Annotated in this window: 124 protein-coding genes and 2 pseudogenes; 34 read left to right on the top strand and 92 right to left on the bottom strand. The window is 51.0% G+C overall.

What is annotated here, in order from left to right; genetic code table 11:
- From OGX83_RS14170 to OGX83_RS14270, 20 genes are all read right to left on the bottom strand, one after another.
- Positions 1–1,325, bottom strand: a 1,325-nt coding sequence (locus OGX83_RS14170) for a M14 carboxypeptidase N/E family protein (RefSeq protein ID WP_286588343.1), incomplete at its 3' end; no start/stop codon positions are given.
- 41 nt (positions 1,326–1,366) lie between these two features.
- Positions 1,367–4,768: a phage attachment tail tip protein J gene (gene gpJ / locus OGX83_RS14175; protein WP_286588345.1), complete on the bottom strand. Its 3,402-nt coding sequence runs from the start codon at positions 4,766–4,768 to the stop codon at positions 1,367–1,369.
- 71 nt (positions 4,769–4,839) lie between these two features.
- A complete protein-coding gene (locus OGX83_RS14180; RefSeq protein ID WP_286588347.1) occupies positions 4,840–5,517 on the bottom strand; it encodes a tail assembly protein in 678 nt (225 codons plus the stop codon).
- Positions 5,415–6,149, bottom strand: coding sequence for a C40 family peptidase (locus OGX83_RS14185; RefSeq protein ID WP_286588349.1), 735 nt, complete (start codon positions 6,147–6,149; stop codon positions 5,415–5,417). The genes OGX83_RS14180 and OGX83_RS14185 overlap by 103 nt, the downstream gene beginning before the upstream one ends.
- A gap of 11 nt (positions 6,150–6,160) precedes the next feature.
- Complete coding sequence (locus tag OGX83_RS14190; protein WP_155574144.1) at positions 6,161–6,856, bottom strand: phage minor tail protein L; 696 nt, start codon at positions 6,854–6,856, stop codon at positions 6,161–6,163.
- An 8-nt stretch (positions 6,857–6,864) separates the two neighbouring features.
- A complete protein-coding gene (locus tag OGX83_RS14195) occupies positions 6,865–7,197 on the bottom strand; it encodes a phage tail protein (protein ID WP_086538890.1) in 333 nt (110 codons plus the stop codon).
- Complete coding sequence (locus tag OGX83_RS14200) at positions 7,198–10,503, bottom strand: phage tail tape measure protein (protein WP_286588352.1); 3,306 nt, start codon at positions 10,501–10,503, stop codon at positions 7,198–7,200.
- A gap of 250 nt (positions 10,504–10,753) precedes the next feature.
- Complete coding sequence (locus OGX83_RS14205) at positions 10,754–11,116, bottom strand: phage tail protein (protein WP_044700554.1); 363 nt, start codon at positions 11,114–11,116, stop codon at positions 10,754–10,756.
- 62 nt (positions 11,117–11,178) lie between these two features.
- The gene (locus tag OGX83_RS14210) at positions 11,179–11,661 is read right to left on the bottom strand and encodes a hypothetical protein (RefSeq protein ID WP_003832379.1); all 483 of its coding nucleotides are present in this window, start codon (positions 11,659–11,661) and stop codon (positions 11,179–11,181) included.
- A 33-nt stretch (positions 11,662–11,694) separates the two neighbouring features.
- On the bottom strand, positions 11,695–12,096 hold the full coding sequence (locus tag OGX83_RS14215) for an HK97-gp10 family putative phage morphogenesis protein (RefSeq protein ID WP_262758416.1): 402 nt from the start codon (positions 12,094–12,096) through the stop codon (positions 11,695–11,697).
- Entirely contained in the window at positions 12,093–12,482 is a 390-nt protein-coding gene (locus OGX83_RS14220) for a hypothetical protein (protein WP_286588358.1), read from the bottom strand. The genes OGX83_RS14215 and OGX83_RS14220 overlap by 4 nt, the downstream gene beginning before the upstream one ends.
- Entirely contained in the window at positions 12,451–12,801 is a 351-nt protein-coding gene (locus OGX83_RS14225) for a phage head closure protein (RefSeq protein ID WP_087857745.1), read from the bottom strand. The genes OGX83_RS14220 and OGX83_RS14225 overlap by 32 nt, the downstream gene beginning before the upstream one ends.
- Positions 12,798–13,115, bottom strand: a complete 318-nt coding sequence (locus OGX83_RS14230; RefSeq protein WP_032950890.1) for a head-tail connector protein — start codon at positions 13,113–13,115, stop codon at positions 12,798–12,800. The genes OGX83_RS14225 and OGX83_RS14230 overlap by 4 nt, the downstream gene beginning before the upstream one ends.
- Positions 13,096–13,473 carry a hypothetical protein gene (locus tag OGX83_RS14235; protein ID WP_286588361.1) on the bottom strand — a complete coding sequence of 126 codons (378 nt, stop codon included), beginning with the start codon at positions 13,471–13,473 and terminating at the stop codon, positions 13,096–13,098. Before OGX83_RS14235 ends, OGX83_RS14230 begins: the two co-directional genes overlap by 20 nt.
- 97 nt (positions 13,474–13,570) lie before the next feature.
- Positions 13,571–14,857 (bottom strand): phage major capsid protein, encoded by a 1,287-nt coding sequence (locus tag OGX83_RS14240; RefSeq protein ID WP_286588363.1) that lies wholly within the window; start codon positions 14,855–14,857, stop codon positions 13,571–13,573.
- Between the two features lie 72 nt (positions 14,858–14,929).
- Positions 14,930–15,850, bottom strand: a complete 921-nt coding sequence (locus OGX83_RS14245) for a S49 family peptidase (RefSeq protein WP_286588365.1) — start codon at positions 15,848–15,850, stop codon at positions 14,930–14,932.
- Positions 15,851–15,886: 36 nt separating this feature from the next.
- The gene (locus OGX83_RS14250; protein ID WP_153687072.1) at positions 15,887–17,146 is read right to left on the bottom strand and encodes a phage portal protein; all 1,260 of its coding nucleotides are present in this window, start codon (positions 17,144–17,146) and stop codon (positions 15,887–15,889) included.
- Positions 17,147–17,318: 172 nt separating this feature from the next.
- Positions 17,319–19,046, bottom strand: a complete 1,728-nt coding sequence (locus tag OGX83_RS14260) for a terminase large subunit (protein ID WP_016150031.1) — start codon at positions 19,044–19,046, stop codon at positions 17,319–17,321.
- Complete coding sequence (locus OGX83_RS14265) at positions 19,043–19,540, bottom strand: phage terminase small subunit P27 family (RefSeq protein WP_003832359.1); 498 nt, start codon at positions 19,538–19,540, stop codon at positions 19,043–19,045. The genes OGX83_RS14260 and OGX83_RS14265 overlap by 4 nt, the downstream gene beginning before the upstream one ends.
- A 232-nt stretch (positions 19,541–19,772) precedes the next feature.
- Positions 19,773–20,135 carry an HNH endonuclease gene (locus OGX83_RS14270; protein ID WP_181231324.1) on the bottom strand — a complete coding sequence of 121 codons (363 nt, stop codon included), beginning with the start codon at positions 20,133–20,135 and terminating at the stop codon, positions 19,773–19,775.
- A 275-nt stretch (positions 20,136–20,410) separates the two neighbouring features.
- Here OGX83_RS14270 and OGX83_RS14275 point away from each other — a divergent pair, with 275 nt between their 5' ends.
- Positions 20,411–20,950, top strand: coding sequence for a cytochrome b (locus tag OGX83_RS14275; protein ID WP_286503292.1), 540 nt, complete (start codon positions 20,411–20,413; stop codon positions 20,948–20,950).
- A 372-nt stretch (positions 20,951–21,322) separates the two neighbouring features.
- Here OGX83_RS14275 and OGX83_RS14280 read toward each other — a convergent pair whose 3' ends face one another.
- The 6 genes and pseudogenes from OGX83_RS14280 to OGX83_RS14305 form a co-directional block, all read right to left on the bottom strand.
- Positions 21,323–21,496 (bottom strand): GnsA/GnsB family addiction module toxin, encoded by a 174-nt coding sequence (locus OGX83_RS14280; RefSeq protein WP_001100119.1) that lies wholly within the window; start codon positions 21,494–21,496, stop codon positions 21,323–21,325.
- A 204-nt stretch (positions 21,497–21,700) separates the two neighbouring features.
- Positions 21,701–21,931, bottom strand: a complete 231-nt coding sequence (locus OGX83_RS14285) for a hypothetical protein (protein WP_000756041.1) — start codon at positions 21,929–21,931, stop codon at positions 21,701–21,703.
- Positions 21,932–22,004: 73 nt separating this feature from the next.
- Complete coding sequence (gene ymcF, locus OGX83_RS14290) at positions 22,005–22,193, bottom strand: cold shock small protein YmcF (protein WP_057069020.1); 189 nt, start codon at positions 22,191–22,193, stop codon at positions 22,005–22,007.
- A 10-nt stretch (positions 22,194–22,203) separates the two neighbouring features.
- Positions 22,204–22,416, bottom strand: a complete 213-nt coding sequence (gene cspG / locus OGX83_RS14295) for a cold shock protein CspG (RefSeq protein WP_000066494.1) — start codon at positions 22,414–22,416, stop codon at positions 22,204–22,206.
- 378 nt (positions 22,417–22,794) lie between these two features.
- A pseudogene (locus OGX83_RS14300) lies at positions 22,795–22,950 on the bottom strand (DUF2514 family protein); the annotation flags it as partial.
- Between the two features lie 70 nt (positions 22,951–23,020).
- Positions 23,021–23,191 carry a hypothetical protein gene (locus OGX83_RS14305; RefSeq protein ID WP_286503293.1) on the bottom strand — a complete coding sequence of 57 codons (171 nt, stop codon included), beginning with the start codon at positions 23,189–23,191 and terminating at the stop codon, positions 23,021–23,023.
- 135 nt (positions 23,192–23,326) lie between these two features.
- On the opposite strand from OGX83_RS14305, the gene OGX83_RS14310 reads away from it, so the two are divergent.
- Positions 23,327–23,500: a YnfU family zinc-binding protein gene (locus OGX83_RS14310; protein ID WP_218116983.1), complete on the top strand. Its 174-nt coding sequence runs from the start codon at positions 23,327–23,329 to the stop codon at positions 23,498–23,500.
- A 75-nt stretch (positions 23,501–23,575) separates the two neighbouring features.
- Here OGX83_RS14310 and OGX83_RS14315 read toward each other — a convergent pair whose 3' ends face one another.
- From OGX83_RS14315 to OGX83_RS14330, 4 genes are read right to left on the bottom strand one after another with little or no spacing between them, the layout of a single operon-like run.
- Complete coding sequence (locus tag OGX83_RS14315; protein ID WP_137378219.1) at positions 23,576–23,806, bottom strand: hypothetical protein; 231 nt, start codon at positions 23,804–23,806, stop codon at positions 23,576–23,578.
- The gene (locus OGX83_RS14320; RefSeq protein WP_286503294.1) at positions 23,803–24,327 is read right to left on the bottom strand and encodes a DUF2514 domain-containing protein; all 525 of its coding nucleotides are present in this window, start codon (positions 24,325–24,327) and stop codon (positions 23,803–23,805) included. Before OGX83_RS14320 ends, OGX83_RS14315 begins: the two co-directional genes overlap by 4 nt.
- On the bottom strand, positions 24,306–24,854 hold the full coding sequence (locus tag OGX83_RS14325) for a lysozyme (protein ID WP_286503295.1): 549 nt from the start codon (positions 24,852–24,854) through the stop codon (positions 24,306–24,308). The genes OGX83_RS14320 and OGX83_RS14325 overlap by 22 nt, the downstream gene beginning before the upstream one ends.
- Positions 24,826–25,104, bottom strand: a complete 279-nt coding sequence (locus OGX83_RS14330) for a phage holin (RefSeq protein WP_003832349.1) — start codon at positions 25,102–25,104, stop codon at positions 24,826–24,828. Before OGX83_RS14330 ends, OGX83_RS14325 begins: the two co-directional genes overlap by 29 nt.
- A gap of 1,132 nt (positions 25,105–26,236) precedes the next feature.
- Between OGX83_RS14330 and OGX83_RS14335 the strand changes: the two genes are divergently transcribed.
- Positions 26,237–27,322 carry an FUSC family protein gene (locus OGX83_RS14335; RefSeq protein ID WP_286503296.1) on the top strand — a complete coding sequence of 362 codons (1,086 nt, stop codon included), beginning with the start codon at positions 26,237–26,239 and terminating at the stop codon, positions 27,320–27,322.
- A gap of 757 nt (positions 27,323–28,079) precedes the next feature.
- The gene (uspF, locus tag OGX83_RS14340) at positions 28,080–28,514 is read left to right on the top strand and encodes a universal stress protein UspF (protein WP_286503321.1); all 435 of its coding nucleotides are present in this window, start codon (positions 28,080–28,082) and stop codon (positions 28,512–28,514) included.
- 804 nt (positions 28,515–29,318) lie between these two features.
- Here the strand turns inward: uspF and OGX83_RS14345 are convergent.
- From OGX83_RS14345 to OGX83_RS14375, 7 genes and pseudogenes are all read right to left on the bottom strand, one after another.
- Positions 29,319–29,933 (bottom strand): hypothetical protein, encoded by a 615-nt coding sequence (locus tag OGX83_RS14345; RefSeq protein WP_286503297.1) that lies wholly within the window; start codon positions 29,931–29,933, stop codon positions 29,319–29,321.
- Positions 29,930–30,289, bottom strand: coding sequence for a RusA family crossover junction endodeoxyribonuclease (locus OGX83_RS14350; protein WP_286503298.1), 360 nt, complete (start codon positions 30,287–30,289; stop codon positions 29,930–29,932). Before OGX83_RS14350 ends, OGX83_RS14345 begins: the two co-directional genes overlap by 4 nt.
- Positions 30,282–30,590: a Ref family recombination enhancement nuclease gene (locus tag OGX83_RS14355; RefSeq protein ID WP_286503299.1), complete on the bottom strand. Its 309-nt coding sequence runs from the start codon at positions 30,588–30,590 to the stop codon at positions 30,282–30,284. The genes OGX83_RS14350 and OGX83_RS14355 overlap by 8 nt, the downstream gene beginning before the upstream one ends.
- Before the next feature lie 148 nt (positions 30,591–30,738).
- A complete protein-coding gene (locus tag OGX83_RS14360) occupies positions 30,739–30,918 on the bottom strand; it encodes a hypothetical protein (protein ID WP_286503300.1) in 180 nt (59 codons plus the stop codon).
- Between the two features lie 132 nt (positions 30,919–31,050).
- Positions 31,051–31,287 (bottom strand): DinI-like family protein, encoded by a 237-nt coding sequence (locus tag OGX83_RS14365; protein WP_286503301.1) that lies wholly within the window; start codon positions 31,285–31,287, stop codon positions 31,051–31,053.
- Between the two features lie 219 nt (positions 31,288–31,506).
- Positions 31,507–31,674 (bottom strand): YdcA family protein, encoded by a 168-nt coding sequence (locus tag OGX83_RS14370; protein WP_286503302.1) that lies wholly within the window; start codon positions 31,672–31,674, stop codon positions 31,507–31,509.
- Positions 31,675–31,771: 97 nt separating this feature from the next.
- Positions 31,772–31,939: pseudogene (locus OGX83_RS14375) on the bottom strand (DNA cytosine methyltransferase); the annotation flags it as partial.
- A 165-nt stretch (positions 31,940–32,104) separates the two neighbouring features.
- Here OGX83_RS14375 and OGX83_RS14380 point away from each other — a divergent pair.
- The gene (locus OGX83_RS14380) at positions 32,105–33,088 is read left to right on the top strand and encodes a hypothetical protein (RefSeq protein ID WP_286503303.1); all 984 of its coding nucleotides are present in this window, start codon (positions 32,105–32,107) and stop codon (positions 33,086–33,088) included.
- Between the two features lie 158 nt (positions 33,089–33,246).
- Here OGX83_RS14380 and OGX83_RS14385 read toward each other — a convergent pair whose 3' ends face one another.
- The 7 genes from OGX83_RS14385 to OGX83_RS14415 are packed head-to-tail and all read right to left on the bottom strand — an operon-like array spanning position 33,247 to position 36,586.
- Positions 33,247–33,720 carry a class I SAM-dependent methyltransferase gene (locus tag OGX83_RS14385; protein ID WP_286588374.1) on the bottom strand — a complete coding sequence of 158 codons (474 nt, stop codon included), beginning with the start codon at positions 33,718–33,720 and terminating at the stop codon, positions 33,247–33,249.
- A 2-nt stretch (positions 33,721–33,722) separates the two neighbouring features.
- Positions 33,723–33,959 (bottom strand): hypothetical protein, encoded by a 237-nt coding sequence (locus OGX83_RS14390; protein ID WP_286503305.1) that lies wholly within the window; start codon positions 33,957–33,959, stop codon positions 33,723–33,725.
- Positions 33,956–34,618, bottom strand: a complete 663-nt coding sequence (locus OGX83_RS14395) for a hypothetical protein (RefSeq protein WP_286503306.1) — start codon at positions 34,616–34,618, stop codon at positions 33,956–33,958. The genes OGX83_RS14390 and OGX83_RS14395 overlap by 4 nt, the downstream gene beginning before the upstream one ends.
- A 21-nt stretch (positions 34,619–34,639) precedes the next feature.
- Positions 34,640–35,647 (bottom strand): phage replication protein O, encoded by a 1,008-nt coding sequence (locus OGX83_RS14400; RefSeq protein ID WP_286503307.1) that lies wholly within the window; start codon positions 35,645–35,647, stop codon positions 34,640–34,642.
- Complete coding sequence (locus OGX83_RS14405; RefSeq protein WP_286503308.1) at positions 35,644–35,886, bottom strand: DUF4222 domain-containing protein; 243 nt, start codon at positions 35,884–35,886, stop codon at positions 35,644–35,646. The genes OGX83_RS14400 and OGX83_RS14405 overlap by 4 nt, the downstream gene beginning before the upstream one ends.
- A 12-nt stretch (positions 35,887–35,898) precedes the next feature.
- Entirely contained in the window at positions 35,899–36,375 is a 477-nt protein-coding gene (locus tag OGX83_RS14410) for a toxin YdaT family protein (RefSeq protein WP_286503309.1), read from the bottom strand.
- Positions 36,362–36,586, bottom strand: coding sequence for a Cro/CI family transcriptional regulator (locus OGX83_RS14415; protein WP_286503310.1), 225 nt, complete (start codon positions 36,584–36,586; stop codon positions 36,362–36,364). The genes OGX83_RS14410 and OGX83_RS14415 overlap by 14 nt, the downstream gene beginning before the upstream one ends.
- A gap of 74 nt (positions 36,587–36,660) precedes the next feature.
- Between OGX83_RS14415 and OGX83_RS14420 the strand changes: the two genes are divergently transcribed.
- Entirely contained in the window at positions 36,661–37,065 is a 405-nt protein-coding gene (locus OGX83_RS14420) for a helix-turn-helix domain-containing protein (protein ID WP_286503311.1), read from the top strand.
- 225 nt (positions 37,066–37,290) lie between these two features.
- Here OGX83_RS14420 and OGX83_RS14425 read toward each other — a convergent pair whose 3' ends face one another.
- Positions 37,291–37,761: a hypothetical protein gene (locus OGX83_RS14425; protein ID WP_286502894.1), complete on the bottom strand. Its 471-nt coding sequence runs from the start codon at positions 37,759–37,761 to the stop codon at positions 37,291–37,293.
- 331 nt (positions 37,762–38,092) lie between these two features.
- Here OGX83_RS14425 and OGX83_RS14430 point away from each other — a divergent pair, with 331 nt between their 5' ends.
- From OGX83_RS14430 to OGX83_RS14455, 6 genes are all read left to right on the top strand, one after another.
- The gene (locus tag OGX83_RS14430) at positions 38,093–38,287 is read left to right on the top strand and encodes a hypothetical protein (RefSeq protein ID WP_286503312.1); all 195 of its coding nucleotides are present in this window, start codon (positions 38,093–38,095) and stop codon (positions 38,285–38,287) included.
- A complete protein-coding gene (locus OGX83_RS14435) occupies positions 38,280–38,465 on the top strand; it encodes a hypothetical protein (RefSeq protein WP_044711810.1) in 186 nt (61 codons plus the stop codon). The genes OGX83_RS14430 and OGX83_RS14435 overlap by 8 nt, the downstream gene beginning before the upstream one ends.
- Positions 38,466–38,798: 333 nt before the next feature.
- The gene (locus OGX83_RS14440; RefSeq protein WP_286503313.1) at positions 38,799–40,595 is read left to right on the top strand and encodes a RecE-related exodeoxyribonuclease; all 1,797 of its coding nucleotides are present in this window, start codon (positions 38,799–38,801) and stop codon (positions 40,593–40,595) included.
- The gene (locus OGX83_RS14445) at positions 40,592–40,825 is read left to right on the top strand and encodes a hypothetical protein (protein WP_125461414.1); all 234 of its coding nucleotides are present in this window, start codon (positions 40,592–40,594) and stop codon (positions 40,823–40,825) included. The genes OGX83_RS14440 and OGX83_RS14445 overlap by 4 nt, the downstream gene beginning before the upstream one ends.
- A gap of 56 nt (positions 40,826–40,881) precedes the next feature.
- On the top strand, positions 40,882–41,142 hold the full coding sequence (locus OGX83_RS14450) for an excisionase (protein WP_049016044.1): 261 nt from the start codon (positions 40,882–40,884) through the stop codon (positions 41,140–41,142).
- Positions 41,120–42,199, top strand: a complete 1,080-nt coding sequence (locus OGX83_RS14455; protein ID WP_286503314.1) for a tyrosine-type recombinase/integrase — start codon at positions 41,120–41,122, stop codon at positions 42,197–42,199. Before OGX83_RS14450 ends, OGX83_RS14455 begins: the two co-directional genes overlap by 23 nt.
- A gap of 391 nt (positions 42,200–42,590) precedes the next feature.
- Here OGX83_RS14455 and OGX83_RS14460 read toward each other — a convergent pair whose 3' ends face one another.
- The 3 genes from OGX83_RS14460 to yobA are packed head-to-tail and all read right to left on the bottom strand — an operon-like array spanning position 42,591 to position 44,200.
- The gene (locus tag OGX83_RS14460) at positions 42,591–42,929 is read right to left on the bottom strand and encodes a YebY family protein (protein WP_032943770.1); all 339 of its coding nucleotides are present in this window, start codon (positions 42,927–42,929) and stop codon (positions 42,591–42,593) included.
- Positions 42,930–42,949: 20 nt separating this feature from the next.
- Positions 42,950–43,822, bottom strand: a complete 873-nt coding sequence (gene copD, locus OGX83_RS14465; RefSeq protein ID WP_032943772.1) for a copper homeostasis membrane protein CopD — start codon at positions 43,820–43,822, stop codon at positions 42,950–42,952.
- A 3-nt stretch (positions 43,823–43,825) separates the two neighbouring features.
- On the bottom strand, positions 43,826–44,200 hold the full coding sequence (gene yobA / locus OGX83_RS14470; RefSeq protein WP_286588379.1) for a CopC domain-containing protein YobA: 375 nt from the start codon (positions 44,198–44,200) through the stop codon (positions 43,826–43,828).
- A gap of 143 nt (positions 44,201–44,343) precedes the next feature.
- Between yobA and OGX83_RS14475 the strand changes: the two genes are divergently transcribed.
- From OGX83_RS14475 to exoX, 3 genes are all read left to right on the top strand, one after another.
- Positions 44,344–44,574, top strand: coding sequence for a DNA polymerase III subunit theta (locus tag OGX83_RS14475; RefSeq protein WP_003034925.1), 231 nt, complete (start codon positions 44,344–44,346; stop codon positions 44,572–44,574).
- Between the two features lie 106 nt (positions 44,575–44,680).
- Entirely contained in the window at positions 44,681–45,337 is a 657-nt protein-coding gene (locus OGX83_RS14480) for a carbon-nitrogen hydrolase family protein (RefSeq protein ID WP_008785043.1), read from the top strand.
- A 23-nt stretch (positions 45,338–45,360) separates the two neighbouring features.
- Positions 45,361–46,023 carry an exodeoxyribonuclease X gene (exoX, locus tag OGX83_RS14485; protein ID WP_003833802.1) on the top strand — a complete coding sequence of 221 codons (663 nt, stop codon included), beginning with the start codon at positions 45,361–45,363 and terminating at the stop codon, positions 46,021–46,023.
- On the opposite strand, the gene ptrB is transcribed toward exoX, so the two are convergent.
- The 4 genes from ptrB to yebG all read right to left on the bottom strand — a co-directional run bounded on the left by ptrB (position 46,014) and on the right by yebG (position 49,674).
- Positions 46,014–48,068 (bottom strand): oligopeptidase B, encoded by a 2,055-nt coding sequence (gene ptrB, locus OGX83_RS14490; RefSeq protein WP_286588382.1) that lies wholly within the window; start codon positions 48,066–48,068, stop codon positions 46,014–46,016. The genes exoX and ptrB overlap by 10 nt on opposite strands.
- Positions 48,069–48,154: 86 nt before the next feature.
- Positions 48,155–48,814: a tellurite resistance TerB family protein gene (locus OGX83_RS14495; RefSeq protein WP_048235202.1), complete on the bottom strand. Its 660-nt coding sequence runs from the start codon at positions 48,812–48,814 to the stop codon at positions 48,155–48,157.
- Between the two features lie 94 nt (positions 48,815–48,908).
- Positions 48,909–49,262 carry a protein YebF gene (yebF, locus tag OGX83_RS14500; RefSeq protein ID WP_020996626.1) on the bottom strand — a complete coding sequence of 118 codons (354 nt, stop codon included), beginning with the start codon at positions 49,260–49,262 and terminating at the stop codon, positions 48,909–48,911.
- 121 nt (positions 49,263–49,383) lie between these two features.
- Positions 49,384–49,674: a DNA damage-inducible protein YebG gene (yebG, locus tag OGX83_RS14505; RefSeq protein ID WP_032943780.1), complete on the bottom strand. Its 291-nt coding sequence runs from the start codon at positions 49,672–49,674 to the stop codon at positions 49,384–49,386.
- A 132-nt stretch (positions 49,675–49,806) separates the two neighbouring features.
- Between yebG and purT the strand changes: the two genes are divergently transcribed.
- Positions 49,807–50,985 (top strand): formate-dependent phosphoribosylglycinamide formyltransferase, encoded by a 1,179-nt coding sequence (purT, locus tag OGX83_RS14510; protein WP_079934737.1) that lies wholly within the window; start codon positions 49,807–49,809, stop codon positions 50,983–50,985.
- A gap of 67 nt (positions 50,986–51,052) precedes the next feature.
- Here the strand turns inward: purT and kdgA are convergent, their stop codons facing one another.
- The 3 genes from kdgA to zwf form a co-directional block, all read right to left on the bottom strand.
- Entirely contained in the window at positions 51,053–51,694 is a 642-nt protein-coding gene (kdgA, locus tag OGX83_RS14515) for a bifunctional 4-hydroxy-2-oxoglutarate aldolase/2-dehydro-3-deoxy-phosphogluconate aldolase (protein WP_003034901.1), read from the bottom strand.
- A gap of 34 nt (positions 51,695–51,728) precedes the next feature.
- Entirely contained in the window at positions 51,729–53,540 is a 1,812-nt protein-coding gene (edd, locus tag OGX83_RS14520) for a phosphogluconate dehydratase (protein WP_286588384.1), read from the bottom strand.
- A gap of 233 nt (positions 53,541–53,773) precedes the next feature.
- Entirely contained in the window at positions 53,774–55,249 is a 1,476-nt protein-coding gene (gene zwf / locus OGX83_RS14525; RefSeq protein ID WP_003833817.1) for a glucose-6-phosphate dehydrogenase, read from the bottom strand.
- 364 nt (positions 55,250–55,613) lie between these two features.
- On the opposite strand from zwf, the gene OGX83_RS14530 reads away from it, so the two are divergent.
- Together OGX83_RS14530 and pyk are read left to right on the top strand one after the other, a co-directional pair.
- Complete coding sequence (locus OGX83_RS14530) at positions 55,614–56,483, top strand: MurR/RpiR family transcriptional regulator (protein ID WP_003034893.1); 870 nt, start codon at positions 55,614–55,616, stop codon at positions 56,481–56,483.
- Positions 56,484–56,602: 119 nt separating this feature from the next.
- Positions 56,603–58,045 carry a pyruvate kinase gene (gene pyk, locus OGX83_RS14535; RefSeq protein ID WP_003034890.1) on the top strand — a complete coding sequence of 481 codons (1,443 nt, stop codon included), beginning with the start codon at positions 56,603–56,605 and terminating at the stop codon, positions 58,043–58,045.
- 46 nt (positions 58,046–58,091) lie between these two features.
- Here pyk and lpxM read toward each other — a convergent pair whose 3' ends face one another.
- The 3 genes from lpxM to znuA all read right to left on the bottom strand — a co-directional run bounded on the left by lpxM (position 58,092) and on the right by znuA (position 61,462).
- Positions 58,092–59,063, bottom strand: coding sequence for a lauroyl-Kdo(2)-lipid IV(A) myristoyltransferase (gene lpxM / locus OGX83_RS14540; protein WP_071446178.1), 972 nt, complete (start codon positions 59,061–59,063; stop codon positions 58,092–58,094).
- 119 nt (positions 59,064–59,182) lie between these two features.
- The gene (mepM, locus tag OGX83_RS14545; protein ID WP_003833825.1) at positions 59,183–60,502 is read right to left on the bottom strand and encodes a murein DD-endopeptidase MepM; all 1,320 of its coding nucleotides are present in this window, start codon (positions 60,500–60,502) and stop codon (positions 59,183–59,185) included.
- Positions 60,503–60,517: 15 nt separating this feature from the next.
- The gene (znuA, locus tag OGX83_RS14550; RefSeq protein ID WP_048225779.1) at positions 60,518–61,462 is read right to left on the bottom strand and encodes a zinc ABC transporter substrate-binding protein ZnuA; all 945 of its coding nucleotides are present in this window, start codon (positions 61,460–61,462) and stop codon (positions 60,518–60,520) included.
- Between the two features lie 78 nt (positions 61,463–61,540).
- On the opposite strand from znuA, the gene znuC reads away from it, so the two are divergent.
- Both znuC and znuB read left to right on the top strand, forming a co-directional pair.
- Entirely contained in the window at positions 61,541–62,296 is a 756-nt protein-coding gene (znuC, locus tag OGX83_RS14555) for a zinc ABC transporter ATP-binding protein ZnuC (RefSeq protein ID WP_003833829.1), read from the top strand.
- The gene (znuB, locus tag OGX83_RS14560) at positions 62,293–63,078 is read left to right on the top strand and encodes a zinc ABC transporter permease subunit ZnuB (protein ID WP_003034874.1); all 786 of its coding nucleotides are present in this window, start codon (positions 62,293–62,295) and stop codon (positions 63,076–63,078) included. Before znuC ends, znuB begins: the two co-directional genes overlap by 4 nt.
- A 78-nt stretch (positions 63,079–63,156) precedes the next feature.
- Here znuB and ruvB read toward each other — a convergent pair whose 3' ends face one another.
- The 6 genes from ruvB to aspS all read right to left on the bottom strand — a co-directional run bounded on the left by ruvB (position 63,157) and on the right by aspS (position 68,413).
- Positions 63,157–64,167: a Holliday junction branch migration DNA helicase RuvB gene (ruvB, locus tag OGX83_RS14565; RefSeq protein ID WP_003034872.1), complete on the bottom strand. Its 1,011-nt coding sequence runs from the start codon at positions 64,165–64,167 to the stop codon at positions 63,157–63,159.
- 8 nt (positions 64,168–64,175) lie between these two features.
- Complete coding sequence (gene ruvA / locus OGX83_RS14570; protein WP_043016727.1) at positions 64,176–64,787, bottom strand: Holliday junction branch migration protein RuvA; 612 nt, start codon at positions 64,785–64,787, stop codon at positions 64,176–64,178.
- 80 nt (positions 64,788–64,867) lie between these two features.
- Positions 64,868–65,389: a crossover junction endodeoxyribonuclease RuvC gene (ruvC, locus tag OGX83_RS14575; RefSeq protein ID WP_003034867.1), complete on the bottom strand. Its 522-nt coding sequence runs from the start codon at positions 65,387–65,389 to the stop codon at positions 64,868–64,870.
- 34 nt (positions 65,390–65,423) lie between these two features.
- Complete coding sequence (locus OGX83_RS14580) at positions 65,424–66,167, bottom strand: YebC/PmpR family DNA-binding transcriptional regulator (protein ID WP_003833836.1); 744 nt, start codon at positions 66,165–66,167, stop codon at positions 65,424–65,426.
- A gap of 28 nt (positions 66,168–66,195) precedes the next feature.
- Positions 66,196–66,639, bottom strand: coding sequence for a dihydroneopterin triphosphate diphosphatase (gene nudB / locus OGX83_RS14585; RefSeq protein ID WP_003034863.1), 444 nt, complete (start codon positions 66,637–66,639; stop codon positions 66,196–66,198).
- Position 66,640: 1 nt separating this feature from the next.
- On the bottom strand, positions 66,641–68,413 hold the full coding sequence (aspS, locus tag OGX83_RS14590) for an aspartate--tRNA ligase (RefSeq protein WP_003833841.1): 1,773 nt from the start codon (positions 68,411–68,413) through the stop codon (positions 66,641–66,643).
- 287 nt (positions 68,414–68,700) lie between these two features.
- Between aspS and OGX83_RS14595 the strand changes: the two genes are divergently transcribed.
- The 5 genes from OGX83_RS14595 to cmoB all read left to right on the top strand — a co-directional run bounded on the left by OGX83_RS14595 (position 68,701) and on the right by cmoB (position 72,401).
- Entirely contained in the window at positions 68,701–69,267 is a 567-nt protein-coding gene (locus tag OGX83_RS14595) for a hydrolase (protein WP_111465441.1), read from the top strand.
- Positions 69,264–70,082: a DUF72 domain-containing protein gene (locus tag OGX83_RS14600; RefSeq protein ID WP_048235199.1), complete on the top strand. Its 819-nt coding sequence runs from the start codon at positions 69,264–69,266 to the stop codon at positions 70,080–70,082. Before OGX83_RS14595 ends, OGX83_RS14600 begins: the two co-directional genes overlap by 4 nt.
- A gap of 174 nt (positions 70,083–70,256) precedes the next feature.
- Positions 70,257–70,652, top strand: coding sequence for an MAPEG family protein (locus OGX83_RS14605; protein ID WP_003833847.1), 396 nt, complete (start codon positions 70,257–70,259; stop codon positions 70,650–70,652).
- Positions 70,653–70,692: 40 nt separating this feature from the next.
- On the top strand, positions 70,693–71,436 hold the full coding sequence (gene cmoA, locus OGX83_RS14610) for a carboxy-S-adenosyl-L-methionine synthase CmoA (RefSeq protein ID WP_008785057.1): 744 nt from the start codon (positions 70,693–70,695) through the stop codon (positions 71,434–71,436).
- Complete coding sequence (cmoB, locus tag OGX83_RS14615) at positions 71,433–72,401, top strand: tRNA 5-methoxyuridine(34)/uridine 5-oxyacetic acid(34) synthase CmoB (RefSeq protein WP_003833851.1); 969 nt, start codon at positions 71,433–71,435, stop codon at positions 72,399–72,401. Before cmoA ends, cmoB begins: the two co-directional genes overlap by 4 nt.
- 234 nt (positions 72,402–72,635) lie before the next feature.
- Here cmoB and cutC read toward each other — a convergent pair whose 3' ends face one another.
- Both cutC and OGX83_RS14625 read right to left on the bottom strand, forming a co-directional pair.
- Positions 72,636–73,382, bottom strand: a complete 747-nt coding sequence (gene cutC / locus OGX83_RS14620) for a copper homeostasis protein CutC (RefSeq protein ID WP_020996630.1) — start codon at positions 73,380–73,382, stop codon at positions 72,636–72,638.
- 2 nt (positions 73,383–73,384) lie between these two features.
- Positions 73,385–73,951 carry a VOC family protein gene (locus tag OGX83_RS14625; RefSeq protein ID WP_198802439.1) on the bottom strand — a complete coding sequence of 189 codons (567 nt, stop codon included), beginning with the start codon at positions 73,949–73,951 and terminating at the stop codon, positions 73,385–73,387.
- A gap of 238 nt (positions 73,952–74,189) precedes the next feature.
- Between OGX83_RS14625 and argS the strand changes: the two genes are divergently transcribed.
- On the top strand, positions 74,190–75,923 hold the full coding sequence (argS, locus tag OGX83_RS14630; RefSeq protein ID WP_149282004.1) for an arginine--tRNA ligase: 1,734 nt from the start codon (positions 74,190–74,192) through the stop codon (positions 75,921–75,923).
- 229 nt (positions 75,924–76,152) lie between these two features.
- Positions 76,153–78,090, top strand: a complete 1,938-nt coding sequence (mrdA2, locus tag OGX83_RS14635; RefSeq protein ID WP_286588389.1) for a peptidoglycan DD-transpeptidase MrdA2 — start codon at positions 76,153–76,155, stop codon at positions 78,088–78,090.
- Here the strand turns inward: mrdA2 and bglB are convergent.
- The 10 genes from bglB to tar form a co-directional block, all read right to left on the bottom strand.
- On the bottom strand, positions 78,062–79,201 hold the full coding sequence (gene bglB / locus OGX83_RS14640) for a beta-galactosidase BglB (protein ID WP_174771410.1): 1,140 nt from the start codon (positions 79,199–79,201) through the stop codon (positions 78,062–78,064). The genes mrdA2 and bglB overlap by 29 nt on opposite strands.
- A 306-nt stretch (positions 79,202–79,507) precedes the next feature.
- Positions 79,508–79,900 (bottom strand): flagellar protein FlhE, encoded by a 393-nt coding sequence (gene flhE / locus OGX83_RS14645; RefSeq protein WP_003833862.1) that lies wholly within the window; start codon positions 79,898–79,900, stop codon positions 79,508–79,510.
- A complete protein-coding gene (gene flhA / locus OGX83_RS14650; RefSeq protein ID WP_003833865.1) occupies positions 79,900–81,978 on the bottom strand; it encodes a flagellar biosynthesis protein FlhA in 2,079 nt (692 codons plus the stop codon). The genes flhE and flhA overlap by 1 nt, the downstream gene beginning before the upstream one ends.
- Positions 81,971–83,122 (bottom strand): flagellar biosynthesis protein FlhB, encoded by a 1,152-nt coding sequence (gene flhB, locus OGX83_RS14655; RefSeq protein WP_003833866.1) that lies wholly within the window; start codon positions 83,120–83,122, stop codon positions 81,971–81,973. The genes flhA and flhB overlap by 8 nt, the downstream gene beginning before the upstream one ends.
- Before the next feature lie 158 nt (positions 83,123–83,280).
- A complete protein-coding gene (gene cheZ / locus OGX83_RS14660) occupies positions 83,281–83,925 on the bottom strand; it encodes a protein phosphatase CheZ (protein WP_003034659.1) in 645 nt (214 codons plus the stop codon).
- Between the two features lie 10 nt (positions 83,926–83,935).
- On the bottom strand, positions 83,936–84,325 hold the full coding sequence (gene cheY / locus OGX83_RS14665) for a chemotaxis response regulator CheY (protein WP_003034656.1): 390 nt from the start codon (positions 84,323–84,325) through the stop codon (positions 83,936–83,938).
- Positions 84,326–84,342: 17 nt separating this feature from the next.
- A complete protein-coding gene (locus tag OGX83_RS14670) occupies positions 84,343–85,392 on the bottom strand; it encodes a protein-glutamate methylesterase/protein-glutamine glutaminase (protein ID WP_003833872.1) in 1,050 nt (349 codons plus the stop codon).
- Positions 85,389–86,261, bottom strand: coding sequence for a protein-glutamate O-methyltransferase CheR (gene cheR, locus OGX83_RS14675; protein WP_032943796.1), 873 nt, complete (start codon positions 86,259–86,261; stop codon positions 85,389–85,391). The genes OGX83_RS14670 and cheR overlap by 4 nt, the downstream gene beginning before the upstream one ends.
- Before the next feature lie 19 nt (positions 86,262–86,280).
- Positions 86,281–87,882, bottom strand: coding sequence for a methyl-accepting chemotaxis protein IV (gene tap / locus OGX83_RS14680; protein WP_008785067.1), 1,602 nt, complete (start codon positions 87,880–87,882; stop codon positions 86,281–86,283).
- A gap of 43 nt (positions 87,883–87,925) precedes the next feature.
- Positions 87,926–89,581: a methyl-accepting chemotaxis protein II gene (gene tar, locus OGX83_RS14685; RefSeq protein WP_079934729.1), complete on the bottom strand. Its 1,656-nt coding sequence runs from the start codon at positions 89,579–89,581 to the stop codon at positions 87,926–87,928.
- Positions 89,582–89,987: 406 nt separating this feature from the next.
- On the opposite strand from tar, the gene OGX83_RS14690 reads away from it, so the two are divergent.
- Positions 89,988–91,247, top strand: a complete 1,260-nt coding sequence (locus tag OGX83_RS14690) for a dicarboxylate/amino acid:cation symporter (protein ID WP_057068900.1) — start codon at positions 89,988–89,990, stop codon at positions 91,245–91,247.
- 76 nt (positions 91,248–91,323) lie between these two features.
- Here OGX83_RS14690 and cheW read toward each other — a convergent pair whose 3' ends face one another.
- The 6 genes from cheW to flhD form a co-directional block, all read right to left on the bottom strand.
- Complete coding sequence (gene cheW / locus OGX83_RS14695) at positions 91,324–91,827, bottom strand: chemotaxis protein CheW (protein WP_003034638.1); 504 nt, start codon at positions 91,825–91,827, stop codon at positions 91,324–91,326.
- 20 nt (positions 91,828–91,847) lie between these two features.
- Complete coding sequence (cheA, locus tag OGX83_RS14700) at positions 91,848–93,884, bottom strand: chemotaxis protein CheA (RefSeq protein ID WP_057068897.1); 2,037 nt, start codon at positions 93,882–93,884, stop codon at positions 91,848–91,850.
- A 4-nt stretch (positions 93,885–93,888) separates the two neighbouring features.
- The gene (gene motB, locus OGX83_RS14705) at positions 93,889–94,818 is read right to left on the bottom strand and encodes a flagellar motor protein MotB (protein ID WP_003034631.1); all 930 of its coding nucleotides are present in this window, start codon (positions 94,816–94,818) and stop codon (positions 93,889–93,891) included.
- Positions 94,815–95,702 (bottom strand): flagellar motor stator protein MotA, encoded by an 888-nt coding sequence (gene motA / locus OGX83_RS14710; protein WP_003034628.1) that lies wholly within the window; start codon positions 95,700–95,702, stop codon positions 94,815–94,817. The genes motB and motA overlap by 4 nt, the downstream gene beginning before the upstream one ends.
- Before the next feature lie 124 nt (positions 95,703–95,826).
- Complete coding sequence (gene flhC / locus OGX83_RS14715) at positions 95,827–96,411, bottom strand: flagellar transcriptional regulator FlhC (protein WP_008785071.1); 585 nt, start codon at positions 96,409–96,411, stop codon at positions 95,827–95,829.
- Positions 96,408–96,749, bottom strand: coding sequence for a flagellar transcriptional regulator FlhD (gene flhD / locus OGX83_RS14720; protein ID WP_003034622.1), 342 nt, complete (start codon positions 96,747–96,749; stop codon positions 96,408–96,410). Before flhD ends, flhC begins: the two co-directional genes overlap by 4 nt.
- A 793-nt stretch (positions 96,750–97,542) precedes the next feature.
- Here flhD and uspC point away from each other — a divergent pair.
- Positions 97,543–97,971 carry a universal stress protein UspC gene (uspC, locus tag OGX83_RS14725; protein ID WP_008785072.1) on the top strand — a complete coding sequence of 143 codons (429 nt, stop codon included), beginning with the start codon at positions 97,543–97,545 and terminating at the stop codon, positions 97,969–97,971.
- 17 nt (positions 97,972–97,988) lie between these two features.
- Here uspC and otsA read toward each other — a convergent pair whose 3' ends face one another.
- From otsA to OGX83_RS14755, 6 genes are all read right to left on the bottom strand, one after another.
- On the bottom strand, positions 97,989–99,410 hold the full coding sequence (otsA, locus tag OGX83_RS14730; RefSeq protein WP_286588393.1) for an alpha,alpha-trehalose-phosphate synthase: 1,422 nt from the start codon (positions 99,408–99,410) through the stop codon (positions 97,989–97,991).
- Positions 99,385–100,188 (bottom strand): trehalose-phosphatase, encoded by an 804-nt coding sequence (gene otsB / locus OGX83_RS14735; RefSeq protein ID WP_125362622.1) that lies wholly within the window; start codon positions 100,186–100,188, stop codon positions 99,385–99,387. Before otsB ends, otsA begins: the two co-directional genes overlap by 26 nt.
- Positions 100,189–100,363: 175 nt before the next feature.
- Positions 100,364–101,350, bottom strand: coding sequence for an L-arabinose ABC transporter permease AraH (gene araH / locus OGX83_RS14740; RefSeq protein ID WP_003034609.1), 987 nt, complete (start codon positions 101,348–101,350; stop codon positions 100,364–100,366).
- A gap of 14 nt (positions 101,351–101,364) precedes the next feature.
- A complete protein-coding gene (gene araG / locus OGX83_RS14745; protein WP_020996633.1) occupies positions 101,365–102,879 on the bottom strand; it encodes an arabinose ABC transporter ATP-binding protein AraG in 1,515 nt (504 codons plus the stop codon).
- Positions 102,880–103,011: 132 nt separating this feature from the next.
- Positions 103,012–104,001 carry an arabinose ABC transporter substrate-binding protein gene (locus tag OGX83_RS14750; RefSeq protein WP_003833897.1) on the bottom strand — a complete coding sequence of 330 codons (990 nt, stop codon included), beginning with the start codon at positions 103,999–104,001 and terminating at the stop codon, positions 103,012–103,014.
- A gap of 318 nt (positions 104,002–104,319) precedes the next feature.
- The gene (locus OGX83_RS14755) at positions 104,320–104,877 is read right to left on the bottom strand and encodes a DJ-1/PfpI family protein (protein ID WP_213752292.1); all 558 of its coding nucleotides are present in this window, start codon (positions 104,875–104,877) and stop codon (positions 104,320–104,322) included.
- 555 nt (positions 104,878–105,432) lie between these two features.
- Between OGX83_RS14755 and OGX83_RS14760 the strand changes: the two genes are divergently transcribed.
- Complete coding sequence (locus OGX83_RS14760; protein WP_003034597.1) at positions 105,433–105,936, top strand: non-heme ferritin-like protein; 504 nt, start codon at positions 105,433–105,435, stop codon at positions 105,934–105,936.
- Between the two features lie 139 nt (positions 105,937–106,075).
- Here the strand turns inward: OGX83_RS14760 and OGX83_RS14765 are convergent, their stop codons facing one another.
- Entirely contained in the window at positions 106,076–106,327 is a 252-nt protein-coding gene (locus OGX83_RS14765) for a DUF2766 family protein (protein ID WP_003034595.1), read from the bottom strand.
- 129 nt (positions 106,328–106,456) lie between these two features.
- Here OGX83_RS14765 and OGX83_RS14770 point away from each other — a divergent pair, with 129 nt between their 5' ends.
- Entirely contained in the window at positions 106,457–107,878 is a 1,422-nt protein-coding gene (locus OGX83_RS14770) for an MFS transporter (RefSeq protein ID WP_060683679.1), read from the top strand.
- Between the two features lie 33 nt (positions 107,879–107,911).
- Here OGX83_RS14770 and OGX83_RS14775 read toward each other — a convergent pair whose 3' ends face one another.
- Entirely contained in the window at positions 107,912–108,550 is a 639-nt protein-coding gene (locus OGX83_RS14775) for an RpiB/LacA/LacB family sugar-phosphate isomerase (protein ID WP_003034591.1), read from the bottom strand.
- A 267-nt stretch (positions 108,551–108,817) separates the two neighbouring features.
- Here OGX83_RS14775 and yecR point away from each other — a divergent pair, with 267 nt between their 5' ends.
- Both yecR and ftnA read left to right on the top strand, forming a co-directional pair.
- Positions 108,818–109,153: a YecR family lipoprotein gene (gene yecR / locus OGX83_RS14780; protein ID WP_008785081.1), complete on the top strand. Its 336-nt coding sequence runs from the start codon at positions 108,818–108,820 to the stop codon at positions 109,151–109,153.
- Positions 109,154–109,347: 194 nt separating this feature from the next.
- On the top strand, positions 109,348–109,845 hold the full coding sequence (ftnA, locus tag OGX83_RS14785; RefSeq protein WP_003034588.1) for a non-heme ferritin: 498 nt from the start codon (positions 109,348–109,350) through the stop codon (positions 109,843–109,845).
- Between the two features lie 45 nt (positions 109,846–109,890).
- On the opposite strand, the gene OGX83_RS14790 is transcribed toward ftnA, so the two are convergent.
- A complete protein-coding gene (locus OGX83_RS14790) occupies positions 109,891–110,130 on the bottom strand; it encodes a YecH family metal-binding protein (RefSeq protein ID WP_003034586.1) in 240 nt (79 codons plus the stop codon).
- A 225-nt stretch (positions 110,131–110,355) separates the two neighbouring features.
- On the opposite strand from OGX83_RS14790, the gene tyrP reads away from it, so the two are divergent.
- Positions 110,356–111,567 carry a tyrosine transporter TyrP gene (gene tyrP / locus OGX83_RS14795; RefSeq protein WP_079934726.1) on the top strand — a complete coding sequence of 404 codons (1,212 nt, stop codon included), beginning with the start codon at positions 110,356–110,358 and terminating at the stop codon, positions 111,565–111,567.
- 26 nt (positions 111,568–111,593) lie between these two features.
- On the opposite strand, the gene OGX83_RS14800 is transcribed toward tyrP, so the two are convergent.
- Positions 111,594–112,259: a YecA/YgfB family protein gene (locus OGX83_RS14800; RefSeq protein WP_003034581.1), complete on the bottom strand. Its 666-nt coding sequence runs from the start codon at positions 112,257–112,259 to the stop codon at positions 111,594–111,596.
- Positions 112,260–112,418 lie beyond the last annotated feature (159 nt).

The following is a 112,418-nucleotide window of genomic DNA, read 5'->3' on the forward strand; positions in this document are numbered from 1 at the left end:
TCGCCTTTTGCGCCTGCCGGTCCCTGCGGACCCACAGGGCCAGTTGGTCCTGTTGCCCCCGTTAATCCGGTATCACCCTTTTCACCTTTTGCACCTTCTGGCCCCTGCGGGCCTGGCGGACCACTGAGGTCTTCACTTTCCTGTATCTCTTTAATGGTATCAGCGGCGGCTTTTGAGGCTGCACTTCTGGCCTGTTCAGCAAGGAGCTGCGCTTCATCCCTTGCCTGTCCACTTTCTTTCTCGCAGGCAGCAGCAGCCTGCGCGCTGTTCCGGGCATTCAGGGCATTTTCCTGAGCTTCATCACGCAGCGTCAGGGCCTCATCTCTGGCATGTTCTGCGCGGGTGGCGCTCTCAGCGGCTTCATTTTTCTGGTTCTCAGCCGTTTCGGCGGACTGCAGGGCTGATGCTCCACTTGAAGATGCCGATTCTGCACTGGCTGCTGCTTCAGCTTCTGACTTAGCGGCCTTGTCGCTGGATTCCCTGGCATGCTGTTCACTCAGGGCTGCAGCTGCCGCGCTGTTATTACCCTGTTCTGCAGCCTGCGTGGCCGTGATGGCGCTTTCACGCGCGGCATTTTCAGATGAGGCTGCATTACCAGCATGCTCCCCCGCTGTTTGTGCTGATGAAGCGGCACTTTCGGCACTTCCAGTTGCAGACTGTGCCGAAGCACCTGCCTCCTGCTGCGCTTTCTGTGCCGTATCAGCGGCAGTTTTTGCCACTCCGGCCTGTTCCGTCGCTGTCTGTGCGGACTTTGCGGCACTGACCGCATCTGCACCGCTGGCCAGAACGTCCTGCGCTGTCTGCCGGGCATTATCTGCGGCAGATCGGGCAGACACATCAGCCGCATCGGCAGAGTGCGCCGCCTGGCGCTGTGACTCCGCCGCAGCCGTTGCAGACAATGCTGCCGCATCATTGCTCTGCGCTGCTGACTGTGCGGCCTGTTCAGCGAGTTTCCGATCCTTCTCTGTTGCACCGCTCAAATCCACAACGCGGTTTACCATTTCCTCAAAGCGTTTCATCACCTCCGGACGCAGGTCCGCATCCTTCGGCGCATCGAGAAACGCATTCAGGGTATCCGGCGCATTGGTCGGGGCCACGTAAATGTCGCCAGCAAGTACGGGAGGAAAACCTTCCCGCAGTAGTGACACACTGTAATAACCCGGTTCAGCCTCAATGCTGTAGTGGCCATTCGCATCCGTAACAGAGGATGAGGTCACCTCAACCACAACGGTCGGGCTGGTTTTCCTGGCGCTCAGCAGAATGGTGCAGTCCTGTACGGGTTTTCCCGCGCCATCTCTGAGAATGCCTGATATGAGTATCGGCATACTACCTCCATAAAAAAACCGCCCGGAGGCGGTTTCTGTTATTAACTGATTGTTATCCCGGCTGATGACTTTTTCGTCACAATAACCAGCAGGTCACTGATTCGGGAAAATGGCCAGCCGCTGCTGTTACCGTGTGTACTGACGCTGAAACTCAGCGTCATCCGTCCGCTCCCGGCAGGCATATCCAGTGTTCGCGTAAAAACGGCCGGTACACCTCTGCTTGTCTGCTTGTATATCTCCACCCCGTTTTTCCTGACAGTCAGCGTACAGGCATCCCATACGTCATTACTGGTCTGGCTGTCATACGCTGCACCCTGAAAAGTAATCCCAGGAATGGAAACCTGTCGGTCAAAAGACTGGTCATCTTCAATCACGACTGTCAGTGTCCCGTTGGCGTACCGTTTTTCACCGTTACTGGTTATGAAGTAAGGAAACTCCCTGCCCGCTGCCTTAACAATATCCCCAAGAATACGCTCGGCCCGGAGCGTCCCCTTTATGGTGCAGTTTTCCTCAATCGTCACATTATTGAGGGTGCCGGAATTCGCGCTGATATGTCCGCTTATATCCGCATTACGGGCAGTCAGCCTGCCGTCAGGTTTCAGCATAAAGGTCGGCGGGTTCCCGCCGCTGGTGATAGTGGGAGCCGTCAGATATTTGAGGAACACCTCGTTCATAAATATCTGATTACCCTGAGCCACAAACATCGGGGTCTCATTGCCGTTTGCGGGGTCGATAAACGCGATACGGTTTGCTGCCACCAGGAACTGGCTTATCTTCCCTTCTTCCGTGTCCTCCATGCTCAGGCCCAGACCAGCCACATAGTGCTTCCCGTCTTTGGTCTGCTCTATCTTCACACTCCACATGGCATTCCATTTGCCGTTCGCGTCCTGCCACTCTTCCGAAAACTGATCCAGCCGGCTGGCGTTGTCTTCCGTCAGCTCCACCTTCTCCAGCAGCTCTTTACCCAGGTGGCTTTCGGTGATTTTCCCTTTGAAGAAATCCAGGTAACCCGCCGCATCGTTGCTGGCCTGCCCTTTAGCCTCCACGAACGCCGATTTCCCGACCTGGTTCACGGCCCGGATATAAAAGTAATAATCCTTGCCGGGTTTTATATTCGCGTTTGCTGCAATCCAGTACAGCGCGGTGCCGAGATAACGCGCATCGGTTTCCACCTGGCGGATATCGGCAATCTGCGTATCCGTAAACCAGAATTCATACTGCACCGTGGGGTCATATACCGCCTGGCGCGGGGTGGCGGTTATCTGAAAATAGCCGGGAGTCAACTCAACATAAGAAGGTTCTGCCGGTGCGGCGATGCTGAAATCCGTGCTGGCCGGATCGCCCTGCTGGCCCTGGCTGTTCACCGCCCGCACCGTCAGGGTGTAGCGCCCCGGCGTCAGGTTACGGAAAGTATGCTCCGTTTTTGTCAGGGTCAGGCTGCTGGCCAGCCGGTCGCTGTTATCTTCCGCTTTCACCGTCAGGCGCAGGGAGAAGTTAACCCCCTTAACCACACGCGGGGTATCCCATCGCGCCCGCGCCTGATACTGTCCCTCCTCTGCCAGAATCTCTGTGGTCAGGTGCTGCACGGCAGGCGGCGTATTCGTGATACCGGTGTCCGGTAACGGATCAAACGTCGCCCCGTTATCCACGATGGCTTCTTTCTCCGGAACATGCTGCACGGCGGTAATGGCATACGTGCCATCATCGTTTTCCCGTATGGCCACACAGCGAAACAGGCGCTGGCGCAGGTCCGGCAGTTTCAGTCCCCACACGCTGTACGCCGCCACGCCATCGGGTAACTGGCTGACGGTCACGCGGTCCGGAGCCGGATGTGCGGTAACTGCCACGGTAACAGGCTGGCCATCGCTGCCCACCAGGTTCAGCACCACATTGCCGCTTGCCGGTATCTCCACCTCACGGTCCAGCGTGAGCGTGCGCGTAAGGCTGTCGACCGACAGGACGCGTCCGCCCACGGTCACACCGGCATAATCACTGTCGCAGACCTCAATGATATCGCCGGGAACGTGGCGTAATCCCTCAGCCCCTACGGAAAAATCCACCGTCTGCGTTTCCAGCAATTCGGTGGTGATGGCCCACAGTCCGGCGCGGTGCGCCTGCCCACGACTGGTACAGGCGAATGCATCCATCTTCAGAACGTTGCGCCCGTAGCGCCGGATAGCAGCGTCGTTTTCCACCAGTTCGGTGGACGTTTCCCAGCCGTTGTTCGGGTCGGTGTAACGGACCTCGGCGGCATTGTGACGCTCTTTCAGTGCGCTGAAGCTGTAGATGAACGGCGCACCGTCAGCGGGCATCACCACATTACTCTGCGTATAGGTCCAGACTTTATCGGCGGGCCTGTCCTGCACAAACGTCAGGGTGCTGCCGTTCCAGACCGGCATGCAGCGCATCAGGGAACAGAAGTCCCCCAGCACGTCCCATGCTTTACGCTGGTCCGTCAGATACGCATTGCAGGTGATACGCGGCTCTGTCCCGCCAAAACCATCAGGAACAGGCTGATCACAGTACTGTGCAATGGCATACAGCGCCCACTTGTCCACATCGGCAACACCAATGCGGCTTCCCATGCCATAGCGCGGGTGAGTCAGCATATCCAGCACACACCAGGCCGGATTATCTGTCCAGGCGGGTTTAAACGTCCCGTCCCAGAGTCCCGTATACGTCCGTTTTAACGGATCGTAATTTGACGGCACCGGCACAATACGCCCGCGCAGGAGATAGTTTCGCGTGACCTGCTGGCTGCCGAACTGCTCCGCGTCCACTTTTACGCCGATAACAGCGGTATTCGGGTAACGTTGTTTCACATCGATGATTTCGGTATAGCCCGACCACACCGTTTTGTTCTGCAGCAGGTCTGTCATACTGTCATCAGTGAGGCGCAGCATCCGGACTTCAAACGGTCGGGGCGGTAAATCATCAATCACCACGGATGCCAGAAACTGCGTGGTCGTTTTCCCTGTAATGGTGATATCCCGCTCCACCTGCCACTGGCCATCCCGGCGAAACTGGATCAGCATCTGTACGCTGGTCGGGTTGCGGTCGCCTTTGGTACTGGTGCTGACCAGCGACTGCACTCCAAAGGTAAAGCGCAGACGGTCCAGCGTTTTAGTGGTAATCGTGCGGGTCACCGGCTCTGACTTCTTCACCTCCACACCCAGCAGGGTTTCCGCGCCGGAGTCTTCGAACCCCTCCATCGCGGTCTGCTCATCCTCCCCCACGCGGTAAACCACGGTGACACCGTGAACCATCGCGTTACCGTCGCTGTCGAGGACCGGCGTTTTGTTAATTCTGACACTCTTCAGCCCGTCCACAGGACCTTCAATCGGCCCCTCGCAGATGGCATCAACAACGGTCAGCATCTGACTGGATTTCAGGTCGTCAGGAGCCTCATGCGGCGTTTTACTGCTGCCACCACCCTTACCCATAATCTGTTCCCTCTGAAACGACAGAACCGCCCGGAGGCGGTTCTGTGTAAATACAAATATGCTGCAGTAAGTCAGCGACCGATGATCACCACCTGCCCCCCGCCACCTTCATCCCGTGTGCTGATTTCCTGGGAGATCGTGCGGGAGCCGACCAGCATTTCACCGTATAACACCGGAAGGGCATTACCCTGCGCCACCATGTTGTCCAGTGACGAAAACCAGGTGTTCTGTTTGCCGTTATCGGTCTGCCTGGACGAGGGGATTTTTGCCTGGGGTGTCAGCATCTGCGCCACCCCGCCCAGCATCATGGCCGCCCCCATAGAAAACAGAACTGAAGATGCCGAAATAGCACCGGCAGATAACGCGGATCCCCACAGAGCGAGGCTTCCCCCCGCCGTAAAAAAGGATGCACCGATTGCCACAGCACCCAGCACCACCTGGAACAGACCACCGGATTTTGCCCCGGCCATGCGTGGGACAATATGAATAATGGCCCCGTCCGGCAGCGGCTCGTGCAGACGGGCTGACAGGCTGGTTTCATTCACATCCTGACCGGCGATGCGTATCTGATACCAGCCATCATTCATTTTCTGCCGGAACCCCGGAACCTGCATGGCCAGCGCGTAAATGGCCTCGGCCCCCGTTTTTATACTGAGGCTGAAGCGGCGGCCAAATCGTTGTAAATCCCCGTGAAGGCAGATTCGTGCCATGCCTGGTGTCGCCAGATTGAGTGTGTGCGGCGTTGCCATTTGTCGGTATACCTCTCGCGTTTACTGAGCTGATCAGGAATATGGTGCAACAGTTCGCCGTCGCCGCAGTAAATCGCGGCATGGTTGGCAACCGATGAACCAAAACAACAAATCAGAATGTCTCCGGGCTGTGCCTCTGCGGCATTCACGCGGTAAAAACCGGTCGCCTCCAGATTATCCAGATAGAGATTATCTCCCTGCTTCCACCAGTCCTCCCCCCGCGCAAAATCCGGCATCTCAATACCCGCCAGATGGTACGCATCGCGGAACAGGGTGTAACAGTCCGTCACGCCATGCTCAAATGCCCGCCCGGTGAGAAAAGGCATGCAGCGAAATTTATATATCCGGTCATCGCAGACCAGCCACCACGGCAGGCCACTCTGTACCTGCAGACGGCGATCAACATCGCTGAGAAACGGCAGGCCATCGGGATGGCTGTGTACCAGCGCGACAACCACACCTTCCGCCTGCGCCCGAAGGTAATCCTCCGGCGCAATGCGAAAATACATCGTCGGTTCGGCAGAAAGATTCTGGCAGGGAAAATACCGCTCCCCTGCAGACGTGTTCACCACCCAGCCGCACGATTCAGCCGGCGCACACGCAGCAGCATGCGCCAGGATAGTTTTGTTCATGGGTATACCCATCAGGAAAGACGGTTAATGGAGAGGAAGCAGCCGATGCGCGGCAGGTTATCACGCAGCTCGCAGCCGGTACGGCATTTGCTGCAGGCATCTTTTGCCGGGTCTGTCGTGGGTTTATCAAACTCATCCGCCACAGGCGGCCCGGCATACCCACACTCATCAGAACGGTAGGTCCAGTTGCAGACATCCGCCAGCATGATCCGCGCCGGAAACACGCTGCCGTCCGTTTCGGTCGGCGTGGCCAGCACGAAGGTCGCCGTGGTGGCTTTCAGCTCCGACAACTGTTCAATCACCCAGCGGCTGACCACTTCCTGTTCCGGATCGGCCTCCGGATTGCCGCCTGTAAAGTTCACCGCATCGAGAAAGCGGGCGTACACAACATGCCTTACCACCGTGGCCCCGACGAGGCTCTGCATATCTGCCGCAAGTCCCGTAACCATGCCAAACAGGTTCGACACCGCCAGCGTCGGGCGGGCGGTAGTCCCTTTCCCTACCAGGTCGAACCCGGTTCCCTGTATCGGGTAAACGTCATACTTTCGGCCCTGCCAGGTGACCGGCTCGCCCTTCTCGTTCGCTTCATTTGAAAAATAGTAACGCTGGCCACCAAAGGCCGTCAGGTCGATTTCCCACAAATCAATGCGGGCCGACTGTTCGGTTTTCGTGGTTTCGTTGAGGGTGTTCTGAGGAATATCCTGCATAAGGATCCTTAAGCAATGACCTGCTCAAATTTACAGCTGAAATCGGAATACGTGACGTTGTCCGTAACAGACCACTCCCGGCAGACAACTTTTATCGTGCGGTTGTATTTTGGCGGTCGCCACAGAAAGGCTTTATATCCTCCGTGCTCGACCAGAAACGCTTCAAGTGCGGTGCGGGAATTGTCCGACGTGATACGGAAAACAGGCTGGAAGTTAATTAACTGATGGTTGAGTCCGGTCGGGCGACGTTGCTCATAGCCATCCCCAAATTTAATGGTTGTCACCGAAGGGGAAACAGAAGACGGCATCCCCTCCCTGGGTACCCAATGAAAGGTTTTCACTTATCCTCCCGCCAGCATGCCGCCATCACGGCCCTGAGTTCTCAGGATACTCATGACACGCGTATCAATCATTTTGACCAGCATCTGCGATGCCTGCGGCCCTATCTGCCCGTTTTGCCCGTCATTCTGAATGACAATGTGATACTCAGGTGAATAAACAATCCCACCATTCATACCACTACTACCAGAGGAACCCGGGTCACCCAGCGCCCTGACACCCAGCGTACCATCAGTCGTTTTCGCCAGAGGCATAATGGCTTCCGGGCCAGCTTCACCAAACACGCCAGCCCCCTTTGCAAAAGCAAACAGGGTCGGGCTGTCATAGATGCCATTACTGTAGGCACTTAATGAAGGTGAGTCATAAACACCGCCTTTCTCGTTAAAACTAAAACTGCTCCCAAAACTGCTGATGGCCGTGCCGGTGCTCGCGGTGGCTGCGCCGCCAAAAAGACTGCCGCCGATGCCCATAATGGATTTCAGGATGGTGTTGGTAATCAGCGCCTGCGCTGCCATATCGACAAGGTTTTTAATCACCGACTGTGTCAGGGAGGAAAATAACCCGATCATCCCGTCCCGGAGTGTCTGTGTACCGTTCAGCATGCCGGTCAGCATGTTGGAGGTTCGCTCCTGGGTTGTTTCCATCAGACCGATGGCGAGGCTGTTCAGGTTTCCCTGCGACTTATACAGCTCCACCGCCGTCTGGTACTGCGCATCCGCAGAATCCTTATCCGCCTTTTGCTTCAGCAGTTCGTACTGCTCTTTGTTGATCGCATCGTTCTGATAAAAAGCCTGCAGCAGTGACTGACGCTCGGCCAGTTGATTGCGCAGTTCTGCCAGCGGATCAACCGTCCCGGCGATATCAATCAGAGGGGCAGACATTGCCGCTGCCTGTGCCTGTAACAGTTCGCGGGCCGTACTTTGTGCCAGCGTGATTCTGGCCGTCTGGTATTCCTTTTCATCCAGAATACGGGCATTCAGGAGCGACTTCAGCTCCTGGCTCGTTTCACGCTCTTTCGTAAGAGTTGCTCTGGCCGGCGCATACTGTTCTGCCAGCTCGAGGCGCTGTTTCTGATAATTTTCAGCATTCAGCAGCAACGTCTTCTGAATATCTGCCTCGCTGGCCCCGTCTGCACGGGCGGCTTCAAGGAGTTTTCTGGCGCTTTCCTGCTCCTGCAGGTTGATACGTCCGAGACTTGAGGCATGCGCCGCTTCGATTTCACGCCGCAGTTGCTCATACTGGTTAACCTTCGCCTTTTGCCCCTTACCCGTATCCCCGCCTTCCCCGGTCCAGGGGGTATCGGGTTTATCACTCCCTGTTTCATTCCCTGGTTTATCCGGCTTCGGTGTGGGATCGGTTTTCCCTGATTTAGCCTGTTCTATGGCCTCTTTGACAATTTTTTGCCGTTCTTTTAAGAGTTTTAGCCCCTGCTCAACGGCATCCAGATCCCCTTTGTAGCGGGTTTTATCATTCTGTACGCCTTTAAGTTGTCCGAACGGATCGAAGCCACTCAATCCATCTATACGGCTTTCCGCATCCTGAATTTCTTTAATCAGTTTATTTCGCTGAATTACCTGATTCTCAAACTGTTCATCAATATCCAGCTGTTTCACGTTGAGCTGGTTAAGCGACAGTTTTTTCAGTTCTTCATTCGTTTCAATGACGGCATTTTTCAGGTCAATCGCTGACTGGCGGGCGTTCTTCGCCTGATTATGGAAATAGAGCAACGCCGAACCGGCCAGCATCGCCGCCCCCACCGGACCGCCCACCAGTGCCAGCGCCCCTCTGGCCATACCTACTGCTGCAGAGACTGCGCGGGCTGAAACGGAAAGCTGTTTATTGGCTGCATTCAGCTGGCTCTTTGCCTGGGTGGAAAGCAGTGTTTGCTCGGTTTCCTGGCGGATTAAGCGGTTAAACTCGCTCTGGTAACTCACGTTAAGGCCAAATTGTCTGGCGCTTTTCTCCATTTCCCGATAACGCCCGAATTCTGCGTTATTCTGCGCCAGCGTGGCAGCGGTACTTTCCAGCGTTTTTCGCGCCATATCGGCCTGCGCCATCGCGCTGGCCCTGACTGCCTGCTGTTGCTCCACCCAGGCACCGATGTTCCCCCTGATACCTGCCGTCAGTTTTGTCGCCAGAACAGGAATCAGCGTATACAGCGCCACGTTGGCGACCGTATTAAAATTATCCGTCAGGCCATTAATGGCATCGGTAACGGTCTGAACACCACTGCGCAGCGGTCCGTTTCCGCTCTGTCCTACCTTAATAATCAGACCTTCAAAAGCCGAAGTCAGGCTGAGAAGATCGCCGTTGAGGTTATTTACCCTGATTTCAGCCTGCTCATGCGCGGTCTGCGTACCGGTCAGGGCGGCGGTCAGCGACTCCACCTTCTCTCGGTTCTGCACCAGGATGGATGCCGCGCTGAGGTTTTCCACCTCGAACAGCTTCACGGCCTGCTTTGTTGACAGGTTTTTCCCGGCCAGGTTCTCCAGTGCCTGACTCAGCCCGACAACAGAAGGCTTCAGGGTCTTATCGGTTCCCTTCTCCAGATTCAGGATCACGTTACGCAGCGCGGTCCCGGCCTCGCCGCCTTTCACCTCGCGCTCCGCCAGTACCTGTATGGTAGCATTGAGGGTTTCAAAACCCACGCCAGCCTGTGCCGCAGCCACCCCGCCATTTTTAATCGCGGCAGCCGTGTCGGCTATCTCCGACGAGCCAAATTTCGCGCCGGCTGCCAGTACGTTGATATACCGGTCAGCTTCACTGGCCCCCGCGCCAAACTGGTTTAACGACAGGGCCAGCGTTCGGGTGGCATCCGGAAGCGTCGTCCCTGCCGCCTGGGCCAGCGTTAACGCGCTTTTGGTCGCCGCTGTCAGCCCCGCAGAGGTGCTCAGCAGTTCAGGCTTTGCCGAAGCCATCAGCTTAATGGCCTCAGCGGCCTGTGATGCGCTGTATTCCGTTGTGCGGCCCATTTCCTGCGCCGCCTGATCGTACAGTTTCATCTGCACACTGGTAGCACCAGTGATGGCCTGCAAATCCGACAATGACTGGCTGTACTGCCGCGTGGTGCTGATAATGGTGCCCAGCGATAACCCCGCCCCGGCAAAACCTGCCAGCCTGCCAGCCAGCCCTGATACCGAAGCAGAAACACGCTTATAGGCATCCTCTGTCTTTTTCGCATCAGCCTGGGCATTGCGGTTAAACTGGCGTGACTGACTCTCAGCGCTGCCGTAGGCGCTCATCAGCTGCGATTTAAAGTTCGCTGCATTCAGATGCAGCCCAACGGCAAGAGAGGCAACGTCACCCATTACATTAATACCTTCATGACTGCCGCACACTGCGCATCCAGACTCGAATTCACGGCGGCGGTGGGGGATTTAACAGGGGGCGGGTTATTGTCAGAACCTTCTGGCGAAGGCTTTTTGAAAATGCCCTGTTTGAGGAAGAAAGCACGCCAGTGGAAAAGCGTGTCAGCCGGAAGCGCCGCAATTTTTGACGGGTCAGGCTCGCCCCAGCGGTCGGCCAGCCAGAAAATCAGCTCCAGCCAGGGCGAGTCACTCAGTTTTTTTCGGCGGTTTCCAGCTTACCGATGCCGTGCTTTTTCACTTTGTCGATGGCATCCAGAAGCGCAACGTTATCGTGTGCCGCCAGCAGCTCCTTCGCCGTGGGTTTGTCTTTGGCTTTAATCGGGGAGCCGTCAGGCTGAACCAGACTGTCGATAACAATCTGTACACTCAGCTCAGACGCCATGCGGGCATTGCCAGAGGTCTGCGCCTCGATGAGCGCATCTTCATGATCAATAAGCTCAGCCGCCGTCAGTCGGCGAAGGTAAACCTTTGTACCGAAGATTTCGGTTTTAATTGGAGAGGGTTTTGCGCTGAGCAGGGCTTTTTTCAGTTCGGATAGGCTAAATTCAGACATGGTGTATCCTGTTTTTCAGACGAAAAAAAACCGCCCGGAGGCGGTGTTTAACGGGAAACGGATTACGCGCCGGCATCTGGCGCCGGGGCGGCAATTCCCCATTTAATGTTATTTTGCTTACCCTGCACCGTAATCTGGATAACTTCACTGGCAGGCGCGGTGATTTCGTTCATCTGCCAGCCTGAAAGCGCAAGGATCATTGAAGCCGTTCGTTTGTTCGGCAGCTCAATATAAAACTGAACGGTCTTACGCTGTTCTGCTGCATTGAGGAACGCGGTAAAATCTTCGTTTTCCGGATCGTCAATGAATCCCAGCGATTTCTCCGGCCCTTCCGGCAGGTCTGACACCGACTGCTTACTCTTGTCCAGCAGGGTGGTACAGTCGACAAATCCTCCCGTCTGACCTGTCGCGCCCAGCGCCTTGCAGTTAATCAGCGGTTTCAGCGCCGCTACAGCGGCTCCTACCTCCCCAAACTTCACCACCGTCCCGGCAGGAAGCATTGCGTACTCAGGGGATGATTTTGGCGTGTTATTTTCATCAGCCATAATGATTCTCTCTTAAATAGTGGGCAGCGGTTGCTACCTGTTCTGAATGCCATTGCGGATTTCTACGGTCAGAATGCGCAGAACCTTCTGGACGTTGTAATCCAGTGCCGGACGGATGAACGGATCGGCAACCTGTTTCACCGTACCGAACTCCTGGGCCAGCGCTTTCATGTAATGCTTTTTGCTGGGGCCAACCCGAAGGGTGACCACCGTATTTCCGCGACCTTTCCGGGTGGATGAACGAATTTTGATGGAATCACGCATATGCTCTGCAGAGGACGCCTCGTCGAAGCCGGCATGTTGTTTCATGTCTTCTTCAACCACTTTCAGCGCCTCACGCCCTGCATCACGTAACACCTTCATGCCGACCTTTTCACCGAGCGCGGTAAGCTGCCGCTCCAGCTCGTCCAGCCCTTTTACGTCCATAGTGATCATGATGAAGCGTCCCGGTAGTGAAAGGTAAAATCCCGCACGAGCCGGTACTGAATATTGCCGCTGGTCAGTACCGATTTACTCTGCTGTATTCCCCCCCGGACCACATTCTGTACGGGAAAGCCCTCCAGCTGGCCATGCACGATAGCGGTCCATTCCGCGCTGATTTTCTTATCCAGCTGTAACAGACGGGTGTAGTCATTAAGCAGATGAATCGCTATCTGGAAGCGCCCCGCAATCAGGCCTGTGCGCAACAGTCCGGCGTACAGCTCCGGATCGGAAATACACTGGTAAGTAACCCCCTCCTGCAGCTCATCAGGCAGGAGCAGAGGGTAAACATCCAGCCCGGTCAGACGTTCAAGTGCTGCCTTTAATGCCAGCTCGATCATGACGTGCGTCTGCCTCCCCTGTGATGATGATGCGGTCCGCAAGACGTTCGACGTTACGAACGGTATAAACCCGGTCAGAGGTCGTTATTTTCCAGTCGATATCAATATTCAGGTTCGGATGAGTGGTAAAAAGACACGTTTCAACAACCTGCTGTTGATCCAGTGTGCGGACCTTTCTGCCCGACACCAGTTCGCGCTTCGCCCAGGCTTTCCCGGTCGCGACCAGTTGTTCCGGCAGATGTTCACCCAGCGGCCCCCGGCCGGATTGCATATACCCAATAGAAAGACGGCAGGTCATTTCTTCCGGCTTCAGGCTCATACCGTGTTCTCCTGCAACGGAAAAAGAAGGTGCCGGACCGCAGCCGTCTCCAGCCACTGACCGGTGAAACCATTCAGATACGCATCCCCGACCAGATACTGCATGGCCAACTGGATATCTTCATCCGCCACAAAACCGCGTACCCCTTCCGGCAGCGCCTGCAGTTCGTCATCGCTTCCCACCAGTTTGCAGTAGTAGTCACGCTCAATACTCTTCTGCGCCGCTGCCACCATTTTAGTGAGCATGCCGTCATGCTCCGTGAAATCCGGCTCCAGACGGAGCTGGGTTTTCACATCATCCAATGTCAGTATCATGGTCATCGGCTCCCTTGCGGGGACTCAGCGCCTTTTCCGCATCTTCTGGCCATACCGCAATATGGCGTTCAACCAGTTTCTCTGCGTACTCAGCATCAAAACAGGCCGTATCACCGCGTGAATAACGATGATAGGGTCCCAGGAAAAAAACCGCTTTCCGCGCCACTTCTGCTCCCGTCAGGCCCGTGGCCCCGTTTGTTTCACTTCCGGTCAGATCAACACCGGTATCACCTGAACCCGCTGCAGTATTCTGACCGTCATCCCCGTCCACTGTATTTTCCGGTGTCAGTTCATCCGGCTTTTTCACATCCCCGGCTGCAGCCGCCGCTGCCGCTGCTTTTGCCGCTTTCGTTGTCATCGTTTTGCTCCTGAAAAGAAAAAACCCGCTGCTGCGGGCCTGGGAATTACGTGCTTTTTACGCTGTGCGACCGTGGTCGCACAGAGTGCAGGACCGGTTAAAACAGCACTTTTGTCCCGAGTACAAGACCTTCCGGATGACGGAAGCCGATATCGTGCTCCGTCACCACGCGGATCAACGACTGGTTACGGGAGAACGCGGAAACCAGATTGCCATCCCCGTCCTGGTAGGAGGCTTCCTGCGAGAACGACACCTTCATGTTGCCGTCTTCACCGATAACCACATCATTAAAGTCCGCGAAGTAAATTTCCGACTCTTTGCCTGCGTCACCGAGGTTTGCCGGGATAGCGCTGGTACGCTGAATCTGAAATCCCTTCAACATCCCCTGGGCCATTTCCGGGTAGACCTTGTTACCGTTACCGTCGCGCAGACCGAATAGTTTCATGTAAGTCCGGTTCGACATGCCCCAGCCGCAGCTGATCATGTTGCTGTTCCCGTCCATAGCCATCAGGATAATGTTGTCGAGATAGGTATCAATCGTCTGCAGATTAACCTCTGCAGCAGCTTCCCACGGCAGCAGGCGGTTCCACTCAGTTGCCCGCGCTTTCATACCGACAGGCGTATCACCGGTACCGTCATCGCGCATAAAGGCTTTATCTTCACGAACAGAAATCGCGGTCAGAATATCCTGCAGGACCAGCTGCTCCACGTTGTAGCCAGCACGACCAATCAGTTGGTTGGAGATAGGCACCATTGCAATCATGGTTTTCGCAGTGAGTTTCACATCATCGAAGCGCGCTTCTGATGTTTTCGCATCCTTGCCTTCCCCGGTGTAGCTCGCCGTCGCACCACCGGCCAGACGCGGCAGCGCCATATTGCCGTTCGGCAGCGGAATGGAGCGCGCGCCCAGCTTACGGACGATGGTGCGATCACGCAGCAGTTCGATCACCTCGCTGTGCAGGTTTTGCGGAATAAGAACGCCACCTGACGCGGCGGCAGTGTTGATGGCCATCGAGACAGACTGGTCATTCAGTTCTTCAGCTGCAAATTTAGCAGCATCCTGGACGTTACCCTGTGCTGCCGCAATCGACATCACCAGACGGGTCATGCCTGCGCCGGTATATTGCTTTGGCTCAGCCTTAATGCTGATACCTGGAGCCTGCTGTGTGCCTTTAACCGGTTTGGCGACAAGCGCTGCCGCACGTTCAGCCGCTTCCAGACGCTCAATCTTGGCGCTGATATCCGTGAACTGCTGCTGCAGGCTGGCAAATTCGGTTAACTGCTCCGCTGTCAGCGTTCCACCGGTAGTTTCAATCGTGGCCAGGGTCTGTACCTGTTCATTAATACCCGCACGCTGACGACGTAATTCTTCAATCTGTGGCATAGTTTTCTCTCTTTTTGGCATAAAAAAAGCAGCCAACAGGCTGCTTTCTGGTAATGACGCGTTAGCGCCGGGTCACATTCTGGTTTGCAGGTCCATCGCGGCGGCCTGCAACTTTATGGAAGTGGTTTGTTGAGGTTGTTTGTACTTTGCTGCAATGGCATTAATCGCAGACTGAGGATCCGAAACTTCATCGGCAAGACCAGCAGAAATGGAATCAGCGCCGAAATAGATTCCGGCCTGCGTGTTAATCACCGTCTGAGGGGCAAGATTCCGGTATTCCGCTACAGAGGTAATAAACGTCTCGTACATATCGTCAATCATCCTCTGGAACATTCCCCGAGCGTCTTCACTCAGTGGCTCATGTTGTGTACCGTTATTTTTGTTATCTCCCCGAAAAATCGTGGTGAATGTTAACCCCATTTGCTCTTCCATCCTGGAAGTATCCAGGTGTTCCATAATCACTCCAATCGAGCCGACTCCACTGGTCTGGCTGACTACAATTTTGCTGCAGGCCGAAGCGATAAAGTAAGCCGCAGAATAGGCGCTGTAGTTCACAATTGCAGTAATAGGCTTAGTTTGACGTGACTGGAAAATATAATCGGCCAGTTCCTTGCATCCAACCGCCGCACCACCACCAGAATTTATATCCAGCACAATTTCACTGATGGAAGGGTCATTTAATGCAGCATGCACCTGGCTACGTATGCGCTCATAGCTGGTAAGTTCAGAACACATTGCAGTAATTTGCCCACGACGCGGAACCAGAATGCCGTGAACAGGAATAACTGCCATTCCACCAGCTGGTTGAACCAAATCTGGCACCTGATTGTTATCAGGATCCTGCGTCATGTGAATTCTAGCCTCTTCTGATAATCCCTGAATACGGGGAACCAGCACAGCTTTTACAGAATCCATTGTCTGTCGTGTCACGTAATGTGGAACACCAAAGACCATAGCCGCCAGGTGCGGCAGATTAATTAAATTTTTTGTCATGATGTTTACCAGGTCAGCCCGCGCTGCGGGTGATATTCAGTTTCTGGACAGAATAGAGTTGATTTCTGCCAGTTGTTTTGCTGTTGGCGTGTTATCGCCAGGTAAGATTTGTTTACTGTCGACCATATTCAGAGGCGTCAGGTATTTGTCCCCTCCGGCGATGGGTGGAAGGTTCTCCATGCGGCGAATGTCGTTAACCGATAACCAGCCCCACTGGCGGCCTAATGCATAAGATTCATAGCGTGACTTCTGATCACCGCGCAGCAGGCCAGAAACATTGAATTCAATGTACAGATCACCGCGCTCGCTGGGTAAAAGCAGATCGCGCATTAATGCGCCTTCATGACGCTTCAGCCAGGCCAACAGCGTGTACATCACAAACTGCAGCCCCTGGTGCTCAATGTTGTTATTCGTGGCTTTCGCCAGCATCTGCACCATATGAGGCGGGATTTTATAGAGTCGGCACACTTCCTCCACGCCCCACTGACGGGACTGCAACAGCTGCGCTTTCTCATTGTCCTGAGATAACTGCTTGTAGCTCATCCCTTCCTGAAGCAATGCAACCGAGAAGGCGTTTCTGACGCCGGAATATCTGTCCGTCCACTTTGCCAGCAGGCGGTCGATAGCATCCTGGCTTTTGATCGTCGGAGCGTCTTTTGGACGCTCAATAACGCCGCTCATCGTTGTACCACGGCGAAAGACCTGAGAAGCATGCTCTTCCACGGCAAGGTTTAGCCCAAGAACATCCGCGTTCGTCCGGATTGGGGAACTGCCGATATAGCCATCCAGTGAGAAGACCTTCACATGATGCATCATGCGCATTGGCAACGTTTCGCCAATTTCGGGTAGTTCATAATATGGCATCCCATCCGGGCCTTTCAGGACAATGACCTTTTGGGGATTAACCGGGATTAATTCGCGGGGATAACCTTTCCCGTCCCTGTCGATGATCGAGTAGCAATTCCCCTCCAGACCAAGCAGGCCCTGCTGCTGTTCAAAGTATTCAAATGAAGTGTCTTTTTTGTTGGGCTGGGAATGAATCAGATCATAAACAGGGTGGTCAGTCGCCCGTTCACGGCCTCCGTTAGCGCCTCGCCTGTAAAGTTCACACGGCAGTTGCGCCACCGATTCTGCCAGAAGCGTTACACATGCCCGGACCGCCGATAACGCCATTGCGGTTTCAGAAGTGATAATGATCCCCGCCTTGCTCTGGCTGGAACTCACACCACCCAGCATCGCCTGCCAGAAACTACCACCAGACTGAGATTTACCCCGAAACATCTGGGGAATGAACATTATTCACCCCCTGATTTAATTACGCTGGCAGACATTGATTTCGCGATTAAAAATGACCACAGCAGGCAGATTGAACCGCCAGTAATAAGCCCGGCTGCAGGTGAAAAAAGCCAGGCACCGGCAGACAGTAATGCGGCTCCGGCGAGGCCGATAAAAAAACTTAAAAACGTCATTAGCATGCTACATCTTCCTCGTCGTAAACGGATGAATTACTCGCCCGGCTATTCAACATTGCCCTTCCGATTGCCATAATCAGCGAAACCGCGCCATCGATTTTGTTTTCGTTCTGCTCTTTGATGGGTTTAACCACATCGTCATTACCGGGCAAATATTTCCCGACGACGTTGCTGATACACCAGCTCATAATCGGGTTCCCGTCGTGATGAAAGCGGCCTGACTCAATGGCGGCTTCCAGCTCCTTCGTCGGATCAGACATATTGGTGTAGTTCTGAACGATAGTGATCGGATTAAGGCTTTCATCCGCCAGATCATGTGAAAGCCCCGTCGCGCCGAACGGGTCAATCGGTGACTCACTGACTGGGTTGAGCTTGTTTGCCGCCTTGGCCTCTTCAAGGATGTAGCGGTAATCAACTTCAGCGCCATCAGTAACTGTAAGCAGTCCCATTTCAACCCATTTCTGAAATCGCTCCGCAGTACGACGATCTTCGTTCTTTTCAACGCTGAATACTGCGTCGTAGGGAACCCAGAAGCGGGGAGCAACGCTGTAGTAATGTGTCTTGCCGTCAATTTCCCTGGTGAACAACCGCGCCATACTGTTCATATCCAGTTTGCGCGCCAGGTCGAAAGACAGAACACATGGCTGTCCTTCGAATTGCTCCAGCGTAAGTGTCTTATCCTCACAGTTCTGCCAGGAAACCAGGTTGTAGAAAGCGGCACGGGCTGCAACCCAGATGTTGAGGTGTTTAGTTTTAAATACACCAGCCTGACGGGCGTTATTAATAGCTCTCTGTTGCTGGCTGAGGAGAAAGTCACGATAGACCGACACGCCCATATTCGGGTTAGCTTTTTCCAGCACTTTAGGATCGGTCCAGTCATCCCCCTCGTCGACGGTGTATATCACGCCGAACAATTCCTCATTCGGTACTGTGCCGTTCAGCATCTCAATCACTTCACGCCGTTTGTCGTAGCATGGACCCTCAATGTTGTAACCCGCCGTCGTGATCGCCCACATTAGTGGTTGTCGCCGCGCCCCCATACCCGTCAGCATAGTGGTGTAGAGCGAATCTGTGGGATGTTCGTGATACTCGTCAACAATCGCACAGTGCGGTGAAGCGCCGTCCCCAGGGTTACCAATCAGCGGCTCAAAACGCGCGCCATCTTCTGGCCGGTTCAGGTTGGACGCATTAACTTCAATCCCGAACGCTTCCACCAGCAGCGGGGTGCGCTTACACATCAAACGAGCTGGTCTGAATACTTCCCACGCCTGTTTTTCAGTTGTGGCCCCGGAATATACTTCAGCGCCAAACTCGTTATCACAGGTAAAACAGTACAGCGCCACACCTGCCGAAATAGCTGATTTCCCATTTTTACGCGGTATCTCCGTGTAAACCTCGCGAAATCGTCGAAGCTTCGACCCTTTCTGGACCCAGCCAAAGGCGCAGCACACAATAAACAGTTGCCATGCCTCCAGAGTGATCGGCATCCGCTTGAATGCCCACTCTCCTTTTGTATGTGGCAACAACTGGATAAATTTCGCGGCCTTTTCTGCCATGTCTTTATCGAAGCGGTAACGAAATTTCTTACTCTTTTCAGCCGCCATGTCATCGATATGACGCTGGCAGGCCTGAATGACAAACTGGCACGCCGGAATTTTCCCCCGCACAACGTTGCGGGCGTATTGATTCGCGGCGTTTACGTTGGGGTACGATTTCCGGCTCATGAGTTGATCATCTTCAGGAATGGGTTAGAGGTTTTCTTCTGTCCGGCAAGGCCGATTAGGCGTTGTCGACTGCTGGGATCAAGGCCAAGCATGGAGCCGGTAGAGCTCATCTCCGATTCCTGCTCTTTCTTTGCGGTTAGCTCAGGGTTTTTTATCTTCCCCCCCATAGCACCAGTGATAGTCAGCCCTTCTCTGGCGATATTTTTAACCGCCCTGCGCCAGAACTCATATGCAACACACCAGCGCTCAAGTACGGCAAGATCGGTAACACACAGTAATCCCTGTCCACATAATTCTTTCGTGGTCAGTTCCCACATGACGGCCGCCATTGGCAGACCATCATCCTCAGAAAACCAGTCAGGTGGTGCCACACCTTTAATCGGAGTGAATACAGGTTCCTCTTTATTCAGGGCTCGTTTGCCGGGGTTCCCTGCCAGCTCCTTGCGCGCCGTTGGCTTGGGGCGACGCCCGGAACGCCCCGCCGTTCCAGCCATAAGCGACACTCCTGGTTAAATTTCATTTTTCGCGGGTATAAAAATACGAGGAAGCGGGCAGTCCTGAAGTGCGAAAGGGGTCAGGGATTTGCTCCCCCCTTCCCTTTGTATGCGCCTGCTTTAATCGAGATGAAATAGCAATGCAGATTGCGGCGGCTACAACTGCTTGCATTGTGCGAACAGGAATTCGAAAAATAGCCACTCTGCCCACAGTATATGTAATGGGCATAACTCATCGAATACGATCTCTTGCTGTCTTTGCTCTGTGGCATTCCCAGCACAACGACTCCAGATTGGCATCATCATCAGTACCGCCATGAGCTTTTGGAATGATGTGGTCAACGCAGGTAGCTTTCTTCGCTATCTTCTGCCGGCGATGGTTCTGACACAGGTATTTATCACGCTGAAGGATACGCGCTCGTTTAATTTCCCAGAGCCGCCCATATCCACGTTCTTGTCTGCTCTTTCCTGACTGATAATTCCGCCAGCCGTCACCAGCATGTTGCTTTCGGTGTTGGTCACAATAGCCGCTGACATCGTTGGTGATTGCCGCACACCCTTTGTGTCGGCATGGGCGTTTAGCACGTGCTGGCATCGGCATAGTCCTGTTTGTTGGATACAAATTGTGTAATAGGCGGAAAGTAAAAATGAACCAGTAGTTGATTGAAAGTTCTCATAAATAGCGAGAATCTGCGCGGTTCTTGCCCCGTAACATCAAGGATTATCAGAAAGAAATAAAAATGAGAATTATTATCAAAACATTCAAGTGAGATCGCTGGAATAACAAACTCTTAATCTCTCAACAAAAATAAGGATTTGTTAAGCTTCATGATTTATGGTCGATGTAATACACCGTTTGAGGCAAGAATAATGGTCAAATTCTCAAAACTTCAGATTCGCTTACACTGGCTAACCCTGATATTAATAGCGATAACCTATGCAGCTATGGAGCTTCGTGGCTGGTTTCCCAAAGGCAGTAACACCTACCTTCTCATGAAAGAAACACATTACAATGTTGGGGTGTTTGTCTGGTTTTTAATGATAATGCGATTAATTATTAAACAAAAGTATCATGATCCAGCTATCACTCCCCCCCCACCAGCCTGGCAGATGATGGCTGCTAAAATAATGCATATCCTGCTGTACATTTCTTTTTTGGCTCTACCATTATTAGGTATTGCAATTATGGCTTACGGTGGAAAGGACTGGAGTTTCTTAGGTTTTAACGTTGCATCGTTCGTTACTCCTGACGGGGAAACAAAATCACTTATCAAAGATACTCACGAAACACTGGCAAACATCGGATATTTTTTAATCGCAGCGCATGCTGGTGCAGCGTTATTCCATCACTACGTCCAGAAAGATAACACTCTTTTGAGGATGATCCCTGATTGTAACGATAAGAAATAAATACAAATTTTAATGTTTAACATTACAGCAGGCACTCAGTGAATGTCTGCTGTAATGCCTGCTCAGTCAAGTTGAAGCACACCGTGTTCTTTTGAATCAGAGAATGCAACCAACCCAGTGTATTCGGGGATAGTGTTCCGTCATCAGCATCAAATGCTGAAATGGTTGCGTAAAGAATCAAAAATGCTCCAAATCCCGCGCCGCTGCTGCCCCTCGATGGTCAGAATCGTCAAGGAGGACCCGTTAAAAGGTAAGCAGAAAATCTATGGTTAGAAGTGAAGGCTTTGACAACGTTCTAAATTTTATGACAGAAATAAAAAAGCATTACCTTTCAAGATAATGCTTTTTCACTCGAACTGAGTCTTATAACAATTAGATTAATGTGATTTTAATATCATAGCTTTCAAGCCCAGTCATTTTTTCACGAGCATTAAACTGGATATCGGAAACTTCTTTTCCTGTCTTTTTTTTGAGTTCAATAATTTTTTTTGTGATGAATTCAGAAATATCCGCTTCAGTTTTTCTTTTTAAATCTTCGACGTTCATTGTTTACCTCTCTTGATCTCTAACGTATCAACGCCAAGCATGCTACATTCCCCGTAGAGCACTTGTATAAGCGCTGATATGTTTAAAAGATAGAATAGAAAGACTCAATTATCAATAGTTTGCAGTACAATCTTCATGTAAAGGAGCTCGCGACCACACAAACCACTGTACTAAAATCTGGGTCGGTCACGAAACAACCAGATCTCATTTCAAAAGCTTCGATGCTGCCTCGAGGATCTCTTCTGAACTGACATCACGATCAGAGGCTACATAAACTATTTTATGGTCTCCTGTCAGAGATGGAAATCCCGCTGACATCACGGGTAGGTGTGCTTTTTCCCCATTGGGAAACTCGCGCATTATCGTAGTAATACCTTTCATTACGGTTACAACAACTGCAGGTTCTGCATTAAAAAAAACGATGACTTTTTTCATAATTTTACCGTGATGTCTCTTACAGAGATTGTCGGTTCAGCATACAAAAAAGGCTCCATAAGGAGCCTGAAATTTATTTTCTGAATTCTAACGAAGACTGACCAGAACGAATGTACAGTGCAATATTATCAAATGTAATCATTGTTGATTTGCAAAAAATACATTTTGCTCCGAAAGGATTTTTTTCAGTAACATCAAAGTTTGACGTTCGGTACTGAGATCCGTGGCAACACGGACATCTGAAGTGAATATTATTAGTAATATCAGTTACCTTATACAGCCACGACATTAACTGCCGTGGGGCCTTTAGGTCCCTGTTCAACACTAAATTCAACTTCCTGATTCTCATTCAGCGTCTTGAAATCATTACTCTGGATAGCAGAGAAGTGAACAAACACATCTTTACTGCCATCTTTTGGAGTGATAAAACCAAAACCTTTTTCAGGATTAAACCATTTAACTAAACCAGTCATTTTATTAGACATAAACATTACCTTTATTGAGTAAGCCCTTGGGCAGAATGGTCCGAAAAAAATTATCAGAGAGAAAAGCTAACAAGGAAATCTCAACAGGAACAAGGAATAAAATTATTACAGCGACTGCTTCAGATAAATTCGTTACAAACCAGACATTCATTAACGCATGATTAACCAAACATAGCAAGGTTTAGTTTTGTAAGTAAATCTCAGAGGATTTTGACCATAAAAATTAATTTAAATAGCTTAAATCGAAAATTATGTCATGCTGCGTAAGACCTTTATCTGTCACCCTAAGTTGTCAGGGATTTTGACTCAAGGAAGAGTCGTATTTCCTTCATAGTAAAAATTTACAAATTTATCCACGAAAACCGTCAACACCTTAATTTATAGATCTATTATTTTTTCTCTACGGTTCATTGTTAGTATTTTTACGGACTCATAAATCCGCTCACATGTCATTCCTGCCCGGTAGTTTTCATCAGCGCGCTCAGAATGGTATCTAGCTTCTTCTGCTAGGCTTCCTGGCATGTCTACGAGCATTGTGGTGCCATGGCGGATGGAAAGTTTTGTTGATTCGTTAGTTATCGAGCTGTAGAACGCTATGCTCTAGCTACTCGGAATAGGCAATCAGCCCGGTGTACTCAGGGATAACCTTGCCATCATCCGCTTCGAACTCAGGGATTGCTCCGGTAGTGATGGTGTATTGTGGCTGGCCATCTTCTTTTGCGAAGGCCGCCAGGTCTTCAATCTGCTTAGCTGTAAGAACTACTGTATTGCTCATTCCTCAGTTGTTAAAAAGCCCCGCTACTGCGAGGCTTGATTGATTATCGCTAACGATTACATCGTAATGGTTATAAAAGAAGCTATTAGCCAACATGTGGTGTATGGTTGTTAACCGCCCACCAGGACAATCAACATGTCGATACTCAAAGATATCAAGATGCGTACTTTACGCCATGTGAAAAGTACTTGTCCTCATTGCTCCCGCCAGTCAATGCACAGTCTGTCGAGAATAAAAAACAATATAACGTTAATTTGCCCCTTCTGTGGAAACATCTATCTTCCATCTGAAAGCAAACCAATAAAGTAACTGATTGAATACCAAATAAAACCCATACTCTCAGAATGTGGCAAAGCAGACATAACCTTTTATTGTTGTTCTCATTTAAGAGAGTGTAACACCCAGGGTGGAGAGGGATTTTTTCTTCTCCACAATACGGCGGTCAAGTTCAGCCACTGCATGCGGGCGTATGGCATCAAGAAAGGCGTTATCCTGATAGGTAGACTGGATTGTCACACCAAGTCCGGCACCACTTTCCAGTATGCTTTTCTGACGCTGTAGTTCTTTTATATCGTTATTGAGGTAATACGCTTCACTTAGGTTTTCTGCGTTCATCGTCTAACCCTGTTGTTATTTGACTGCCTCACTGAGTCGTAAATGCGCTCACACGTCATTCCTGCCCGGTAGCGTTCGTCAGATCGTTCAGCATAATATCGAGCTTCTTCTGCAAGGCGTCCAAGCATGTCGGCGAGCACTGCGGCGTCGGCTCCGGCTGTTTTGCTTCTGACGGCAGTGGCAAGATTTGCGGTATGCTTTGCGGCGTCCAGGAGGGTGGCAAGCTTTGTTGCTTCGGTACGCAGCTGGTTAACAGTGGCAGACAGGCCAGCAGCAGTGGCAGCAGATTTAGCGGCTTGCGCTTGTGCATCTTTTACAGCCTCATCACGGGCAATTATGCGCCCTTGCTCAATCATGCGGGCGGCGGTCTGCGCGTTCGCAACCTGCGAAGACTTAGCACTATCACGTTCCGCCCATTTCTTTTGCCAGCCCCGGTCGCTCCAGACACTTCCGGCAATAAACGCACCAGCCAGCAGTAGAAACACAGCAAATGTTTTACTCACTGGCCTATCCCCCAGCATGTCAGAGCGCTTTCCTGGTCTCGTCGTTCAACCTGTCCGTAGCAGCCGTTTTTCTGGCCTTTGGTCAGACGGCAATCGCGGCCACCGTCTTTAATCCACCAGCGGATCGCCTCACATGCCCCTTTTGTATCTCCGGCGTTGATACGCTGGTAGAACGTTGACGGGAAGCATTTGCCTGGACCAATGTTATAAGGGCAGAAAGAAGCGATACCTGCCTTCTGCGGCTCACTCAACGGAACTTTTATATTTCGTTCAACCCATGCCAGCGCCTTGTCGCGTTCTATGGCGTTTACCCGGGCGCATTTCTCAGCAGACACCTTCATACCCTGCTCTACTGGCTTACCATCAACCATTATGACGCCACGGCAAATGGTCCAGATTCCGCCGCCGTCGCGATATGCTGTCAGGCTGTTACCCTCTTTCTCATCCAGAAACTGATCGAGAATAAGAGGTGCTGACGCACCGGCAAGAATCAAACTAACGACCGCTGTGCCCAGTTTATTCTTCAGCTTTGGTGACATTGCCATTAAGCCGGTCCTCCCTTTCCTTTTTCCTGTAATACCAGTTCACAGCACAGGTGATAACGGTGCATGCGATACCAACAATAATTGCCCAGTCACTCAGGCTTAACCCTGCAATTCTGTCGGCCAACATCCAGGACACCTCTTTTGCTGTTTTAGCTGTTTCGGCATATGCCTTCGCTGATACACCGCAGCCGGTCAGCGTGGTTCCTGTTCCATATGAAAGTCTGCTGTAAATGGTGCTCATTCTGGTCATAGCCCTACCTCCGATTTTTCGGATGGTGTTGTGTATGATTAAAGGGTCAGGCTTCACGGAGTGGATTTATCAACAAAGCACGTAGTGAGTGATACCCGTGAGCCTGAAAAAGAAGAGGCCGCCGTTTGGCAGCCTCAAATGATAATTGTCGTCTGTATCGGTAGATTGAGCAGTTCATAAAGTACATCTGCCATTAATCTCACCATAATGATGCAAAAATCCCATCACTGGTGCAATTGCACCTCCATAGAGCCTGGCTGAAACATTATGAAATAATTAAATAATCAGTGAGCATGATTTTTTGTTTGTTGTTGACATTTAAATCTGCCATTAATTAACAACCAACTCTGTGGAGGATATTAATGCTTAAACTTTTCCATTATCATTCTCAATACTGGATATTTCTGGCTATTGCACTTTCTCTTTATACAGTTGCATTTCGATGATACGCATCGTTTAGTTGCATACCTTTTTCTAATATAACTTTATTTTATATAATGAGCTTTGGCTCAAACCTTAGCTCATAAAAATATACAGCGAAAAGAATATCAGACATTCTAATATCAATACCCCTTCGTCTCATAACTGCCAGTGTAACATTATGTTTTATAAGCTTTAAATCAATTTCGACTACAGACCCAAAGAATGAAGCATCCCAAAGATTAATGCCACTGTCCAGAACAGTGCGACCGTTGACGCTGTAGTCATCAGAGCTGCTATTTTGTATTTGCTCATCCTGCATTTTACCCAGATACTGTTGCCGATTTGAAATCGTCCAGAGACACCATTAAAGCAGATTTACCTGACCGAAGAAGGTACTTCATCTGAACCATGCTAACCATTTTCTGGAAACCACACAACAATTTAATAATGATTAAAGTCAACAAGTTAAATTTATGTCAGATTATCATTCAATCTGTTCTCTGCACTTATACTCATAATGATAATCCCAAAGATAAAATGAGTATTACAGAATGCTCCCATCTTAATCACTAAATTAGCAACTAATTAACAACAGTAAGCCTGAATAGCACGCAGCGGTTTTAAAATTTAAAAAAGTAAGACTAGCTGTTTTTTTCAGTGTATACCTGAATATTCTTTATCGTTTGCTCTTAGTTAAAGACATTAAACAATGAAAAAGAACATTTTTTCCGTTAAACGGAACAAACCGATAAGTCCTTTAGAACTAAAGATCTACCGCAACTACCGTATAGTGCATGGGATACGAATTGCTGTAGCGTTCGTTATTACGTTCTTATTGATAAGAATGTTGAATTTGCCAGACCACTCGTGGCCCCTGATTACACTCGTAGTCGTCATGGGACCTGTAAGCTACATGGGTAACGTTATCCCCAGAGCACTTGAGCGAATGGCAGGAACTGTATGTGGTGCGATTCTGGGGATCATTGCATTACACATTGAAATGTACTCTCTTACTCTGATGATGCTCTGGTGTGGATGCGCTGCTTTCCTTTGCGGCTATCTGGCCATGAGTAAACGCCCGTATGCTGCATTACTTGTTGGGATAACGCTTGCCGTAGTCAGCAGTGCTCCTGCCGGGGACTTACAGACAGCATTATGGCGAAGCACCAATATTATTTTGGGATGTATTCTGGCTATGCTGTTTACCAGTATTTATCCCCAAAGAGCATTCATTAACTGGCGTATCCAACTTGCTGACTTTCTTGCTGATTACTTAAAAATCACTTCAGCCGGGGTCTCACGAAACGTTCTGAACCAGCCCAGAATGACCGGGCTTCAAACACGTGCGTTAACTAATGTCGTCAAAATGCGTGGTCTGATTACACCAGTGAATAAAGAAACAAAGATTGCAAAGAGTCTGCTTGAGGAGATTCAGTCGATAACCCGAGATATGATAGCTGCCCAAAAATTTCAGATAAATGCCCACTGGGCATCGCGCGGCAGCCGGTTTCTTATATTGAACTCTCATACACTTTCCGACATGGAACAAATGACTCGCAACACTCTCAGTACGCTGGCTCATGCACTGCATGAAGGTAACCCGTCTCCAATAGCATCAAACAGCGAACGTCTTAATGAAATCACACAAGAGTTGCATTGTCTTTTACTCGCAAATGAAAGTGATGAGGTAATGGAAAGTGCCGTTCATGGATATGTCTGGTTAAGTATCCAGCTTGCAATCCAGCTTGAAGCACTATCAACCTTGATAACGAAAGCTCTGACAGAAAATAAATGATTTTATTGTTAATTATGTAACGTCAGCCCGAAAATGAAAGGCACCGAAAAATGTCGGTCTCCAGAACGCTAAGAGTGCGGGTTACCATAATCCAATGCCATTCAGAACAACAATCAGGGAAACAATAATTAGTGCAATGCCTATAGATAGGCTGAGCCCGATCACGGTATTTCTGAAGGGCATTTTCATAACGCTATCTCTCCACCACGATGATAACAGTATGACCGGTTTAAGTTCAGTTGTGGTGCCAGGTGTCTCCCGGTGGGCCTTTGGCTGACAAACCATGCCCCGTGAGCGCTAAGCATGTCATTCCCTGACACCGTTTACTGTCAGTTTCACTCATCCGCTTGGGGGGACTCATCACAACCACTTCAAAACAAGAGCTTTTACTGGATACTCTATAACTTTAGAAATAATGAGAAAAACCTGCAAACAAATAGCACTATTATTCTGAATAGTAGCAGGCTTCACGGGTTGGATTTATCAACAAAGCAAGTAGTTATTGATTCCCGGAAGCCTGAAACGAAAGAGACCGCCATGTGGCAACCTCGAAATGAATACGGTTGTTTATGGAGTCTTAGGCAACTCTGATACTTGAACAAGACCTACATAATGAATCCAGTCCCCCAGAATCATTAGATTGAAAGCGCAAATAGTATGAAGGTACCAATTCGTAAGTTTTTCCCGCAAAGACACATTTTTTTTTGTCACAGATACTAAACTTTGCGCCGAACAAAAAACAAACAGGATGGCTAAAATGTACAACTCTATTTTAGTACCAATTGATGTTTCTGAGACTGACTTAACACGGCAAGTTATCCCCTATGTTCAGGCTCATTCTGTATTGAATACGGCTAAAGTACATTTTCTAACAGTAGTTCCCACATTACCTTATTACTCATCCTTAGGTCTGGCATATTCAGCAGAAATGCCAAAATTAAAAGACATTCAGCACGCTGCATTATTGAAACTCGATGAAATCGTGAAGCAATTCAAAATCCCTGCGGGAAAAACCCAAACACATGCAACTACCGGGGCACCAAAGGATCAAATACTCAATCTCGCTAAATCAATCGATGCTGACTTAATCATTATTGCCTCACATCGTCCAGATATCTCAACCTATCTCTTAGGGTCGAATGCAGCGGCCGTTGTCCGACACGCGAGTTGCCCTGTACTTGTTGTTCGATAAGAAAATCCACACTGAGGTGACATCCAGCAAACAAGAAGGACACTAACTAAATGTACAGAAAAGCCCAGTCCATAGAGTGGAGCCTGAAATGAATAAAATCGTTTAGTTGCGAGGCATTGTTTTCTTGTGGACGATCGAGGATCGACGATATGACAGGGGTACTGGTGCTATGCACCTCGCGAATACCCCTGTCGTATCGCCGGAAAGCAAAAACCCCGCGTCGGCGGGGTTCTCGATATGTTCAAATTGTTCGCTTTTCGTCGCTGCCATCGTGGCGCAGCTCTGCCAAGCATGAATTAATTATTCACTTTGTTGGCCCGTTTTCAAACGTTTTTACGTCATAAAGCACTTATAGCTAATTCTAACCGACATTTTGTACAAATATTACTCGACAAATGAGCTGTTCGTTACAAAACGATCGTTTTGAACGATCGATAAATGAAAATCGATCTGCAATACCAATTTTAATTGTGTGGTTATCGCACGTAGACTCAGGGCCAAACCTAATAAATGGAATTATCATGAGCCTTTATCACTATTTGGCCATATATATCGCGGGCTTCATCGTAATGTTTGCTTTGTTAGTTCGTGGGGATCGAGTACACGGCCTCGAATTTGACCTGGCTGATACGGTGATAACCTCCATTCTGTGGCCCTTCTACTCCGTTGCTATTGTTTGTATTGAGATTTATGAGTGGTTTAAGCAGAATCGTCACCAATAGCCACTTCCCCCGGCTACTGACCGGGGTTTTGTTTCGAATTACAGACTCATCAGTCTCCCGATCTGTTCCTCTTTTGGTATGACTAACCATCCTCTAACCCAGCTCTCATATGGTTACGAACCGCAAGGAATGTTTTTGCTCTGAATATTTCCAGGCACCATCGCACACGTTTTCTCGCCTCCCCGTCGGTTAACCATGGCGCAATCGCCTGCAGCTCCCGGGTTATGTCTGAGATTTTTTTTCGGGTGGTGTAATACTGAAGACCAACAACATAAACCGGATCGTTAATATCCAGCGCCTGCAATACGCATTGTTCAACAAAATCGACATCATCATTATGCAAAGCTTCATCAATCATACTGGCAGTTGACTGTGGCCAGAGAATGCTATGTGCCCTGTTCATTGCCTGCTGTCCACGGAACCCCTCCTCTCTAGCCTGATTTAACGCAACGGTGAATCGTTCGAGTGCTTTATCTGACCAGTTCCGTCCCTTAAGCACATTCCAGCACGTATGGCCCCGCGGCATGCGGGGTGCAGTATTTCCTCCTACACCTTCGCCCCATGTAGTGAGCAGGGATTTAATCCATCCGGACTGAATCCCCGTCAGGAGAATACATTTACCCAGCCAGCTTTTACGCGGCGCAGCTGCTGCTTTTTCAAATGCTGACTGCTTTAGTCTGCGTTGGCGTGGCGTCATGCTTTTAGCTCCTCAATAATTATTCTCCCGGTTTCTCCCCATAATTTTGATACCCGTACATCCCAGATGTGAGCATCTTCTTCGTAAATGGCATCCATCAGGGCTTTCACCATATTGTCGAAATCAGGTTTAGCCTGGTGTGGTTTACCGTTGAACTCAGCCCGTTTCTTTTTGCTCCAGCTCGCTGGCATCGGAAGAATGAAGGTGACATGCGAACCGCTTTCCGGCAGCTCAACACACTGCAGACGAACTTCATCACAGAAAGCCCGGTAACGCAGAACCTCGGGGCGCTTTTTCCATTTGTCAGCGCGCGTCATTCTGGGCTTGCCAACGGGCGTGATTTTATATTCAGGCATGAGTCGATTCCCCCAGTTCGTAGAGAACCTGCACCAGCAACTCTGTTTCAGTACCGAAATTGTTTTCCCAGGACTGGCGGCCAGCATGAATGGCTATGCCGTATCCGCCCTGGCGGTGATGGATTGGGCAAAGAGGAATAACTTTGAAATTGTCAGCGCGCTGGCCAACTCCCTGACCAGTTCGGATGTGATGTATTTCTGCTGGGGTTTCACCCAGTTTCAGGTTTTTGCAGACAATACAGCCCAGCCCGGCTACGCGGGAAAGGTGAAGTTTTTCAGATTTATTTTTTGATCTGCTCATGCTGCACCACCAGCATGAACAAAGACACCGCTCACGAAGAAACGGTGTGAGTGGGGTAATTCAGTTTTATGCGCCATCGTGATTTCCCGGTTGGCGCAGTGTTACTCAGCAGGCTGTTCAGACCCGTGTTTGAGTATAACCTAACTTATCAGACATCAGAAACAGGAAGGCCGGCTTTCTTTCTTGCTTCTTCCAGAGCACGCAAAGATGTCACAAATTCATCTTTGCGCAGCGCGAATCCCCTTTCTGCCCTGCCCTTTACGACATAAATCAGAACCGGGCCAGTATGCTCCGGCAGTCCGGGAATTAAATCATCCGGAATTTGCATGAGATGCCCCTTGCGGTGATATCCACACCGTTAAGCCAACGGAAATTGCTTCTTAGCAGTAGCACGGTGCGCAACGAGAAATTTAGCGATCAGGCGTAACAAATGGCGACCGAGGCCGCCTGCGAGGGGTGATCAGTTAAAAAACCATTCATCCGCACTTTCCCACGTTTCCTGCAGGATTTCTTCAATTCGTTTTTTATCGCTCTTTTCGCCTCCGATGACACTTAATCCATCAGAAGCGGTTCGACGTATCGTTAATTTATAGTCTGAATAGTCCTGGCTGATTCGACACAAAAGTTCCTTTTCAAGCGCTGGGACAGCTCCTTTCGGAAGCTCCTTAGTGCGATCAATTGTAATTTCAACCTTCATGATTCCCTCCACCTCGACATACTGTGCATTTATACAGTATACCTATTAAACCACACATTCAAGTGGTTAATAGCACTTTTTGCCAAAGCCATGCCTTTGTATACGCTAAGTTTTCCGAGCGTTCAGAATTTACTAAATCAGTTATGCAAAAGGGCTTGAAGAGAAGAAATACCCGCCATAGCGGGTTTGATTTTGATAATGAGTTCTATTTATCGACTATTATTTCTGACAAATCCTCTTGGACTTGCTGATAGTGCCATCATTACAAACAAATTTTTCACCCGAGCAGTGCGATATCCCGCCTTTCTTACCTGAGCATGGCTTGTTTGCTGCCGTTGCTGTCAGTGAGAAAAGTGACACCAATAAAACAACAAGAACTTTCTTCATATCCCTATCCCCATCAGTAAAAGATAGGGAATCGTAGCAGGGATTGATGAAGCAAAAAAGAAAACCCGCCGGAGCGGGTTGTATCTGCAATGTTTTATTAAGCTGCTTTTTGTTTCCGCTGACAAAGTTCCGGCAAATTAGCACGCACCAGTGCTTCTGCGAACGGCGGTGGTACCGCGTTGACGCAGCGCACAACCAGCTTGTCCTTCGCGTATTTCCTGCCTCGATAGTCTTGGTCGATGATGTACCACTCAGGAAAGCCCTGCTCATGTTAAAGTTTAGGTTATGGCATCATGATTATGTTCCAACACAACTTCTCACCAGATCATTTCTGATTTTTACTATTTTCCTCACACCTATGTATTTTGAGTAATGCCGTGAGTTTATCTAATTGGTATACTCTTGAAAATTTTTTACCAATGGATTTAACATGCTCGACTCTATCAAAGACTACACCTCATCAACTTTAGGAACGGCAATCCAGAGAATTAAGAATCCAGCGTTTGGGGCAATAGCTATTTCTTGGTGCGCATTCAACTGGAAACAACTACTTTACTTATTTTTCAGTAATACATCAGTGTATGATAAAATAGAATATATAATGGCCAATAGCACATGGAAAAGCGTGATTGGTTATCCTATTGTTTCTGCCATTGTTCTTTGTGGATTTATCCCATGGGTTAACTATCTAATTGCCACCTGGCAAATAAAACCTCTCGATCATACAGATTCAATAGACAACCAAAGGAAAGCCAAAATAATTAGACGGGCTACGAGATTACAACGTTTACAGGCAAAGCATGATGTAACTTATGAAAAAGTTAAAACAGGTGCGGAGAAAGATATTCAGTCCATGAAGGAACAGATTGCTCAATCCCAGGACAGGATGGGTGAACTAACAGCAGAACTCACTGCTAAAGAAGAGTCATTAAAGAAAACTACATCTAGTTTACTAGAAGCAAGAAAGCAAAATAATGATTTAAATGTAATGTTTAAAACTTTGACTTCTAACTATAATGATCTCGAAGATAAATATAATTCTTTAAAAATCGAATACGATGATTTTAAATCACAATATGCTGTAGCCAGTGAATCCCTGGAAGATAAAAAATTAGTTATAAATGGATTTGACATCCATACAGAAAGTGATGGTAACGGATTAGAAAAAATTTACCTTGAACTAGAAACAACAAGTAAATCAGGGTTTCCTAAGCAAGCCAGTTATTGGATGGTACAAGATAGCAGGGCATCAAGCCAAGATATTATCAACTTATTAAATAATGGGTTGTCTCACGCAAAAAATAATAATAAGCAAATATCAATTGTTGAATATCCAGAAAGGCAGTACTTGTTTTTCAAACTACCTTCTGGAGAAGGGCTTCAGACATATCAATTCACAGGAGCTAGAATTTAATCCATGAGAAGCCCGGTATGTACACCTCTGGGCTTTTAACGAAACCATCTAAACTAAATTCGTTACCGTATTGTATATCACGAATCAAATAGCCGCTTCGCGCTTTTGTTCTCACACTGTAATAATCTATCGCAGGAAAATTTTGATTTAAACATGGGTTAGTCCTTCACAAAGATAATCCAGTGGGTTTTGTCGTTCTTCCCGGTACGCTGACCAATTGCAGGTTTCACATCTGTAAGCGCCAGAATCTGGCTAACTGAGATTTGTGTTTCGTTCCATTTGAAAATAAGCACGCCGCGTGGCCACAGCACCCGAAACGCTTCTTTGAAACCGGCGCGCAAATCAGAACGCCACGTATTTTTGTTCAATCGTCCGTACTTTTTACCCATCCAGGCAGACTGGCCCACGCGCTCGAGGTGCGGTGGGTCAAACACTACAACCGGAAAAGAAGAATCAGCGAACGGCAGTGAACGAAAGTCGGCAATCAGGTCGGGACTGATAACCAGGCGGCGACCGTCGCACAGCTCGTGCTCTTCGGCGCGTATATCAGTGAATACGGCGCGGGTGTCCTGCTTGTTGAACCAGAACATGCGGGAGCCACAGCACACGTCTAAAATGGTTTGCTCTACCATGCTCACTCCCCCTTCACGCCAATGCCAGCGGCGGCAACTTTTTCGACCAGTTCCCCCCACTGTGGCGTCAGCTTTTTTTCTGCCTGAGCGCGGCTACCCGCAGGGCCGTTCAAACTCACACGATAATGGTCATACGGGCATTTCAATCCGCCCCATACCCACCCCATATGATTTGGCTTCAGCGCGTATTCAGGCATGTTCCCGCAATCCGGACAGCGAGTTAATTCGCTCTGTTTCATTGCGCCAGCTCATTCATCAGCGCCCCGTGCTTTCGAATGCTACGAACAGCTTCACGAAGTTTTTCCAGGTTGGCCAGCTTCGCTTTTGTGCGGCGAATTTCATTTGAAATACCGCGTACCGTAGGGATCAGCAGATCATCAGGACGGCTGATGAAAGCGGGAATTTCCTCGACAATTTCAGTGACAGATTTTTCTGGTACTGGGGAAGTTGATGTCTCGAGTTCCTGGGTAGCTGAGCTTTTGTTTTTCACTGACGCCATGGCCGGCACCGAATAAACAAACTTGCTGCCCACTTTTTCGCGGATGATTCGCCCTTTTGTCATGTGGTGGGTCAGCATTGGCGCCACACGTTTGGACTCAATACCTGCCAGTGTTGCCAGCTCAAGGGATGTCTGTGGTCCATGTTCCGCCAGTAATGCGATGACGTCGCTGACTGATACACTTGCCGGTGTTTTGCTGACAGAACTGGTCGCCGTGGGCTGTGATTTAACATCCCCGGTAGCAACTTTCCAGTACCCGTTAACCTGAATAACCTCGTTACGTTCTTCCTGCTCACGCAGCATCCCGATCACCGCCGCAGGCCCAATTTTCATGCGCGCCGCAATTTCACGGGCAGTCGCTTTTTCCATCGCTTTCAGTACGTCTAAAATGGTTTCCATAAAATTCTCCAGGTTAATTTTTTAGCCCCTGAAACCTTCAGGGATGATGTTGTCCGGGACTGAAATGGCGTTAACATCCCGTGGTTGTGTGTTACCGCCAAGGCGGATAATTAATTCGTCCCATTTTTCCCGCAGCTTTGACGGACTCAGGACGTTGCGACACCAGAACGGGTCACGCTGCACGCGTTTGAATAAATCGCAAATCTGGCGATGGGTACGCCCGTCTATGCAGCGCATCAGGCGTATTTCGTTTGCCCAGGCATTCCAGTTAGGGTCTTTTGGGCGTGACAGTTCGCCGTCTGTCTCGGCGGCCTTCTCGTAGAGTTTTTTGATGCGGGAAAAAATCCACTCAGCGCACTGGTGATCCTCTGGTGTGCCCCATTTACCCCTTTGCTGTTCAGAGGATGATTTTTTTTCTTCGCCTGTGGATAAATCGGCTTCCGGGGACGCAGTTCCCGGACAAGAAGAGATCTGTATGTATTTATCTGTTTTAAGATCTGTATAGAGAATAGATTCGGCTTGAGAGCCGTTTCCAGGATTCGGCTTATGGGCCGTTTCCATTCGACTCAAGAGCCGTTTGGTTTCGGCTCGAGAGCCGTTTCCATTCGACTTAAGAGCCGAATCCAGCACTGGCGGGAATATAAGGGCAATTAGTGCCTCTTCGTTGATGCGATAATGCATCTTCGGCGTACCGTTTACCTTGCGTTTCTTCTCTTCGATAACACCAGGCAAATACTGGCTGATTATTTTGCTCATTGCCTTGCGGATGACGTCCTCACTGGATGCTCGAACTTCCGCAGCAATTACCGCATGCTCTTTGTAAAACCAGCCATTTTCGAGGTGGGATTTACCAGACCAGAACACCAGTTGATTCAGAATCGCCGCGAGTAAATGCTGTTGGCGGTCACCGGCGAAAAAATCCAGGTAAGGACAAGGGATCGTGATGCTGTTCCCCTGACCGGACATCGACTGGACAATCTCAAAAATTCTACACACACAAAACTCCGTACCTGCTGTGCGCTCTGTCATGACTGCACCTTCCTGAATTTGAGTTCAAACTCTCTCCGGCCTGTCTCGCAGATGTCCTGATAACCTTCGTATCGGTACATAACCCGAAGATGAGAAACTCTCATTACCGTCACCATGCGTCCGCGTTCGTTGCGGTATTTCATCCCCGGAATCAGTTCAGCGCTGCGATCGACTGTTTCCGCCAATGCTTTGTGCTTCATCGCATTTTTCATGCGGTCTACTAATTCCTGGGCAAGCATGGGAGCCTCCTGTTACACCGAGCGGTGACCAATTTGGTTGAACTGGATGCTGACGCCGGGAATGAGATCGGCCAGCGCCTGAATTGCCTCTGCCGTTTCTTTGCGGATTATCTGCATTGGCTTACCAGTCAGCACCGCGCTGGTCGCCTCGATGCACTCACGGTTCGCAATGGCCACCAGGTTATGTAAGTCATGCTGACCAGCCAGCTCTGCATCCATCGCAGCTCTGATTGCTGGCGCCAGCGCAGCTGCCTGACCACGATAATTCGGCGTGTCATTTCGAAATGCCCGCTGGATGATCTGCGTGTTGTTATGCAGGCGGCGCGCATACTCTGACGGGTCGACGATATCCGCCAGGCTGTCCAGCAAATCACCGTAGTGATGCGCTGTAATCAGCGGGATTATCTTTTTCCAGCCCCCTTTCCTGCCATCCTTCATCGCCCACTCTTCCAGCTCGAGGGCCAGCAATTTGATCTCATTGATTTTCATTGTTCAATTTTCTCCCTTTCTTTGCTTTATCCTGGATTTCATAAAACAACGGGTCATATTTCAGAACCCCACCTGTTAGACGCTCTAACCTAACTGCTCGCTTTTCAGGAATGGCGCTCCCCCATCGGGTGACCGCGACCTGAGAAATACCAAGCGCTCGCGCAACGGCAGCTTTGGAACCAAAAAACTTAATCACTGTCTCTGTGAACATGCGTCCTCCACATAACTAATGTTAGCAAAATAAATACTAACAAAAGTTATGTCAAGTTAACTTATATTAGGCTTATGAAAATTGAAACTTTGAGTGATCGCATCGCCGCCAGGCGCAAAGAGCTTGGACTAACACAGCAGCAGCTTGCTGATCTGGTTAAGAAGTCCAGCGTTAGCGTATTCAAATGGGAAAGCGGCCAAACTGAGCCAAAGGGGAAAAGTCTCTTTGCTTTAAGTACTGCGCTGCGCTGTTCTCCGACCTGGTTACTTTTCGGTGATGAAGAACAAATTCCCACCCCAGTGGAGTCACTTCCTACGTCGTTAGATGAACGGCAGCAACGTCTTTTAGATTTGTTTGATTCTCTTCCTGAATCAGAAAAAGAGTCCTATCTCAATGAGTTAGAAGCAAGAGTTGAAAATTTTAACCGCCTCTTTGAAGAACTTCTAAAAGTTAGAAAATCCCAAACAAATAAAAAATAGCAAGTCAGTCAATGACTTGCGTTTTTTTACATCTCACAACTTAACTATTGTTATTTTTACTCTTGCCATTTAAATTACCTTTAGTTAATCTCATGTCATCAAGTAACCACACGCAGTGATTACTCAGAATCAAAAATGTTCCGTTTACCCTGGCGATACAGGGCCAGAAACAAAAAAGCGCCCTACTGGACGCTTAGCTCTTTAACAATCTGGATATCTTTAACGTTAATAGCTGACCATTGGAGCTGAATCTGTATCAAATACATTCTTACAGGAAGGACATCTGCTTTGATTAAAACTCGCATACATACTCACCTGCAATGGCTGCAGTATCGATATTTTCTTAGTAGCAAAACAATGTGGGCAAAGATGCACAATTATTTCAGTATCACCCACAATCTGCTTTTTCGAATACACCAAAGAACCAGAGTCAAGCTTGCTAAGAACATAACCTTCAGTCTGGCTTTTAAAGTCTTCGTACTCTGCAATTTTTGCTTTGAGAAGTACTGCTTCTTCATCACGCAAGCGGATCGCGTCGCCAAGCGAAAAACATTCCGCCTGAAGCGTAATTAGTTTGCTCTGGAGTTCGATAGTTGCCGCTTTAACTTCAGCATCCGTTTTCGCATCATTGATGACTTTAGCGAGACCAGCAGTCTCCTTTATCGCGGCCATAGCAGCCGATAGTTCAGCGATCACTTTGAATACTCATATTATTGTTGGGGATATCCAGATTAACCGAATCCTTGTTGTTGGGGAATAGCAGGATCCACCACGCCTGATGTGGTTAAAAGCAGGCTAAAGCAATAACAAGTAGGACCCTGTTCTGGCGGCCCGGTGTTTTCCCGTATGTATCCGGTCACCGCCAGCTTTTTCAGGGAACAACGTGCAAGCGCACTCCTTCACTTACCAGTTATGGGTGACAGGTGTGAAAGAGGCGGAGTGCGCTTGCAGATGTGATTAATTGCTGTGTGTGCCGCGTGGTCTTTGCCCATCCCCCACGATGGGCACCTTTTTTACCGGAGGGTTTATGAAAAATTCACAGCCAGTTATACCGGACGGGGATCCCGATGTGGAAAGCTCAGTAAGTAATTTTATTCATCAGTTAACCGTTCCTGCATTTCGCGACCGCCTTACAGCTGAACTTGAGGCACTGTACGAACAACAGAAGGCAGCTCTCGCTCACACAGAATCTTTACTCAGGATGGTGCGTGCCAATGGTTAAATTTACCAGCGAAGATATTGCCCAACGTACAGCTGAAGCTGAATATAAAAAGGCTGTGGCTGATATAACTGGAGTTCAGAAATACAAAGATGAAGCGGTGCTGGATATGTGCTTCATCAAAGTAATGACCAAAATAGTTAACGACCAGAGGGTTAATATTAGCGAGTTTCTACGCTGACCTTTTATTTACCCCCTTCGATAACTTCAAGCAATTAAGAGATTTTTCATTTATGCCTTAACTGGCAGGGCTAACTACATCCATCAATGATGGCCCTGTCATAATCAGCTATACAGGGAGGGTAAGTGACACTTGAGTGCTGTCCGTATTGTAAAAAATGGAGTTCTGTTGACTCCATGTATAAATCAACAAAAAGAATGCATAAGAGAGTTGTGACTGCTTATTTCTGTAACCTTGAGCATGCTATCTCCTACAAAAAAATTCATGAACCGCGGCGCTGTAATTTAAGCAGAAGCAATGCGCGCCATTCACATAAACATTATTGAGGCTAATATGACAACTGGATTAAAAAAGTTTGGTGGGAGATTCGAACCGAAAAAAAGTGCGCTTGAAAAAGATAGTACGCTTCCGGTTTATGTTGCTTTTAAACAATCGAAAAATAAAACAATTGCAAAGACCTTACTGCATGCGGATTTTATACAGTTCGCACCAGATTATGCTGATGATTATTTTGCTCCCAAGGTATGGGAAGCAGATGAGGGAATGTTCTGCACTGTTGAAGGGCAGTTCTATACCGACCTCTTCACCGGTGACATTATCTGGAATGCTGAAAAAGGCGAACCAGAGCGCGTTATGGTTGAACCAGAGCTTGCTGGCGATAATGAAAAACTTAATGCTGGCGCGCCGGAAGAGCAAATGAAGCCGGTGAAAGAACTTGATGTGCTGGCCCGTGCATACTGCCTCGCGGTGTTTGGTGCCATTGATGAAATCACCCCTTCTCAGTATGGCCAGTTAATCGACATGCTGAATGATGATGAATTTAGCCCTTTACGCGAACAGGCAGAGGGTCTTGCCAAAGAACCCCGCATTCTTGCCATGCTTCCTGAAAAACAGACCGAATGCCTAGCCTGGGTGCGTCAGAAGGCGCGCGACAATGCGAAATGGCCAGACTATAAAAACCTGTTTACCCAATGGGCTGATACCCCGCCCGATAAACGCGAGCCAGTAAAGTGTGTTCAGACTGGCACCAGGAGCAGTGACAAGCCGACCATGAGCGAACTTGCTACCAGACTGCGCTATCGCACAGCCATGGGAAAATTATCCCGATCCATGGATTTCGACGTGTGCAGCCCTCCAGTTGGCATTGAAATGCGCATCAATACCATGCTGTGCAGTAAAGATGTCGAGATTGATGACTGGTGTGCGCCATTTTCACGTACACCGGGTATTCATGATTATCACCCGGCGTCCATCGTGGCCATCATCAAAACCGCTGATGAAAAACTTCATATTTACCCTGGCGAACTTCGCCAATACATCGATAGCTGCATTACGGGTTTTGACTGCGTTAATCCACCACAACTGGTCATTGATATTGCCTGCGGCCGTACGTCTGCCCCGCTCCCACAAAAAAATGATGGAGCAAAATCTGATGGTAAAACCGAACAGACGTTACAGGACGAAAATTTACCACCAGCAGTCTGCCCGGCTCGCGCTGCAGAGCTCGACAAGGAACTGGATGCAGCATTTGCCAATAGCGCCTCAAATGAGGGCGAAAAAACGGAAGTGACCGAACAGGAAGACGACCGGCCACTTCTGGATGATCATGAAATTGAGATTGCCCACGCGCTGAACGATCTGCTTTCCGGACGTACTGACATTATGGGCAAAGAAGAAGCAGAAGGCGTTGTGGCATGCACTGGTCATATTATCGCTGACGTTCTTCCTCTGCTAATCATCGATATCGCCACCACTGAATTTTGTCTGTCGCCCAATTTCAGCGACGAAGAAGTTCACGATGTGGCAACGACAATTCTTGATGGCTGGTCTGATGATGCCGCCGTACGTCAGAAAATCGCCCTCGACGCGATCGTGGAATATCGTCGCCCGGAACCGCCAAAACCGGTGGTGATGGATCCTCCCGTGGTTACCGTTAAGCCGAAAAAGGAACCAGAAACAGTATTTGCGCCAAAACCAGCCCCGATGGCCCTCACCTACCGCCAGCAACTGACGCTCGCAGCTCTGCAGGGGATGTGTGCTAACCCGGCATACCGCGGCGATTTTGACGAATTGCCGCACATGGCCGCAGCGTTGGCCGCTGGGGTTATAAGTGCGGAGGCGGAGCAGTGACAGAGAACTTAACCGGCGATGAAGCCCTGACTCGCTCCCTGCACGTCTGTGATGACGGGCGAGACTGGACAGCAAGACTCGTGTGGATGATGGGGGATCGTAAGCGTATCAGCGAACATGCCCATTCTTTACCGCCAGCACTACCACAAATCGTAAAGCCAACGATAAAGCCGAAAGCCAGGAAAAAGCAGCGCCGGGTTAAACCAGCGGTAAACCTGACTGATTTTTGACAATCAACCTGCGCCTGCTGCGTCACGTATGATCGCAGCTGGCTATCGAGGTGCATATGAAACTTTTATCACTCGAGCGCTGGGCGGAAGAACGCTATGAAGAGCCTCCGCAGATAGGAACCCTCAGAAAATGGGCGCGTAACGGTAATATTTACCCGCCTCCGGAAAAAGAGGGAACAGAGTACAAAGTCAGGCCCGATGCCATTTTTATCAGGCCAAACAAATACTGTAAGACTGTTAACACAAATCAGAGCAGATACCCGTTAAAAGGGCGATTGATAGAGAGGATTATCGATGGCGAGGCCGGACAAGTATGACGCTAATTTGCCTAAGAATCTGACCTATCGTAAAGCCAGGAAGTCATATTCCTGGCGCAATCCCGTCGACGGAAAAGAGATATCTCTGGGTAAAATTTCGCGCAGGGAAGCGATCGCCCAGGCCATCGAAGCAAATCACTACATCGATAAAAATTACACTCCAATCGCCCTACTCGAACAGCTGAAAGGTACTAATGAATACACCATGGCCAACTGGCTCGATCGGTACGAAATTATCCTACAGCGACGCAAGCTGGCGGCCAATACTTACAAAGTTCGCGCCGGGCAGCTGGCGACCATTAGAGAATACTTTGGCGTAATGATACTGGCCAGCATAACCACCCGCGATGTGGCCGAGTTTATTGAGCGCTGGACGGAGTGCGGCAAAATAACAATGGCAGGAACCATGCGATCAGTACTATCTGATGTTTTCCGTGAGGCCGTTGTGGAAGGGCGTGTTGATTCCAATCCTGTTGACCCCACTCGAGCACCGAAAATTAAAGTGCTGCGCGAGCGCCTGGAATATGAAATGTTTATGACCGTTCGTGCTGGTGCAGAGCGAATGCCAGCATGGTTCGGCCTTGCGATGGATCTCGCCCTGGTCACCGGTCAGCGACGTGAGGACGTCGCCCGGATGCGCTTCAGTGACATTAAAGATGACCGACTGTACATCGAACAACAAAAAACCGGGTCTTGCCTGGCTATCCCACTTTCACTGACATTGAAAGCATCCGGCCTTAGACTGTCGACCGTCATCGATCGCTGCCGGCTTGTCAGTCGATGCGATTTCTTGATAAGCCCTGGGATCAGAAAAAGCAGTGAAGATGGAAGCATAAACCTGGACAGTCTGACAAAAGGTTTTGTGAAAGCACGAAATTTTTCTGGTTTAAAGTTTTCAGAAAACCCACCTTCATTTCATGAAATTAGGAGTCTTGCGGGAAGGATGTATGAGAAGGAATTTGGGAAAGATTTTGCGCAAAAACTACTGGGGCACAAGTCAGAAAAAATGACTGAGAAGTATCTTGATACGAGAAAAAAAGAGTATGTGCTGATCTAATTTTTCTTCGTAAATGAATTGTGAATGTTAAAAATGGTGTGGTATAACGAATAAAGACCGAATATTGGAATTCGGACAAATTTCGGACATTTTCGGACATGGAGTCCTAAGTAACTGAAATTAAAGCCAGATAAAAAGAGACCGAATACGATTCCTGTATTCGGTCCAGGGAAATGGCTCTTGGGAGAGAGCCGTGCGCTAAAAGTTGGCATTAATGCAGGCTAAGTTACCCTGCCATTTAAGAATAGATGACAGCGCCAGGTTTTCCAGTCCGCGACTAAAGTGGCCGGAAAAAAAGGACGTTTGTTACGCATCCAAACGCAAAAACCGCAAGTTCTCCTGCGAGATTCTTGCGGTTTTTTATTGGAAATCAGAGCGCTACATCTGACAATTAGCAGAGCTTTTCTGCACGCTCTACAAACGGTGCCAGGCTCATTTTTTCGCCCGGTTTCGCCGGATCATCAATCTGGATAATCTCGATCGGCTTTGCCGTGACTTTTCCGCTCTCCACCTGCTGTCTGGCGACATCATTCAACGGGTATTGCACCAGCGTACTGGGATTGATGACATACAGCGCGTTACCTGGACGGCAGGTCAGCATCACCTCTTCCCGATTAAACGCCCACTTATCTTTGCCAACCTCAAAACGGCTGACGGTAATGACCTGCGGCGCAGCCAGCGCGGCTCCGGAGCTTGCCAGGAGTAATAAAGAGATAATGATTTTTTTCATGCGTTTCGCCAGTCCATCAATCAGAAAGGTTCAAGGGTTGCAAACAAGCTGACAATCGCCAGCACAACGGCTCCTATACCCCATTCCAGCTTGGTCATCCAAATAAAATAGAGAGTCATGCCACGGTTATCCTGCCGCATGCGTGGTACCAGAACATACCGATTCACCAGCGCAATCGCCACCATTAACATGACCAGGGCACCTTTTAACAAAAGCAGTCGCCCGTAAGCCATGTGCCAGGGAACAGAAAAACCGACAATAAACAGCGCATTCATAATACCGGTTAGTAAAACACCGATAACGAAAAGATGCCCATAGCGTGAGAAGCGCATCATGGTACTGATGGCCTGTTCCCGCCAGCGACCTTGCGCCATTCGCATACAGTAAAGTACGGGCAGCAAACCGCCGAACCAGGCGGCAGCGCATACCAAATGTAAGGCGTGGTTAACCTGCTGGATTGCGCCAGGGATACCGCTGTGCAGCGTCGCATGTCCGACGCCAGCCAGCAAAATAAACTGCGCAATTGTCAGCATTAACAGCAGTCGCGGCATACTGCGCGGCACCATGATGGTCACCACCAGCGTGACCAACGCGAGGATAATCTGCCATAACCAGACGCCGCCAAATTGCGTTTGCAACACGGCGAGCCAAACATCTGGAGAGACAACATCCCTCCAGCCTGAGCCCATTAACCCACCCTGAATCGCCAGCATCAGCGTCGCGCTGATAAAGCTCCACGTCGCAGCATGCCGTTGCAGACGTAAAAAACGCCGCATCATTAAACGACGAACCGAAACGGGGGCCAGCCATGCGCCGTAAAGCGCACAGCCAAACACCAGCATCAAAGCGGTAAAATGGATAAACCGTAGCGCAACCCAGGTAAATGCCAGCATTGGTTATTTCACGCTAAAGGTATATTGCCCCTTCGTCTTGTGACCATCCACGGAGACAACGTGCCAGTCGACCGTATATTTTCCTGCTTCAAGCGTTTGATCAAGCGGAACAATCAGCTGCGTTTTGTCCTGCTCACTGCGCGATGCCTTGCCCGTTTTGATCTGTTCTTTGTTAGGACCGGTCAGCGTTGCACCGCTGAATCCCGGCTCTATGCCTTCAGAAAAATTCAGCGTCAACGCCTGAGGAGATGCCGCCACTTCAGCGTTAGCCGCCGGACTTTGTTTTGTGAGGTGGGCATGCGCCAATGCCGCAGGTGTTGCCAGAACGCTGGCGAGTACGATGAGCGCGTTGCGAAGCATAGATGCAGATGAAGCCATTTCAACTATTCCTTTTTGTTATGTCTAACTTGTAGAGAATAACCTTCTACAATGGTCGAGTCGAGAATCATCATTTCTGTCTTGCCATTAACGCACACTCTTAGTAACTTTGCGCGCCGAAAGACAGAGAAAAGGAGAAGCCCATGAACATCAATCTGGCCAAACTTGAGCAAGCGGAAATGGATAAGGTCAATGTCGATCTGGCTGCGGCTGGAGTGGCATTTAAGGAGCGATACAATATGCCCGTTGTTGCAGAAGTTGTTGAACGCGAACAGCCAGAGCATTTACGCGACTGGTTCCGCGAAAGACTCATCGCGCACCGCCTGGCATCCGTTTCGCTTTCACGTTTACCATACGAGCCTAAAGTTAAATAAAACTTATATTACGTTACGATTCCTTACATGACGCCTGCTACAGTATAAGCATATTCTTAATCCACACATTAAGGATGGTTGTAGACACTATGAAAAGGAAATCATTATGTCATACTGGAAAATCGCAGCAGCACAATACGAACCTCTTCACACCTCAGTTACCGAACATGTCGCGCATCACCTGCAATTCATTCATGCGGCAGCTCAATGCCAATGTGAATTGCTGGTCTTCCCTTCCCTCTCATTGCTGGGTTGTGTTGATGAGAATGACGCGCTTCCTGCCCCACCCGATGAAGCGCTGTTAGAACCTCTCGCACATGCCGCCGCGACTTATCGCATGACGATAATTGCGGGACTACCGGTAGAACATAACAACCGGTTCGTGAAAGGCATTGCGCTTTTCTCTCCCTGGATGACTTCGCCATTAACCTTCCATCAGAGCCACGGGGCTTGTATTGCCAGACAGCGAAATGCCATCAGCGTTGTAGATAGCCAACCGGAAGGCATTGATATCGACCCGGCTTATTCGCTGTTCACCAGCTGCCAGTCAGTCAGTGAACCGGAACTGCTCTCCTCTACATCTCGTCTACAAAGTTTCTCACATAAATTCGCCATCGCGGTATTAATGGCCAATGCGCGGGGTAGCAGTGCGTTATGGGATGAACGAGGTCGATTGATTGTTCGCGCAGACAGCGGTTCGTTGCTGTTAACCGGCCAACGCACGCCACGGGGTTGGCAAGGTGATATCATTCCATTACGCTAGTCGTTTTGGGTCAGGAGCATGGCATGTTGCGCATAATAGATACAGAAACCTGTGGTCTACAGGGAGGCATTGTTGAAATTGCTTCTGTCGACGTGGTTGACGGAAAAATAGTCAACCCCATGAGCCACCTGGTACGCCCTGACCGCCCCATCAGCCCACAGGCGATGGCTATACATCGCATTACTGAAGCAATGGTGGCCGATAAGCCATGGATTGAAGACGTCATCCCGCAGTATTACGGCAGCGAGTGGTACGTGGCGCACAATGCCAGCTTTGACCGCCGCGTATTGCCCGATATGCCCGGGGAATGGATTTGCACCATGAAGCTCTCCCGTCGGTTGTGGCCGGGGATCAAATACAGCAACATGGCGCTGTATAAATCGCGCAAGCTGAGCGTCCAGACGCCAGCAGGTCTCCACCATCACCGCGCCCTGTACGATTGCTACATTACTGCGGCACTGCTGATCGACATCATGCAGACGTCAGGCTGGACAGCCGATCAAATGGTCGATATTACCGGCCGTCCCGCGTTACTCACTACTTTCACTTTTGGTAAGTACCGCGGAAAACCGGTATCAGAAGTAGCTGAACGCGATCCGGGCTATCTGCGCTGGTTATTTAATAACCTTGACAATATGAGCCCGGAACTGCGATTAACGCTAAAACACTATTTGGATCACGCCTGAGCAGGCAGCGTTCCCTGCGCCAGTCCAATCAAAAAAGCGTACTCAAGGGCCACGCCTTCGTAAGATTTAAAACGCCCGGATTTACCGCCGTGTCCGGAATCCATATCCGTGCAAAGTAGCAGCAAACGATCGTCCGTTTTCAGCTCACGCAGTTTTGCCACCCATTTTGCTGGCTCCCAGTATTGCACCTGGGAATCGTGTAATCCCGTCGTGACCAGCAGATGTGGGTATGCCTGCGCGGTTACATTGTCATACGGGCTGTAGCTTTTCATATAGGTGTAATACTCTTCGTCCTGCGGATTACCCCACTCTTCAAACTCACCGGTCGTCAGGGGAATTGATTCATCGAGCATTGTGGTTACCACATCGACAAACGGCACCTGAGCAATAACACCATGGAAGCGTTCCGGGCGTTCATTAATGGCGACGCCCATTAACATGCCTCCGGCGCTTCCGCCCATGCCATAACATAACTCAGGCGCGCCATAGCCCATTTTTAGCAACGCATCACAGACGTCGAGGTAATCATTAAAAGTATTTTTCTTGTGCAGAAACTTACCGTCCTCGTACCACTGTTGTCCTAATTCACCACCACCACGCACATGGGCAATAGCATAAACAAAGCCACGATCCAGTAAGCTCAAACGGCTGCTGCTGAAATCGGCATCCATGCTGGCGCCATATGATCCATAGCCATAAACCAGTAACGGATTTTTTCCTTTCAGGAAATACTTTTGATGATAAACCAGCGAAACCGGAACCTCGGTGCCATCACGCGCAGTTATCCATAGGTGTTCGCTACGGTAATTCGCCGCATCAAATCCGGGGACCTCCGTCTGCTTAAGCACACGACGTTCCCCGGTGTCCATATCCAGTTCAAACAACGTGTCCGGGGTGGTCATGGAGGAATAGCCATAGCGCAGACGCGATGTCTCCGGCTCTGGATTATAGGCCAGCCAGGTCACATAAGCCGGATCGTCAAAGGCGATCCCGACCACTTCGCGCGTTTTACGATTAATCTGTCGTAGGCTGGTTAAGCCCCGCTGACGCTCTTCTACCACCAGCCAGTCAGTGAATAGCGTAAAGCCCTCCAGCATCACGTTGTCGCGCGCAGGGATCAGCGTCTCCCAGGCTTGCTCATCACGAACGCGGGTACGATACAGGCCGAAATTTTTCCCCTGACGGTTGGAGCGCAGATAAAAATTGTGTTGATAGTGATCGAGACTGTATTCATGGTCTTTGCGTCGCGCTAAAAAGACCAACGGTTCGGCATCCGCCAGTTCTGCGTCAAGCAGTAAAACCTCACTGGTGGTCGCGCTGGCGATATGAATAACCACATAGTGTAGCGAGGTGGTTTTATGCAGGCTGACATAAAACATATCATCGGCTTCTTCATACACCAGCTCATCCCGTGACGATGGCGAGCCGACCGTATGTCGCCACACCTGATACGGCAATAACGTTGTTTCGTGCTTGCGCACGTAATAGAATGTCTGAGAATCATTCGCCCAGACCAGATCCGCTTCGACGTTTTCCAGCACTTCCGGATACCAGTTGCCGCTTTGCAGGTTGCGAAAACGCACGCCATATTGCCGGCGAGAGAGATAATCTTCGGCCAGCGCCATGATGGTGTTATCCGGAGATATCACCAGTCCTCCCAGCGTATAAAACTCGCTGTGTGCCGCGCGCTGGTTCCCATCCAATAGAGTATCCCAATCATCCCACTCTTCACTGAGGGCAGACTGACGCTGATAAATAGCATATTCGCACCCCGGTTCATAAATATGCCGGTAGCGATAACCATTCTTCACATAGGGGGCGGATGCATCCTGAGGCGGGATACGGTCGATAATCTCTTTCAGGACGCGATCCTGCAAAGCCTGCTGCGAGGCCATAACCTGGCGGCCATACGCATTTTCTTGTTGCAGATAATCCAGCACTTCTGGCTTCGAGCGGGTGTCATCTCGCAGCCAGTAATAATTATCAACACGAGTATCGCCATGCTGCGTCATGGCGTGGGGAATACGAGAAGCTTTTGGTAGCATGTCATTGTTCTTTTGCTTAAACATCCTATAAGGGTGGCAAAAGACAGCAATGATGCAAGCGAAACATGCACCTTAGCGGTAAGTAATTAACCCGGTAAAGCCTGTTTTTGTTCTTTGAGATCCTGTTCAATACCTTCACGAACATCCTGCGGGATCTTCAACGCATCGCCCAGCGCATTGAGATAGCTACGCTCCATAAAGTGGTCGATATCAATCGCCGCACAGCTCAGGAAGTAAATTTCTAGCGCTTCTTCTTCGTTGCGGATCCCTTGCGCCAGGCGCTGGGGATCTAACGGTTGTTCAATGGCTCGTTCAATCAGAACTCGGCCCTGCTCTTCCACGCCCGCTTCACGAAGCTGCTGCTCAATGGCCGCTCGTTCTTTAGCATCAATATGACCGTCGCTTTTCGCCGCAAAAACCAGCGCCAGGATCAGACGCTCGGTTCGCTCATCCAGCGGTGAGCTTTGTACGCCGAACTGCGGCTCATCCTGATGCGCAGCGCGAACTTTATCTTTGTACTTGTTCCATAACACGGTACCGGCAACCGCACCGCCGCCCACCAGAAGCGCGCTGGTGCCGTATTTACTCAGTAATTTACGTGAAGATTTGTTGGCAACCAGTAATCCTGCCAGACCGCCTAACGCGCCTGGAACCAGAAGTTTACTCAGCCCTTGCTCGCCAGAAGATGACGTGGAGGATCCTTTTTGCCCAAGAAGAGATTGTAGTTGATTCAGCCAATTAGCCATTTTGCCCCTCAAGTACAGACGAATAATCATCAAAGCGTACCCGAGGGGATGTCAGGAAGTGTTCAGGTCATCAAAAGATGTGCAAATACCTGCGTTACTGCGGCTGATACTCCGCTGTTCCGGCTTTGCAGTCGACTTTTACCTGATAGTGAATATCCGCGCTTTTACCGCGAACCGTCAGGGGAACTGACCATTTCCCGTCTTTGCCCGTAATATCGGGCGTGTTGACCCAGGCGACAGGGTCGGCTTGCCCGACGAGTTTTTGATCGTCAGCCCAGCGCGCGATGCGATTTTGCTGATAGTCACGTTTCACGCTTGCCGCAATACCGTCAGCATCCAGTCCTTCGCACTTGGGGAACTGAACATTCTTGCTTTCCATATTCGCCGCAAATACCGATACGCTGGCAGACAATAACAGCAGGCTCAATAACGCTCTTTTTTTATACATTCTTTTCTCCTTAATCTCCCCTTCATCCTTCAGGTTGCCTGCGGCAACGTGAAATAACGTCAGAGATTGCACAATGATTCAGGGAAAAGCATGGTACAAAACGTCAGGAGCGCAAGTCGTTTCAGGCAGCCTGAGTATCATCCTCAGTATGTGCATCGTTTTCGACAGCCTGTGGCGAAGGCAGCTTGCCGTTTTTCAGAATGGCGCTCAGCACATCTTTTTGCTCAGCCAGCCACAGGGAAAGAGCTTCACGCTGCTCGTCTTCGAGCGCTACCGGCGATTGCTCCAGCCATGTGTCGAGCAGATCTGCTGTATCCAGCATTTTGTCATACGCATCGGCTTCCTTTTTGCTGGTAAACGACATTTTTTCCTCACCTTCCCGAATGACTACGTATTTAACTTCAACCGCCATTTTTGCAGCCTCTTAAATTACCTGTATTTATGTACAGTATATTCTTTTTAAGCCCTGAAATCAACCTGGTAATAAAGACAGACGCAAACGTTTTCGTATATACTGCGCCCAGATAAAACAGGGGATTAATTTATGACGTTATTAGGCACAGCGCTGCGTCCCGCAGCAACGCGAGTGATGTTATTAGGTTCAGGTGAACTGGGTAAAGAAGTGGCGATTGAATGCCAACGCCTGGGTGTGGAAGTCATTGCCGTGGATCGTTACCCCGACGCGCCAGCCATGCACGTTGCCCATCGCTCCTACGTAATTAACATGCTGGATGGCGAGGCATTACGCCAGCTTGTCGAACGTGAAAAACCACATTACATCGTGCCGGAAATAGAGGCGATTGCCACGGATATGCTGATCAAACTGGAACAGGAAGGTCAACACGTTGTGCCTTGCGCACGAGCGACCCAACTGACCATGAACCGGGAAGGAATCCGTCGCCTCGCCGCCGAAGAATTGTCTTTACCCACATCATCTTTCCGTTTTGCAGACACCGAAACACGCTTTCGTGAGGCCGTTGCCGAAATCGGCTATCCCTGCATTGTGAAGCCGGTCATGAGTTCTTCCGGCAAGGGGCAGAGCTTTATCCGTTCAGCCGATCAGCTCACCGAGGCGTGGAACTATGCTCAACAGGGAGGCCGGGCAGGTGCCGGGCGCGTTATCGTCGAAGGCGTAGTGAATTTTGATTTTGAAATCACCCTGCTAACCGTCAGCGCCGTTGATGGTGTGCATTTCTGCGCGCCGGTAGGTCATCGCCAGGAAGATGGCGATTATCGCGAGTCCTGGCAGCCGCAGCAGATGAGTGACCTGGCGCTTGCGCGCGCGCAGGAGATTGCCCGCAAGGTGGTACTGGCGCTGGGCGGTCACGGACTGTTTGGCGTGGAGCTGTTTGTCTGCGGTGATGAGGTGATTTTCAGCGAAGTCTCCCCTCGCCCTCACGACACGGGTATGGTGACCTTAATTTCGCAGGATCTGTCTGAGTTTGCCCTGCACGTACGTGCATTTCTCGGTCTGCCCGTTGGCGAAATCCGCCAGTATGGACCTTCTGCTTCCGCCGTTATTCTGCCGCAACTTACCAGCCAGAATATCACGTTTGATAACGTGCAAGCCGCTGTAGGTGCGGGTATGCAAGTGCGTTTCTTTGGCAAGCCGGAAATCGACGGGAGCCGTCGTCTGGGCGTTGTGCTGGCCACAGCGCAGAGCATTGAAGATGCGGTGATACGCGCAAAAGACGCAGCCGCACAGGTGAAAGTCGCAGGATAAAAACCAGACCCGCAGGCCGGATAAAGCATTGATGCCATATCCGACCTACGGTTTACGCATTAACGGCTTACTGCTTCGCGCCTTCTACTGCTTCACGAGCCAGCTTGGTAATACGATCGTAATCACCCGCTTCCAGCGCATCCGCCGGAACCAGCCAGGAACCACCGATGCACAGCACGCTTTTCAGTGCCAGGTAGTCACGGTAGTTCGCCGGAGAGATACCGCCGGTTGGGCAGAAACGCACCTGAGAGAACGGACCCGCAATTGCCTGCAGCGCTTTGGTACCACCATTTGCTTCAGCAGGGAAGAATTTGAACTCTTTCAAACCGTAGTCCATACCCAGCATCAGTTCAGACACGGTGCTGATACCAGGGATCAGCGGAATAGTGCCTTCCGTTGCGGCTTTCAGCAGCGGCTCGGTCAGGCCCGGGCTGATAGCAAACTGCGCACCGGCTTCGGTTACTTCAGCCAGCTGTTGCGGATTCAGTACAGTACCTGCACCAACGATAGCGTCCGGAACTTCTTTTGCGATCGCGCGAATGGCATCCATCGCACATGCGGTACGTAAGGTCACTTCCAGAACGCGCACGCCGCCTGCAACCAGCGCTTTTGCCATCGGCACTGCGTGTTCCAGTTTATTAACCACGATAACCGGTACAACCGGGCCAGTGGTCAGGATTGCTTCTGCACTTGTCTTCCAGTTTTTCATCAGAGTTTTCTCTCGCCTGATTACAAAATAAGTCTTAAAAAGTGACACAGGTTGCGCCCTGTTCCGCACCGGACAGCTTTTCACGCAACGCGCTGAACATTTCACGGCCTGTGCCCACGCGCGATGCGCTGAGGTCAGGAATGTGAGGCTGACGAGAAGCAAGTTCCTCTTCATCAACCAGCAGCGTCAATTCACCTGTCTGTCCATTCACACGAATGATGTCGCCATCGCGTACTTTTGCCAGCAGCCCGCCATCATAGGCTTCTGGGGTTACATGGATTGCTGAAGGCACTTTACCTGAAGCACCTGAAAGTCGTCCATCGGTAACTAACGCAATTTTGAAACAACGGTCCAATAATACACCAAGTGGCGGCATGAGTTTATGTAATTCTGGCATTCCGTTTGCTTTTGGTCCCTGATGGCGCACAACGACTACGCAATCACGGTCGAGCAGTCCCGCATCGAAGGCCGGCAATACATCATGCTGACTTTCAAAAACAACCGCGGGCGCTTCAATTACCTGATTTTCTACCGGAACCGCCGACGTTTTCATCACAGCACGTCCGAGGTTACCGCTCAGCACTTTGGTACCGCCGTGGTGGGAGAATGGCTGATCGATGGTAGCAATCACATTGCTGTCCAGAGACTTCGCTGCCCCTTCGCGCCAGTCCAGCTCACCATCGTTAAGCCAGGGTTCCATGGTGTAACGCGACAAACCAAACCCGGCAACGGTGTTCACATCTTCATGCAGCAGACCCGCGTTCAGCAGTTCGCGCATTAACACCGGCACGCCACCCGCTGCCTGGAAGTGGTTAATATCTGCCGGACCATTCGGATACAGACGCGCCATCAACGGCACGATATCGGACAGATCGGAGAAGTCGTCCCAGTTAATCAGAATCCCGGCTGCGCGCGCCATCGCAACCAGGTGCATTGTATGGTTGGTTGACCCCCCGGTCGCCAGCAGCGCGACAATACCGTTCACCACTACTTTTTCATCGATCATTTTACCGATCGGCATCCATTCATTGCCGTTACCGGTCAGACGCGTTACCTGACGAGCAGCTGCGGCGGTCAACGCCTCGCGCAGCGGGGCATCCGGGTGTACGAATGAGGACCCAGGCAGTTGCATCCCCATAAACTCCACCACCATTTGGTTGGTGTTTGCCGTGCCATAGAACGTACAGGTCCCCGGTGCGTGATAAGACGCCGCTTCGGATTCAAGCAGCGCCATGCGATCGACTTTGCCTTCAGCATACAGCTGACGGATACGCACTTTTTCTTTGTTCGCCAGACCACTCGCCATCGGGCCGGAGGGAATAAAGATCGAAGGCAGATGACCAAATGACAGTGCCGCCATCACCAGACCCGGGACAATTTTGTCGCACACGCCAAGGAATAATGCGCCGTCGAACATATTGTGTGAGAGGCCGACAGCAGCCGACATCGCAATCACTTCGCGACTCAGCAACGAAAGCTCCATCCCATCCTGTCCCTGGGTCACACCGTCGCACATCGCAGGAACACCGCCAGCGACCTGGCCTACCGCATTGGCTTCATGCAGCGCTTTACGAATGATGTCCGGATAATGTTCGTACGGCTGATGCGCGGAAAGCATGTCGTTATAGGAGGTAATGATCGCGATATTGTTACGCAGCATGCTTTTCAGCGAGGCCTTGTCATCCGGCTGGCAGGCAGCAAAACCATGCGCCAGGTTACCGCACGCCAGTTGTGAACGATGAACGGTAGTCGATTTCGCTTGTTCAATACGGGCAAGGTAGGCGGAACGCGTGTCGCGAGAACGTTCGACAATTCGTTTTGTTACGCGTAACAAATTCGGATTCATAGAGGCTCCTAAAATTTATCTGTCAGAGCGTTGGATCAACAATGTGTTTCAGTTGGGTTAAAAGCAGCTGAATCGCTTGTTAGCCGTAGCTCAGGGGCAAAATCGTTTCAGGCAGTGTAATAAAAAAAGCCCCGCGGGTGAATCCACGCGGAGCTTAAAAGTGCAAAAATTATTCTACAATCTGTGTTAGATCATGTTACCGGTAAAATAACACCTATGGGCTAGATGATATTTTACTCGAATTCGTTCCATGAACGACCATCACGGGTAATCATGGCCACAGAGGCAACCGGTCCCCAGGTGCCGGCCTGATACGGCTTCGGTGCGTCGTTGTCCATTGCCCAGGCTTCGGTAATAGAATCGACCCACTTCCATGCTTCTTCAACTTCATCTCGACGCACAAACAGCGCCTGAATGCCGCGCATCGTTTCAAGCAGCAGGCGCTCATAAGCGTCGGCCAGATGCGTTTGGTTGAAGGTTTCGGAGTAGCTCAGGTCAAGTTTGGTAATTTGCAGGTTATGCTTGTGATCCAGTCCCGGCACTTTGTTCAGTACCTGGATATCGACACCTTCATCAGGCTGCAAACGGATAGTCAGCTTGTTCTGCGGCAGGTCCTGCCAGGATTCTCTGAACAGGTTCAGCTCAGGCGTTTTGAAGTAAACCACCACTTCAGAGCACTTGGTCGGTAAACGCTTACCGGTACGCAGGTAGAACGGTACGCCCGCCCAGCGCCAGTTATCGATATCCACACGGATCGCCACAAACGTTTCAGTGTTGCTGCTCTTGTTCGCGCCTTCTTCTTCCAGGTATCCCGGAACTTTTTTGCCCTGGGCAAAACCGGCGGTGTACTGACCACGAACTGTCTTTTCACGTACGTTCGAACGATCGATGCGACGCAGTGATTTCAGTACTTTCACTTTTTCATCACGGATGCTGTCGGCGCTCAGATCGGACGGCGGAGACATCGCGATCATGCACAGGATCTGCAGCAGGTGGTTCTGGATCATGTCGCGCATTTGACCGGCCTGGTCAAAGTAGCCCCAGCGCCCTTCAATGCCCACTTCTTCCGCCACGGTAATTTCTACGTGGTCGATAGTGCGGTTATCCCAGTTATTCACAAACAGGGAGTTGGCAAAACGCAGTGCCAACAGGTTCAGTACCGTCTCTTTGCCGAGATAGTGGTCGATGCGGTAAACCTGGCACTCTTCGAAATACTCGCCAACCTGATCGTTGATTTCACGAGATGTTGCCAGTGACGTGCCCAGCGGTTTTTCCATCACCACGCGGGCAGGCTTAGCATTCAGCTTTGCTTCACCCAGACCTTTGCAGATCGCGCCAAAGGTGCTTGGCGGCATTGCGAAATAGTTGATGGTGGTACGCGATTTTTGATCCAGCATTTTGCCCAGACGCTTAAACGCGGCGGTGTCGTTGACGTCCAGGTTACAAAACTCAAGACGACCGCTGAGGGTTTCCCACAAACTTTCATCAATTTTTTCTTTCATGAAGGTTTCGAGCGCTTCGCGCACAACCTTGGTATAGGCTGCTTTGTCCCAGTCGGCACGCCCAACCCCAATGATGCGGGTATCCGGGTTAATCTGGCCGGCCTTTTCCAGTTGATACAGGGAAGGCAGCAATTTCCGTCGCGCCAGGTCGCCCTTCGCGCCGAAAATGACCAGATCACATGCCTGGGCTGTTTGCGTTACCGCCATGTCATTCTCCTCAATTAAGTGCCTGGTGCTTTTGCCAGACACTGGTTGTAATTTTATTACAGTGCACTGTACTGCTTTTACGTGAATCCGGAAACCGTAAACGCTTATCCAGCCGTGCTGTTACCGCGAACAGCCGCTTTATTGGCGTATAACCCATCAAAATGGATAAAAAAGTCGTCTTTTTCGTACCCATGAAGAAGTATGAAAATCCGACTCCGATCATGTAATGAAAAAAAACAACAACTATTTTGTCCATTTTGCCCCGTTGCTGCACTAGCAGGGGTACTATCTACCAGAGTTACCGCTCGATTTCTCCTTATCGTTGAAATCGTTTTTGCCCATGACCCATGAGTCTACCTACATCATGAATATGCTGGAAAAAATCCAGTTAAAACTGGAACATTTGAGCAAGTCAGAGCGTAAAGTCGCCGACATTATTCTTGCCTCTCCCGAACGGGCAATTCACTCAAGCATCGCTGCGCTTGCTGTAGAAGCCAACGTCAGCGAACCGACGGTGAACCGTTTCTGTCGTAGCATGGATACGCGCGGCTTCCCTGATTTTAAACTGCATCTGGCACAAAGTCTGGCAAATGGTACCCCTTATGTTAATCGCAATGTGGATGAGGATGACAGCGTAGAATCTTATACGGGGAAAATCTTCGAATCGGCGATGGCAAGCCTTGACCACGTTCGTCAGTCGCTGGATAACGCGGCGGTAAACCGGGCGGTAGATTTGTTAACCCAGGCGAAGAAAATCGCCTTCTTTGGTTTAGGTTCTTCCGCCGCGGTCGCACACGACGCGATGAACAAATTTTTCCGCTTTAACGTACCGGTAATCTATTCCGACGACATTGTCCTGCAACGGATGAGTTGTATGAATTGTAGCGACGACGACGTCATTGTGCTTATTTCTCATACCGGAAGAACCAAAAGTCTGGTTGAACTGGCGCAGTTAGCAAGGGAAAACGACGCTATGGTTATCGCCCTCACCTCTCCCGGCACGCCACTGGCGCGTGAAGCCACGCTGGCTATTACCCTCGATGTACCGGAAGATACTGACATTTATATGCCCATGGTCTCTCGACTTGCTCAACTGACCGTGATAGATGTGCTGGCTACAGGATTTACTTTGCGCCGAGGGGCAAAATTTAGAGATAACTTGAAGCGTGTCAAGGAAGCGCTCAAGGAATCGCGTTTTGATAAAGAATTACTCATCAAGAGTGATGACCGCTAAAAGCAATAACAATGTTCTACCCTTTTATCATCCGGGTCGTTCATTTTACCGTTAATGTTTGAGAACGGCCGGATTAATGTTCACGCAACACCTAGTTGTTTCAGTCAACGGAGTATTACATGTCCAGAAGGCTTCGCAGAACCAAAATCGTTACCACGTTAGGCCCGGCAACTGACCGCGATAACAACCTTGAGAAGATTATCGCCGCGGGTGCGAACGTCGTACGTATGAACTTTTCCCACGGCTCTCCAGAAGATCACAAACTGCGGGCGGATAAGGTCCGTGAAATTGCCGCAAAACTGGGACGTCATGTAGCTATTTTGGGTGACCTGCAGGGACCTAAAATCCGCGTATCTACCTTTAAAGAAGGTAAAGTTTTTCTTAATGTTGGCGACAAGTTCCTGTTAGACGCCAACCTCGGTAAAGGCGAAGGCGACAAAGAAAAAGTCGGCATTGATTATAAGGGACTGCCTGCAGACGTCGTGCCTGGCGATATCCTGCTGCTCGACGACGGGCGCGTACAGCTTAAAGTGCTGGAAGTTCAGGGCATGAAAGTCTTCACCGAAGTCACTGTCGGTGGCCCGCTGTCCAATAACAAGGGCATCAACAAACTGGGCGGCGGTCTCTCTGCTGAAGCCCTGACCGAAAAAGACAAAGCCGACATCATTACCGCAGCGCAAATCAGCGTTGACTATTTGGCTGTCTCCTTCCCGCGCTGCGGCGAAGATCTAAACTATGCCCGCCGTCTGGCGCGCGACGCCGGTTGCGATGCGAAAATTGTCGCCAAGGTAGAACGTGCAGAAGCCGTCTGCGACCAGAATGCGATGGATGACATCATCCTGGCTTCTGACGTAGTGATGGTAGCCCGTGGCGACCTGGGTGTTGAAATCGGTGACCCTGAGCTGGTAGGTATTCAGAAAGCGTTGATTCGCCGTGCGCGTCAGCTGAACCGTGCGGTCATCACCGCCACACAGATGATGGAGTCGATGATCACCAACCCAATGCCGACTCGTGCGGAAGTGATGGACGTGGCTAATGCCGTCCTCGACGGCACCGATGCCGTGATGCTCTCTGCCGAAACAGCAGCAGGTCAGTACCCGGCGGAAACCGTCGCGGCAATGGCGCGCGTTTGCCTGGGTGCAGAGAAGATCCCAAGCATCAACGTCTCTAAACACCGCCTTGACGTGCAGTTTGATAACGTTGAAGAAGCGATTGCGATGTCAGCGATGTACGCTGCTAACCACCTGAAAGGGGTCACCGCTATCATCGCTATGACGGAGTCCGGTCGTACTGCGCTGATGACTTCTCGTATCAGTTCCGGTCTGCCAATTTTCGCGATGTCTCGTCATGAACGTACGCTGAATCTGACCTCTCTGTATCGCGGTGTCACCCCGGTTCACTTTGACAGCGAAACAGATGGCGTGGTTGCCGCCAATGAAGCAGTGAACCTGCTGCGCGATAAAGGCTATCTGGTTTCCGGCGATCTGGTGATCGTGACACAGGGCGATGTGATGAGCACTATTGGCTCAACTAACACCACGCGTATCCTGACTGTCGAGTAACACCAGCGTTTGATGTAAAAAAGCCTCTCGTTTGAGAGGCTTTTTTTTATTTCTTCGGATAGAGATCTTTGCGCTTATAGGGCTCAATCTCGCCGGGTTTACGCGTCTTAAGCAGTTTCAGTATCCAGGTGTATTGTTCGACATGAGGCGTGACAAAAATTTCCACCTCTTCGTTCATTCGTCTGGCAATGGTGTGGTCATCCGCTGTCAGGATGTCATCCATCGGAGGACGGACCTTAATCGTCAGGCGGTGAGTTTTACCGTCATACACCGGAAACAGCGGCACTACACGCGCGTGGCAGACCTTCATCAAGCGACCAATTGCCGGTAACGTTGCTTTATAGGTAGCAAAAAAATCGACAAACTCGCTGTGCTCAGGCCCATGGTCCTGATCCGGCAGGTAGTATCCCCAATATCCCTGACGTACAGACTGAATAAACGGTTTGATGCCATCATTACGCGCATGTAATCGACCTCCGAAACGACGGCGTACCGTGTTCCAGACGTAATCAAATACCGGGTTTCCCTGATTGTGGAACATTGCTGCCATTTTCTGTCCCTGGGAAGCCATCAGCATCGCCGGGATATCTACGCCCCAGCCATGAGGAACGAGAAAAATCACTTTTTCATCGTTGCGGCGCATCTCTTCGATGATTTCAAGGCCCTGCCAGTCAACCCGATTCTGAATTTTCTCCGGCCCGCGCAGGGCGAGTTCCGCCATCATGACCATCGCCTGAGGGGCGGTCGCGAACATCTCATCGACAATGGCTTCGCGCTCAGCTTCGCTGCGTTCAGGAAAACAAAGGGATAAATTGATCAGCGCTCTGCGACGTGAGCTTTTTCCCAAGCGTCCAACCATCCGTCCGAGCTTTGCCAGAATAGGATCGCGAAATGACGCTGGCGTTAACGCAATCCCAGCTATCGCCGCTACACCCAGCCAGGCGCCCCAGTAGCGCGGATGGCGAAATGATTTATCAAACTCAGGGATATACTCAATATTCTTTTTTTTCGTTTCCATGCTCTTCCAGTGTCTGGTGCCGCGAAAAGTAAATCTGCTGATAGTGTAGCGGCGCACCGTGCGCCGTACAAAATAAAAAAGCCGGCACGCATCGCGTACCGGCTTTATCAGTGTGCTAATTAATCAAAACGTAGCTGAGGCATAACTTCTTTCACCTGCGCCAGATAATCGGTGCGATCCGAGCCGGTCAGACCTTCTGTACGCGGCAGTTTCGCCGTCAGAGGGTTCACGGCCTGCTGGTTGATCCACACTTCGTAGTGCAGATGCGGACCTGTTGAACGCCCGGTGTTACCTGACAGCGCGATACGATCGCCACGTTTCACTTTTTGACCTGGTTTCACCAACAGCTTACGCAGGTGCATATAACGGGTGGTGTAGGTGCGACCATGACGAACCGCAACATAGTATCCGGCAGCGCCGCTACGCTTCGCTACAACCACTTCACCATCGCCTACCGACAGTACCGGCGTCCCCTGCGGCATCGCAAAGTCGACACCTTTGTGCGGCGCTACGCGTCCAGTCACCGGATTCAGGCGACGCGGGTTAAAGTTCGAGGAGATGCGGAACTGTTTCGCCGTCGGGAAACGCATGAAGCCTTTCGCCAGTCCGGTACCGTTACGGTCATAGAACTTACCATCTTCAGCACGGATGGCGTAATAGTCTTTGCCTTCAGAACGTAAACGCACGCCCAGCAGTTGGCTTTGCTCGCGCTTACCGTCCAGCATTTCGCGAGACATCAGCACAGAGAACTCATCGCCTTTTTTCAGTTTGCGGAAATCCATCTGCCACTGCATGGCCTTAATCACTGCGCTGATTTCAGAGCTGGTCAGTCCGGCCTCTTTGGCGCTGGCGACGAAGCTTCCGCCCACCGTGCCTTTGATACGGCTGTTAACCCAATCGCCCTGCTGCATTTCGCTGCTCATTTTGAAACCTGTCGCAGTACGATCGTAAGTGCGGGTTTCACGGCGGGACACTTCCCAGGTCAGACGCTGCAGGTCACCTTCCGCGCTTAAGGTCCAGGATAACTGCTGACCAATTTTCAGATTGCGTAGTTCTTTATCAGAAGCAGCGAGCTGACTGATGTCACCCATATCGATGCCGTACTGATTAAGAATACTGCTCAGCGTATCACCTGTAGAGACGACATACTCATGCACGCCGGCTTCACCAGACGTTTTGTCATCCAGTTCATCCTGCGGAATGGCTTCGTCTTCCTGCGCGGCCTGATCGATAGGTTCACTGGCCTCAGGCAACAGTGAACGAATTTCGCTTTTTTCCAGCTCGATAGTTTTAACGATGGGTGCAGAATCGGGATGGTAAACATAAGGCCGCCAGACGGCGACGGCCAATGTCAGTACGGTAAGCGACCCCAGCATAACGCGATGGGGTCGCGGCAGATTATTAAATGCCAGAGCGACAGAGCGGGCTATCTGTTGCACGTATTCACTTCCTCATTAATCTCCTTTCAGGCAGCTCGCATACTGGTTGGCTAATTGGTTCAAAAACGCTGAATAGCTTGTTTTACCCAGTTTGATATTCGTTCCGAGCGGATCCAACGTTCCCATTCGAACGGATGTCCCTCTCGCGACGGCTTCAACGACCGCTGGCCTGAACTGTGGCTCAGCAAAAACGCAGGTTGCTTTTTGCTCAACCAACTGTGTTCTTATTTCATGTAAACGCTGCGCACCAGGTTGAATCTCAGGGTTCACGGTAAAGTGACCAAGCGGTGTTAGTCCGTAGTGTTTTTCGTAGTAGCCATAGGCGTCATGAAAAACGAAATAACCTTTTCCCTTGAGCGGTGCGAGCTCGTTACCTACCTGCTTATCGGTTGCGGCTAATTGTGCCTCAAAATCCTTCAGGTTGGCGTCAAGTTTGGCTCGACTTTGCGGCATAAGTTCCACTAATTTTTCATGGATTGCAACCGCTGAGGCCCGCGCTATCTCTGGGGAAAGCCAAAGATGCATGTTGTAATCGCCATGATGGTGATGCTCGTCACTTTTTTCACCGCCAGCATCATTGTGTCCATGATCGTCATCGTCGTCATCGGCACCTTTCATGAGTAACGGTTTCACGTCATTGAGCTGCGCAATCGTTACCTGTTTCGCGTTAGGAATATTCTTGACTGACTTTTCCATAAACGCTTCCATCTCAGGTCCAATCCAAACAACTAAGTCCGCGCCCTGTAAGCGTTTTACGTCTGATGGACGCAGTGAATAGTCATGTTCGGAAGCCCCGTCAGGCAGGAGAACCTCAGTGTCTGTTACCCCGTCTGCAATGGCTGAAGCAATAAACCCCAGCGGCTTGAGTGAGGCCACCACAGCGGCATTTGCTGCCTGTGTTGCACTACCCCAAAGAGCAGCGGATAATGCTGCGAAAAGAAGCGTATTTTTATGTAACATAATGCGACCAATCATCGTAATGAATGTAAGAAATGTGATATTATAACATTCTATAACTTCTGCAAGACTAAAATTGATATGACGACTTTGGTTTCACTGGAAAATGTCTCGGTCTCTTATGGTCAACGCCGCGTCCTGTCTGACGTATCGCTTGAACTTCGACCCGGTAAAATTTTAACGCTTCTCGGCCCAAATGGTGCCGGGAAGTCTACGCTGGTGCGCGTTGTATTAGGGCTGGTAGCGGCTGATGAGGGAGTAATCAAGCGTAATGGTCAATTGCGGATTGGCTATGTACCGCAAAAACTGTACCTAGATACTACGCTGCCACTGACGGTAAGTCGGTTTATGCGCTTACGTCCCGGCACCAAAAAAGAGGATATCCTTCCGGCACTGAAGCGCGTTCAGGCCGGGCATCTGATGGATGCGCCGATGCAAAAGCTCTCTGGCGGGGAAACGCAACGCGTCCTGTTGGCCCGTGCTTTATTGAATAAACCTCAGCTACTGGTGCTCGATGAACCAACCCAGGGCGTGGATGTCAATGGGCAGGTCGCACTGTACGACCTTATAGACCAGTTGCGACGTGAACTGGATTGCGCCGTACTGATGGTTTCCCATGACCTGCATCTGGTGATGGCCAAAACCGATGAGGTACTGTGCCTGAACCATCATATTTGCTGTTCCGGTGCGCCGGAAGTGGTTTCTATGCACCCGGAATTCATCTCAATGTTCGGGCAACGCGGCGCCGAACAACTCGGAATTTACCGTCATAATCACAATCACCGCCACGATTTACAGGGTCGTATCGTCTTACGCCGGGGAAATGGTCACTCATGATTGAATTGTTATTACCCGGTTGGTTAGCCGGGATCATGCTGGCCTGTGCCGCTGGCCCACTCGGCTCGTTTGTAGTCTGGCGTCGAATGTCTTATTTCGGTGATACGCTGGCCCACGCTTCGCTGCTGGGAGTCGCCTTTGGCCTGCTGCTGGATGTAAACCCTTTCTATGCGGTTATCGCCGTCACCCTGTTGCTGGCTGGCGGTCTGGTATGGCTGGAGAAGCGCCCTCACCTTGCGATCGATACCTTGCTGGGTATTATGGCGCACAGCGCGTTGTCATTGGGGCTGGTTGTTGTCAGCCTGATGTCCAACATCCGTGTGGATCTGATGGCTTACCTGTTTGGTGATTTGCTCGCCGTGACGCCAGAAGATCTTATCTCCATCGCCATCGGCGTGGTTATTGTTCTGGCGATTCTGTTCTGGCAGTGGCGTAACCTGCTGTCGATGACCATCAGTCCGGATCTGGCATTTGTCGATGGCGTGAAGCTGCAACGCGTGAAGCTGCTGCTGATGCTGGTTACGGCGTTAACGATTGGCGTGGCGATGAAGTTTGTCGGGGCTCTGATTATCACCTCACTGCTTATCATCCCTGCGGCGACCGCCCGTCGCTTTGCCCGTACGCCGGAGCAGATGGCAGGGGTTGCCGTTGGAGTGGGAATGATAGCGGTTACAGGCGGGCTGACCTTCTCGGCCTTCTATGACACCCCGGCTGGTCCTTCCGTGGTGCTGTGCGCCGCGCTGCTGTTTATTTTCAGCATGATGAAAAAGCAAGCGAGCTAAGCATGCGTTGCCCGGTGGCGCTGCGCTTACCGGGCCTACAAAATCGCCCAGGCCTGATGAGCGTCGCGACATCAGGCATTAAGGCATCTGTGGCGGTGTAATGCCAAAATGGTTCCAGGCGCGCACGGTTGCCATACGTCCACGCGGCGTACGTTGTAGAAAACCTTGTTGAATCAGATACGGCTCCAGCACGTCCTCAATGGTTTCACGCTCTTCCCCAATCGCCGCTGCCAGGTTATCCAGTCCTACCGGCCCGCCAAAGAATTTATCGATAACCGCCAGCAGCAGCTTACGGTCCATATAATCGAATCCTTCCGCATCCACATTGAGCATATCCAGTGCCTGGGCGGCAATATCAGCCGAAATCGTGCCGTCATGCTTCACTTCAGCGAAATCGCGTACCCGGCGTAATAAACGGTTGGCGATACGCGGCGTACCGCGGGCGCGGCGTGCCACTTCCAGCGCGCCTTCATCGCTCATTTCCAGGCCCATAAAGCGTGCGCTACGCCCAACAATGTGCTGCAGGTCTGCCACCTGATAGAACTCCAGGCGCTGCACAATACCAAAACGGTCACGCAGCGGAGAGGTTAACGACCCGGCGCGCGTCGTCGCCCCGATTAGCGTGAACGGCGGCAGATCGATCTTAATCGAACGGGCAGCCGGTCCTTCACCAATCATGATATCCAGCTGATAATCTTCCATCGCCGGATACAGCACCTCTTCCACCACCGGTGACAGACGATGAATTTCATCGATAAACAGCACATCGTGGGGTTCAAGGTTGGTAAGCATTGCCGCCAGATCACCCGCTTTTTCCAGTACCGGACCGGACGTGGTACGCAGATTAACGCCCATTTCATTGGCGACAATATTGGCAAGCGTAGTTTTACCAAGACCAGGAGGACCGAAAATCAGCAGGTGATCGAGAGCATCACCGCGCAGCTTCGCCGCCTGGATAAAAATCTCCATTTGCGAACGAACCTGAGGCTGGCCAATATACTCTTCCAGCAATTTTGGGCGAATCGCACGATCCACCAGATCTTCAGGGGTAGTGCTGACAGCCGAAATCAGGCGATCTGCTTCAATCATCCTTTACCTCACAATGCCGCGCGAAGCGCTTCACGAATCAGGGTTTCACTGCTGGCATCAGGGCGGGCAATTTTGCTCACCATGCGGCTGGCTTCCTGTGGTTTATAGCCCAACGCCACCAGCGCAGCAACCGCTTCCTGCTCGGCGTCGTCCGTTGTCGGGCTTGCCGGAGACGTCAGGACCAGATCCGCTGCAGGTGTAAAGAGATCACCATGCAAACCTTTAAAGCGGTCTTTCATTTCTACAATCAGGCGTTCTGCGGTTTTCTTACCAATACCCGGTAATTTCACCAGCGCGCCCAGCTCTTCGCGCTCTACGGCATTAACGAACTGCTGAGCAGACATACCGGAGAGGATCGCCAGCGCCAGCTTCGGCCCCACGCCATTGGTTTTGATTAACTCTTTAAACAGCGTGCGCTCTTGCTTGTTGTTAAAGCCATACAATAGCTGAGCATCTTCTCGCACCACAAAATGGGTGAAAATAATCGCTTCTTGCCCGGCTTCCGGCAACTCGTAGAAACAGGTCATCGGCATATGCACTTCATAGCCTACCCCGCCCGTTTCCAGAAGGACCAGCGGGGGTTGTTTTTCAAGAATGATGCCTCTGAGTCTGCCTATCACGTGACGCTCCTGCGTTAAGGGCTAAAAGGTAATGCGCTATCATAAAAAAAGGCTGGATAGATATCCAGCCTCATTTGTCACTAACGTAACCGACCTCGCGCCAAATTCAGCCTCGACTCGCTCATTTGCATGGCGTTCTGACTGACATGGCAGTGGGTAATGGCAATCGCCAGCGCATCCGCGGCATCCGCTTGCGGATTCGCCGGGAGTTTTAGCAGCGTGCGTACCATATGCTGGACCTGGCTTTTTTCCGCGCTACCGATCCCCACCACGGTCTGTTTTACCTGGCGGGCCGCGTATTCAAAGACCGGTAGATCCTGATTGGTCGCCGCAACGATTGCCACGCCGCGAGCCTGTCCCAGCTTTAGCGCCGAGTCGGCGTTCTTCGCCATAAAAACCTGCTCAATGGCAAAATAGTCCGGCTGAAACTGGGTGATGATTTCCGTCACGCCCGCGTAAATCAACTTCAGACGTGACGGGAGATCGTCGACTTTGGTGCGAATGCAGCCGCTGCCGAGGTAGGTCAGCTGCCTGCCGACCTGACGAATAACGCCATAACCGGTGATGCGAGACCCCGGGTCAATGCCGAGAATAATAGACATCACGCATCTCCTGTTATTTTATGGCTTAACCACATCATTCTAAGGTGGCAGCAACCTCATCGGAGATTTCACCGTTGTGGTAAACTTCCTGCACGTCGTCGCAGTCTTCCAGCATATCGATCAGACGCATCAGCTTCGGCGCTGTTTCTGCATCCATATCCGCTTTGGTGGATGGGATCATAGACACTTCAGCTGCGTCCGCTTTCAGACCAGCCGCTTCCAGCGCGTCACGCACTTTGCCCATCTCTTCCCACGCGGTGTAAACGTCAATTGCGCCGTCGTCGAAGGTCACAACGTCTTCAGCACCTGCTTCCAGCGCCGCTTCCATGATGGCGTCTTCGTCGCCCTGTTCAAAGGAGATCACGCCTTTTTTGCTGAACAGATAAGCCACGGAACCGTCGGTACCGAGGTTACCACCCGTTTTCGTGAACGCGTGACGCACTTCCGCAACGGTACGGTTACGGTTGTCAGACAGACATTCAATCATAACGGCTGTACCGCCAGGACCGTAACCTTCATAGATGATGGTTTCCATGTTGGAATCTTCATCACCACCCACACCGCGCGCGATTGCACGGTTCAGGGTGTCACGGGTCATGTTGTTAGCCAGCGCCTTATCAACCGCTGCACGCAGACGCGGGTTAGCATCCGGATCGCCGCCGCCCAGTTTAGCCGCCGTCACCAGCTCACGAATTATTTTGGTGAAAATTTTACCGCGTTTAGCATCCTGCGCTGCTTTACGGTGTCTGGTGTTGGCCCATTTACTATGACCTGCCATAAATAATATCTCCAAAAAGCGCGCCTTTTCAGGCGACGTTAATTACAAACTCTTCAATCGCCTGCCGGTTACTCCACGACTTGGTTAATTGGGCGGCTTCAACCGCATTAACCCAACGATAGGTCAGATGTTCGGTGAACACGATCTCTCGTTCTGAGGGAAGTGCCAGGCAAAACCAGGATTCAGTATTACGTTCAATTCCCGGTGCATAGCGATGACGTAAATGGCTAAAAATCTCAAACTCCACCGTGCGCTGACAGTCAATTAAGGTCAGTTGCTCAGATGCAACATCAATGGCGACCTCTTCCTTTACTTCGCGCATAGCGGCTTGCGACGCGGTTTCACCTTCTTCAAGGCTGCCGGTGACCGACTGCCAGAAATCAGGATCGTCGCGTCGCTGTAACATCAGCACTCTCCCGGTGTCCTTTGCATAAATCACGACTAACACCGAGACAGGCTGTTTATATGTCATATCAGTTATTCTCGGCCTTCTTAACAACCTGAATGCTCAGTTCCGCCAGCGCAGCTGCGTTGGCAAAGCTTGGCGCTTCAGTCATCAGACACGCTGCAGCCGTGGTTTTCGGGAAAGCAATAACGTCACGAATGTTGTCAGTACCGGTCAACAGCATAGTCAGACGGTCCAGACCAAACGCCAGGCCCGCATGCGGCGGTGTACCATATTTTAGCGCATCCAGCAGGAAGCCGAATTTCTCACGCTGTTCTTGCTCATTAATGCCCAGAATACCGAATACGGTTTGCTGCATGTCGCCGTTGTGAATGCGCACGGAACCGCCGCCTACTTCGTAGCCGTTGATGACCATATCGTACGCGTTGGCAACCGCGTCTTCCGGCGCTGCTTTCAGCTCAGCGGCCGTCATATCTTTCGGCGCGGTGAACGGGTGGTGCATTGCGGTCAGGCCGCCTTCACCATCGTCTTCAAACATTGGGAAGTCGATAACCCACAGCGGCGCCCATTTGGCTTCGTCGGTGATGTTCAGGTCTTTACCCAGTTTCAGACGCAGCGCGCCCATCGCGTCGGCAACCACTTTCTTGTTGTCGGCACCGAAGAAAATCATGTCGCCGTCTTGTGCACCGGTACGTGCCAGAATCGCTTCCACAATTTCTGCGTTCAGGAACTTAGCTACTGGGCTGGTAATACCTTCCAGACCTTTCGCACGTTCGGTGACTTTGATGTAAGCCAGGCCTTTCGCGCCGTAAATCTTGATAAAGTTACCGTAATCGTCGATCTGCTTACGGCTCAGCGCAGCACCGCCCGGTACACGCAGAGCAGCTACGCGGCCTTTCGCATCGTTTGCCGGGCCAGAGAACACTGCGAACTCAACGTCTTTCACCAGATCGGCGACGTCAACCAGCTCCATCGGGTTACGCAGGTCTGGTTTATCGGAACCGTAACGACGCTCAGCTTCGGCAAAGGTCATGATCGGGAAATCACCCAGATCGACACCTTTCACTTCCAGCCACAGATTACGCACCAGCGCTTCCATCACTTCACGCACCTGCGGTGCGGTCATGAAGGAAGTCTCAACGTCGATCTGGGTAAATTCAGGCTGACGGTCAGCACGTAAGTCTTCATCACGGAAGCATTTAACGATCTGATAGTAGCGGTCAAAGCCAGACATCATCAGCAGCTGTTTAAACAACTGAGGTGATTGCGGCAGCGCGTAGAATTTACCTTTATGTACGCGAGAAGGTACCAGGTAATCGCGCGCGCCTTCCGGCGTCGCTTTGGTCAGCATCGGTGTTTCGATGTCGAGGAAGCCGTGGTCGTCCATAAAACGACGCACCAGACTGGTGATTTTGGCACGCGTTTTCAGGCGCTGCGCCATTTCAGGGCGACGCAGATCTAAATAGCGATACTTCAGTCGCGCTTCTTCGGTGTTGACGTGGTTAGAGTCCAACGGCAGCGAGTCTGAACGGTTGATGATGGTCAGATCGGAGGCCAGCACTTCAATTTCGCCCGTCGCCATATCGGCGTTGACGTTTTTCGCGTCACGCGCACGCACGGTGCCCGTAACCTGGATGCAGAACTCATTACGCAGTTCGGAGGCCAGCTTTAACGCGTCCGCACGGTCCGGATCGAAAAATACCTGCACGATACCTTCGCGGTCGCGCATATCGATAAAGATCAGGCTACCAAGATCACGACGACGGTTGACCCAACCACACAGAGTCACCTGCTGCCCCTCGTGGGACAGACGTAGCTGTCCGCAATATTCTGTACGCATGAGATATCCCTTAACTTTGCCGCAGGCGGATTGTCACCTGTCTCGCAGATGACGAAGTCGCAGCTTTAGCTGAATGTCACAACTGAATGAAAAAAGGCGGCTATTATACTGGAAATTCTGCCGCACGATAAGAGCCTACTGGGATAGACTCTCAGTCCGGTACTGACTGTACGCCTGTTTCCTGGACGGGCATTGCGTAATCTCACAAAAAATAACAAAAATTGTCGCCCCTTTCACACTGATTCGCGATTAAGGTGTAACGGAATTCTTTTATTACTGGAGTGACCATGCTGGAATTGAACGCTAAAACAACCGCCCTTGTCGTAATTGATTTACAGGAAGGGATCCTGCCTTTCGCTGGCGGCCCTCATACGGCACATGATGTGGTTACCCGCGCCGCGCAGTTGGCGGAAAAATTCCGTGCCCACGGTTCCCCGGTGGTAATGGTGCGCGTCGGCTGGTCTGACGATTACGCCGAAGCGCTGAAACAACCGGTTGATGCGCAAACTCCGGCTAAAGCGTTGCCTGAAAACTGGTGGGATTACCCGGCAGCTCTGGGGAAATGCGCCAGCGATCTCGAAGTCACCAAGCGCCAGTGGGGCGCGTTCTACGGCACCGATCTGGAGCTACAGCTGCGTCGTCGGGGCATCGATACCATCGTCCTGTGCGGCATTTCCACAAACATTGGCGTGGAGTCAACGGCGCGAAATGCGTGGGAGCTGGGTTTCAGTCTTATCATTGCAGAAGATGCCTGTAGCGCCGCCAGTGCTGAGCAACACCAGGCCAGCATGACCCACATTTTCCCGCGCATTGCGCGCGTTCGCAGCGTGGAGGAGATTCTGCAAGCGCTATGATTTATATCGGTTTACCCCAGTGGTCGCATCCAAAATGGGTGCGTCTGGGGATCACCAGCCTTGAAGAGTATGCCCGCCACTTTAACTGCGTGGAGGGCAATACCACGCTGTATGCGCTGCCTAAATCCGATATTGTTGCCCGCTGGCAGGCACAGACCACCGATGCGTTTCGATTTTGTTTTAAATTTCCGGCGACCATTTCGCATCAGGCTGCGCTGCGTAATTGTGATGACCTGGTACAGGAATTTTTTACGCGCATGTCGCCGCTGGAATCGCGCATTGGACAATACTGGCTGCAATTACCTGCGACTTTTGGCCCACGCGATCTGCCTGCCCTGTGGCAGTTTCTCGATGTGCTCCCGAATTCCTTTACCTACGGTGTGGAAGTTCGCCATCCAGACTTCTTTGCCAAAGGCGAAGCCGAGCAGCTATTTAATCGCGGTTTACACGAGCGCGGAGTAAACCGGGTGATTCTGGACAGCCGCCCGGTGCATGCCGCAATCCCGCATACTGAAGCAATACGTGACGCCCAGCGCAAGAAACCGAAGGTTCCGGTGCATGCGGTGGTGACGGCAAACCATCCGATGGTACGCTTTATCGGTAGCGATAATATGGCACAAAACAGCGAGCTTTTTGCCGTCTGGCTGACCAAGCTATCGCTATGGCAACGCACCACGACGCCGTATCTGTTTTTGCATACGCCGGACATCGCGCAGGCCCCGGAGCTTGTTGATACGCTATGGGCAGATTTACGCAGCGCCCTGCCAGAGATCGGATCAGCACCCTCTATTCCACAGCAATCTTCTCTTTTCTGAAAATGCCACCTATCATAGTCAGTGCCATCAACCCAACCGTACTCTAAATAATTCGAGTTGCAGGAAGATGGCAAGGGAGAGAATCCTCAGGAGCTTACATTAGTAAGTGACTGAGGGGAGCGAGTACAGCCACCACGCATGCAACTTGAAGTATGACGAGTAAAGGGAGTTTGTATGGTAAGCGCGCTTTATGCCGTATTGGGTGCGTTATTGTTAATAAAGTTCTCCTTTGACGTCGTTCGCCTGCGCATGCAATATCGCGTTGCCTATGGCGATGGAGGTTTTAGTGAACTGCAAAGCGCTATCCGCATTCACGGTAATGCGGTGGAATATATTCCCGTCGCGTTAGTGCTGCTGTTATTTATGGAAATGAACGGCGCAGAGACGTGGATGGTGCATATTTGCGGGCTGATGTTGATTGCCGGACGACTGATGCATTATTACGGATTCCACCACCGGCTCTTCCGCTGGCGCCGTTCAGGCATGAGCGCAACCTGGTGTTCGCTGTTGCTAATGGTGCTGGCGAATCTTTGGTATATGCCCTGGGAGTTGGTTTTCTCCCTGCATTAGCGCACAATACGCCACTTTATTTTTCCCGGATTTTTACGTTATGTCTCACCGCGACACGCTTTTTTCTGCGCCTATCGCCAGTCTGGGTGACTGGACCTTTGATGAACGGGTAGCTGAAGTCTTCCCGGATATGATCCAGCGTTCCGTTCCTGGCTATTCCAATATCATTTCTATGATTGGCATGCTGGCCGAACGTTTCGTACAACCCAACACGCAGGTCTACGATCTGGGCTGTTCTCTGGGCGCGGCGACGCTCTCGGTGCGTCGCAATATTCATCACGAGAATTGCAAAATTATTGCCGTCGATAACTCCCCGGCGATGGTTGAGCGCTGCCGTCGTCATATTGATGCCTATAAGGCACCGACCCCGGTTGAGGTTGTCGAAGGCGATATTCGCAACATTACTATCGAAAACGCCTCGATGGTGGTGCTGAATTTTACCCTGCAATTCCTTGAGCCACCTGAGCGCCAGGCATTGTTGGATAAGATTTATCAAGGGTTGAATCCCGGCGGCGCGCTGGTGCTGTCTGAAAAATTCAGTTTCGAAGACGCTAACGTTGGCGAGCTGCTGTTCAACATGCACCACGACTTCAAACGGGCCAATGGCTACAGCGAACTGGAAATTAGTCAGAAACGCAGCATGCTGGAAAACGTGATGCTGACCGACTCGGTAGAAACGCACAAAGCGCGACTGCATCAGGCTGGCTTTGAGCACAGCGAATTGTGGTTCCAGTGCTTCAATTTTGGCTCTCTGGTGGCGTTGAAAGCTGAGGTTGGCGCATGATCGATTTTGGTAACTTTTATCAGTTGATTGCCAAAAATCATCTGTCCCATTGGCTGGAAACGCTTCCGGCGCAAATCGCTGCCTGGCAGCGCGATCAGCATGGTTTATTTAAACAATGGTCAAACGCCGTCGAGTTTCTGCCCGAGCTGACGCCGCATCGTCTGGATTTACTACACAGCGTTACCGCTGAAAGTAAAGAACCGCTCAGCGAAGGCCAGCTTAAACGCATCGACACCCTGATGCGTAACCTGATGCCATGGCGTAAAGGACCGTACTCGCTGTACGGCGTCAACATCGATACCGAATGGCGTTCCGACTGGAAGTGGGATCGCGTTCTGCCGCACTTGTCTGATCTCACCGGCCGTACCATTCTTGATGTTGGCTGTGGCAGTGGTTATCACATGTGGCGCATGATTGGCGCTGGAGCGCATCTGGCGGTTGGGATCGATCCTACGCAACTGTTTCTGTGCCAGTTTGAGGCGGTACGTAAACTGCTGGGCAATGACCAGCGTGCTCACCTGCTGCCGCTGGGTATTGAGCAACTTCCAGCGCTAAACGCCTTTGACACTGTGTTCTCCATGGGCGTGCTTTATCACCGCCGATCGCCGCTGGAACATCTGTGGCAGTTGAAGGATCAGTTGGTTAAAGATGGTGAGCTGGTGCTGGAAACGCTGGTCGTCGAAGGTGATGAAAATACCGTTCTGGTGCCGGGCGATCGCTACGCGCAAATGCGTAACGTCTACTTTATTCCATCTGCGTTGGCTTTAAAAAACTGGCTGGAAAAATGCGGTTTTGTTGATGTGCGCATCGCCGATGTCTGCGTCACCACCACCGAAGAGCAACGCCGCACCGAGTGGATGGTAACCGAGTCGCTGGCCGACTTCCTCGATCCGAACGACCACAGCAAAACGGTGGAAGGCTACCCCGCCCCATTACGTGCAGTATTGATTGCGCGTAAGCCGTAATAGAATGCCGAATGACCGTTACGTATAGCACCGTTTCTCCAAAATAGTTCAAGTTGCAGCAAGGCGGCAACGCAGCAAATCCCCGGGAGCGTAGATAACTACGTGACCGGGGTGCGCGAGGCGGCCAACGCTGCTGCGGCTTGAAATATGAAGGAGAAAAAAAGGCCCCTGTTGAAATTGCAGGGGCCTGGTACGAGCAAGCATCATATTGGGCGACATGATGCAACGGTAAAATCAGCTGGCCTGATGGTGTGCAATGATTGCTTTCATTTCAGCAACCGCCGTCCCGTCTACCGCATAGCGCGAATACTCATCCGCCTGCGCATCCGAAGACATCGACAACCCCGAATTGCGATAACGCATTGGTGAAGCCAGCCATACTCCGGCAGAACTGTGGACTTCCTGCACTCCAGCATCAAGGAACAGGGACAAATTCGAGGCGCGAACCCCCGCTCCGGCCATAATGATTGGAGCACCGGGCTGCGCAATAAGTTCCATTATTTTTGTTAAACCTTGCGCCGCATCTGATTTTTGCCCTGAAGTGAGTACTCTGGCAATGCCCAAATCAGCTAATTTTTTAAGCGCATTGAGTGGGTTAGCACACATATCAAAGGCCCGATGAAAAGTGACTTGCAGCGAACCGGCGGCAATCATTATTTTCTCCATGCGCGGCATATCGACATTGCCATCCACATCTAAAATGCCGGTCACCAGCCCTGAGAATCCCAGTTCCCTGACCATCGCAATATCATCCAGCATTGCAGCAAATTCACCTTCGGTGTAGCAAAAGTCGCCTCCACGTGGGCGAATAATGGGATTGACGGGAATCGAAATGTGCTGGCGAACGGAACGCAAGACACCCAGTGACGGCGTTAAGCCCCCTTCTTTGGGTGCCGAGCATAGTTCAATACGATCCGCGCCGTTTTGCTGCGCCGTGCGCGCGCACTCCATGCTGTAACAGCAGATTTCCAGTATAGCCATGCTCACTCCTGACGTTCGCTTGCCACAATGGTTTCAATCGACCACGGATGGAATTTTATCGTCACGCTACCATCGCTAACCGCCAGCGTCGGATTCGGTAAACGCTCACGCTCTCCTTTTGGCGAGCTGGTTTTCACAAAAATGCCCGGTTGACTCAGACCGTGATCGGAAAGCAGCGCCAGCGCTCGCGCATTCAGCGTTTCCGGCTCTCCCGGCAGAACAATTTCAATATGTTCCCAGCCTTCATGTGGGTAGCGTTTTTCGCCCGGCCACGGCAGTTCGACGATGGAAAATTGCCAATGTTGCACACAAACCGGCTCATGCAGTTTAAAAAGACAAATAGGTCTGCCGTTGATAATGTTTTCTGACAACAATTCACCGCACTGTTCAAACCCACGACGCCAGCGCTCTGCGGTGGTATTTTGATGGCAACGCAAGGAAATGTGATCGGCTTCCAGGCCTGTGATATCCAGCCCAAGGCGGGTAGAAAGTTCCGTTAATGCCTGCGTGAAATGCGGTAAATCTGCAGAAATATCCTGTAGTTCTGCAACGGTTTGCCAGTTCGCCATATTAAAAGCTCATATCCATGTTCAAAGTCGCTAATTTACTCTGTTGCGCTGCGCCATCCAACCGCTGTTTTCTCCGAACACATCATGAATAAATTTACGCCATTGCATTGTTTATATTTCAGGCTACTGGCGGTACACACAATGCTGACGGCAACGGGCATTTGCAGTATACTCCCGCCCTTAATTCTTAAACTGGTGCGGTGAATTTTAGGCCGCTTCATAAATGTAAGGTATTCCGGTGAATATTCAGGCTCTTCTCTCAGAAAAAGTCAGTCAGGCCATGATTGCTGCAGGCGCACCTGCAGATTGCGAACCGCAGGTTCGTCAGTCAGCAAAAGTACAGTTCGGCGACTATCAAGCTAACGGCATGATGGCTGTCGCTAAAAAACTGGGTATGGCGCCGCGACAACTGGCTGAGCAGGTGCTGACTCATCTGGATCTCAACGGGATTGCCAGCAAAGTTGAAATTGCAGGCCCGGGCTTTATCAATATTTTTCTCGATCCGGCATTTCTGGCGCAGCACGTTCAGCAGGCGCTGGCTTCCGATCGTCTGGGAGTAACTCAACCGACCAAACAAACCGTCGTGGTTGACTACTCCGCGCCTAACGTAGCGAAAGAGATGCACGTTGGTCACCTGCGTTCCACCATCATCGGTGACGCGGCGGTGCGTACGCTGGAGTTCCTCGGTCACAACGTTATTCGCGCTAACCACGTCGGCGACTGGGGTACTCAGTTCGGTATGCTCATCGCATGGCTGGAAAAACAGCAGCAGGAAAATGCCGGAGAGATGGCGCTGGCTGACCTGGAAGGTTTCTACCGTGATGCGAAAAAACATTACGACGAAGATGAAGCCTTCGCGGAACGCGCCCGTAGTTATGTTGTGAAACTGCAAGGCGGTGACGAATACTTCCGTGAGATGTGGCGCAAACTGGTCGACATTACCATGTCGCAGAACCAGTTAACCTACGATCGCCTCAACGTTACCCTGACCCGTGACGACGTCATGGGCGAAAGCCTGTACAACCCGATGCTACCTGGCATCGTCGCCGATCTGAAGGCGAAAGGGCTGGCTGTTGAAAGCGAAGGCGCTACCGTCGTATTCCTTGATGAGTATAAGAACAAGGAAGGCGAACCGATGGGCGTTATCATTCAGAAGAAAGATGGCGGCTATCTCTACACCACAACCGACATCGCCTGCGCCAAGTATCGTTACGAAACCCTGCATGCCGATCGCGTTCTTTATTACATCGACTCTCGCCAGCATCAGCACTTAATGCAGGCCTGGACCATCGTACGTAAAGCCGGTTATGTGCCGGATTCAGTGCCGCTGGAACACCACATGTTCGGTATGATGCTGGGCAAAGACGGTAAACCGTTCAAAACCCGCGCGGGCGGCACGGTTAAACTGGCCGATCTGCTGGATGAAGCGCTGGAGCGCGCACGTCGTCTGGTCGCGGAGAAGAACCCGGACATGCCTGCCGACGAACTGGAAAAACTGGCAAATGCGGTCGGTATCGGCGCAGTGAAATATGCGGATCTGTCCAAAAACCGTACCACCGACTACATCTTCGACTGGGACAACATGCTGGCGTTCGAAGGTAACACCGCGCCATATATGCAGTACGCTTATACCCGCGTACTGTCCGTGTTCCGTAAAGCAGATATCGACGAAAGCGCGCTGGCAAATGCGCAGGTCGTTATCAGCGAAGATCGCGAGGCTCAACTGGCGGCGCGTCTGTTGCAGTTCGAAGAAACGTTGACCGTCGTTGCGCGTGAAGGTACGCCACACGTGATGTGTGCTTACTTGTACGACGTTGCTGGTCTCTTCTCCGGCTTCTACGAGCACTGCCCTATTCTCAGCGCTGAAAACGAAGAGATTCGTAACAGCCGACTGAAGCTGGCACAGCTGACGGCGAAAACCCTGAAGCTGGGTCTGGATACACTGGGTATCGAAACCGTAGAACGTATGTAATCACTTCAAATAATGTGAAAGCCCGCGCTATGTCGCGGGCTTTTTTATTTCCCCGAATGACCGCCCTCGTAGGCCTGATCAGCAAAGCACCATCAGGCGCTACGTTCACTGTAATTTGTAACAACCCACAAGGAATGACACATTTCCCTAGAGATATGGAACATCTTTTGCCTGTCATCCCGTCTAAGCCTCCGTATCATTAGGCGGCGAATTAATCGGGTACGGGTCAATGACATTCAGAGATTTTGAGGCGGAAGAAAAGCTCTTCCAGCGGCGTGTATTGGTGGCCTTTGGCCTGGTAGTCATCTGTTTTGGCATCCTGATTTACAATCTGTATAACTTACAAATCTGTCAGCACCAGTATTACACCACCCGGTCGAATGCAAACGACATCAAAATGCTGCCCGTCGCCCCAACGCGTGGCATGATTTACGATCGCAACGGCATCCCGCTGGTGCGCAACGTTACCTGGTACGATATTTCCGTTACGCCGTATAAAATCAGCGATATGAATGCGTTACTCCAGCAGCTCACGCCGATCGTTGACCTCACACCTGATGACATAGACCAGTTTCGCCATGAGCTGAAAGCCAGCAGCCGCTATCGTCCTGTGGTGCTAAAAAATGCGCTAACCGATGTCGAAATCGCCCGTTTTTCGGTAAACCAGTTTCATTTTAGCGGCGTCAACATCAATAGTTACGAAGACCGCCAGTATCCCTATGGCGCGGCGCTGGCGCATGTCCTTGGTTATGTTTCAAAAATCAATGACAACGACCTGAAAGCACTGGATCAAAAGGGCCTGGCGGAGAACTACGCCGCCGATCACAACATCGGTAAGCAAGGTATTGAGCGCTATTACGAAAACGAACTGCATGGAAAAACCGGTTATCAGGAGGTGGAAGTAGATAACCACGGACGCATCGTACGCCTGATCAAAGATGTGCCGCCCGTTGCCGGAAAAGATATCCATCTGACGCTGGATTTACATTTACAGCAATACATTGAGAGCCTGTTGGCTGGCCAGCGTGCCGCCGTTTTGGTTGAAGATCCACACGACGGTTCCGTACTGGCGATGGTCTCAAACCCCAGCTATGACCCTAATCCGTTTGTCAAAGGCATCAGCTATCAGGACTATAACAAGCTACTCCAGGATAAAGACCTGCCATTAATCAACCGCGTCACGCAGGGATTGTACCCTCCCGCTTCAACGGTCAAACCGTATATGGCTATGTCGGCATTACTGAACGGGGTAATCACGCCGCAGACCAGTTTCTTCGGCGCCCCTACCTGGACGCTACCCGGCACCGAGCGACATTACCGTGACTGGAAAAAAACGGGCCACGGTATGCTGGATGTCACCAAAGCGATAGAAGAGTCTGCCGATACGTTCTTCTATCAGGTGGCGTATATGATGGGGATCGACCGGATTAACAGCATGCTCAGCCAGTTTGGTTACGGTAAACCGACCGGCATCGATCTTGATGAGGAGTATAACGGCCTGCTCCCGAGCCGCGAATGGAAGCAAAAAGTGCACAAAAAAGCCTGGTATCAGGGGGACACTATTTCAGTTGGCATCGGTCAGGGCTACTGGATTGCCACACCTATCCAGATGGTAAAAGCCATGGTCGCACTGATTAACAACGGCAAGGTTATCGTCCCTCACCTGCTGCTCGATGAAGAGAGCGGCAAAACCATCACGCCGTATCAGGCTCCAAAAGTACCGTCACAAATCGCCTCAGCCTCATCGCCCTACTGGGGACTGGTGCGTCAGGCGATGTTCGGCATGGCGAATGAACCAAATGGTACAGGTTATAAGTTCTTTCACACCGCGCCTTACGGCATTGCGGCAAAAAGCGGCACCTCGCAGGTCTTTAGCCTGAAAGAAAATCAGACCTACAATGCGAAGATGATCCCTGTCCGCTTGCGCGACCACGTGTTCTATACCGCATTTGCACCCTATAAGAACCCGAAGGTCGCGGTGGCGTTAATTCTGGAAAACGGCGGCAGCGATGGTGTCACCGCCGCGCCGGTTATGCGTCAGATCATGGATCATCTGTTTGCCCCGCAGGACAATACAGTACAAACAGTGACGACTGAACAATCAGGACCGATAGCGGTATCGCCATCGAATACCGATATCAAAAATACTTTCGCAAGTATTCGGTAAGGCACAGCATCGCCATCGCCTGTCCGTAAGGCATGGAGGTCCGAGGGATGTTGCGGTAGAAATCAAGATTGTGTCCCATCCCGGTACCAAACGAGGTGTGCAGCAGTTCACCTTCCGGTGAAATATGCTGCACAATGCCGCGAATGGCTTTTTCGGCTACCGGCGCATACTCTTGCCCAACATAGCGTTTACGTACTGCTTTGAGGATCCCATAGGCAAATCCGGCAGTTGCCGATGCTTCCAGATACGACTGCGGGTCGTCCAGCAAAGTATGCCACAACCCACTTTCATCCTGGCATTTCGCCAGCGCCGCGATTTGCGCGTTCAGGACCTGTACCAGATAGCGGTGAACAGCATTGCTTTCCGGTAAATCAAGTAATTCGAGGAAGTCCGGGATCACGATAGTTAACCAACTGTTGCCACGCGCCCAGCGGGCATTAGCAAAGTTATGATTTCCTTCATAGCTCCAGCCGTGGAACCACAGCCCCGTTTCTTTATCCATCAGGTTTTGCACGTGCAGCAGGAACTGATACGTTGCCTCTTCGATGTAGTCCGGGCGATTGAGTAGCTTGCCAATCTTCGCCAGCGGTAAAACCGTCATCATCAGCGTGTCATCCCACATCTGTTGATGGTTTTCTTCCGCCAGCGTGATGTGTTGCATACCACCAAATTCGGTACGCGGCATCTCATGCATTGCCCACTCAGCCCAGCTGTCGAGCCACGGCAGATACGCTGGATTACGCGTCTCTTCATAGCGATATGCCAATGTTAAAAATGGCGCCATGGTGTTCACGTTTTTAGTGGTTGCACCTTCAGCAAAGCGATCGGCAAACCAGCTATCGATGATATCGCGCATCGTTTCATCGCCGGTTTGCAGATAGTACTGATACATCCCGTACAGGCCGACGCCGTGTGTCCACTCCCATCCCGCCCAGCCTTTAGTATCAATTACGCGTCCATCGTCCAGACGCAGCAAGAACTCGCCGGTTTCGTCATGAATATTGACCAGGTTATGCGTCACCTTTTTGATCAGCGTTTTTAATTCATCCCTGGCAATAAAATGTTCTGGCTGGCGCAATAACGGGCTATGTTTAACCGGGTAAACAATCATTTACTAAACCTCTGTCAATGTCGGATTCAATGCTGTGACCTGCCCCTGTTACGGCGCAGCAGCTTTTTTGGAGGCCCCGCAATCCTCGCTTTGACAATGGGCATCCTTATAGGGTCACAGTAAAAGCTAACAGGAAGTGAAACCTTTCTATTTCTGCCAGAAGGATTCGTGAAATGGCAAGAATACAAAGAGTCCGGCAACGTACGTCACTTATTTTATAAAACGGCGTTTCTATTTAATTGAATGAGGGGCTGGAATTTTGAAACAACCAGCAGTTTCAACTGCTGGTCTGAATGACGGAGGGTGTTAACGGTAGTTCACAATCACCTGATTGCTCTGAATGCGTAACGCGGGGATCAGGCGACCACCGCCAGGGACTTCCCAGACAAAATGCATCGGTTCAATGGCCGGAACGTTATTGAACCCGTTGGTGGTCCCACTTTGCCCGTCCAGTTCGACACAACGGGACTGAGAACATAAACGCACCCGCAAACCTGCGGGCGTTGGGCCATTCAGCTCATAGCGCCAGGCCACCAGCGTCATCAAGCCTGAGACCGGCTGGCTGGGAACCAAAGGATCAGACGAGGCTGACTGGCCACGGTGATTTAAGGTGATCCCCATGCCACTTGCCTGCCAGGCCCCTTCTCCGGCGGCCTGCGCCACCAGAGGAAAAAACAACAACCACAGTAACTTACGCATTATTTACCTCCAATGGTCGCCGTCATGCGGATATGGCGGTTATCGGAAAGCTCCATATTCGATAACACCACCAACTGCGGGATGCTGCGGCGTAAAAACCGCGCCAGTAACGGACGTAACGCGTGATTAACCAGCAAGACCGGCGGCGCGCCCAACATTTCCTGCCGGGACAGCGCTTCCTGAGTCTGGGCCAGCAGTCGGTCTGCAAGCCCAGGCTCCAGACCGCCGCCCCCCTGCAGCGCTTGCAGCAGCAAACGCTCGAGCGGAGTATCAAGACCGATAACCTGAACCTCTTCATTACCCGGGAACCACTGCTGAGTGATGGCACGTCCTAACGCAACACGGACGACCGCGGTAAGCTCATGCGGATCGTTTTGCAACGGCGCATGTTCCGCCAGCGTTTCAAGAATGGTGCGCATATCGCGAATCGGTACTTTCTCATCCAGCAAGTTCTGCAGCACTTTATGCAGCGTGGTGAGCGTCACAACGCCCGGCACCAGATCTTCCGTCAGCTTTGGCATCTCCTGCGACACTCGATCCAGTAACTGCTGCGCTTCCTGACGGCCAAACAGCTCAGCGGCGAACTGCCCAATCAGGTGGTTTAGATGCGTAGCGACAACTGTACTGGCTTCAACCACCGTAAAGCCCTGAATCTGCGCCTGTTCCTTCAATGCGCTTTCAATCCAGATAGCGTCCAGTCCGAACGCCGGATCGACCGTTTTCTCACCCGGCAGCGACCCGGCGGCAGTACCCGGGTTAATGGCCAGCCAGCGTCCCGGATAGGCGTCACCGCTGCCAATTTCTACCCCTTTCATCAAAATTCGATAGCGGGCTGGCTGCAGATCCATATTGTCTCGAATGTGTACCACCGGCGGCAGGAAGCCCATATCCTGGGCAAATTTCTTACGAATACTGCGAATTCGCCCCAGTAACTCGCCATCCTGCTGAAAATCCACCATTGGGATCAGGCGGTAACCAACCTCCATGCCCAGCGAATCTTCCAGCTGCACGTCGTTCCATGTGGCTTCCACCACGGAGTTGTTTTCCGGCATTTTCACCGGCTGCGGTTCATCTGGCGCTTTTTGCTCACGACCGCGCATCCACCATGCCAGAGCCAACAATGCGGCAGTAAACATCAGAAACACCAGGTTAGGCATGCCCGGAACCAGACCCAAAAGCCCAAGTACCGCCGCACTGAGCAACATGACGCTGGGGTTACTGAACAGTTGGGTCACCATCTGTTCGCCTACGTCCTGGTCGGTACTCACGCGGGTCACGATAACACCCGCCGCGGTAGAGATAACCAGCGCAGGAATTTGTGCCACCAGCCCGTCACCGATGGTCAACAGGGTATAACTTTCCGCAGCGCTGCCCATGCTCATACCATGCTGCAACACCCCGACTAACAGACCTCCGACCACGTTGATCACCATGATCAAAATACCGGCGATGGCATCTCCACGGACGAATTTACTCGCACCGTCCATTGAGCCGTAAAAATCCGCTTCCTGGGTCACTTCCGAGCGTCGTTTTTTAGCTTCATCTTCGCCAATCAGACCGGCATTCAAATCCGCATCAATCGCCATCTGCTTGCCGGGCATACCATCCAGCACGAAGCGCGCGCCAACCTCGGCGATACGCCCCGCACCTTTGGTGATTACCATAAAGTTAATGATGACGAGAATCACGAAGACCACGATGCCGATCGCAAAGTTACCGCCCACCAGGAAGTGGCCGAAGGCTTCAACCACCTTCCCCGCCGCCGCCGCGCCAGTGTGTCCTTCCATCAAAATGATACGGGTAGACGCGACGTTCAGCGCCAGACGTAATAATGTGGTAAACAGCAAAATCGTCGGGAATGCGGCAAACTCCAGTGTACGCTGGGTGAACATCGCCACCAGCAGCACCATGATCGACAGCGCAATGTTAAATGTGAACAGCAAATCGAGGACGAAAGCCGGCAGCGGCAGCACCATCATCGACAGAATCAGCAGGATGAGGATCGGTCCGGCAAGGATTTGCCATTGCGTGGATTTCAGGTTGCTGGGCAGACGCAGCATCGCGACCAGATTAGCCATCAGTATTCTTCTCGTTCATAAAATCCAGTGCTTCTGGCACCGGAAGGTTTTCAGGTTGTGGTGGACGCTTGCCGCCAGCCAGACGCCAGCGTTTTAGCTGCCATACCCATGCCAGTACTTCAGCAACGGCGGCGTATAATTGCCCCGGTATTTGCTGACCAATCTCAGCATGGCGATAGAGTGCACGCGCCAGTGGCGGCGCTTCTAATGTCGGGACACGGTGCTCTGCGCCAATTTCACGAATGCGCAACGCAACCAGCCCGGCCCCTTTCGCAACAACTTTCGGCGCACTCATTTTGTTCTCGTCATACTTCAACGCCACTGAGTAGTGCGTAGGGTTAGTGACAATAACGTCTGCTTTCGGCACATCTGCCATCATGCGACGCTGAGCGGCCGCGCGCTGCATTTGACGAATTTTGCCTTTAACGTGCGGGTCACCTTCGCTTTGCTTAAATTCATCGCGGATATCCTGACGCGACATACGTAGCTTTTTCACATGGCTATAGATCTGGAAAAAGACGTCGAACCCCACCATCGGAATAACGCCAAGTACCACCAGTAGTGCACACATACCGACTAAATCCAGGGCGTTGCCCATCGCCGTAATCGGTGACTCCGCCATCAGACGCATCATCGCTGGCCAGTTATGCCAGAGATAAAATCCGGCCACGCTTCCCACTAACGTGGACTTTAGTATTGCTTTGAGCAGTTCTGCGCCGGTTTGCGCGGAAAACATGCGCTTAATGCCCGGCAGCGGATTCAGCTTAGAGAATTTGGGTTGCAGGGATTTACCGCTGAAAATCAAGCCGCCAAGCATCACCGGGGAGATTAAAGCCACCAGAACGACGCCGGTAATCAACGGTAACAGCGCAATCATCGCGTCTTTAATCAGCAGGATGATTTGGCTGAGGATCAGATTCGGGTCGTTAACCATACTGTGGTCAAAACGTAATCCGGCCGACAGCATGCCAGCCAGCCTGCGGGCAAGCGACTCCCCACCAATCCAGATAATGCACACACCCACCAGCAAAATAAGCAGTGAGGTTAGCTCTTTGGATCGGGGGATCTGCCCTTCTTCCCGCGCTTTTTCAAGTCGGTGGGGTGTGGGGGCTTCTGTTTTGTCGTCGTCGCTTTCTTCTGCCACGCATCAGACCCTGGATAGAGATATAGGCGAGAATGATGCCAGAACAGCTATCCAGCAATGGGAAGAGTAAGCGGTAAAAAAGACGGGATTTATGGCTTTAAGCAGAATTGCGCGTAAGCCGGATGAGAGGCCCACGCCTCACATCCGGCAAATACGCATCAGAACCCGAGGCTATCCAGCAGGTCGTCAACCTGATCCTGACTTGCCACTACACCGGCTTTCGAGGCGTCAACCTGCGGGCCGTTAAGCAAGCTTTCGTTTTCACGTTTTGGACGAGCGCCCTGTTCCGGAATGTTTTCCAACAGAACCATCAGCAGCTGACGTTCAATTTCCTGGATAACATCCATCATGCGCTTGATGACCTGTCCGGTGAGATCCTGGAAATCCTGCGCCATCATGATGTCCAGCAGCTGGGCATTGGTAAAGCTGGTATGTCCAGGTACATCACCAAGGAACTGACGGGTATCGGTGACCAGTTCACGGGCGTCGGAGAGTTCGATCGGATTTTCGAACCATTCATCCCAGCGTTTAGTCAGGTCTTTGGCCCCTTTTTCCATCGCGTCCTGATGCGGCTGCGAAGCTTCTACGCTGTTTAGCGCACGCTCCGCCGCCTGCGCGGTCATCTGTACAACATAATCGAGACGATCGCGGGCATCAGGAATCGCTTCTGCCGCTTCGGCAATGGCCTGATCCAGCCCCAGTTCACGCAGGCTGTCGCGCAGCATTCGGGTCAAACTGCCGATGCGCGCGATGATGTCCCCTGCAGAGTGTTCGTCAGCAGGTTTAATTTGTGGTTGCATCATCATCACACCCTCACATGCCCAGTTTCTCAAAGATTTTATTCAGTTTTTCTTCCAGCGTCGCCGCCGTGAACGGTTTCACGACATAGCCACTGGCACCTGCCTGTGCTGCCGCAATGATGTTCTCTTTTTTCGCTTCTGCCGTGACCATCAGCACCGGCAGAGAAGCCATCCCGCCATCGGCACGGATGGTTTTCAGCAGTTCCAGTCCATCCATGTTCGGCATGTTCCAGTCAGAAATAACAAAACCGAATCCCCCAGCCTGCAGCTTGTTCAGCGCATCCACGCCGTCTTCCGCCTCTTCAACATTGTTGAATCCCAGCTCTTTAAGCAGGTTACGCACGATGCGACGCATGGTGGAAAAGTCATCCACAACCAAAAACTTAAGCTCTTTATCCGCCATAAAAATAAACTCCTGATTCAAATACGTATTGCCTGTCCGGCACTAATTTTCACCAGCATTTGCTGGCTCACCTGGCTAAGATCGACCACTTCGCTTACGCCACCCATATTGATGGCCTCGCGCGGCATGCCGAACACCACACAACTTGCTTCGTTTTGCGCAATGGTCCAGGCTCCCGCCTGATTCATCGCTAACATTCCGGCTGCGCCATCGTTGCCCATACCGGTCAGGATCACCCCGACGGCATTGCGCCCCGCATGTTTCGCCACCGAATGGAACAGCACATCCACTGAGGGCCGATGCCGATTAACCGGCGGACCGTCATGAATTTTGATTTGATAGTTCGCGCCGCTGCGTGCCAGTTCCATATGCTTGTCGCCCGGCGCGATATACGCATGCCCCGGGAGTACGCGCTCTCCGTCTTCTGCCTCTTTCACGGTTATCTGGCACAGTTTGTTCAGACGTTCGGCGAACGAACGGGTAAACCCTGGTGGCATATGCTGGGTAATAAGAATACCGGGGCTTGAAAGCGGCAATGGCTGGAGTACATGGCGAATTGCCTCTGTTCCTCCGGTTGATGCCCCAATCACCAGCAGCTTTTCCGAACTGAGTAACGGCCCTGCTTTCAAGGTCGTCGGTGCCGCCATGGGCTTATGGGCCGCCAGTTTTGCGCGCGATGCGGTGCGGATCTTTTCGGCAATCATCTCGCTATATGCCAGCATCCCTTCGCGGATCCCCAGTTGCGGTTTGGTGACAAAATCAATCGCCCCCAGTTCCAAGGCCCGCAGCGTGACCTCTGAACCTTTACCGGTCAGTGAAGAAACCATCACCACAGGCATTGGACGCAGGCGCATCAACTTCTCCAGGAAGTCGAGGCCGTCCATACGCGGCATTTCCACGTCCAGCGTCAGGACGTCGGGATTGTATTTTTTGATTAAATCCCGGGCGACCAACGGATCCGGCGCCGTCGCCACCATTTCCATATCACTGTGACTGTTAATAATTTCGGTCATGATTTGACGCATCAATGCAGAATCATCTACCGACAACACCCTGATTTTACTCATGCTTTATCCTTACCTGGCGCATGCGCATACACGGTCTGTCCACGCAGGCTAAACTCGCGCACAAGGTTGCTAAAGTTTTCTGAATGACCTGCAAACAGCAGCCCGTCAGGTTTAAGAAGTGGAACAAAACGGTGCAAAATGTCCTGTTGTGTCGTTTTATCGAAATAGATCATCACGTTACGACAAAATATGGCGTCGAACGGTCCGGGCACGTTGTACTGCTTATCCAGTAAGTTCACGCTGGAAAATTCAACATGACCTGCCAGTTCCTGCCTAACGCGTACCAGTCCTTCATGCGGCCCGGTGCCGCGCATGAAATAACGCTGCAACTGCTGAGGTGACAGCGTCTTTAGCTCATCGAGGCGGTAAATGCCGTTTCTGGCCTTTTCCAGTACTTCGGTATCAATGTCGCTGGCAAAAACGCGCCAGCGGCCCGGTGCCATACCTAAGGTATCGGCAAGCGTAATCGCAATGCTGTAGGGTTCTTCTCCGGTTGACGCCGCCGCGCTCCAGACGCGGTATTCACCGCTGCGCCGACGAGCGTGATCTGACAGCACCGGAAAATGATGCCCTTCGCGAAAAAACGCGGTCAGGTTGGTAGTCAGGGAGTTAATAAAAGCCTGCCACTCAGCACTGTTCTGGTTAGCTTCCAGCATGCTGAGATAGCGACCAAAGTCATCCAGCCCCAGGGTACGCAGACGACGAACCAGGCGGTTATAAACCATGTCCCGCTTATGGTCGGCCAGTACGATCCCCGCACGCTGGTAGATTAATTGACATATCCGACGAAAATGCGCGTCAGACAGCGCGAGGCGCTGTGTCATCTGTAACAATAATGACGTTTGCCCGGAGGGCAGAGATGATGTCATAGCGCCTTCTCAATCACATTCAGGATACAACGGGCGCAACCTGAGGCTGCGCCAACTCTTGTTTTGCTACGGTTTGCTCTTCAAGTTTAAAAAATGCGACACAAGCAGAAAGATGATCGGCCTGCGTGGCAAGTTGTCCGGCGGCGGATGCGGCTTCTTCCACCAGACCGGCGTTTTGCTGCGTCACGGAGTCCATCTGGCTGACGGCCTGCGCCACCTGCTCAATGCCTCTGCGCTGTTCATCGGATGCCGAGGCAATCTCGCCCATGATGTCGTTAACCCGGGTCACCGAACTGACTATTTCCGTCATAGTGCGCGACGCCATATCCACCAGCTGCGAGCCCTGATGCACCCGGGTGACAGATTCCTCAATCAGTCCCTTAATTTCTTTCGCAGCCTGTGCGCTACGGCTTGCCAGATTGCGCACCTCACCAGCGACGACGGCAAAACCACGCCCTTGCTCCCCCGCCCTGGCAGCCTCTACTGCGGCATTCAACGCCAGGATATTGGTCTGGAAGGCAATGCTGTCAATCACGCCGATGATGTCGCCGATTTTCTGCGAGCTGGCAGAAATCTCATGCATGGTGCTGGCGACCCGGGACGTCTGCTCGCCACCTTTATGCGCTGTGTCTGCCGCACTTTTGGCGATTCCTGACGCCTGGCGCGCATTATCAGCGTTCTGGCCGACGGTGGCGGTCAGTTGCTCCATGCTGGCCGCCGTTTGCGCCAGAGCGGCCGCTTGCTGTTCGGTTCGCGAAGATAAATCGTTATTGCCCATCGCAATTTCTGAAATACCGCTATGCATGGCTGAGCTGCCCTGACGAACGTCACTGACCGTTTCGCGTAACGCCTTTTGCATCTTCTGCAAGCTGGCAAAAATGGCCGAGATCTCATTGCGCCCATAAACCGCTACCGGTCGTGCCAGGTTCCCCGCGGCAATACTGTCGAAATGGCTGCCAATAATCGCCAGCGGCTGAACGATCATCTTGCGCGACCAGAACAGCGCACCGCTGGTGAGCAGTGCCGCCAGTACCACCATGGTGGCGAAAATCACCCCCGACATATGGTAATTTCGCTGGCTCTGATCGCCTGCCGTTTGTAACACGCTGTCGATGTTGCTCTGCCACGCATTCACATTCGCATCAAAAGCATCCTGAGCCGCCTGCACCGGCGCGGTCAGAAAATCTGACAACTGATTGTTTTCAAGCCAGGTGGCCTGATGCGCGAGAGCGCTATGCCACTGGTTGAAATTTTTCTCAGTTGCGCCTAACAGCGCCTTGCCTTGTTCCGTCGAATCCGACGTCGCCATAAAGCGTTTAAACATCAATTCAGACTGCGCCAGGCTGTCGCGCGCGAGGGTCATCAGCGTTTTGATGTCCTCTGGCGGATAGCTCAGGGCGGTCAGCGTCCCTGCCTTATTAAGGGCCGTACTGGCCTGTAATAACACAGCGCGGGTTTGGGCCAGCGCAGCGCGTTGCTGATTACTCCGTTCGACCTGATTCAGGTTCTGAAAACCGTCCCGAAATGCCCAGAAGGACAAGCCATTACTGCCAATCTGCAAAACTCCGCAGAGGATCAAAATCAAAAACAGCGTGGTCGAAATTCGAATACGATTAAACATCAACGCTCCCATTGGGCGGCACTGGCCGCGGTTTAACTATCAGTCAAAATGTTTCCCAATTCGTATCTTGTTCAATGCTCTGGCGCGGATAGGATGCGCTCGGGGCTGTTGGTAATCGTGTATCGCGTGGTTTTGTCGAGGCCGGACGTGACGCAAGACGGAAAGTCGATACCGACTGCGTTAAGCGACTGGCCTGTTCTTCAAGAGCGGCCGCTGCGGCAGCTGACTCCTGTACCAAAGAGGCGTTCTGCTGCGTAACGCGATCCATTTCAGAGACCGCGAGCGCAACCTGATCAATCCCCCGGCTTTGCTCGTCAGATGCCGAGGCAATCTCGCCCATAATGTCGGTCACCCGCGTCACGGCATTGACGATATCGTTCATTGTTTCGCCGGCGCTTTCTACCAGTACGGAACCGGTATCAACCCGGGAAACGGAATCTTCAATCAATGCTTTGATCTCTTTCGCCGCCTGCGCACTGCGGCTTGCCAGATTACGCACTTCACCCGCCACCACGGCAAAGCCGCGGCCTTGCTCACCGGCACGCGCTGCTTCAACCGCCGCGTTCAGTGCGAGAATATTGGTCTGAAAGGCAATACCATCGATGACGCTGATGATGTCGGCGATTTTCTTCGAGCTATCGGCGATTTCGTGCATGGTGTTCACCACGCTATCAACCACTTTGCCGCCATGCTGCGCGGTATCGGACGCGCTTTTCGCCAGTTGCGAGGCCTGACGCGCGTTGTCCGCGTTTTGCTTCACGGTTGCGGTCAGCTGTTCCATGCTGGCTGCGGTCTCTTCCAGTGCAGACGCCTGCTGTTCCGTACGAGATGAAAGGTCAGTGTTTCCGCTGGCAATTTCGCTGGTACCGGAATAAATCGCATCAGAGCCTTCACGCACCAGAGTGACGGTTTCCGTCAGCGAGCGCTGCATATGATCAACCGTACTGGCCAGCTCGCCGATTTCGTTACGGCCACTAACGGCGAGAGTTGCGGTCAGGTTACCGCTGGCGATTTCCCGGATATGGGCAATGACACGGGACAGAGGATTAAGCAGGGTATGACGGATGCCATACCAGACCACCACCAGAATCAGCACCAGCACCACGGCCAGCACGCCAAGCTGCCATTGGGCGAAATGGTAATCCCGCGCGCTTTGATCAAATGCCTGGACGTAAAGCTTTTCGCTAACGCTGGCGTACTTGCCCAGCGCCTCGCCGAGCGCGTTTTGCATTCCCTGCGTGGGCTGCGCGAAGTAGGCGTCCATATTGCCGCTTTCCAGAAACTGAACCAGTTCTGCCAGGGCCGCATGGTACTGCTGATATTTTTCCTCAACGTTGCCGCTGGCTTCTGCCATTTCCGGCAACGGTGTGATGTTTTTAAATTTTGCGTAATGCGTTTCAGCCTGCGCCAGCGATGCTTTCGCATTCTTCAGCAGATCGTTTTTGGCGCTGCTTTGCTGGTTAGATGCATCCATCATCATGCGCGCAGAAGAACGGCTTAAATTGATTCGTGTCTGCAGCATCAGATCCCATGTTGAGGTGAGTTCACTTTGCTGCTGTCGAAGATCGTTAGAAATAACAAAACTTTGCTGATTCTGCTGCAATGAAGAAAACAACAGACCACCGGAAACAAGCTGTAGCAGTGCGAAAACCCCCAGCACCATCATCAGCATTGTGACAACGCGGATACGGTTAAACATAAGGCACCTTCCTGAAAACGAGTTATCAACGTTATCGGCACTCGCTGAGATAACTTTACGTTTGCGAAAAGGAAATCCTGAAGGGATGTGAAGCCTGGCGAGGGGAAGATAAAACGGGTGTGCAGCAACCACAAATCATTCACATAAAAACACCATAATTATCATGTAAATAACATTTATTTTCATCGGTGAGCACGGTCAGAATGGCCGAAATACGCATTTTTATGTGATTGAGATCACACATACGCATCGTAAATACCACAACAAAATGGATAAAAAATTAAAAAAAGTTGTATCCGTTTACGCTTTAATCCAATTTATATGATGAATACCTCGTTACCACTTAATAAGTATAAAAAATGAGTAACCGATCAATAAATGTTAAATCCTTACTGAGGGCTTTTTAGTGGCAAATGCAAACAAACTCACGTTGTTTATCGTGATCTTCATGCTGGCGGGGATCCTGTCGGGTGCGGTGATCCACTCTTATGCCTCCCCCGGCGTCGTGACCGCCTGGGCCGATAACATTACGCTTCTTACCGACATCTTTTTACGCCTGATTAAAATGGTGATCGCGCCTTTAGTATTCAGCACCCTGACCGTTGGTATTATGCGCCTGGGAGAAACGTCCACCATCGGACGCGTGGGCGGCAAAGCGATGATCTGGTTTATCAGCTCTTCTATATTGTCTATCCTGGTCGGTCTGTTTGTGGTTTCCCTTGAGCAACCCGGCAGCGGGCTGAACCTGGCGATCCCGCTGGAAACCACCGACACCGGCCTGGCAGTGGGCGGCATGAGCCTGAAAGGTTTTCTGACACATACCATTCCAACCAGCATCGCCGAAGCGATGGCTAACAATGAGATCCTGCAAATTGTGGTGTTCTCAATGTTCTTCGGTATTGGCGGCGCATCCCTTGGTGAGAAATTCAACGCCCCGCTGGTTGCGGCGCTGGATGTGGTTTCCCATATTATGCTCAAAGTGACCGGCTACGTGATGTACGTTGCACCGCTGGCTATTTTTGCCGCCATCTCTTCCGTCATCTCCACCCAGGGTCTGGGGATCCTGCTTAACTATGCGTCGTTTATCGGCGGCTACTATGTGGCGATTTTGCTGACCTGCCTGGTTCTGCTGGCTGTGGGTTATGTGATGCTAAAAAAAGAGGTATTCCGCCTGGTGAGCATGCTGAAAGACCCGGTTCTGGTCGCCTTCACCACCAGCAGTTCCGAAGCTGCTTATCCGAAAACGCTGGAGCAATTAACTAAATTTGGCTGCTCACCCAACATCGTGTCATTCGTGCTGCCTATCGGTTATTCGTTTAACCTGGTCGGTTCCATGGTCTATTGTTCATTTGCCTCCATGTTTATCGCGCAGGCCTATAATATTCACCTCTCCTTCGCAGAAATCACCGTCCTGATGCTGACGCTGATGCTGGCGTCCAAAGGGATTGCCGGTGTGCCGCGTTCAGCACTGGTAGTGCTGGCTGCAACCATCCCGAGCTTTAACATTCCGGTCGCCGGGATCCTGTTACTGATGGGAATTGACCACTTCCTGGATATGGGACGTTCAGCAATCAACGTATTAGGTAACGGGATTGCAACGGCGATGCTGGCGCAGGATGAAGGTTTACTGGAAGAAGAACCGGAGCTGGTTGAGCGGGAAGCGTAAGAGGGAAATCTGCCGGATGCGCTACGCTAATCCGGCCTGCAACAGCAATCATTGTAGGCCGGATGAGTTATGGCGATTATGCGACGTGGGAAGCGGCAATATCCAGCAGCGCCATTTCTTCGCTGTTCAGCAGCTTCTCAATGTTGACCAGAATCAGCATCCGGTCACCCAGCGCACCCAATCCCGTCAAATATTCCGTCGACAGCGTGACCGCAAACTCCGGTGCCGGACGGATTTGATCCGTTGTCAGCGACAGCACATCCGAGACGCCATCTACCACAATTCCAACCACCCGCTGACCCAGATTCAGCACAATCACCACTGTGTTTTCGTTGTAATCCACATCGCTCTGGCTAAATTTCACGCGCAGGTCGACGATAGGCACAATCACACCACGCAGGTTTGTGACGCCTTTGATAAACGCAGGCGTGTTAGCGATACGCGTCACCTGATCATAACCACGGATTTCCTGCACTTTCAGGATATCGATACCGTACTCTTCATCCCCCAGCGTAAACACGAGGAATTCCTGACCTGACGGTTCGCCGGCCAGTTTAGTTACATTACTCATACCGGTCATATTATTCCCTTCTCACTCAATCAGGCGGCTGTGATCGCCACACGTTGTTCGCGGTTTAACCCCTGCAATGCAGAGACATCGACAATCAGCGCGACGCTGCCGTCGCCGAGGATCGTTGCAGCAGAAATACCTGGCACTTTGCGGTAGTTGCTTTCCAGGTTTTTGACCACCACCTGGTGTTGACCAATTAACTGATCCACCAGCAGCGCATAGCGACGCCCTGCACTTTGTAAAATGACCACTATGCCCTGAGTCGCTTCAGTTTTAGCGCCTTCAACCTCAAAGACTTTCCACAACTCAACCAGTGGTAAATATTCGCCACGCACTTCCAGAACGCGCTCTCCTCCGGCCAGCGGATGGAGATCTTCTTCGCGCGGTTGCAGCGATTCCATAACGGCATTCAGTGGCAGAATGAAGACCTCATCGGCCACACGCACGGACATCCCGTCGAGGATCGCCAGCGTCAGCGGCAGCAGAATGCGAATAGTGGTCCCCTGTCCCTGTTTAGACTGGATCTCAACATGGCCGCCCATCTCCTGGATATTTCGCTTCACCACATCCATACCCACGCCGCGTCCGGAAACATCCGTCACCTGTTCGGCGGTCGAAAAGCCTGGAGCGAAGATCAACATACCCACTTCGTCATCACTCATGTTTTCGTGGATCGGCATGCCCTGAGAGACAGCTTTAGCCAGGATACGTTCGCGGTTCAGGCCAGCGCCATCATCGGTCACTTCAATACAAATATTCCCGCCCTGATGCTCCGCGGAAAGCGTCAGATTGCCGATTGGGCTTTTGCCGGATTCAAGGCGTTTTTCCGGCAGTTCGATACCATGGTCGAGGCTGTTACGCACCAGGTGCGTCAACGGATCGATGATGCGTTCAATCAGGCTCTTATCGAGTTCGGTTGAGCTACCTACCTGCGTCAGCTCGACCTGTTTACCCAGCTTACCGGCCAGATCGCGCACCAGACGAGGGAAACGGCTGAACACGTACTCCATTGGCATCATACGAATCGACATCACCGACTCTTGCAAATCGCGGGCGTTACGTTGTAACTGACCCATACTGGTGATGAGATCGCCATGATTGACAGGATCCAGTTCGTTAGAGCGCTGGGCCAGCATCGACTGGGTGATCACCAACTCACCGACCAGGTTAATAAGCTGATCAACCTTTTCAACCGCTACGCGGATACTGGTCGACTCGCTGGCGCGGGCGGGTTTTTCACGTTCCGCGCGGCTATGTGGTGCTTCACTGGCGGTAGCTTTCACCGCAGGTGCCACAGCAACCGGCTGCGGTTCAGTGACAACTGCCACCTCTTCAGCTTCAACTGCCACAGGCGCTGCGCTGACGGTTTCGAATTCAATTTGGTCAGCTTCAATCACAAAGCAAAGCACCGCGATGATGTCATCTTCTGCGAGGTTGCCATCAAGCGTTGCTGATAACGTGTCGCTTCCTTTTACCACATCGGTTAAGGTCGCCAGATTCCCCAGTTCCTCTTCCAGTAAATCCACTTCGCTGGCTTTCAGACGCGAGAGAGTAATGCGTTTTTTGCTCTCTTCACTGGCGGGTTCAGGCTTTGCAACCGCCTCTTCCTGCATCGCGGCGCTGTCAACAACGCTAAGTTTTGCTGAGTTAACAACTGCCGGTGCGGTTTCACCTTTCGCTTCGAGCGCTAACTGCCGTAACGCCTGGCAGATGTACTCAAAACTGTCGGCATCAGGCTCCACTGAGCTTTTATAGGCGTCGAGCTGTTCCTGCATAATATCTTTCGTTTCCAAAAACAGGTTGATAATGTCGGCATTGAGCTGCATCTCGCCACGCCGCGCTTCATCCAGCAGGTTTTCCATCAGATGGGTCGTTTCCTGCAAAATGGTAAAGCCGAAGGTGCCCGCCCCGCCTTTAATCGAGTGCGCTGCACGAAAAATGGCATTCAGCTGTTCGGAATCCGGGGCTTCAGGAACCAAATCAAGCAGGTGTTGCTCCATATCAGCCAACAGTTCGTCAGCTTCATCAAAAAATGTCTGATAAAAATCGCTAATATCCATGCTCACGCTATCACCTCGGATTGGCTGGTGGCGATGTGGGAACGCTTACCGGCGGGAGTTCCGCTGGCCGTTGTAAGACACTTACCGGCTCATTCTGGCTTTCAGCGTTTTCATGCAAAATGGCCTCTTCTGCCTGCTTATTGAGAACCAGCAGACTAATACGGCGGTTGATAGCGTCTTCAGGACCGCGATCGCTCAGACGCATCGTGGCGGCCATACCTACCACACGTAATACTTTTCCATCATCCAGACCGCCGCTAACCAGCTCGCGACGCGATGCATTTGCGCGATCGGCAGACAATTCCCAGTTGCTGTACCCTTTCTCACCATTCGCGTAAGGGTAATCATCCGTGTGACCGGAAAGGCTGATCCGGTTAGGGATCCCGTTGAGCACTGGAGCAATCGCGCGCAGGATATCGCGCATGTACGGCTCAACTTCAGCGCTACCGGTCTTAAACATCGGGCGATTCTGACTGTCGATAATCTGTATCCGCAGCCCTTCCTGAACCAAATCAATCTTTAAATGCGGACGCAGCGCTCGCAATTTGGGATCGGATTCAATCAGTTGATCGAGATCGCCGCGAAGTTTGCTCAAGCGGCTCTGTTCCATACGTTTTCTCAGGTCATCAATATTCGGCTGCTTGTTCACCTCGCCCTGCTGCTGGGTGTAATCATCCCCGCCGCCTGGAATCGGGCTTTGGCTATTCGAAATACGATTTCCCCCGGTCACTGCGGTGGCCAGCGGTGTACGGAAATATTCGGCAATCTGGATCAATTCTTTAGGGCTGGAAATAGAAATGAGCCACATCACCAGAAAGAAGGCCATCATCGCGGTCATAAAATCGGCGTAGGCGATTTTCCACGAGCCATGCGCCCCACCACCGTGATTCTTATGTTTGCGTCGCTTTACAACGATAATGGGATGGGCCTGATTTTTCATGCGTCCTCGGTCGTCTGTTGCGCAGTTGGATTTCTCACCGCACGAACATGTTCTTCCAGTTCGATAAACGAAGGACGTTCGCTGGAGTACAGTGTCTTACGACCAAATTCAACGGCAATCGGCGGCGCGTAACCATTCAGATTGGAGAGCAGCGTTATCTTCACGCACTGCATCATTTTGGTTGTTTCAGCGCTTTTCTGGCGCAGAACGCTGGCAAGCGGAGAAATAAATCCATAGGCCAGCAAAATACCGAGGAATGTTCCCACCATCGCATGCGCAATCAACGCACCCAGCTCTGCTGCCGGGCGGTCGGCAGAAGCCAGCGCATGCACAACACCCATAACGGCCGCGACGATCCCGAATGCCGGTAGCGAGTCGCCAACCATCGCCAAGCTATTCGCCGGAACTTCGGCTTCGCTCTCATGAGTCTCAATTTCTTCGTCCATCAGCGCTTCAATCTCAAACGTATTCATGTTGCCGCTGATGATCAGTCGCAGATAATCGACAATAAAATCAAGCATCACGGCATCCGCAAGAATGCGCGGATAGCTGGCGAAGATTTCACTTTCTTTTGGGTTTTCGATGTCGCGTTCAAGCGAGAACATGCCCTGTTGACGTGACTTGGCCATCAGGCGATACAAGAGCGCCAGCAGATCCATATACATCGCTTTGGTGTATTTCGAACGACGGAAAAGCAACGGGATCGCTTTCATCGTCCCTTTGATGGCTTTCCCGTTATTGCCGACGATGAATGCCCCAATACCCGCACCACCGATAATCACCAGCTCAGCCGGTTGATAGAGTGCCCCAAGGTGTCCGCCGGTCATCATGTAACCGCCGAAAACTGTACCAATAACAACCAGGTAACCTAATAAGATAAGCACGACATCATCCTTTCGCAATTGACTATGACAGGATGCGCAGTCGGGCAATTAACGTAAGGTCAGGACAAAAAAAAGCAGCGGTAATCGCTTACCGCTGCTGGAGTGTTCATCCACACCGTATCAGTTAAACAGCCTGTTCGATCTGTTCATCCAGCAGTTGTGGAATAATATCGGCAGCATTCTGGGAAAGTTTACGTCTTTTTACGGCCCGTGATGGCGGTTGGCATAAACTACAGGCAAAGCTGCCTGCGGGTTGGTGTGCGTGGGTGATAAAATTCCCACCGCAGCAATTGCATTGGGACAACTCCAGCAATCCGCTGTCGACAAATCGCACCAGCGTCCACGCGCGGGTTAACGCCAACAATGGCCCTTCTTCAGGCTGCGGACACTGCTCAAGATATAACCGATACGCCTTGATCACGGCATCCACGCCGCTACAGAGACCCGTTTTGAGCAGGAATTGCCATGCATTGCAAAACATCGACGCATGAATATTTTGTTCCCACGTCATAAACCAGTCGGTGGAAAACGGGAGCATCCCTTTTGGCGGAGGACTACCGCGTAATTCTTTGTACAGCTTGATTAATCGACCACGGCTTAATTGCGTTTCGCTTTCCAGCATTTGCAAACGGGCGCCCAATGTGATTAATTCCATTGCTAACTGGATATCACGCGCTTCCTGAACAATGCTTTTTTCGCTCATCATCAAGCCCTTTTCTTACGTGCTGCATCATCGATGTCGCTTAACAGGCGTGTTGAAAGCATGATACCAGTATGAATTTGCTGAAGATCGTCAACGCGGGAGTCTTGCGTCAGGCGAGTAACAGTCTGGTGATCGTCGAAACGGAAATGACATACCAGTTGGTTTGTTTCGGCCAGTTTGACCATTTGAGGAAGTGTTAATGTTGCCAACGTGTCCGCCATTTCCTCGCTGATACCAAGGCGAAACATCGCAGATGCTTTGTCCTGAACGATCAAACGCTGTGCAAGCAATAAATATGACAAATTGATGTCATAGATGTGTTTCAGCAACTCGGATGTATGCATTATTTGCATCCATAATAACCAACATTGTTTTCATGCGGTAAAACCGCACCCCGTGATGTCGCCGGGAAGGCCCGGTAAAAAAAAGCAAAAGGTCAAATACATAGCAGCGTGACGACACTTACGCGTTGTCTAAACATTCCCTTTTAAGAAGGCAGCGTCCCTTACAAGCTCACATCAATTCTTACAAATGTCTAAGATTTTTCCTAATTCGACGCAACTCTACCCGCCGTCAGTTACACATACAACGGAGGTATGCTGCGAATTTAAAGAATATGTGATCAAGATCACATAAACCAGTCAAACACTTAACATAAATCCATCAGCGCAGCTTTTACTTTGCTTATTTTTTAATCCGCAATCATCTATTTCAATTCCTGATGTACGAATATTCTTGCAATAAAACCGAATAGTATTTTGTTCACATCCGTTAATATCACGCCGTGAAATAGCGAGCTGGATCACATATTTAACTCAAAAAACTTTTTTAATTAAATTCTTTAGAAACAATAAGTTAAATATTTAGAGTGATTAATTAATACCGCGATGTGACGACCTTGCAAATGTTAATATATGTTTAATTTTTATTAACACATTGTTTTCATTAGCGGTGGGTTTCACTTAAGTAACCTGAACATATCTGCAACTAATATGAATCGATTATTCTATTTATAAGAATAATTAATGAATAATCATGATGACATTCACACTATCGAGGCGGGAAACGTTGCAGTATGGGGTAAGCTGAGTAAAGCTGAAAAGCCCTCTCATAATTCTTGAAAAAAAGGAGCGAGTTATGAGCTATTCGCACATTCTTGTTGCTGTTGCCGCCACCCCTGAAAGTCAGCAGTTGTTAGACAAGGCGGTTTCTATCGCTCGCCCTGTCAACGCCCGAATTAGCCTGATTACGCTGGTCTCAGACCCCGAACTGTATAACCAGTTTGCTGCCCCCATGCTGGAAGACCTGCGTGAAGTGATGCAAGAAGAGACTCAGGATTTTATCGACAAACTTAGCAAAGAAGCAGAATACCCCATTGAACATACCTTTATTACCTATGGGGCTCTGAATGAACATATCCTGGATGTATGCCGCAAACACGCCGTTGATCTGGTCATTTACGGCAACCATAACCACAGTTTTTTTTCGCGCGCATCCTGTTCAGCGAAAAGCGTGATTCATACCAGCCAAGTGGACGTTCTTCTGGTTCCGCTAGCTGGAGATTAATCCACAGTGCCACGACTTCATGCGAGTTTAGAACAGGAAGAGATATTGTCTGGCTGTTGGCATTGACTCCGACGCGGCGTGACCGTTTTAAGATCGCAAATGAACGTCGCCTGCCAGTTGTCGATATCGTTTTTAACGATAGTCTCAAGCATTTCAGCGTGGCGCGAGATACGTTCGGTAAGTGGCATCGTCAGCGCCTGGTTTAATGCGCCTGCCACTTCATCCCGGTCATAAGGATTAACAATAAGGGCGGAGGTTAGCTCGTTCGCCGCCCCGGCAAATTGCGATAAAACCAGCACGCCAGGGTTAGCAGGATCCTGTGCGGCCACAAACTCTTTCGCCACCAGGTTCATACCATCGCGCAACGGGGTCACCAACCCTACATCAGAGTAGCGGAAGATCTTCATCAGCAATTTACGATCAAAATACTGGTTCAGATAGTAAAGCGGCGTCCAGCCCAGTTGCCCATATTTGCCGTTGATTCGCCCTGCCTCTGTTTCCAGTTGGTGGCGAATATCCTGATAGGCCTGCACCTCTTCACGCGAGGTCGGTGCTATCTGCGTATAGCGAATTTTACCGTGGTGCTGCGGATAATGTTCCAGTAAGGCCTCATAGGCCTGAAAGCGCTCCGGCAAGCCTTTGGAGTAATCCAGACGCTCCACGGAGAAAATATTCTGCACATTTTTAAGCTCCGCTTTTAGCTGTGCCAGTTTTGGCGGCAGCGGACCGGACGCCTGTCGTGCAATCTCATCCGGTTCAATACCGATGGGATAGACCTGAGTGCGAAACGCTTTTCCCCATGCCAGGTGCTGCTTATCTTTATGCGTGATCACCCGAGTCTGGGCTGCGAGACAGTCCAGAAAAGCCTGACGATCATTTTCGGTCTGGAAACCAAGCAAATCAAAATCACACATTTGCTCAAGCAGCGCCAGATGTGGCGGGAGCGCATTAAAAATTTCCGGCGTCGGAAAAGGAATATGCAGGAAAAAACCGATGCGATTACGCACGCCGCGCTTACGTAACTCGCAGGCAAACGGCAACAGATGGTAATCATGAACCCAAATAATGTCGTCATCGCCAAGCAACGGCAGAAGTTTATCTACCAGTAAGGCATTAACCCGTTGGTAGCCTTCCCAGGTAGAGCGCTGAAACTGAACTAAATCCAGTCGATAGTGAAACGCGGGCCATAAAACCGCATTTGAAAACTGGCAGTAATACTCTTCGTAATCTTGCTCACTCAAATTAAACGAGGCCCAGGTGATATTGCCACGCGTGACCTTTTTTAACGGTTTATCCTCATTACCTGTATCACCACTCCAGCCAAACCATAAACCACCAGCAGCTTTTAACGCGCCCAGTACACCGACCGCGAGCCCACCCGCGCTCCCTTTGTCATCTGGTGAGGCGATACGATTAGATACTACGACTAAACGACTCATAGCCACCTCTTCTGTTATTCGTTGCTTTCGGTTCTTGCTGCGAAGAGTTATTTTTCTCCAGCCAGTGCCAGACATCCCTGACGCCATCCAGACGCCATGTTGCCTGCGTCGGCCCGCTCCCTACCTTTACAGAAATACCGCCAGCGCGGTTAACTACAGCAAACCCTGTTTCATCTGTCAGATCATCACCGAAAAACACAGGGATCCGGCCAGCAAAAGGCGCTTCCTGCATAAATGCAGCTATCGCGTCGCCTTTATTACTGCCCTTAGGCTTTATTTCCACGACACATTTTCCGTGCTGCAGAGCAAGCTGCGGCCATCTGCGCGTGATGCGCTCAGCCAGGGTAACCAGCGCCGCTTCGTGTTCGGGTGCCTGGCGATAATGCAACGCGAAGGCCATGCCTTTGGTTTCAAGTGTTGCCCCCGGTAACATCACCAACGCTGCGTGTAATAACGCCCCGGCTTCACGTTCGATACCTTCGGGCAGGTTTACTATGTGCGTTTGACCATTGATGTCACGGCGTTCTGCCCCATGCACTCCGGCAAGCGGAAAACGAAACGGAGTAGTGAGTGCGTCAAGCTCAACCATTGAGCGCCCTGAAATCAATGCCAGCGCATCCGCATTCTGCGTCGCTAACCGATGTAGACATTGCAGGATTGTCTTCGGGACAACGACCTGGTCGGGAAAAGGTTTAATCTCAGCAAGTGTCCCATCGAGATCAAAAAAGTAAGCACAGTTTGCAGATTGTTCAGGGGGTAAAGTCAGTGATGCTGTCACCCGGTTATCCTCCTCATCATGGTCAGAACGCCACGCGGATCGCGGCATATAGATGATGTATGACGGATATAAGTATAGACAGTGTGACCATGCTCGCCATTTGAAAAAACAATCGCCAGCCGGGTAGCGGCTGGCGACGGGCAGAAGCTAGACTAAAAAGTTGGGGTTTAAATCATCAAACGGTACGCTTCGCTTTTTGCTTGTAACGGTCGAAGATCACCGCCGCCAGCAGGATGAGGCCACGTACCACATACTGCGCGAACGGAGAGATATTCAGCAGGTTCATCGCATTCTCAACCGTCCCCAGGATCAACACCCCGGCCACCACATATGAGATTTTTCCGATGCCGCCTTTAAGCGAAACGCCCCCTAACACGCAGGCCGAAATAACGATCAACTCATAACCGATTGAGGTCATTGGCTGGCCGCTGGTCATACGCGATGCGAGGATAATCCCGGCAATGGCGGATACCAGACCGGAAAGAATAAAGATAATAATCTTGGTACGAACAACCGGAACCCCAGCCAGGCGCGCCGCCTCTTCATTGCCCCCAATGGCCAGTGTATTACGCCCAAACGTGGTTTTGTTCAGCAGTAAGCCAAAGACAATGAAACAAACGACCGTGATCCAGATAGGTGCCGGCAGACCAAACCAGTTAGCATAGCCGAGTGTGAAGAAACGCTCGTCTTCAATCCCGACTGCCTTACCGTCGGAGATAATATAGGCCAGACCACGTACAATCTGCATTGTCGCAAGAGTAGTGATCAGGGCGTTAATTTTTAACCGCGCAATCACGAACCCATTCACCAGACCACACAGAATACCGAGCAGCAGCCCGGCAGCCACGCCAATCCACAGACTTTCGGTCATGTTAATGACTACGGCAGTGGTAACACCAGCACAGGCAATTACAGACGCGACAGACAGGTCGAAATCACCGGATGCCAGACAAAACAGCATCCCGCAGGCAACCATACCCGACATCGATACCGCCAGCCCTAACCCCTTCATGTTGATGAAAGTCGCAAAGTTTGGCACAAAGAGGGAACAAACCAGGAACAGCACGGCGAACACCACCAGCATGCCGTATTGATCCCAAATGCGGCCCAGATTTAGCGCCGACTTCGCTGCGCCAGAACCCGATGTAGAAACGGAAGACATCATACTCTCCTTATTCAGGCTACAGCCTGGCTGACTTTAGGCATAGCAAGGCTCAACGCCTGGCGCTCATCCGCCTGTTCATGAAGTAACTCACCGGCAATTTCGCCTTCTCTCATCACCACAATACGGTCGGCAACACCGAGTACTTCTGGCAGGTCACTGGAAGCAAACAATACGGCCACACCGCGCGCTGCGAGGGCATAAATCACGTTGTAAATTTCATGCTTGGCGCCCACATCAATGCCGCGTGTAGGCTCATCCAACAAAATCACTTTCATCTCTTCCGATAACCAACGACCGAGAATAGCCTTCTGTTGATTACCCCCGGAGAGATTCATGATCAGTTGCTCTGCTCCCGGCGTTTTGATGTTGAGTGAACGAATATGGTGATCGGCATTGGTCTCTTCCCAGCCGTTGTTGATCACGCATCCCCCCAAAACATGCTTACGCCGTGCACTAATGTTGATGTTGTTGCGCACTGAATGGACCGGAATAATCCCTTCGGCTTTACGATCCTCCGGGCACAGCATCATCCCCGCTTCAATGGCATGGCTTGGTTTACGGATATCGATAGGCTGTTCATCAATAAATACCTGGCCCGCCGTGATACGCGTACCGCCGAACAGCCCTTTCATTAATTCGCTACGTCCGGCCCCCACCAGGCCAAACAGCCCGACAATTTCACCGCTTCGCACAGATAAGCTGATTGGCGTACGCACGCCTGGAGCTTTGACTTCATGCAGCCGCAGACGCTCTGTGCCATACGGTCTGGATTTCCAGCCATAGATATCCCCGAGGTCGCGCCCGACCATCGCCTGCACCAGCGCATCGTGATCGACCTGCAGCATGTCCGTGAACGTTTTGACGTAATGACCATCTTTAAACACGGTGATGGCATCGCTGAGAGCAAAAATCTCCTCCATACGGTGCGAAACGTACAGAATGATGCGTCCTTCGTTGCGCAGCTCACGGATGACGCGAAACAGATTCTCAATCTCGCGAGCCGACAGGGAGCTGGTTGGTTCATCAAAGGCGATAATTTTGGCGTTTCGCGCCAGCGCTTTTGCAATCTCCACCATCTGCCACTGGCCAATGGAGAGGTATTTCAGTGGGGTATCGGGATCGATATCCATCCCCAGATGCTTCAACTGGATTCCTGCTTCATAGTTCAGCAGCGAGCGGTTCACAATCCCGCCTTTGTGCGGTAACTGCCCTAAGTAAATATTCTCGGCAACGGTCATTTCCGGGACGAGATGCAGTTCCTGATAAATAATGGCGACACCGGCGTTGAGTGCGGCAGTGGTATCCGCGAACGAAACTTCCTGTCCGCGGATCGTCAGAGATCCCGTTGTTGGCGCATAGTTACCGCTGAGAATTTTTAAGAGTGTTGATTTCCCGGCGCCATTTTCGCCCATCAGCGCATGCACCTGTCCGGCATAGCAGTCGAAACTGATATCCGTCAGCGCCTTAACGCCCGGGAACGTTTTGCCAATGCCGCGAAATGAGAGATACGGGGTAGACTGTTGCATAACGTCTCCGTGAGTCAGGATTTTACCGGCCAGGAAAACCGCCGGACGTAGGCCCGGTAAGCACAGCGCCACCGGGCATTGCGCCGGAAGGCGGCTTCGCCTAATCCGGCCTACAACATCGCAGCACTTCTGTTACTTACCGCCTAAGCCTTTCTTCGCCAGCTCTTCTTTGAAGTTATCGCGGGTAATCAGCACCACATCTGTCACTTCAGTGAATGCCGGTGGCTCTGCACCTTTCGTTACCCAGTTGTAGAGCATTTCACTGGATTTGTAGCCGTGCACGTCCGGGCTTGGCAGCAGTGAACCGTAGAACCCGGTCGCTTCGCCTTTGGACAGTTCGCTCACCGCGTCAACACCGTTGATTCCGATACCAATCACGTTTGGTGCTTTGAAGCCCTGCCCCTCGGTCGCACGTACGCCACCCAGCACGGTGTTGTCGTTCATGCCGACAATCAGCCAGTTTTTGACTTCAGGATGCTGAACCAGCATGGAGTTGGCGGCGTCAAATGCGCCGGGGATGTCATTCGATTTTGTTGGGACCTGGTAAATCTGTTTTTCCGGGAAGCCTGCGGCTTTAAGCGCTTCCATTGAACCAGAAGTACGACGACGTGCGGTATCCAGTTCGTTGGCGGTAATGGCCATTACGGCGGTGGATTTCACATCCCAACCGCGTTTTTGCATCTCTTTGTACAGCTCCTGGCCCTGGCGTTCACCAATTTTGGTTGCCGCCATCATCACCAGCGGCACGGTATCCATCGGCTTACCTTTAGCGTTGGCAAACTGGTCGTCGACGGCAATGACTTTCATATCGTAGCCACGTGCCTTAGCCATAATGGCTGGCCCCAGTTTTGGATCTGGCGTACAAATCACAAACCCTTTTGCTCCACTTGCAGCCAGGCTGTCGATGGCGTTAAGGGTTTTCTCACCATCCGGAACGGCAATTTTAATCACCTCAAAACCAAGGTCTTTACCGGCTTTATCGGCAAATTTCCATTCAGTCTGGAACCACGGTTCTTCCGGCTGTTTGACCAGGAAACCGAGCTTCATGGATTCAGCGATAGCGGATTGTGACATAATGGCCGCCAGACCGATTGCAGCCAGCGCTTTAGTGAATTTGTGCATGGTTAACTCCAGCTTTAACGTTCTTTTATGTAGGGTAAAATCAGACGATTTTTTGTAATTCGGACGTAAAACAAGGCATTACCTTTTATTGATAAGATCAATGCCAGTGCTGAGAGTATTTTTAGCGGGAAATTGATTCTCCATAAGAGAGCGGCATCACACCACAGAATTACAGTAATTGCGTACATAAATTCAGCGGGAAATGACATAAAAAAACGCGGTTTTGTCGACGGGAAAAAAGAGGGGTAGCAGATTAGTCCATAACATCAGCCAACGAATCCTTGTTCCCGAATACCGAAGCATTCGGGAGCACAATGATTACCATCTGTAATAAATGTGGTCAGCGTGATCGCGAACCGGAATGTCATCTTCCAGCAGACGCGCTGAAAGCGTCAATGCAAAATCGAAAATATGCCCTAATCCTTTGCCGCTAATAAGGTTGCCATCTTCAACAACCGGCGCATCAATATATTCCCCATCCGCGACGTTTTGCCACAGATCTCCCGAACACACATAGCGACGCCCCTTCAGCAGGCCGTTGCCGCCCAGCACGCGCGCCGCCGCAGAACACACCGGGCAAATGAGTTTTCCAGCCTCGTCATGGCGAGCGATAAACTGGATGACAGCCTCACTGGCGGCAAGGTTAACGCTGCCCTGCGGCCCGCCGGGTAACACAACGGCATCATAAAGATCCGTCTGACGCGCAGCCAGCGTGCTGTCCGTCACCATCGGCACGTCATGGTAGCTCACCACCGCACGGGACTCGGCGCAGGCCAGTGTTTCAACTTCGATCTGCAGGCGACGCAGAATATCAATGGTAACAATGGCTTCCGCCTCTTCAAAACCAGGTGCCAGTAGCACGGCAACCTTTTTCATACACACTCCTCGATTTTTCCAAATACACCAAACAATAAATGTCGAATCATTCAGGCGCTTAACTTTATTAATTTCCACAAAACTGATCTGGCGCAAAAAAAATTAGCCAGCAGATAGCGTTCACCGACGCGGGTCAATGGTGAAATTTCTTCATCCGAAGACCAGATAATCATCTGGCGACAGACAATACCTGATTGTGAAATTCCATTTCGTGATATGAAACATCATTTCATTATCAATATTTCACTTTAATGCTATAAATATCAATCTGTTATATTCACAGCATTTATATACACAAGCGGAAAAATCACTAATATTGCTATGACAATATGTAAAAAATCATAAATACGCAGATTTAAGGATTTTCTTATGTCGGGACTGGAGTTATGCTGAATCTCGATCGGGAGCGAATGTAATTCGTGATCACTAAAGGACCGGCGGAACGGATTTATTCTGCTAACAGTTTTAATTGTACGTAGAGGTGACGTGTAGCGGCAGCCCGTTGCACTGACGTTAGTAACGTACATCCCCCTTTCTGGAAATAAGGATATTGATATGGCTGCAGTTGGAATTGTTCATAAACTCAACACACAAATGAACCTCGAGTTCTACGCATCGAATCTTTACCTGCATCTCAGTGAATGGTGCTACGAACACAGCCTGACTGGCACCGCAACCTTTCTACGCACCCAGGCGCAAGGTAACGTGACTCAAATGATGCGTATGTTTAATTTTATGAAAAGTGCCGGGGCTAACCCTATCGTCAAGGCTATCGATGTTCCGGGTGATGAACTAACTTCCCTTGAAGAACTGTTTCAGAAAACGCTGGATGAATACCAACAGCGTTACAGCAAGCTATCACGCTTAACCAATGAAGCAGAAGCCTTGAATGATGCAACAACCATTGATTTTCTTCACGATCTGGAAAAAGAGCAGCAGCAGGATGGCGTGCTGTTACAGACGATTCTTGATGAAGTCCGCAGCGCTAAACGTGCGGGACTGTGCATGGCGCAAACCGATAAGCACCTGCTGAACGTCGTGAACTATCAACATCACTAATCTTCAATTTTCATCGTGTTAATGCCGGATAACGATGCGACGCACCTTATCCGGCTGGTGCTTAATTTTCTCTACGCCCACGCCTCTCATTCTGCGAGGCGCAAAAAAACCTTTCTAAAACCTGAAACAACGGTTTATTTTAGTGAGATTCATTCTGCGGCGTGAATTTCAACTCGATCAAGGCAACCGCTTTTTGTATTGCGCGCATAGTGACCGGATCGGCACCTGCAGGATGGCTGGAAAAGTCGATGCTTTTCAGCTGGCTGGACATTTTCTCCCGAACTTCAACTGGGGCAATAACATCAAGAACATCCAGAATCTGCTTGATAACCAGCTGACAGGCAACAACGTCCGAGAGCAGTTCCTGATCGGCATTCAGTGTTTGGGACATAGTGAGCTCCTTATAGAAAGGTCGTCATAGTACCCATTCAACGAACGAAACGATAGCCGCGCATGCCTTCCGAATGCGCTGAAAATAAAAATAGTTCCAGTCAGTTTCTTTTGAGATGGCAAGCACAACATGAGTGAACATTTAGCGGTTGAGAACAAACGCGGTCTATCCCCGGCTGCATTACTTGTTGCCGGGGCTTTCTTTATGGAGTTTATTGACGGCACGGTGATTGCCACCGCACTGCCCGACATGGCGAAAAGTTTTGGCGTGCAGGCAGTTGACCTGAACATAGGTATCAGCGCCTATCTGATCACCCTCGCGGTACTGATCCCCGCCAGCGGCTGGATTGCGGATCGCTTCGGCGCCAGAAAGGTGTTTACCCTTGCACTGGCGATATTTACTCTCGCCTCGGTTTTATGCGGTTTGTCCGAAAGCCTTGAGAGCTTTGTCGCCATGCGAATCTTACAGGGTGTAGGTGGTGCGCTAATGGTTCCGGTTGGCCGACTCGCGGTATTACGAACCACGCCTAAACATCAGTTGATCACCGCTATTGCGACCCTGACCTGGCCCGCTTTAGTCGCGCCCATCATTGGCCCTCCCCTTGGCGGATTCATTACCAGCTATGCCAACTGGCGCTGGATCTTCTTCATTAATGTACCGCTCGGAATACTGGCGATTGCGCTGGCGCTACGTTTTATCCCGGATATTCATGACGACGAGCGCCGCCCATTTGATATAACAGGATTTATCGCAACCTCTGTTGCGATGGTGAGCCTGGTGTATGCCATGGAGTTACTGGGAACCCAACAGCCTCAGGGCTGGCTGACCGCCGGACTTTTGGTGCTAGGAACATTGACCTTTCTGTTTGCCCTGCATCATTTTCGTCGCACCGCCTGGCCAATGATTCGCCTTGATGCCATGAACGTCCCTACTTTTCGCGTCACCATGTATGGCGGATCGCTGTTTCGTGCCTCTATCAGCGCCGTGCCGTTTCTGCTGCCGTTAATGTTTCAGGTAGGTTTTGGCATGAACGCTTTTCACGCGGGTTCACTGGTGCTGGCGGTATTTGTCGGCAATCTGACGATTAAACCTGCCACCACCCCGTTGATACGCTGGCTGGGCTTTAAGAAGCTGCTGTTGATTAACGGTGCACTTAATGTTCTGGCGTTGCTGGCCTGTGCATTAATTACGCCGCAGACCCCCGTGTGGGTTATTTTGCTGGTGTTGTATCTGGGCGGTGTGTTCCGCTCAATTCAGTTTACCGGCGTCAGCACGCTTGCCTTCGCGGACGTCCCCGCGGCACAAATGAGCTACGCTAATACGCTGTTCAGTACGGCGACACAATTAGCAGTGGGATTGGGCATTTCTTTAGCCGCTATTGGCATCCGCATTGGCGATGTGGTCAGTGAAAAGCTGGCATTGGGCAATATTCCGGGGATCAGTTTCCGGCTGGCCTTTGTCGCTATTGCCATTATTTGTCTGGTAGGTATGGTGGATACGCTACGGCTCACCCGTGATGCAGGAAGCGCAGTATCGAACAGGAACAGGTAGCCCGGAGGGTGAACGCCGCCGGGCCAACAGGATTTAGCCAATCACCTCGCGTACAAACGCTTCGATTGCTTTGTCCTGGCAGTTTTCAAAGAAGCACTGCTGGAAGCGCGGGCCTGATACAGCGGTTTTCACCAGTTCAGGATCGATCGCGCGCAGCGTGTCCAGATAATTTTCTTTTACCACAGCCGCTTTCACCTGATTCAGAATACCGGCGTTACGCACCTGCGGCTCTTTACGCTCCGGTGGGTAGCCTTCACCGTTACGCCCGGTGAACGCTTTTTCAAACATATAGCGCACATTCAGCTCTGCACCCCAGCCAAAACCTTTGGCGAATGCCAGAGAAAGCGCGTTGCCGTTGTTAATTTGAGAGAACAAGAACGCATCTGCAGGATCAAGGCAATAACCACACACCACACCCGGATGGATATTCAGTGACATCATTGCCCCCTGGCCCGTACCGCAACCTGTAACAACAAAGTCTACAGCTTTGGAATTAAGCAGGATGCTGGCCATAATGCCTAAATGGATGTAGGTCAGATGATGATCATTTTCGTCGCTCATCCCAACGTTATAGACCGGAAAACCTTTCTCATCCGCAACGGCTTTAAGCTCATTATGGATGATGGCGTTTTTGCTTGCCTGGCTGTTTTCCATCATCAATGCAATTTTCATTCTGTACTCTCCTGAATGCGCTGCGGTAGCCCGCTGAAAGTCATAACATTCAGCCACATTACTATTTTGCAATCACACTTTCAAATTTAATGAAATTTAGTTTTAAAAAACAAAGTTGCGCTCACATTCCTGTCTGAACAGTTCAGAATTACCTCAAACAAATGACCTCGTTGTGATTAATCGCAGGTGATCTTCGGGCTATTCAAGCCATTGATGAGGGTCTCTGTATGCCATGATAGTGTATCTTCGAACTTTCAGAGCGATCTCATGAAGACCTTTATCCTAGCGCTTTTGCCGCTCATGCTGACAGGATGCACAATTACAAAACAGGCACAGGTCAGCGAAGCCAGCGCCATCACTGGTGTGGTTCGCCTGACTTATAATCAGGCCATGTTACAAACAGCACGTACCGATGACTACGTTACCCAGGGGACAGCCACCAAAGAGTGTCAGCGCCTGGGCTATGCCAGCGCAGAAGCGTTTGGCCAGCCGGTGTCAACCTGTAGCGTGTATGCAGGCTCTCTGTGCTTAAATACCAAAATTACACTCGCCTGGCAGTGTCATGGTGTCGCGGTGCCCCAATCGCCTTCTTTCAATTATTAATATTTCCGACCAGCTCATTTTTGCTGGTCTTTTACCACTTTATTATTTATATCTTCCGTTTAATATCGTTAATGCGTTTTATTCCCATTCGCATTTTTAATAAATAAATTTATTATTTTACCTTTTGCAAATAATTAAATAACAAATTATAGTGGCGCCACGTCAATATATAATAACGTTTGTGGAGCAGAACCATGCTGAAAACAGAAATGATCGACCAACTGAATGAGCAAATGAATCTTGAATTATATTCATCTCTGCTCTACCAACAGATGAGCGCGTGGTGCAGCTATCACAGCTTCGAAGGTGCTGCCGCGTTTTTGCGCCGTCACGCCCAGGAAGAGATGACGCACATGCAGCGTCTGTTCGACTACCTGACCGATACCGGCAGTTTGCCGCGTATTAATACCGTTTCTTCACCCTTTGCTGAATATGCTTCTCTGGATGAACTGTTCCGTGTTACTTACGAACACGAGCAGCTAATCACCCAGAAAATTAATGAGCTGGCACACGCGGCAATGACCCACCAGGATTATCCAACCTTTAATTTCCTGCAATGGTATGTTGCCGAGCAGCATGAAGAAGAGAAATTATTTAAATCTGTTATTGATAAGCTGTCGCTGGCAGGAAAAAGCGGCGAAGGTCTTTATTTCATCGACAAAGAACTGGCTACGCTTGATACACAGAATTAATATTTTAGGGTAATGAAGGCAACCCGCCATCATTACCCCTTGAAATCAGTGACGGCAGATCTTGCTTTCGTGCGTAGAGAAGCCGTCTTCTTTTGCAATAAACTTTCCCTTCGCCGCTAAAAACGCCACCAACTCGCCTGCCGTCATATCCGCCGCAGAACAAGTGTGAAAACGCGCCTGCTCGCCGAAACGTGCCGTAATCGCCGCTTCAAGGCTGGCATTTGAATACTGCTCACCAGATTCAATCATCATGTTAAGCACTTCGTGACCGTGAATAGATTCCATAATACCTCCTTAATAAAGTCCGTAGCCTAATGTGAACCGCACATCGTCGCTTTGCGCTAACGCAGGTTTATCAGCAGATAAATGTCATTTGTTATACATCTTAATGATCACAACATCGTAAACATTAATGTACAGTCGTTGTAACGGTGATTTGACGAAAATAGCGTTTTGCCTTAATCTGCGCCGCAGATATAACCATTGATTATCTCTGGGACAGAGGAAAGCGTGAAAAACAGAACCCTGGGTAGTATTTTTATCGTGGCGGGAACCACGATTGGTGCCGGTATGTTGGCAATGCCGCTGGCTGCGGCAGGCGTGGGGTTTAGCGTCACGCTGGTATTGTTAGTCAGTCTTTGGGCGTTGATGTGCTACACCGCGCTGCTGCTGCTTGAAGTGTATCAACATGTCCCGGCAGACACCGGGCTGGGTACGCTGGCAAAACGTTATCTTGGTCGTTACGGACAATGGGTAACGGGCTTTAGCATGATGTTTTTAATGTATGCTCTGACGGCGGCGTACATCAGTGGTGCAGGTGAACTGCTGGCCTCCAGCATCAGCGACTGGACCGGAACAAATATATCCCCGACAACAGGCGTACTGCTGTTCACCTTTGTTGCCGGTGGCGTGGTTTGTGTTGGGACCTCGCTGGTCGATCTGTTCAACCGTCTGCTATTCAGTGCCAAGATAATCTTCCTGGTGGCGATGCTGGCTCTGTTAATGCCGCATATTCATAAAGTGAACCTGCTTACGCTGCCGCTGCAACAGGGGTTGGCGCTCTCCGCAATCCCGGTCATCTTCACCTCGTTCGGTTTTCACGGCAGTGTTCCCAGTATCGTCAGCTATATGAACGGTAACATCCGTAAACTGCGTTGGGTGTTTATTACGGGTAGCGCTATTCCTCTGGTCGCCTATATCTTCTGGCAACTGGCGACGCTTGGTAGCATTAACTCGACAACATTCATGGGGCTTTTAGCCAATCACGCAGGCTTAAACGGCTTATTGCAGGCATTGCGTGAAGTCGTGGCTTCTCCGCACGTCGAACTGGCGGTGCATCTGTTTGCTGACCTCGCGCTGGCAACCTCTTTCCTCGGCGTTGCATTGGGATTATTTGACTACCTGGCCGACCTCTTCCAGCGCCGCAATACCGTAGCGGGAAGAATGCAAACCGGCGCGTTGACCTTCCTGCCACCGCTGGCATTCGCGCTGTTCTATCCGCGTGGTTTTGTCATGGCATTAGGATATGCGGGCGTTGCCCTGGCGGTGCTGGCGCTGCTCATTCCCTCGATGCTGGCCTGGCAGAGCAGAAAACATAATCCGCAGGCCAACTACCGCGTAGCAGGCGGTGCTCCGGCGCTGGCGCTGGTATTTTTGTGCGGCATTGTGGTGATAGCAGTACAGTTTTCTATTGCAGCAGGATTACTACCAGAAGTGGGTTAAAACAAAGGGGCTTTCGCCCCTTTCTGTTAATGCAAACAGCACTGCTTATATTTCTTGCCGCTGCCACACGGACAAGGGTCATTGCGCCCTACTTTGGCATCCACTTTCACCGGTACTTTGACCGGCGTTTCCTGAGGATGCGCCATCCAGTAAGCATGCAGGTCCAGCGCAGCCAGGCGGATGGCATCCACGCTCTCTTCAAACGCTTCCGGCGTTAGTTTCTCAACCACCGCAAAGTTCTCTTCCGTACCGTGCAGCGCAATAGCTTCAAGTGCTGGTTTTAACGTGTCCGGTAACGCGGACCAGTCTGACAGTGCGACACCGCGCATATAACCAAAGCACCACTCTTCAACGATGGTCAGTTCATGCTCGTCAATTTCACGCAAACCAAACAGCGGCTCAAACTGCTCAGGATATTCATCCAGACGATCGGCCGTATCCGCCATATGTTGAAACGCCAGGTTCATGAAACGCGTCATTTCTTTTTCGGAGGACCAGCGAGGGACATACTGCGCGCCGCCCCAAATTGCGACCAGCCACTGCTCTGGTTCAATTTCATACGGTGAACTCAACACCGCCGTCAGCAAACCATCCAGTTCTGACACATCCAGAATAGCCTTGTCTGTATTGTACTTAGTCAGTACATCATCCAGCCATTCCAGTTCGCTCTCGTTTAATGGTCCCGTTTTCATAACGCTTTTCCTTAGTCAAAAAATCTTGCCTGTGATCATCCTACATGGCTGGAGGGATAACAGATAAAAATGGGCATATGCGGCATATAGCTGCCGCCTGTTCAGGTTAACAGGAAACGAGGGGAATTCCGGAAGTTAACGCACAAAAGAGAACACTAA

Origin of the sequence: Citrobacter sp. Cpo074, from assembly GCF_030332745.1 — a bacterium.
GTDB lineage: Bacteria > Pseudomonadota > Gammaproteobacteria > Enterobacterales > Enterobacteriaceae > Citrobacter > Citrobacter portucalensis.

Excerpts from the sequence above, each read along its gene's own strand:
- OGX83_RS14670 (WP_003833872.1), bottom strand. The coding sequence starts at position 85,392 with ATGAGTAAAATCAGGGTGTTGTCGGTAGATGATTCTGCATTGATGCGT.
- OGX83_RS14455 (WP_286503314.1), top strand. The coding sequence starts at position 41,120 with ATGGCGAGGCCGGACAAGTATGACGCTAATTTGCCTAAGAATCTGACC.
- tar (WP_079934729.1), bottom strand. The coding sequence starts at position 89,581 with ATGTTTAACCGTATCCGCGTTGTCACAATGCTGATGATGGTGCTGGGG.
- OGX83_RS14380 (WP_286503303.1), top strand. The coding sequence starts at position 32,105 with ATGCTCGACTCTATCAAAGACTACACCTCATCAACTTTAGGAACGGCA.
- OGX83_RS14410 (WP_286503309.1), bottom strand. The coding sequence starts at position 36,375 with ATGAAAATCAATGAGATCAAATTGCTGGCCCTCGAGCTGGAAGAGTGG.
- OGX83_RS14460 (WP_032943770.1), bottom strand. The coding sequence starts at position 42,929 with ATGAAAAAAATCATTATCTCTTTATTACTCCTGGCAAGCTCCGGAGCC.
- OGX83_RS14220 (WP_286588358.1), bottom strand. The coding sequence starts at position 12,482 with ATGATCGAGCTGGCATTAAAGGCAGCACTTGAACGTCTGACCGGGCTG.
- OGX83_RS14200 (WP_286588352.1), bottom strand. The coding sequence starts at position 10,503 with ATGGGTGACGTTGCCTCTCTTGCCGTTGGGCTGCATCTGAATGCAGCG.
- OGX83_RS14330 (WP_003832349.1), bottom strand. The coding sequence starts at position 25,104 with ATGACCAGAATGAGCACCATTTACAGCAGACTTTCATATGGAACAGGA.
- zwf (WP_003833817.1), bottom strand. The coding sequence starts at position 55,249 with ATGGCGGTAACGCAAACAGCCCAGGCATGTGATCTGGTCATTTTCGGC.
- OGX83_RS14395 (WP_286503306.1), bottom strand. The coding sequence starts at position 34,618 with ATGGAAACCATTTTAGACGTACTGAAAGCGATGGAAAAAGCGACTGCC.
- OGX83_RS14235 (WP_286588361.1), bottom strand. The coding sequence starts at position 13,473 with ATGACAACGAAAGCGGCAAAAGCAGCGGCAGCGGCGGCTGCAGCCGGG.
- OGX83_RS14370 (WP_286503302.1), bottom strand. The coding sequence starts at position 31,674 with ATGAAGAAAGTTCTTGTTGTTTTATTGGTGTCACTTTTCTCACTGACA.
- cutC (WP_020996630.1), bottom strand. The coding sequence starts at position 73,382 with ATGGCTATACTGGAAATCTGCTGTTACAGCATGGAGTGCGCGCGCACG.
- OGX83_RS14310 (WP_218116983.1), top strand. The coding sequence starts at position 23,327 with ATGTCGATACTCAAAGATATCAAGATGCGTACTTTACGCCATGTGAAA.
- OGX83_RS14400 (WP_286503307.1), bottom strand. The coding sequence starts at position 35,647 with ATGACAGAGCGCACAGCAGGTACGGAGTTTTGTGTGTGTAGAATTTTT.
- OGX83_RS14215 (WP_262758416.1), bottom strand. The coding sequence starts at position 12,096 with ATGATCACTATGGACGTAAAAGGGCTGGACGAGCTGGAGCGGCAGCTT.
- OGX83_RS14180 (WP_286588347.1), bottom strand. The coding sequence starts at position 5,517 with ATGGCAACGCCGCACACACTCAATCTGGCGACACCAGGCATGGCACGA.
- otsA (WP_286588393.1), bottom strand. The coding sequence starts at position 99,410 with ATGAGTCGTTTAGTCGTAGTATCTAATCGTATCGCCTCACCAGATGAC.
- OGX83_RS14385 (WP_286588374.1), bottom strand. The coding sequence starts at position 33,720 with ATGGTAGAGCAAACCATTTTAGACGTGTGCTGTGGCTCCCGCATGTTC.
- OGX83_RS14595 (WP_111465441.1), top strand. The coding sequence starts at position 68,701 with ATGCTGGAATTGAACGCTAAAACAACCGCCCTTGTCGTAATTGATTTA.
- yebG (WP_032943780.1), bottom strand. The coding sequence starts at position 49,674 with ATGGCGGTTGAAGTTAAATACGTAGTCATTCGGGAAGGTGAGGAAAAA.
- cspG (WP_000066494.1), bottom strand. The coding sequence starts at position 22,416 with ATGTCTAATAAAATGACTGGTTTAGTTAAATGGTTTAATCCTGAAAAA.
- OGX83_RS14770 (WP_060683679.1), top strand. The coding sequence starts at position 106,457 with ATGAGTGAACATTTAGCGGTTGAGAACAAACGCGGTCTATCCCCGGCT.
- cheW (WP_003034638.1), bottom strand. The coding sequence starts at position 91,827 with ATGACCGGTATGAGTAATGTAACTAAACTGGCCGGCGAACCGTCAGGT.
- kdgA (WP_003034901.1), bottom strand. The coding sequence starts at position 51,694 with ATGAAAAACTGGAAGACAAGTGCAGAAGCAATCCTGACCACTGGCCCG.
- OGX83_RS14760 (WP_003034597.1), top strand. The coding sequence starts at position 105,433 with ATGGCTGCAGTTGGAATTGTTCATAAACTCAACACACAAATGAACCTC.
- OGX83_RS14420 (WP_286503311.1), top strand. The coding sequence starts at position 36,661 with ATGAAAATTGAAACTTTGAGTGATCGCATCGCCGCCAGGCGCAAAGAG.
- OGX83_RS14625 (WP_198802439.1), bottom strand. The coding sequence starts at position 73,951 with ATGGCGAACTGGCAAACCGTTGCAGAACTACAGGATATTTCTGCAGAT.
- OGX83_RS14790 (WP_003034586.1), bottom strand. The coding sequence starts at position 110,130 with ATGGAATCTATTCACGGTCACGAAGTGCTTAACATGATGATTGAATCT.
- pyk (WP_003034890.1), top strand. The coding sequence starts at position 56,603 with ATGTCCAGAAGGCTTCGCAGAACCAAAATCGTTACCACGTTAGGCCCG.
- ruvB (WP_003034872.1), bottom strand. The coding sequence starts at position 64,167 with ATGATTGAAGCAGATCGCCTGATTTCGGCTGTCAGCACTACCCCTGAA.
- OGX83_RS14350 (WP_286503298.1), bottom strand. The coding sequence starts at position 30,289 with ATGCCTGAATATAAAATCACGCCCGTTGGCAAGCCCAGAATGACGCGC.
- flhA (WP_003833865.1), bottom strand. The coding sequence starts at position 81,978 with ATGGCTAATCTGGTCGCGATGCTGCGTCTGCCCAGCAACCTGAAATCC.
- OGX83_RS14415 (WP_286503310.1), bottom strand. The coding sequence starts at position 36,586 with ATGTTCACAGAGACAGTGATTAAGTTTTTTGGTTCCAAAGCTGCCGTT.
- OGX83_RS14475 (WP_003034925.1), top strand. The coding sequence starts at position 44,344 with ATGAACATCAATCTGGCCAAACTTGAGCAAGCGGAAATGGATAAGGTC.
- cheZ (WP_003034659.1), bottom strand. The coding sequence starts at position 83,925 with ATGATGCAACCACAAATTAAACCTGCTGACGAACACTCTGCAGGGGAC.
- OGX83_RS14260 (WP_016150031.1), bottom strand. The coding sequence starts at position 19,046 with ATGAGCCGGAAATCGTACCCCAACGTAAACGCCGCGAATCAATACGCC.
- lpxM (WP_071446178.1), bottom strand. The coding sequence starts at position 59,063 with ATGGAAACGAAAAAAAAGAATATTGAGTATATCCCTGAGTTTGATAAA.
- ruvC (WP_003034867.1), bottom strand. The coding sequence starts at position 65,389 with ATGTCTATTATTCTCGGCATTGACCCGGGGTCTCGCATCACCGGTTAT.
- OGX83_RS14405 (WP_286503308.1), bottom strand. The coding sequence starts at position 35,886 with ATGCTTGCCCAGGAATTAGTAGACCGCATGAAAAATGCGATGAAGCAC.
- ptrB (WP_286588382.1), bottom strand. The coding sequence starts at position 48,068 with ATGCTACCAAAAGCTTCTCGTATTCCCCACGCCATGACGCAGCATGGC.
- OGX83_RS14325 (WP_286503295.1), bottom strand. The coding sequence starts at position 24,854 with ATGGCAATGTCACCAAAGCTGAAGAATAAACTGGGCACAGCGGTCGTT.
- OGX83_RS14360 (WP_286503300.1), bottom strand. The coding sequence starts at position 30,918 with ATGCAAATTCCGGATGATTTAATTCCCGGACTGCCGGAGCATACTGGC.
- OGX83_RS14530 (WP_003034893.1), top strand. The coding sequence starts at position 55,614 with ATGAATATGCTGGAAAAAATCCAGTTAAAACTGGAACATTTGAGCAAG.
- OGX83_RS14390 (WP_286503305.1), bottom strand. The coding sequence starts at position 33,959 with ATGAAACAGAGCGAATTAACTCGCTGTCCGGATTGCGGGAACATGCCT.
- motB (WP_003034631.1), bottom strand. The coding sequence starts at position 94,818 with ATGAAAAATCAGGCCCATCCCATTATCGTTGTAAAGCGACGCAAACAT.
- bglB (WP_174771410.1), bottom strand. The coding sequence starts at position 79,201 with ATGATTGTTTACCCGGTTAAACATAGCCCGTTATTGCGCCAGCCAGAA.
- OGX83_RS14755 (WP_213752292.1), bottom strand. The coding sequence starts at position 104,877 with ATGAAAAAGGTTGCCGTGCTACTGGCACCTGGTTTTGAAGAGGCGGAA.
- OGX83_RS14250 (WP_153687072.1), bottom strand. The coding sequence starts at position 17,146 with ATGTTCATTCCCCAGATGTTTCGGGGTAAATCTCAGTCTGGTGGTAGT.
- OGX83_RS14210 (WP_003832379.1), bottom strand. The coding sequence starts at position 11,661 with ATGGCTGATGAAAATAACACGCCAAAATCATCCCCTGAGTACGCAATG.
- znuC (WP_003833829.1), top strand. The coding sequence starts at position 61,541 with ATGACGACTTTGGTTTCACTGGAAAATGTCTCGGTCTCTTATGGTCAA.
- OGX83_RS14315 (WP_137378219.1), bottom strand. The coding sequence starts at position 23,806 with ATGAACGCAGAAAACCTAAGTGAAGCGTATTACCTCAATAACGATATA.
- OGX83_RS14280 (WP_001100119.1), bottom strand. The coding sequence starts at position 21,496 with ATGAACGTCGAAGATTTAAAAAGAAAAACTGAAGCGGATATTTCTGAA.
- araG (WP_020996633.1), bottom strand. The coding sequence starts at position 102,879 with ATGCAACAGTCTACCCCGTATCTCTCATTTCGCGGCATTGGCAAAACG.
- OGX83_RS14435 (WP_044711810.1), top strand. The coding sequence starts at position 38,280 with ATGGTTAAATTTACCAGCGAAGATATTGCCCAACGTACAGCTGAAGCT.
- aspS (WP_003833841.1), bottom strand. The coding sequence starts at position 68,413 with ATGCGTACAGAATATTGCGGACAGCTACGTCTGTCCCACGAGGGGCAG.
- flhD (WP_003034622.1), bottom strand. The coding sequence starts at position 96,749 with ATGCATACATCCGAGTTGCTGAAACACATCTATGACATCAATTTGTCA.
- uspC (WP_008785072.1), top strand. The coding sequence starts at position 97,543 with ATGAGCTATTCGCACATTCTTGTTGCTGTTGCCGCCACCCCTGAAAGT.
- ftnA (WP_003034588.1), top strand. The coding sequence starts at position 109,348 with ATGCTGAAAACAGAAATGATCGACCAACTGAATGAGCAAATGAATCTT.
- tap (WP_008785067.1), bottom strand. The coding sequence starts at position 87,882 with ATGTTTAATCGTATTCGAATTTCGACCACGCTGTTTTTGATTTTGATC.
- yecR (WP_008785081.1), top strand. The coding sequence starts at position 108,818 with ATGAAGACCTTTATCCTAGCGCTTTTGCCGCTCATGCTGACAGGATGC.
- OGX83_RS14480 (WP_008785043.1), top strand. The coding sequence starts at position 44,681 with ATGTCATACTGGAAAATCGCAGCAGCACAATACGAACCTCTTCACACC.
- OGX83_RS14430 (WP_286503312.1), top strand. The coding sequence starts at position 38,093 with ATGAAAAATTCACAGCCAGTTATACCGGACGGGGATCCCGATGTGGAA.
- OGX83_RS14775 (WP_003034591.1), bottom strand. The coding sequence starts at position 108,550 with ATGAAAATTGCATTGATGATGGAAAACAGCCAGGCAAGCAAAAACGCC.
- yobA (WP_286588379.1), bottom strand. The coding sequence starts at position 44,200 with ATGGCTTCATCTGCATCTATGCTTCGCAACGCGCTCATCGTACTCGCC.
- OGX83_RS14605 (WP_003833847.1), top strand. The coding sequence starts at position 70,257 with ATGGTAAGCGCGCTTTATGCCGTATTGGGTGCGTTATTGTTAATAAAG.
- nudB (WP_003034863.1), bottom strand. The coding sequence starts at position 66,639 with ATGACATATAAACAGCCTGTCTCGGTGTTAGTCGTGATTTATGCAAAG.
- gpJ (WP_286588345.1), bottom strand. The coding sequence starts at position 4,768 with ATGGGTAAGGGTGGTGGCAGCAGTAAAACGCCGCATGAGGCTCCTGAC.
- OGX83_RS14750 (WP_003833897.1), bottom strand. The coding sequence starts at position 104,001 with ATGCACAAATTCACTAAAGCGCTGGCTGCAATCGGTCTGGCGGCCATT.
- OGX83_RS14190 (WP_155574144.1), bottom strand. The coding sequence starts at position 6,856 with ATGCAGGATATTCCTCAGAACACCCTCAACGAAACCACGAAAACCGAA.
- OGX83_RS14230 (WP_032950890.1), bottom strand. The coding sequence starts at position 13,115 with ATGATACTGACATTGGATGATGTGAAAACCCAGCTCCGTCTGGAGCCG.
- OGX83_RS14600 (WP_048235199.1), top strand. The coding sequence starts at position 69,264 with ATGATTTATATCGGTTTACCCCAGTGGTCGCATCCAAAATGGGTGCGT.
- cheY (WP_003034656.1), bottom strand. The coding sequence starts at position 84,325 with ATGGCGGATAAAGAGCTTAAGTTTTTGGTTGTGGATGACTTTTCCACC.
- OGX83_RS14800 (WP_003034581.1), bottom strand. The coding sequence starts at position 112,259 with ATGAAAACGGGACCATTAAACGAGAGCGAACTGGAATGGCTGGATGAT.
- mrdA2 (WP_286588389.1), top strand. The coding sequence starts at position 76,153 with ATGACATTCAGAGATTTTGAGGCGGAAGAAAAGCTCTTCCAGCGGCGT.
- OGX83_RS14185 (WP_286588349.1), bottom strand. The coding sequence starts at position 6,149 with ATGAACAAAACTATCCTGGCGCATGCTGCTGCGTGTGCGCCGGCTGAA.
- znuA (WP_048225779.1), bottom strand. The coding sequence starts at position 61,462 with ATGTTACATAAAAATACGCTTCTTTTCGCAGCATTATCCGCTGCTCTT.
- OGX83_RS14495 (WP_048235202.1), bottom strand. The coding sequence starts at position 48,814 with ATGGCTAATTGGCTGAATCAACTACAATCTCTTCTTGGGCAAAAAGGA.
- OGX83_RS14765 (WP_003034595.1), bottom strand. The coding sequence starts at position 106,327 with ATGTCCCAAACACTGAATGCCGATCAGGAACTGCTCTCGGACGTTGTT.
- OGX83_RS14345 (WP_286503297.1), bottom strand. The coding sequence starts at position 29,933 with ATGACGCCACGCCAACGCAGACTAAAGCAGTCAGCATTTGAAAAAGCA.
- OGX83_RS14580 (WP_003833836.1), bottom strand. The coding sequence starts at position 66,167 with ATGGCAGGTCATAGTAAATGGGCCAACACCAGACACCGTAAAGCAGCG.
- OGX83_RS14365 (WP_286503301.1), bottom strand. The coding sequence starts at position 31,287 with ATGAAGGTTGAAATTACAATTGATCGCACTAAGGAGCTTCCGAAAGGA.
- purT (WP_079934737.1), top strand. The coding sequence starts at position 49,807 with ATGACGTTATTAGGCACAGCGCTGCGTCCCGCAGCAACGCGAGTGATG.
- OGX83_RS14270 (WP_181231324.1), bottom strand. The coding sequence starts at position 20,135 with ATGCCAGCACGTGCTAAACGCCCATGCCGACACAAAGGGTGTGCGGCA.
- exoX (WP_003833802.1), top strand. The coding sequence starts at position 45,361 with ATGTTGCGCATAATAGATACAGAAACCTGTGGTCTACAGGGAGGCATT.
- edd (WP_286588384.1), bottom strand. The coding sequence starts at position 53,540 with ATGAATCCGAATTTGTTACGCGTAACAAAACGAATTGTCGAACGTTCT.
- uspF (WP_286503321.1), top strand. The coding sequence starts at position 28,080 with ATGTACAACTCTATTTTAGTACCAATTGATGTTTCTGAGACTGACTTA.
- OGX83_RS14355 (WP_286503299.1), bottom strand. The coding sequence starts at position 30,590 with ATGAGCAGATCAAAAAATAAATCTGAAAAACTTCACCTTTCCCGCGTA.
- copD (WP_032943772.1), bottom strand. The coding sequence starts at position 43,822 with ATGCTGGCATTTACCTGGGTTGCGCTACGGTTTATCCATTTTACCGCT.
- OGX83_RS14450 (WP_049016044.1), top strand. The coding sequence starts at position 40,882 with ATGAAACTTTTATCACTCGAGCGCTGGGCGGAAGAACGCTATGAAGAG.
- znuB (WP_003034874.1), top strand. The coding sequence starts at position 62,293 with ATGATTGAATTGTTATTACCCGGTTGGTTAGCCGGGATCATGCTGGCC.
- OGX83_RS14305 (WP_286503293.1), bottom strand. The coding sequence starts at position 23,191 with ATGAGCAATACAGTAGTTCTTACAGCTAAGCAGATTGAAGACCTGGCG.
- OGX83_RS14320 (WP_286503294.1), bottom strand. The coding sequence starts at position 24,327 with ATGCTGGGGGATAGGCCAGTGAGTAAAACATTTGCTGTGTTTCTACTG.
- cheR (WP_032943796.1), bottom strand. The coding sequence starts at position 86,261 with ATGACATCATCTCTGCCCTCCGGGCAAACGTCATTATTGTTACAGATG.
- OGX83_RS14245 (WP_286588365.1), bottom strand. The coding sequence starts at position 15,850 with ATGACAAAAAATTTAATTAATCTGCCGCACCTGGCGGCTATGGTCTTT.
- OGX83_RS14225 (WP_087857745.1), bottom strand. The coding sequence starts at position 12,801 with ATGAGCCTGAAGCCGGAAGAAATGACCTGCCGTCTTTCTATTGGGTAT.
- OGX83_RS14335 (WP_286503296.1), top strand. The coding sequence starts at position 26,237 with ATGAAAAAGAACATTTTTTCCGTTAAACGGAACAAACCGATAAGTCCT.
- yebF (WP_020996626.1), bottom strand. The coding sequence starts at position 49,262 with ATGTATAAAAAAAGAGCGTTATTGAGCCTGCTGTTATTGTCTGCCAGC.
- OGX83_RS14265 (WP_003832359.1), bottom strand. The coding sequence starts at position 19,540 with ATGGCTGGAACGGCGGGGCGTTCCGGGCGTCGCCCCAAGCCAACGGCG.
- araH (WP_003034609.1), bottom strand. The coding sequence starts at position 101,350 with ATGTCTTCCGTTTCTACATCGGGTTCTGGCGCAGCGAAGTCGGCGCTA.
- OGX83_RS14440 (WP_286503313.1), top strand. The coding sequence starts at position 38,799 with ATGACAACTGGATTAAAAAAGTTTGGTGGGAGATTCGAACCGAAAAAA.
- cmoA (WP_008785057.1), top strand. The coding sequence starts at position 70,693 with ATGTCTCACCGCGACACGCTTTTTTCTGCGCCTATCGCCAGTCTGGGT.
- OGX83_RS14205 (WP_044700554.1), bottom strand. The coding sequence starts at position 11,116 with ATGTCTGAATTTAGCCTATCCGAACTGAAAAAAGCCCTGCTCAGCGCA.
- flhE (WP_003833862.1), bottom strand. The coding sequence starts at position 79,900 with ATGCGTAAGTTACTGTGGTTGTTGTTTTTTCCTCTGGTGGCGCAGGCC.
- OGX83_RS14285 (WP_000756041.1), bottom strand. The coding sequence starts at position 21,931 with ATGAAAAAAGTCATCGTTTTTTTTAATGCAGAACCTGCAGTTGTTGTA.
- OGX83_RS14275 (WP_286503292.1), top strand. The coding sequence starts at position 20,411 with ATGGTCAAATTCTCAAAACTTCAGATTCGCTTACACTGGCTAACCCTG.
- cmoB (WP_003833851.1), top strand. The coding sequence starts at position 71,433 with ATGATCGATTTTGGTAACTTTTATCAGTTGATTGCCAAAAATCATCTG.
- OGX83_RS14240 (WP_286588363.1), bottom strand. The coding sequence starts at position 14,857 with ATGCCACAGATTGAAGAATTACGTCGTCAGCGTGCGGGTATTAATGAA.